Source organism: Pseudoalteromonas sp. SANK 73390 (assembly GCF_054966645.1).
Window position 1 is genome coordinate 1 of the sequence record NZ_ARPN01000053.1, and the last position, 115,343, is coordinate 115,343.

Consider the following 115,343-nt stretch of genomic DNA (forward strand, 5'->3'; position numbering starts at 1 on the left):
TAGCATAGTTACTCTATGTAAGTCAGGTGATAACGTAGAAAAAATGCCCGAATGGCGCAGCCCAAAGGGTTCACCAAAGGCTTCCATTACTTTGTCATTCGCAACTAACATAAATTATTATGCTGCATTGCTCATTTCGCGTAATGAAAGCCTTTGATTTGAACAAAATCCATACCTCAAAGATCAACAACCCCTAGTTCAATGCTTATTTATGCAAACATCGATTTCACATCTTCAAGCAAGGCTTGATACTCTTCACTCGTAAACATATCCACAGAGCGAACAATTCCTTTTTGCTCGTAAATACTTAGCGACGCTGCTTTATCTGATACTTGTAAAATCCCTTCTAATATTGCGCCAACACGAATAAAGTCTACATAGCTGTCTTGTTCAGGTTTATAATTAGGATTAGACCAGCTCTCTGCTACTTCTACAAACTCTTCTGTAAAACCCCATTCACGCATAATCGCACCACCAATTTTTCCTGCCAACTTTTGAATTGCATGTGCTAAAAAACTCGGGTTAGCGAATACCTCAGGGTGTCGCTCTGCTTCGGTTAGAATAGGAAGAACACCAATATTAAAAACTAACGACGCCAAAGTAATCGTATCTTTATTAAGTGAGGTATGTTTATTAACTTTAAGGTAAAAATCCATGGTTGTGATAGCTTGGCATGCCACCTTTAAGGTTTTTTGCCATGCTTTATCCATGTAAGTTTTAATCAGTTTATTATTAGAAACGAACAATTGCTCCATCGCCATTGCTGTTGCAATATTTTTAATTTGCCTAAGCCCAATACGAGTGACAGCTTGGTTAAGTGTATTAACTTTAACTGAGCGGCCCATAAAAGCGCTGTTCGCTACTTTAATCATTCGCGCTGATAACGCAGGATCATGAGATATAGCATCAGCCATTTGCATCAAGTTAACTTCCGGATCATCTGCGGCTTGGCGGACTCTAACCGCCACATCAGGTAAGGTAGGCAACACTAAAGTATCATTATTTATTCTATCAATAAGGATGGTAAGTAAGGCATTCTCTGTTGACATAGGTTCGATTCCAAAACGGCTTATTAGCATTAAAGTACTGTTGTTATATGGTTTTAGTATTGTCTAACATCGCCATAAAGTTAAGAAATATACATAAAAATATTTCTCTTGCGCTCACTTAGAGCCTTTTCTAATAATTGCACCGCATCTGTGCAGAATATTTTTAACGAATAAGGTAAAGTAGACTCGCATTTTTTCTAATAACAATCAAAGAGAGCAACATGAGACTTTCTAAAATCAGCCAAGCATTCATTATTGCCAGTACACTTGCATTAAGCGCATGCTCAGACCCTGCAAGCACCGTAACCAAAGTTCAAGGCTCACAGCAAAAACAACCTAGCTATGAACTAATCAACACGCCACAATCTCGATTAGATATTTACACCGAAGTTACGTTACAAACTGACCTATCACACCTAAGTAATAACCAAAAAAAATGATAGCCAAACTGATAGATGCATCTAAATTAATGGATGACCTATTTTGGAAGCAAAGCTTTGCAATGGATAAAGACACTTTTTTAAGCCGTATTAAAGATGAAAAAGTGCGTAAGTTTGCCGATATTAACTACGGTCCTTGGGATAGGCTAGACGGCGACAAAGTTTTCTTAAATGGCTTTGAAAATAAAGCGCCGGGTGCTGAGTTTTACCCTCACGATATGACTAAAGAAGAGTTAAATAACTCAGATTTAAAAGACAAAAAAGGCCTATACTCAATCGTTAAGCGCGATGAGCAGGGTAAACTTCATACTCTTCCCTATTCTAAAATTTATGAAAAAGAGCTATCTCAAGCCGCTCAGCTTTTACGAGAAGCCAGTAAACTGGCCGATGATAAAGAATTTGCTAATTACCTAACATTACGCGCCGATGCGCTATTAAACAACAGTTACCAAACGTCTGACTTCGCTTGGATGGATATGAAAAATAACCCTATCGATGTGGTTATTGGTCCAATTGAAACATATGAAGATCAATTATTTGGCTATCGAGCTGGGTTTGAGTCATATGTACTTGTCAAAGATTTAGCATGGAGTGAGCGTTTAGCCAAGTTTGCCGCTTTCTTACCTGAGCTACAAACAGGCTTACCAGTTGATGAGAAGTACAAACAAGAAGTACCCGGTTCTGATGCTGATTTAAATGCTTATGATGTCATTTACTATGCTGGTCACTCAAATGCTGGTAGCAAAACAATTGCCATCAACTTGCCAAATGACGAGCAAGTTCAGCTAGAAAAAGGCACTCGCCGCCTACAACTTAAAAATGCTATGCGTGCTAAGTTTGACAAAATAATGTTACCGATAGCAGATCAACTTATTGTGCCAGAGCAGCGCAAACATATCACCTTCGATGCATTCTTTGCTAATACCATGTTCCACGAAGTAGCACATGGGTTAGGTATAAAAAACACCATAACAAACAAAGGAACTGTCCGCCAATCTTTGCAAGAACACGCAAGCGCGCTTGAAGAAGGCAAAGCTGACATTTTAGGTTTGTATATGGTTGAGCAGTTACTAAATAAAGGCGAAATCACAGAAGGTACTATCGAAGATTACTATGTTACTTTTATGGCTGGGATCTTCCGCTCGGTACGTTTTGGTGCTTCTAGTGCTCATGGTAAAGCGAACATGATCCGTTTTAACTTTTTCAAAGAACAAGGTGCATTTTCAAAAAATTCGCAAGGCCATTACAAGGTTGATATGCAGAAAATGGCTGTTGCTATGGAGAAACTATCAAACCTAATTATAACTTTACAAGGTGATGGTGATTATCAAAAAGTTGATCAACTTATTGCAACACATGGGGATATTAAAACTGAGCTGGCGGCCGATTTAGAAAAGCTCTCTAAAGCGAATATTCCTGTTGACGTAACGTTCAAGCAAGGTAAATCAGTACTAGGACTTAAATAAGTACCAGTCATTTTACTACATAACTTAAAAAGGGCACATTAAGTGCCCTTCCTATTAAAACTTGAAAAAATAAGCTTACAAGCAGTAACGAGCAAATAAGCTACTGACTGTTGCCGCAGTCGGTTTACCGTGTTGCCAATCGCCACCTTCCACACCGCTGCCTGCAATGTCCATATGCACATACGGCAATGGTAAATCTGAATCACTACCGTGTTTGTCTAAACCACCAACAATCGCCAAAAATGCCATTGGGAATTGATGACCGCGGGCAGTCACTGCCGATGGTGCATTGTTACTTGATAATACATCATCCGCCAAGGTACGAGGTTTCACAAAGTCATAGTCTTCGCGGCGACTACGCGATAATTCAGCGCCATCACCCCACAAATCACCAATATCCGCTAGCTGACGAGATACACCTATTGCTCGTGCAGGACCATTTTCAACATAAGCACTATATGGCCCCACCGCTCGTGCTGCATGACCTGTAAGCGTTGCAACTGTAAATAGCTCTGGATTGATTGCTGATTTAGCCAGCTCTTTCATTTCGCTTAATAAATCACCCATTGCCAAACGACCTTCTGCATCAGTATTACCAATACGTACCTTCAACCCTTCACGACAAGTGATAATTTCATCTGGTACGAAGCAGTCAGAACCAATTGAATTACGTACTACGGCTAAATAGGCTATCACTTTAACGCCAGCGGGTTGGTAATCAGCTACCGCTTTCATAAAACCTGCAACCGAGGCAGCTCCGCCTTTATCACGGCTCATTCCTGCCATAAAACCACCCACTTTAAGGTCAGCCCCCCCGGTGTCATACACCAACCCTTTACCAACAAACATCAGTGTGCGTTTTACTTCATCGCTTGGTGTATAAACCAACTTTACAACACGAGGATGATGTCGCTCTACAGCATAAGAAGCACGAGCTACAGTGCCAAGCATAGGGTATTGCTGCTCTATCGTATTAATATCCGAAATAACATCGACTGATACTGAAGTACCTGCAAATAACTCAACACAGTAATCAGCAAATTTTGGCGGTGCCATACGTTCAGGCTCGGTACCACACAAATCACGGGCAGCATATTGACCCGCAGCTATGGCATTTAACTGCTTACACAGTGTCTCATCAGCCCCTAGCATGCTAATTTCAGTCATTGGCTCGATGCTTTGACCACGATACTCACGCGCTTCTAGTGGCTGCCATAGCGCTTGGCACGCGCCTAAATAGGCCACTTGTAGGGCATTTTGATAACGAACATCTTTAGGCATACCGACAACATGCAAGACAGGCGCTTTGCAACCGGCTGCTTTGGCTTCACTAATGGCTGATTTTGCCGCATCAAAAACACGGCGTACATCATCATAATCGCGGTTTAATGGGCCTGTTGGTGACACTATCAAGCGCTTTCCAGGCAGTTCATCTGCAAGCACCAAAGTTGCTTTACTCGAAATTCTAGCATCGACGGCTAAATAAGGTGCAACAGCCTTATTGAGGCGTTCATCATCAAGGTTATGAACGTCAGCAGCAATGACTATCACTGCATCTGCATTATTATTGACTAAGTCACTACACGGTAGCGCAAAAGGAAAAGACATAAAAAAGGCCCTTAGTTACAAAATAAGGGCCCGATTATGGGTTATTTAATAATGCTTTGCCAGTAAAGTCGCTATTGTGCAGATGAACTTACAGCTTTAGTACGATGATATTTAGTTATCACAGACCACGCTTCTAACATTACCAACACACTGACAACCAATACGATTAAATCTAATACTACCAGCAACCAATTACCTTGCTGGTAGTATTCTTGCAATTTAATCACACCAGCAAAAAATGCCATTAGTAATACAAAACTCATAGGGATCAAGGTGTATTTAGCTGAACGGCCGAGCTTTATTAAATATACTGAGATAACTAACAAAGTAAGACTGGCTAGTATTTGATTAGTTGAACCAAACAATGGCCATATAATCATACCTCCGCTGCCCGATGCTCCACCAGCCCCAAAAGCAAGTAGCAAACAACACCCAATAGCGATTAGTGTGGCTACAATGCTATTTTTTAATAGTGACAACTGATAAATATCACCCCACTCTTGAATAATATAACGCTGCAATCGCACACCTGAGTCCATGGTTGTCCCCGCAAAAAGCACCACCATCACTGCCAGCAATGTCGCCGCAACTTCTGCCGAAATGCCCCAACCACTGCTGATTAAATTAGAGCCTCCAGTAATAAACGCCCCCACACTACCCGCCCCTAAATGGCTGTATATTTCATGCCATTGCTCAGGCGACATTGCTAGCATTACGCCGCTCACTGCAACTAAGGTAATTAAAGCCAAAGCCCCCTCACCGACTGCACCTAAATACCCGACAAATCGTCCATCGGTTTCTTTATTTAACTGTTTTGAACTGGTACCTGAGGACACAATGCCATGAAAGCCGGAAACAGCACCGCATGCTATGGTGACAAATAATAAGGGTATGATGCTGGGTGTTTCGGCAACGACCTGCGTATTAAATGCCGGGGCTGTGATATCTGGCATAACCACAAATACCGCACCATAAAGCAATATCAGACCAACTAATAATTGCATACCATTGATAAAGTCTCTCGGTTGTAAAAGCATCCATACTGGCAATAAAGATGCTACAGCAGCATAGATGAATAAAATCACAATCCAATTGGCTTTATCACTAAGACCAAACATCTCTGTTGGCAATGCCAAGGGCATGCTTGAGCCCATGTAGATAGTGGCATATAAAATAGCAACGCCAATTATACACAACGGTACTAACGGCACTTTGCGCTTGAGTAGTTGCCCTATAACCAAAGCCACAGCGATTGCAGCCCAAGCTGGCAATACCGCACTAGGATTTGCCACAAATGAGTTGGCAATAACGACACCAAATACAGCATTCACCATTAATAACACCAGAAAAACCACAATCATAAATAAAGCACGGGTACGCTTACCAATGACGGTTTCAGAAAGTGCCCCCATTGACTTACCCTGATGACGCGAACTGGCCCACAATGCCCCCATATCATGAATTCCGGCAAAGAATATGGTGCCAATGACCACCCATAACACCGCAGGGACCCATCCCCAATACACTGCAATTGCAGGCCCAACAATGGGAGCAGCTCCCGCAACAGACGTGAAATGATGACCCCAAAGTACCACTTTGTTGGTAGGCACAAAATCTACACCATCATTTAACTCATGGGCCGGAGTGACAAAAGTGTCATCCATCTTAAAAATTTTTTCAGCAATAAATTTGGAATAAACAAACCAACCGAATAGCATCCCGATGATGCCAAACATGACTATCACAATTGACTGCATTGTGGGCTCCCGTGCTCATTATTGTATTAATATAATTTTAGAAATTAACACAGTTAACAAATAATGCACTTACCTTTTAGTCGCAATCAAACAAACCTAGCTGAGCTTGGCTATTTTTAGTATCAATAAGCCCAATATTAATACCAATCAAGCGAACTGGCTTATTTGGGTAGCGCACAAGCAAGTCTTGTAATAGCGCGACCAGTACCTCAACATTTAAGCTATCATATTGGCATTCTTTACTCACTGATTGAAAATCAAAAAACTTAACCTTTACGCCTAGCTTGTTCATACCACGTGTTTGCAAGTACGATTGTGAACGCCGAGTCAGTTCAGGAAACAACGACTCAATAAGCCGCCGTGTTAACTCTTCTCCATCACTGGTGTCTTCACTGAATGTCGTTTCAACTCCAACCGACTTTCTTACGCGATGAGTTTCCACTTGGCGTTCATCAATGCCATTGCAGCGACGCCATAAAACCAACCCAAACTTACCAAAACGTTGATACAAAAAATCTTCACTACTGGCTTTTATATCGCAACCGTACTGAAAGCCCAATGCCAATAGTTTTTGCTGGGTGACTTTGCCTACTCCTGGTATTTTTTTTAAAGGCAGCGTATCAATAAAATCATGCACCTCATTGGGTGTTATCACAAACTGTCCATTTGGCTTGTTTTCATCACTGGCTATCTTTGCTAAAAATTTAATCGATGCAATACCTGCCGAGGCCGTAAGGCCAGTTTCACGCTCAATATCGGCCCGTATTTGCTGTGCAATTAAAGTTGCACTGCCACCAAACTCACCGCAATCAGTTACATCTAAATATGCTTCATCTAAGGACAGCGGTTCTATCAGTTGCGTATAACGAGTAAATATTGCTCTTATTTGTGCTGATACCGCTTTATAAACCGCCATCCTGCCAGGCACAATTACTAATTGAGGGCACAGCTTTTTTGCTTGATAATTAGACATTGCAGAGCGCACGCCATATTCACGCGCTAGGTAATTAGCCGTAGACAAAACCCCTCGATGACTACTGCCACCAATTGCCATCGGAATATTAGTCAGCTTAGGATTGTCTCGCATTTCAACTGCTGCATAGAAACAATCCATATCAATATGTATGAATTTGCGCATCATCAAACAACTGTGTTTATATACAGCTTATTATGCCCATAATTTTACCCCTGTTGCAACTTTTACTCGTGCCCTGAATGCACTAAACTGGGTAAGTCTTGACGTTAACGTCGAATCTAACTTTAACAAGGATTTAGCATGCAATTTAGTCGACTCGGTAGTAGCACACTCGATGTATCAAGAGTGTGCTTGGGCAGTATGACCTGGGGTTTGCAAAACAATCAGCATGATGCAGACGAGCAAATTAACTACGCACTCAGCCATGGTGTTAATTTTATAGATACCGCTGAGCTTTATGCGATTCCCCCCTCTGCGAATACATATGGTAAAACCGAATCAATCATCGGTAATTGGTTAGCACGACATCGTGAAAAGCGAGAGCAGTTGATACTGGCAACCAAAATTTCAGGCAGTGGCGTAAGCTGGATTAGAGAAGGCGCGCCAATCACAGGACAAGCAATTTTGCAGGCAGTTGATGACTCTTTGCAGCGTTTGAATACTGATTATATCGACCTTTATCAACTACACTGGCCTAATCGAACTTCACCTCATTTTGCCAAGCATTGGCCTGGTATGGTGACATTCTCTGACGTTAACCGAGATCAAGAAGTTGCCGCGATGCTAGATATTTTACAAGCCCTTCATGCTTGTATTGAACAAGGTAAAATTCGTAACTGGGGATTATCAGATGATACCACTTGGGGGATCAACACCTATTTGCGCCTAAGCTCACAACATAACCTTGCCAAACCGGTTGCCATTCAAAACGAATTTAACTTATTACACACAAAAGACTGGCCTTATCTAATTGAAAACTGCGTGCACGAAGACATTGCATTTTTACCTTGGTCTCCCCTAGCTGCGGGTTCGTTAACGGGTAAATACCTCAATGGTGCGCGCCCTGAAGGGTCTCGTTGGACACATATGCAGCGCAATGGGTTATTTAGAGATACGCTCCAAGCCAATCAAGCAATTGAGGCATATACAAAGCTTGCTCAACAATTTGGTATAACACCAGCACAGTTAGCACTCGCTTGGGTTAATCAAGTGGATGGGGTCACTTCAACCATTATTGGCGCCACCTCAATGTCACAGTTAAAAGAAAACATACAGGCTTTCGATCTTAATTTAACAGGTGAGCAAATTAAAGCTGTGCATGAAGTGCTGCACCACTTTCCCTCTCCTTATTAACTTTGTTGTATTAAAAGCCTTAATTTGAACAAACCCCAAGCTTCCCCCTAAGGCCCTTGTATGGGCCTTTGCGCAGCTAAAACATTAACCTTTGTTTGCACATACCGTATAATTGGCTATCAAAATATACCACTAGATATCCGTTATAATGCAGCAATTAAATCCAACCACTGTCAATACGCTACCTGGCACTCATTTTACTCGCCATACAACTCGAGCCATTGTACTTGATGGTGAGAAGATTTTGTTGTTATACACCGCCCGCTATGACGATTATTCACTACCAGGTGGCGGCATTGATAAAAACGAAACCTTAGAACAAGCATTACTTAGGGAACTACAAGAAGAAACTGGCGTAGAAAGTATCGTTAATATCAGAGAGTTTGGTCGGTACGAGGAGTACCGTGTTTGGTACAAACATGATTATGACAATATCCACATCATATCAAATTGTTATATTTGTGAAATATGCGGCCAATTCAACCAGCCTCAAATGGAAGACTACGAGCAAGCAAATGGCATGAAGCCAGTTTGGGTAAACATTAATGAAGCAATTGCACACAACCAGCGCACCTTAAAAAACAGCGAAAAAAAAGGCCAGTCTTTGATTAGAGAGCTCTATTTATTACAGAAAATTAAAACTGACCTAATGTAATACCATTAAATAAATTACCAGATATTTCGATAGATAAATGACTTAGTAACAAGGCGAAAGCTACGGTATGTCATTATTCTAAATGGGTCACTTTTAACTCGGTTAATGAGTCAGTTAGCTCGCTAGAATGGTCGATGTTGTAATAAAATGGGTATAATAGATCAAGTACTTTAAAAAGATAAATGCGATGTGCCTTTGTGTGCTATTTAGTCATGTACGCTAACCCATAAACAATCTACAATGGGAAGTTGAACACTGGAGGTAGTATGGCGTTGAGATTTTTTCATTGTATTTTAATCACTGTGCTTGTGAGCATAGTCTCAAAGGCACAAGCACTCATATTTTATGCAGAAGACTTACCCCCATACCATTTTAAAAACGCCCAAGGGCAAATATCTGGAGCCCTTGTAGAAATAACACATGCCGCATTAAAACACGCAGAACTTGATGGCACATTCTCCATCATGCCTATGGCGCGTGCCTATAAAGAGCTACAAGAAGACCCTAATGCGCTGATGCTTTCTTTAATCAAAACCCCCGAACGAGCCAGAGAGTTTAAATGGATTGCACAAAGCTATTTTGCTGATGCATACTTAGTAAGCTTAGCGAGTAACCCAATCAATCCACAAACTCTCGAAGCAGCACAAAACTTAAGAGTAAGTACCATTCGAGGCTATTCTAGTGCTCGCTTTTTGCAACAAGCTGGGTTCAGTGAAGAAGAAAACCTGGTGCTTGTCGGTCACTACACACAACTTTGGCAACTGCTTTATAAAAAGCGTATTGATCTTGTTCTCACCAACACGCTAACACTTGAAAACGAGATTATACGCAGTGGCTTAAACCCTAAACTTATCGAGAAAAAACTGCATTTAACAGGACTTTCCTCAGATCTTTGGCTTAGTGCAAACATTAAATTAGACCCAAAAATCGCTCAAAAGCTCAGTGCCGCTATGGAGCATATTAAAAAAAGTGGTGTTTATGCGCAAATACTCACTCGCTGGCAACTGCCTGTGCCTCAATCTGACAAGTAGTATTCAACACTTGTGACAACACGCACAGTTTTGATTTGAGGTGTATTGCTATCTCTGTCACTAATACTGAATTGCCCTTGGCGCGCTGATTTTATTTTACCAAGTTGAGAGTCTGAATCCTTAGCAAATTTAAGTGCCACTTCACGTGCCTTTTGCGTTGCCTCTTGCACCATTTTAGGTTTGATATCATTAAGACCTGTAAACATATATTCAATCCGGTTTTGATAGTCATCTTGAGTAATCGCTATTCCCTGCTTTGCCAATGTACTTAATTGACCCAACGCAAGCTTAACTTTATCTGGTTGATGGCTAAACACAGTCAGACCTGATTTAGCAACATAGCGAAAACCTCGCTCATTTTGACCATATTCTTGTGCATACTTATCTACAATTGAGGGTGTTGCTTGGCTCACCTCACTTTCATTAAAACCATGTAAAGTTAAAAATGCCCGAATAGCTGAGTTTTTCTCCTCAAGTCTTGCTACCAACGCTTCCAAGTTATTATCAGCATCTTTGTAAAATACCGGCCAAATCACCGTATCAGCCATCACTTCTTGCTCTGCTAGACCTTTGACCTGCACCGTTCTTTCCATACTTTTTATATCTTGAAATGTTTGCGCTATCAGCCAAGTACTTAGTACTAAACCTAACGCCAGTATGCCCGCAGCCCCGATATGCTTATCCAATGCTTCATTCATTTTTATTGCTCCAAATAAGTTGCTAGATCAAACTATCACTGATTATGGCTCGATCAATAACCAAAAACTGATTAAAGTGATAACTCACCAAAGTTTTCAACTTTTGAGCTGATGAGTTTAACTACTTGTATCTGAATGCCTCATGTATCCAAGCTAGGGCATGTTGACATATGAGGTATGAATTTTGTGCACATCAAAGGCTTTCAATACGCCAAATGAGCAATGCAGCATAATAGTTCATAAACAAACAACAAAGATAAGCACGCTCTAAGTCTCAATCAAGATTTAGTACTTAATCTCAGGTTTGGATAAGGGTTTTGTAATAGAGAATATTTTTCAACAGATGTTACGTACAATCCAATGATGATATTTTGTTCAATATCAAGGCAATTTTATGCAGTAATAACGTGCTATTGCAAATGAAAGCAACGCCGAGAGTGTGAAAAATAGCTTTATTGGGCAAATTCGCTTATCCAGAGCTGAGATTACTTAACCATATGGATTAAAACAGGAAAATAAATGAGCGTTAAACAAATAGGGCAATTTTTAAATCCACGCTCCGTGGCCGTGATCGGTGCCTCAAACTCACCCGAGCGTGCTGGATTTGTGGTCATGCGCAATTTACTGCAAGGTGGCTTTAAAGGCCCAATCATGCCTGTCAGCCCTAAACACAAAGCGGTACATGGGGTACTAGCATATACGAGTATTAACGCCTTACCACAGCCTCCTGAACTTGCGGTTATTTGTACTAATAAGCATACTCTGGAACCGCTACTCAAACAGTTAAGTGATATCGGTTGTCAAAACGTAGTGATCATCGCTGCAGGTTTAAATAGCAAGCAAAAAATCGCGATAAAAAAGGTAACTAAGCGTCACAATATCCAATTACTTGGGCCCAATTGCTTAGGGCTACTCGTGCCACATATTGGGCTCAATGCAAGCTTCTCTCATACTGTGGCCACCTCAGGAAAACTGGCTTTTGTTTCTCAATCAGCTGCTGTGTGCTCAACTATATTGGACTGGGCACAAAGTAAGCGCATTGGTTTTTCCTATTTTGTCTCTGTTGGGGATTGCTTAGGAATTGATTTTGATGAACTGCTGGATTTTCTCGGCCGTGATGCAAGAACCAAAGCGATATTATTATATATAGACAATATCGATGATGTTAGACGATTTATCTCTGCAGCCAGAGCTGCGGCCTTTAGCAAACCCGTCATTGTTATTAAAACAGGCAGAACCCAAGCTGGGGCAGAAGCGGCCTATATACACACTGGTGGTAAAACTTCAGACGATACGGTGTATGATGCCATGTTTCAACGTGCTGGTATGCTTAGAGTGAATGATTTACGAGAGTTATTTGCTGCCACCCAAACACTGGCTTTACACCCCAAACTTTTACAAGTAGAGCACCTTTGTATTTTAACTAATGGCGGCGGGCCCGGTGTGATGGCTGTTGATACTTTACTGCAGCGCTCTGGCAAGCTTGCACAACTTGATACAAAAACACGTGCCGCATTGAATGCCATAATACCGCAATCAGATAAAACATCTAACCCCGTAGATTTGTTTGGCGACTCCTCCCCGCAACGCTATCAAAAGGCACTTGAGATCCTGCTAAAAGCGCCAGAAGTAAAAAACTTGCTGATCATTCACTCGCCATCAGCGCTGGCACCTAGTGAAGAATATGCAAAAATTATCGCAACGACTTTACAGACAATTCCTAAAATGGCGCGCCCTTTTGTTATGACCAATTTTATGGGTGAAAGTGCGGCTTACTCAGCAAGGGATATTTGCGCTGATAATGACATTCCAACTTACCGCACGCCAGAAGGTGCTGTAGGTGCATTTATGCATTTAATCAGTTATCGTCGAAATCAAAAGCATTTAACCCAAACACCAGAGTCCAAAAGCGACAATAAACAAATCAATGCAAAAGCCGCGAAAAAAACAATTCAGTCTTTATTAAAACAAGGATATGCCTCACTATCCACACACTTGGCGCATCAGCTACTTTGTCATTATGATATTGATTGCACAGAAACGCGCGTCGCGTTAACACCTACTGAAGCAAAAGAGCAATCCATTGAACTTGGTTTTCCTGTAGCACTTAAATTAATCAGCCCATCAATAGCCTCTAAGTCAGAAGTAGGTGGTGTTGTGCTAAATTTAAACGACAGTAACGAAGTAGAGCAAACTGCGTTCGCGATGCTGTTACGTATCAAAAACGCTTATCCTGATGCGCTTATTGAGGGCTTTTCACTGCAGAAAATGGCACCCCGGGCCGGTGCGCAAGAGTTGCGAATAGCGGTAAAAACTGAACCAAACTTTGGTCCAGTTATTTTACTTGGTGAAGCTGGAACTGGACTTGAGTTTTCGCAAGCTGCAGTGGCACTACCGCCATTAAATATGAACTTGGCTAAATACCTGATTGCCGCAGCACATGATAAAGGGGTACTTAAAGAGCGTGCAATACCAGATAAGGTTGATAAATATCGACTCTGTGATTTACTCACGCGTATATCACAATTAGTGATTGACCAACCTGATATATGGTCTATTGAACTCAACCCAGTCCTTGCCAGTTGTGGCCAGTTTTTAGTACTTGATGCCAATATTACCTTAGCTCCCTATCAACCCACATTAGGTAAAAAGCGCTTAGTAATAAGACCATACCCTAAAGATTTAGTACAAAATGTTACCTTAAAAAATGGTCAGAGCGCCATTTTGAGGCCCATAAAACCAGAAGATGAACGCGCCCATCAAGAGTTTGATCAATCTTTGTCAAAAGAAGATCGTTACCGTCGATTTTTTGGTGAACTACCGCAATTTAACCACGAACAACTCGCTAAAATGACACAAATCGATTATGACCGAGAAATGGCATTTATTATCATTGAACCATACAAAAGTAGTTATCGAACGCTGGGAGTATCTCGCCTTTTGATTGAGCCAGATAATTCAAGTGCAGAGTTTGCAGTAATTGTGCGCTCTGATTCTCAAGGGTTAGGTCTTGGACGATTATTAATGAGTGCTATCATTGACTATGCAGCGCAACAAGGGATCTTATTACTCAGTGGTATTACATTGCCAGAAAATGGCGGTATGATCGAATTAGCTAAAAAGCTCGACTTTACCGTTACTCGTGACTTTGAAGAAGGCACTATTAATATGGAGTTAAAATTAAACTCATTATGCTAACTATTTATCGTGGAAAAATAGCCACCATACTTGAAGGTAGTGGCAAATACTATCATGTAGGGCGCTATCTAGATCTCTTTTTAATTGCCCTGATTATGACCAATGTTGTCGCTATTGTGTTCGAATCGGTACCAAACCTTGCAAAGCAATATCACGACTATTTTCTCCAACTCGAGCTCATCTCCGTCGCCATTTTTGCTATAGAGTATTTATTAAGGCTGTGGTGTTGTGTAGATAAAATTGAATATAAACATTTATCCTGCAGTAATATAAAAAAACGTCTCAAGTATTTTTGCTCTGCACTGGCAATCATTGATTTAATAGCTATTTTACCGACCTTGCTGATGGTATTCATCACTTTTGACTTACGTTTTTTAAGAGTTGTCAGGTTGTTACGTATCTTTAAGCTCACTCGCTATTCAAGGGCTATGCAACTGTTGTTAGCCGCCTTTAAAGAAGAGAGTAGTAGCTTAATGGCTGCGTTTTTTATCATGTCGGTTGTATTAATTATGGCGTCATGCGGTATCTACTTGCTCGAACATGACATACAACCCGATAAGTTCGGTTCTATTCCACAAGCTATGTGGTGGGCCATGGCAACACTAACCACGGTAGGGTACGGTGACGTTGTGCCCGTAACTGCCGCAGGGCGTGTTTTTGGCGGTGTTATCACCTTACTAAGTATGGGTATGGTAGCAATTCCCACAGGGTTACTTGCCTCTAGCTTTGCCGATCAACAGCGTAAAAGCCGCGATGCTTTTAATGAGGCTATCTTACATAGCTTAAGCGACGGGAAAATAGACCCAAACGAGCAAGAACACTTAGAAATGCTGCGTATAGAGCTTGGTTTAAGTCACGCAGAGGCTAATCAAGCGATAAAAATGATGAGTAGCCAACGTGTTCATGCTTTATATTGCAAGCATTGTGGTAACAAGTTGTAATTACAATATAAAAATCGTTAAGAAAAACTTGGTTGCCAGTTTTTCTCAAGCAAAACTGCAACTTGATCACCTGATTGAGGCGTACAAAAAAGTGAGCCTTGAAAGTAATCACACCCTAACATACGCAAAAATCTTAATTGAGCAGGTGTCGTTAAGCCCTCTGCAATACACTGCATACCTAAACTATGAGCCAGAGACAGGCTTGCATGCACTATCACTTCGTGTTCATTATCTACGCCAATTTCAGCAACAAAACTGCGGTCAATTTTCAATACATCAATTGGAAACTGCTTTAAATACGTCAAAGAGGCATAACCTGTACCAAAGTCATCCATAAATAATCGACAGCCCAGCACCTTAAGCTGATACATAATCTCTAAGACATGAGCAATATCGCTCATCATTACAGACTCAGTAATTTCAAATGCAATATATCGCCCTGCTACACCAGTGCGTGACAGAATGTCTTTAATTTGATTCAGTAATTTGGTGTTTTTAAAATCTGCCGCAGATAAATTCAACGCAATATATAATTGATCATCGTGACAATGCCACTGCTTTAATTCAATTAATGCTCGCTCCAATGTTCGCAGCCTAATTAAAGAGCATAAACCAGTTTTAGACACGCTCGCTTCGATGCTCTTAGCATCATATTGTAAAATATTAGGCCAATTTATAGAGACTTCAAAACCATCAATTTTTTTGCTGGTTCCATTAATAATCGGCTGATAACTATTTGAAAAATCACCATTATCTAGTAAACGGCGTAAGTCTTTTTCAAGTAAGAATGTACGTTGTACTTGCTTATTCATCTCTTGTTTGAAAAAGTGAACACCTGCATTTGGTTGATGCATAGCATGACTAAGTGCCAGTTTGGCATTTTGGCAAAGCGCAAACGCTTCAGTGCCATCCTCTGGCGCACTTGCAACCCCAATACACACATCCAAAGACAGCTCATGAGCACAAATAACCTTTGGCTTTTCAAATTGCTGTATGAGTTCACTGATATAGCGCGTTATTTCAGATACATCTTTGACCTGCTCTACTAATATGTAAAACTCTTGGCTTCCCTCAACACCAATGCTGTTTTGTTCACGGAAACTTTGCCGCAAAATACTCACAAGGTGGCGGGCAACATTGACATACTGCTCTGTTGAGAGTGTTTCTTGGTATCTTTTTAATCGCTTAAAACGCAGTGCTATCACGACAACTGGCACACCCTGTTGTGCCTGAGACAGCGCATGCTGCACTCGGTCAATGAATAATACTTTGTTAGGTAATTGCGTATGGACGTCATAGTTTGCTAATTGATAAAGCTCTTGCTCAGTGCGTTTTTGCGAACTTATATCTGTCATCACAACTACGTAGTTCTCAAGCTCACCATTTGAGCCTGGCACAGCACTGACTTTAATCAGCACAAAACATACCTCACCACTTGGCTGGGTTAAGCGCTCTTCTACACTATAATGCTCACCAGGCTTAAGTTGCGTCATTGCTCGAAGGTAACGCATTCGTACTTGACGACTCAAGCCTAGATTAAGCTTGGTACTAGAGTCTGGTTCAGCTTCAATTTCAAAGGCTTGCTGTAATGCTGTATTACATGCTTGTATACGTAAGTTCCTATCTAAGATAAAAACCCAGTCGCGTGTTTGCTCAAACGCAGCACCAAACAAACGCGCACGCTCTTCAAAAATACGCTCTCTTGTTAAGTTGGTATAAGTACCTGTTACTCGCTCAGGGATAGAATCACGCCAAGCCATCACTTTGCCATAATCCTTGTACCACCGCCAATACCCTTGCTTATGTTGTAGTCGATAAGTGCAATTAAAGGTTCCTTTATCGGTTGAGACAAACTCTAACCACTCAATTCTAAACAGCGCTCTATCACTGGGGTGAATAATTTTTAAATACTCATCAAATGTCACGTTATCATTTGGATACTCGAGTTCTGTTGTTAGCCTTGGCTGAAAAATAAAATGATTATCTAGTTGCCAATCCCATACCCCTGAACCACTGCTTTCCAATGCCAGCTTAAGCCTCGCCTCACTATTTTGAGTTTCTTTATGGGCTGCAATTATCATTTGCTCAACTTTGTTTTTCCTATACATCCATAAACTAAAACAAAGAAACGCAAATAAAATGTACGCAGCCAATGCCATTGGTGAGCGCCAAAAGTGGTATTTAACTTTTATGTTTAATTTAGCAGGCTGAGTATATTCGCCAGTTAATGGGTCTTTGGCCCATACTTTAAGTTGGTAACTACCCGGATTAAGCTTTGGAAATACAACTCGATTATTACTACGTGTTAATGTTTTTTGCCCACCAGATATTTGGTACTCAAACACCACCCGGTCTTGAAAGTTAAAGATCATCGCCGAAAATGCCACTTCCAAACCTAAATCGTCATAATCCAGTTCTAAGTGCTCAATTGCTTTTAGTCCATTTAACTCCAACTTACGCGACATTAGCTCTACAGAGGTAATAATCACTCTTGATAACAAAGGCTTTGTGGGTCGATTAATTGCTGGGTCAAACACCGTAAACCCTCTCAGTGAACCATATACAATACTGCCATCCTCAAGTTGCTCTGATGCCCCCCAATTAAATTCATTGGTGAACAACCCATCCTCAGTAGTAAATCGCTGCATATGTAAATTATCAGGGTCTAAACGCCAAATTCCTTTATGAGATGACATCCAAATCATGCCAGCGGCATCTTGGCGCATTTCATACATAGGCGTCTCTAGTTTTAGCTGTCGCAGATCAATCTGATGCGCCACTTCATAGCCATCAAGCGTAAGTCCAATAAGGCCCATATTTGACATCACTAACCACAATATATTGTTCTTATCTATCGTGTAAGTCAAAAGCATATCAGGTGATTGTTCATTTGCATTTGGCCCGGCATAGATTTGTTTTAAACTTTGCGTCTTTGGAATAAAGCGATAAAGTATCCCTCCGGAAAAAAACAAAGGTTGATCTGGTTTATCCCCTAAGGGAGCCATAAAACCATGCGATAAGAATGAGTCTTTATCTTGTAAATCACCCTCTAATCGAGACAGAGTCTGTTGCTCAATATCATAATGAAAAAAACCTTCATTATTGTTTACAAAATAAATATCACCGCTTGGCAACAATGTTATGCCAAATACAATATCTCGTATAATCTCTTGATTCTGAATACCTTCAACAGGTGGGCGTCTAATATTGTTAGTTTTGGGGTTAAAAACAAACAATCCACGATTGGTTACTAACCAAAACTCATCTTGGTATAAAAACAGCCGCAAAACAGAAAACTCAGGTAATACCGCTTCACCTAAGTAGCCTTTGAGGTAATTCGCTGTTTTTCCCGTTTTTGGGTTATAGCACGTTAAACCATCATTAGTCGCAGCCCAAATTTTGCCATCATACGCTTGCAAATCCCAAACATTACTATGAGAGAAACCCGCACCTTTAACGGTGAGCGCATTAACATTATTAAAATTAGACTGCTCTTTGGGTAAATAGAATGCGCCATCCATTTTTGTGGCAACCCATAATGCACCTTGCTGATCTTCAACAAAGTCAATAATACTCGTATCAGCCAAACTATATACACTTTGAGCTATACGGTGATCTCGGCTTATAGCTCGTGTATGTACGTCAAAATCTATTAAACCTTTATCTGTACCCAGTACTAATTTATTTGGCTTAGTCGTTATTTTCCATATATTTAAATCACTAATAAGCGTTTCATATTGCCAGCGGTTATCGGCATATCCAAACTGGTTTTCAAGCTGACTAATATCAACCTTATACAAACCTTGCACAGCACCAATTAGCAATGTTTCTGGGTCTAACAATGCCAATGATTTTGTGTATTTTTGAAACTCGTGCACCACCTTATCAATATGTTTAATAAGTAATAATTTCTTTAGCTTTTGGTGATAGACAAACACGCCTTCAGAGCTGGCTATAAATAAATAATCACCCACACTGAGTAAATCACGTGAAAATCCAGTCTCTTTATCAATAGGCAACTGAATTTCAACATTAATTTCCCCTGATTCTATATCAAGTACTGACACGTTATCGCCGCGAGCTAACCATAATTGCTGCTCGTTCTTTGATAACATATCATTCACGCCATATTGTAAAAATTCCAGCTCATTACGAGGTGGATTCATATATTTGCGAAAATTATCCTTTTGAGGGTCATAGCCGTGTAAACCAGCTGCACGCGATGCTATCCATACTCGGCCTTGCGGGTCTTGATAAATACTATCAATTACAGCTTCATCTAATACGCCTTGCGGCCCCTTAACAGTGAGTACTTGATAACCATCATAGCGATTTAGACCCCCTTCAGTTGATAGCCACAAAAAACCTTTGTTATCAATCATTAAAGTATTTACATAGCTTTGCGACAACCCTTCGGAGGGAGATAAACGAGTCACTTCTTGAGACGCATGAGCGTGTATTGCCACACTGCATAAAATGAGGGGGAACAGCAGTACTAAGAACCTTGAAAAGATGTTTTGCATATGTCTACAGATTACATTACTTGGATAAACACATTGCCACAATATCACGCTTTTGCGCAATATAACTGTTGAAATATGGCTGCAGTGAAGGTGGCAATAGGCATTCAACAAAATTCAACCGTTGATAAAAGCTGTACAAATGTCGATATGCGAATGTATAAACATCACCTTTTTGATGGATAAGAGTTTGAGTTAGCAATGCCCTTGCAACCCCTTTACCACGGTGCTCCGGGGCAACCAAAACGCTAGATAAAAGTAACAAGCCTTCTTTGTTTTGCACCCGACAGGCTGCGATTATATGCAAATCTTTAGCGACCCAATTTTGATCTTGTTTGGTTGCTCTACCTCTACCTCGATGCTGTTGATAAAACTTATTTATCAATGGAGTAGCGACTGCATTCAATTGAATAACTCGCACATTACCCCGCAAGCATAATGCTAAGGTAATACTCAAAACGTTGTTTCAATATCTCTTGCTCTGATTGCGGTCGGCTATTGATTGCTTGATAAACAGATTCGCGCGTACTTTTTGAGCGTTTAATTTGGTAAGCCCAAAAAGATGCTTCATAATCTAGCTGAATTTGATACTTCTCTTGCCTAGGTAAGTTACATAAATTAAAACTCATCGTTATCACATCATTAATTCAAATTTAGAGATACCCACTATTATATCATATCTTTATATATGACCTTTAAGCTGATGGGCTACCAACTCTTAAAAGTCTAAAGATTGCTGTTCATTTGGCTTATCATTTTGTGCATTTTGCTTTTTCTTAGTTGCCAAATAACGTTTATAGCGTTGCTGGCACAACACGGTGACCTTACGCTTTTGGGCATTATTTAAGTCATTCCAGGCAAAGCGCTCCTCACGACTGCGATAACAGCCTTTACAGTAGCCTCGGTTGTTGACTTGGCAGATCCCCTTACATGGACTGGGGATCTCAAAAATTTCTATTTGTTCCATAATACCCATACCAGTTTCTTATTATCAGTATAACTTGATTTTATGGGCTAATAGCAAACAAAAAACCACTCTAATTAAGAGTGGTTTTTCTACATAATAAAGTACTTTTTTGCTTATGGTACTAATTTTCTTTTCAGTGGCTCGGCATACATCGCAAGAACTTGCGCTTTTAACTCCTCGGGCACCTTTTCTAATCGTTTCAAAAAGTCTTGTAACTCTTGAGGACTCGCTTCACTGTCTTCTCCAGCTGCAATATAATTACTTGGGTGCAGATAATAATGACTCAATATTTGTCGATCAATACTATCCGCTAACTGATCAGGTGTATCACAGTGATCAGCAATCGGTTCACCAAATGCAACATGTACATGACCTTTATCAGAGCGTATTCCCTCTAAGATACTCTCGATATCCTCACCCTGAGCTTTTACGTAAGCCCCAAACTCTCGCTTATGAACTAACTCTTTGGCTTTGGCGATAGCACACGGCTCATACTGGTAGGATATTGATACTGGTACAATTTTTAAAGTTCTCACATACTCGTCAAAGGGTAACTTTAACTTACGTCCATGCAATTGAAGCATCTTAAGTAAAGCTGGATCGGTTTGATCAACACCATCTTTTGCTCGCCCTTCTTTTTGTGCAATCCAAATTGAATGCCCTGATTGTAATGAGTCAAAAATGTAACCTGATAATTGCGTAAGCGCTTTAAGCATTTCTTTTGGTGCTTTCGCTGAGCGCTTAACGATAAAACTTTTATTTAAACGCATCAGCTCTGTTATATAGGGCACTTGCAACAAATTATCACCAATGGCTATGCGTACTGTATGCATGTTGTGTTGATGCAACCCCCAGTTCATTAACGCCGGATCCAGGACAATATCTCTGTGATTGGAAATAAACACATATGCACCGTCTTTTTCAAGTTTATCTAGGCCAGAATAAGTGACTTTAGAGGTTGTATTATTGATAAGCATCTCTAAGTAATAAGCCACTTCTTGCTGAACCTGTTCAACTGTTCTGAATCCACCCCATTTAATACGTAATCTTACGCGTACCAGAGGTCGTGAAAGCGCAGACCAATGACTTAACCAAGCTGGCAAATTGTACTTCGCGATAACATCGATAAAGTCATTATCAGCTAATAAACGCCCCAGAGCCGCGGGTACTTCATCGTCGTTATAAGGTCTTATCTGTGCGTACTTATCCACTAAACTACTCATTTATCTAAGGATTGAACTTCAAAACGTCGTATTTTATCGCGCTTATCTGTGGGAAGCCAAGATTATCAAGTCTGACCACCTTTGCAAGTGCTTAATAGGCTATTTTATTACCATTTTTTGCCAGCCAGCTAGTAACGCTAAACGAAGCATCAAAGCGAGTAACACGGCCCCACTCAACAGTGTTAACCACTGAGGTAGTACTTCATGCTGCATTTGATGCATTGGCTGAACAATAAATCCATAGGCTGACACTAAAAAATCAGTTAACAAGCCAAATATAATGGCCACACCAACAACGCCACCTAAATAGGCAAAAACAGCGCGTTGGCCAAGTTCTTTAGCTACTACACCCAATGTAGCAATATTGGTTGCAGGTCCTGCTAACATAAATACTAATACCGCGCCTGGAGACACGCCAGCCATAAGTAAACCTGCTGCAATCGGTGTTGATGCAGTAGCACAAATGTACATTGGAATGCTAATCAAAATAACGACCAGCATTGCCAGTACCCCGCTACCCCACTGACTTAAAAAAGATTCAGGGACATAAGTTTGCACAAGCGCGGCAAAAAACAAACCAACCATTAACCATACCATGGTATCTGAGAGTAACTTGTTGCTGCTAAAACTCAGTGCCTGATAAAGTTTATTGATAAATGTTGCTTGTTGCGGTGCAGATTGATTGTCACAACAGCTTACACCTAGCGGCTGCGCTTGTTCAGCTGTATCATCGCAACTCGGACTTAATTCTCCTGTTGCTTTAAGCGTTTTATCACTACAACAATGACTTTCCTGAACTTGTGATGCGGACTTTGCCGTGCTGCAGCTATCATTATTAGTTATACTTTTAGTAGTACTAGCTTGAATAGATTTATCTTCTCTTCCAACCAATACGCCAGCTACAATCGCACTACAAATGGCTGCAATTGGTCTGATCACAGCCATAAATGGACCAAGCAAAACATAAGAAACAGAAATAGAGTCAACCCCCGTTTCTGGCGTTGAAACTAAAAATGCAGTGGTCGCACTTTTTGACCCTCCTGCTCTTCTTAAACCGATTGCTGCGGGGATAACACCACATGAACACAATGGCATAGGAGCACCAATTAGCGCTGCTTTAACTGTGGTCCAAAAACCTTCTTGACCTAAGTGACGTTGCAAGAAGTCTTTTGCAATAAACACATTGAGTAAACCCGCTAGGAATAAACCAAGCATTAGCCAAGGCGCTGATAATAAAAATAGCTGCCAAAAATTAGTTATCAATTCCATCTATATCCTCCAACACAGTTAAGATAGAGCAAAAGTCAGCGCTTTCTAATCCACCACAGCAGCGCAGAGCCAGTTTAGATAAAGATTGTTCAAAACGTTGCAATTCAGTGATACGCGCACGGACTAATGCCAGTTTTTGTAACGTAATACCTTTCACTTCCTCGCAACTATGTTGATGCTTATCAATACTGATTTGTAATAACTCATGGATTTCTTTTAAGCTAAAACCCACATCTTTAGCACGAAGAATAAACTGCACTTGCCGTCGCTGTGCTTGATTATACATTCGATACCCTGACTCACTTCTTGAATCCGGGGTTAATAAGTTATGCTGCTCGTAGTACCGTAGCGTATCTGTTGATACCCCTAACGATTTTGCTAGCTCTCCGATTTTCATCTTTGTCTCCTTTATTTCGTGATAAAGTATAAACCTTAGAGTTAACACTAAGGTCAATAACTTTTGAGAAAAATATGAATATCGTAATACTTGATGCTAAAACCCTTGCAAATACCTCTTTATCACCATTACAAAAGCTTGGTCAAGTGACTGTGTATAGCAACACACCACCAACACAAGTTATATCACGTTGCCAACACGCTGATATCATTATCACCAATAAAGTTATTTTAAATGCCAGCACCATCGCATGCCTACCCAATTTAAAACTTATCTGCGTTGCAGCTACTGGGACCAACAATATCGATTTAAATGCTGCTAAAGCGAATAATATCACGGTTCAAAATGTTGCCGGCTACTCAACGCCATCCGTCGTACAGCACACGTTTACGTTACTAGGTAATTTAATGGGCAATGTGCATCGCTATAACAACGACTGTAAGCAAGGCTTATGGCAAAAAAGTGATATGTTTTGTCGTTTAGATCACTCAATCAGCGAAATAAATGCGAAACAATTTGTCATCGTCGGTTACGGTGCACTAGGAAAAGCAGTTGCTAATGTAGCCCATGCTTTTGGCGCGCATGTTGTTATTGCAGAGCGTCGACATCGCAAAAAAATAAGAGCTGGACGCACAGATTTTGATCAAGCTTTAAGACAAGCTGACATTATATCAGTCCACTGTCCACTGACAGAGCACACAAAAAACCTATTTGATGAATCAGTACTGTCATTACTCAAACCATCTGCGGTGCTGATCAATACGGCAAGAGGTGGCATCGTAAATGAGCAAGCTTTAGTAGATGCGCTTAATAACAAGCAATTAGCAGGTGCAGGCATTGATGTACTATCGCAAGAGCCAGCCGATGCAAACAATCCACTACTTCATTATTGTGGTGAAAATCTATTAGTGACACCACATATTGCCTGGGCGAGCGAAGAATCAATCACTCGTTTGGTGCAGCAAATCGCTGACAACATTCAAAAATTTATTAAAAGTAGCACAACAAACAAAGTGGTGTAATTTATCAAAAATTAGCTAAAATAACGAATTATTAAAACTAAATCACATTTAAAATAATTAGCAACACAATATAACTATTTGAAACAATTTACCTTTTTACTATTGGCAATAATTTTGCTTATATAGAGCCAAATAATGTTAAGGACCATATAAAAATGAAAAAATTACTTTTAGTTGCTGCACTTGCAACACCACTCCTTTCAGGTTGTATTGTGGCAGTCTCTGACGGCGAAGTAGATCATGGTTGGGTAAAGCACAATGGTAACTGGGAGAAGACACAACATGACAATCGCAAAAAAATAGCCAAGCTAGATATTGGTGCCGATTACCAAAGTGTTTTAAATTCATTTGATACACCAGAATTCACAGAGCTCGTTAAAAAAGGCGATAATGTTTATCAGGTGTTATTTTTTGCCACTAACAGCAAGCATTCTGATGGTAAAGTTACCAAAGATGAATGTACACCGTTGGTTTTTAAAGATGCGAAATTAATTGGTTTTGGTGACAGTGCGATGGCAGAGCTACTATAAAACGCTAGATAAATAGGTGAGAGTTACCTCACCTATTTATCATTACCATACGTTCTTGGTTTGTGTGGGCTGCAACCAATGCGCAATCAGCTTGCTGTAAGCAGTTTGTCACACCTAAAGAGAAGCTTTCTCTAGTATAAACAATCCCAATACTGATACTCACATGTGCACATATCGGGGAACACTGATGCGACAGTAATAGCTTATCAATAGCATCATGCATCGCAGTAGTTAAGGCCTCAACTTGATGGGCTGAGTAGCCCGATACAGTAATACCAAATCTTACGCCATCATAGCGCGCAATAAACCCTTTTTGCTGTTCAACCACAAGCTTTAGCGCCCGTGCCACCTTGACTAAACACTCATCACCACCAGCATAGCCATACTCATCGTTGTACTCTTTAAAATAATCGATATCCACTAATAACAGCGCAAGGCTACTTTTGTCGCTTTGGCATAACTGCCATTGTTGCGCAAAATGTTTATCAAATAAGCGACGATTAGGCAACTCGGTCAATCCATCTACTGATGCAAGCTTTTCCAATAAATCACTTTTTTGTTTCAATGCTAAGTGCATTTTTACTCTAGCTTTTACTATTAAAGGGCTAAACGGTTTAGTGATGTAATCTACCGCCCCCATTTGTAAACCTCTCACTTCATCACTATAGGCGTTACTAGATGAAATAATAATAACTGGAATCATATAAGTATCGGGAGACTCTTTTAAACGTTGCAAAAATAGCCCTCCCAGGTCATCAGCTAAGGTGATATCGGTAATGATTAAATCAACATTGTGTTTAGCAATCAATTGCAATGCACTGGTTGAGTTATCACTTAATATTATGCGACAGTCCTCGCTCAGTGTATTTTCAAGCACCACACGATTTAAAGGGTCACTATCAACAACTAATACATAGGTATTGTTTTGCATTTATTCACCGTGATATTTCATTAATATATATTGGCGTACTTGAGTTAAACACATCACTAAATTTTTCACTAGCGTACTATTTTGTAACGTGCCATGATCTTTCAAATGCAGTTCAAGTTGCTTCGCTGTAGTAGCTAAGTGAACAAAGCCAACACCACCAGCTGCACCTTTAACATTATGAGCTATCATCTGCAGTTTGGTTAACTCATTTTCAGTGTCAATTTTCTGCAAATATTCTGTACACATATTAGCGAATTTTTCAAGCGTTTTGCTCAATAATTCAACATTTCCCATCATTTGTTGCAACCCGAGTTGACTGTCGAAAAAAACATCTTCATTTTGTAGGTGCGTTTGCAACGCTTGATGCAATTTTGCTTGTGAGACTGGTTTGTTTAAATAATCACACATTCCTACATCAAGCGCCCGCTCTTGCTCACTGCGTTGTGCATTTGCCGTTAGCGCAATAATTGGATTGCTAAAACTCTCTAATGTCTGCTTAAGCTCCTTAGTCGCTTGGAAACCATCAATCACAGGCATGTGAATATCCATCAAAATGAGATCGGGATTTAAGGCCGAAACGACCTCAACAAGGTTGGATGCGGAATTTTGAACTACCACATTAATATTTAAAGCAAGCAACATATTTGCTGTAATATCTAAATTTAAGCTGTTGTCATCAATTACTAAGCACAGGCATCCAGAAATATCCTTATGAGCCTGAATTAGCATTTGACTATTTTGCTCATACAACAAACAGCTATATGCACTTTGTAAGAACATTTCATCAGGCATAATTGTCAAAGGTGCATTGCATGTTGTTTTAGAGAAAGACTGCAGCTGGGTACTGATAACCGATTCTAACCTCTCAATATATTGTGGGGCATGCTGTAGTAATGCGCTAACCTCATTGGGGTCGCAAACAACAAGCGATTTATACTCACGCTGTGTCATTTCTATTATCGCTTCGTTGGCGCTATAAACAATGCATATATCTGCTTGTTTTAAGTAATCAACCACTCTTTCCTTTTTACATAACCACAATACTGGCGAGTAAGCCTGAGCGACTACACACACTGCTTTGTCCATTTTTAAGGTAAAGTAGAATTCACTACCACGGTTAAGTTCACTGTTCAGTGAAATATTACCTCCGAGTAACGTGACTTCATGCTTAACAATGGCAAGGCCTAACCCAATTCCCTCATGCTGGCGTGATAAAGACTCATCACCCTGAGTAAAAGCATCAAATAACCTTTGTTGATCTTCATGTTTAATACCAATACCTGTATCGGCCACACTAAAGCGGACACTTTGCTGTTCTGAGCTGCTATCTTCGACCGTCAAGCTTAATGTGATAGTGCCACTTTGCGTATATTTCACAGCATTATTTAGTAAATTCAACAAAATCTGTTTAATTTTATTTTCATCGCTTTGTAACACAGGCCAAACTCGGTCATCAACTTTAACAATCAGCTTCAGCTGCTTTTTCTCTATTAAAGGCGTAATTAATTCTAAACAATCTCGTACCGTAGTAGCCACACTAAATGGCTGTATGCACACAGCCTGTTGTTTACCTTCTACTTTAGCAAAAGTCAAAATACTATCGAGCATATTCAACAATTGCTCGGAAGCATGTTCAACTTGGCCTAACATGGTGCTGTGCTGTTCACTTACCTGCTGTTTTTTAATAATCCCCACCACACCTTGAATTACATTAAGTGGCGTTCTGATCTCATGACTAATATTGGCAATAAAACGGCTTTTAGCCAACGTAGCCCTTTCTGCGTCTAACTTTGCCTGAGTTAAACTCGTAATATCTTGCAAGTGCAAAACATAATATTTCGCGACCTTTTTTTTATCCCACACCAAAGATGCACTTAGCTGCAACCAACTATAAGGTTCATTTTGCGAAATACTGAGCTCAAGCACTTTTTTTGTATCTTTTAAAAGCATGCTCAGCACGTGAGAAATAGCTAAGTAACCATCTGCTGTAAATAGTGATGATAAGTGCACAAGAGGCGAAACCGTCGCTTTATCTAAATAACGACGAGCAGCTTTATTCATAGCTAGCACCTCCTTATCAAGAGACACTAAAATGACACCATTTGGCGCATATTCCATAGCCGATTTAAAGCTTTCTTCAGATGCTTGCAGTGCTTTTATCGCTTGTTGCTGCATCGTTACATCTTGCGCCACACCCAAACTACCTAACATGCCTCGCTGAGCACACAAAAATGGGCTTAAAGTTAACATGTAACTCTTATCATCTAAGGTAATGGTTTGAGTAATTGCTTTTTTTTCATTAAGCATTTGCTGCTCAAGGGTTAGAAATTCTGGGTACATACTGGTAATTTCAGTTTGTTCACGACCAACTAGTTGAGACTTTTCAATACCTAAAAACAACTCAAACGCTCGGTTACATCCAATAAATGAACCATCTATATTCTTGAAATATATCAAATCAGGTACACTGTCTAATACCGTGTTTAACAGCGCTGCTTGACGCTCTTTTGCTTCTAAAGAACGTGATAATGCTCGTTTTTGTGATTGCACTTGTTCATCAAGAACTTCATTATGGCGCTGCAACTGTTCCAGTAAACTTTGCTTTTGTGTGACAACTTGCTTAACACGCGCAAACCACGGTTGCCAATCAACAGGAACTACATAATCAAACGTACCTTTTGGCGCATTTTCTTGATAGGTCAAATAACTTAAGAAGTAACTCACTGGGTAGATAAAAATACGGTTTCCTAACCAACTCAATAATAGGTAAATCACCACCATAAATATTAATAAAAAGCCAAACTCCAGCAATACTTCTATTAAAACAGGGTTGCGAAACTGTGCCTCATCTTGGGCATAAACAACATCGATAGGCATGTGTGCTCTTAACCTATAAAGTTGCACGCCATCTTCCCAAGGTGCTATCTCGTTAATGGAGGTTTTTGACTTCAGTTCAACTGCATCATCATTGAGAAGATTCAGCTTATCTTTGTTAAACAGGGTAATTGTTATATGTTCTGATGTAACGTCCCTAAGCCAACTTGCAACATCGGCACTGTCATAGACGAGTACCACATATTCTCCCTCTGCATTGCCACTTTGCTTAGCAATACTAAAATAATGTTTCCCTTCAATATTTACCCGTCGACTGCTACTAAAATTAGATTGAGAAAAGTCAGGTGCTAACGCCCCATCAAGCATGGCACTTAACATATGACTCGTGCTGTTGTCTCTGCGACGAACAAACGCAAATTGCCCTTCTTTAACATAGGCAATGGCATCTAAAGCTGGAATTAACGCTAATGCAGTGTTAAATGCAGGCCCCAATGCAAGTATTTGCTGCCAATTATCTGGCACATCCAAAGCTGAATGTGGCGCTTTACGAACCACAATTTCTCCACCTTCACCATCGAGCTGATGATAATAATTATTGTTTTTTTCAATTGCGTGAGTAATCGAACTATCAAACTCGTACACCAATGGCTGCATAAGGCTTGAAAAAATATTGTCGATGACATTACTCGCCTCAGCCACCTTCTGAACAATTTGAGTATCTATCGCTTCATAATATACTTGATGCTGAGCAAAAGCGCGGTTGAGCTTTATATGATATAAATGCATACACAAAAAACCAGCCACAAATATCGACATAAATAAACTCGCTAAGGCAGCGGTGCGATACTTTTTTAGTGGAATAAAGTCTTGGTTTTCTTTCATCGTAGCTGAGGGTGTCATTATTATTAAACAGAAACATTACCAGTAATGCGCTACATGTCTATTAAAAGAATTTAAAGCAGGCCATAAAAAACGGCCTGCTCGTGTTGGTTAAGTTACAAATTTTCTTCCGCAAAAGACGCTAAGCGACTGCGTACCACACCATTTAAATTAATGGTGGCACTGCCTTCAAAGTGCTTAAATCGCTCAACCAAGTATGTTAACCCTGATGTGACGGGCGTTAGATAGTTGCTATCAATTTGCGCCAAGTTACCCGTACATATCAACTTAGTTCCTTCTCCACATCTCGTAATAATAGTTTTCAACTGAGAGGCCGTTAAATTTTGACTTTCATCTAAAATAACCACGGCATTTTGAATACTACGACCACGCATAAAGTTTACTGACTTAAACTGTATATTGGCTTTTTCCATGATGTAGTTCCTACTCGAAATAGGACTTTCATCATTTTTATGTAGTACTTCCAATGTATCAGTAATTGCAGCCAGCCAAGGCGCCATTTTTTCCTCTTCTGTTCCGGGTAAAAAGCCAATACTTTCAGCAATTTCTGGTGTATTCCGGGTCACAATTACCTTATCGTAAATACCTTTTTCAATGATCATTTCCAAAGCACTGGCCAATGCAAGTAACGTTTTACCACACCCTGCTGGGCCCGTTAAAATGACCAATTCAATATCAGGGTCAAGCAATGCATCAAGTGCCATTCCTTGATAAATATTCTTTGGTTTCACTCCCCATGCCATTTGATGCATCAATCGCTCACGGCTTAAATCTCGTAAAGTAATATTTTTATCATCATAACTATCGACTCTAGCAGCAAAATGTTCACTATCATCAATTAGGTATTCGTTACAAAACACATCTGGGACCAACGCCTTTGGTACATGGTGTACAGTATAACGGCCTTGTTGCTCGGATGAGCAGTCACCTACATTTTGCCAAAAGTCGCCACTAATTTTCTTAAAGCCTGTGCTAAGCAGTTTAATATCATCAATTAGTTGGTCGGTGCGGTAATCTTCTACAAATTTTAACCCTGCCCCTTTGGCTTTAAGCCTCATGTTGATGTCTTTGGTAACCAACACCAATTTTTTTTCACTATATTGTTTTTGCAAATGCACAGCACAATTTATAATACGATGATCATTTTCATTACCTGGCAAACCAGAAATGCTGTCAGGAAACAAATGATCATTCACGATTTTCAATTTGCCGCGTGCAAGCGGGCCATGCTCTTTATCTGATTGAATACTGGGTAGACTTACTCCTTCTAGCATTTGTTCAGGGGAGGCATCTTTTAATACACCATCTAGACTTCGAATCGCAATTCTAGCGTCACGACTTACATCGCGTTTTCTGTCTTTTATATGATCTAGCTCTTCAAGCACAGTCATGGGAATTACCACGTCATGTTCTTGAAAGGAAAGATAAGCGAGGGGTTCATGTAGTAGTACGTTGGTGTCAAGCACGTACACTTTTCTGTCTTGGTCTTGATCTTTTCCCATAGCGCATTCCTGTCGTTTGCAATTATATATGCTATACCCAATACATTCAGTGGCAATGCCAACTATTTGCATGGCTATAAACCAAGTTTAGTCTATTTGTCATAAAAGTCCGTTTCATGACAACTGACTGCACATATATTAAGCAAACTGTAATGTTTATGACATTCTCTATTTACGCGCCTCAATAGGCACATTCACAGAGAATAAACAAGATTGAACAACGCCATGCGAACGGGTAACATAGCCGCCTTTTTCTGCTAAGACGAGACAAACATGAATTTTTCCTTAGGTCAGCGCTGGATCAGTGATACTGAGTCAGATTTAGGATTAGGTACCATAGTGGCTTTGGAAGGCCGTCAGGTCACCATATTGTTCCCCGCCAGTGGAGAAAACCGCGTTTATTCAATGCAAGAAGCCCCTGTAACGCGTGTAGTCTTTAACCAAGGTGACGTCATTCGCCATGTTGAAGAGTGGGAACTCCAAGTAGAACACATTGAGCAACAAGGTGACCTGCTGTGTTATCACGGCACTCGTCTCGATACGTCAGAAAAAACCACGCTAAAAGAAACCTTTCTTGACCATTTTATTAAGTTTAATAAACCACAAGATAGACTATTTGCAGGTCAAGTTGACCGTTTTGATCGCTATACTCTGCGCTACCAAACATGGCAGCATCAATTTAATCGCCAGCAGTCACACCTCAAAGGTGTGGTTGGGCAACGTGCTAGCTTAATTCCACATCAATTATATATTGCTGATGAAGTAGGTAAGCGCTTTGCTCCTAGAGTGTTGCTCTCAGACGAAGTGGGCCTAGGTAAAACCATCGAAGCGGGCATGATTTTGCATCAACAAATTTTAACTGGTCGCGCTAATCGCGTACTGATAGTTGTGCCAGAGAACTTACAGCATCAATGGTTGGTTGAAATGTTACGCCGCTTTAATTTGCACTTCTCTATTTTTGATGAGGAGCGCTGTGATGAAGCGTTTGCCGACTCCCCTAATGTATTTGATACTGAGCAATTAGTACTAGTAAGCCTTGAATTTATTACTAAAAAACGCCGCTGGTTTGAACAAGCAACCTTAGCTGATTGGGATTTATTGGTCATTGATGAAGCCCATCACTTAACCATTACAAAAGAAAAACCAAGCACGGAATATTTACGCATGGCCGAACTGAGCCAAGATATTCCAGGGCTTATTTTGTTAACCGCAACCCCGGATCAATTAGGTCATTACAGCCACTTTGCGCGTTTACAGTTACTCGACCCTGATAGATTCTATGACTATGACGCATTTGTTGAAGAAGAAAGCCGTTATCAACTCGTAGCCGATGCTGCCAACCAATTACTACAAGATGGCGCACTGGATGAAAAAGGCCAGTCCATCTTAATTGCGCTGTTAAAAGAGACTGATATTTCAACTTTACTCAATAACGCACAAAACGGTAATGAAGCAGCAAAACAAGAAATTCTATCCATGCTTTTAGACCGTCACGGTACAGGCAGAATTTTATTCCGTAACAGCCGCAGCGGCATTGAAGGCTACCCAAGCCGTAAGCTGCACAGCTACCCTATTGAACTACCTAAACAATATAAAACAGCCATGTCCGTATTAGGTAGTATGGGTGGTATTCAAAGCCCTGAAAAATCGGCACTACGTGCACTATTCCCTGAAAAAATCTTTCAAGAATTTGAAGGTGAAGGCAGCGGTTGGACTGCATTTGACCCCCGCGTTGATTGGTTGATAGATACATTAAAGTCTCTAAAGCATGAAAAGATTTTATTGATCTGTGCACAAGCGCAAACAGCCATTAGCCTTGAGCAAATATTACGTGAACGCGAAGCCATCAAAGCCGCGGTGTTCCATGAAGGTATGTCGATTGTTGAGCGCGACCGTGCCGCTGCATTCTTTGCAGACGAATATAACAGTGCGCAAGTACTCTTGTGTTCAGAAATTGGTTCTGAGGGTCGCAACTTTCAGTTTTCACATCATTTAGTCTTGTTTGATTTACCTCTGAACCCTGACTTACTAGAGCAACGTATCGGTCGCCTTGACCGTATCGGTCAAAAATTTGATGTCAATATTCATGTGCCATACTTTGAAAATACTGCACAAGAAGTTTTACTGCGTTGGTATCAAGATGGCTTAGACGCCTTTGAAAGCACCAGCTCTACAGGTCAGCTACTGTACAAGGAGTTCTCTGAAGAATTGCTTGAGTTAATTAGCGAGCACAACTGTGACGAAGACAGTTTAGACCCTGTACTAGAGCAAGCTGCTAAGCAAAACCAAGTGCTGCGCAGCCAAATGGAACAAGGCCGCGACCGATTACTAGAGCTTCATTCCAGCGGCCAAGGACAAGCTGAGCGCTTGGTAAAAGAAATTGAACAACTTGACGATGATGTAATATTACCCGCGTTCATGATCAACGCATATGATATTTTTGGTGTAAATCAAGAAGACAAAGGCGAAAACACCATTATTCTTAAACCAACAGAGCACATGCTAAACCCGTCATTTCCGTGTTTAAAAGACGATGGCATTACCGTAACATTTGACCGAACTACAGCACTTTCACAAGAAGATGCCCACTTTATTAGTTGGGATCATCCAATGGTGCAAGGCACCATGGATATGATTTGCGATGATGACTTTGGTAGTGCATCAGTTGCCCTGTTAAAAAATAAAAAATTACCCGTTGGTACTTTCTTTGTTGAGCTAATATTTATTGCAGAAGCCTCAGCACCAAAAGCGTTGCAAGTAGGTCGCTTTTTGCCACCTACGCCAATACGTATTTTGCTTGATAAAAGCGGTAACAACTTGGCCGAAAATGTCGCGTTTGATGCCTTTAACAACCAGCTATCAGCCGTTGGACGTCAAACAGCAAGCAAATTAGCCAATGCACTACAAAGTGCCATTCACCCGTTAATATCAACAGCAAATGACTTGGTAGCGAGCCAATTAGATACCATTCAAGCACAAGCACAGCAAAAAATGTTAGACGCCATGGAAGATGAACAAAGCAGGCTTAGCGCACTCAAAGCAATCAATCCTAATATTCGTGATGAGGAAATAGCCGTCTTTGATAAGCAACGCGCTGAGTTAACCATCCACATTGCCAAAGCACAGCTTAAGCTAGATGCAATTCGTCTTATAGTAGTTACGCACGAGTAAACCCCTTAAGCTCAGCGTCAGCCACTTTTGGTTTACGCTGAGCTGATTTTATAGTCCTACAAGGAACAAAGTGAAAAATATGGCAGATAACAAGGCAAAATTTTGTTATTAAGCAAAACCTCGCTAGAATACGGCGCTCAAATTAATTAAGGCCAGACTTGTGTTGTTAAACTATGCGCCACCGCGCGATCCGTATTTAGACATTCTGTATCAAGATGATCATATGTTGGTTATCAATAAGCCCAGTGGTTTACTCACCGTGCCGGGCAAAGATCCCAAACATGCAGATAGTGCAATTAATCGAGTCAATGTAGTGTTTCCTAGCGCACGTATTGTTCATCGGTTAGATATGGCAACTTCTGGTGTGCTGTGTTTAGCTATGTCAAAAGAGGCCCATCGTTTTTTAAGTATTCAATTTCAAGATAGGTTAACCAACAAGCATTATATCGCCAGAGTATATGGCAAGCTTGAGCAATTTTCAGGCTCTGTCGATTTACCTCTGACATGTGACTGGCCTAACCGTCCTAAACAAATGGTTTGTCATGAAACAGGGAAGCCCTCACTTACCCATTTTGAAGTACTAAATTACGAAGATAAAGCAACACGTGTCAAACTCACGCCAATAACTGGTCGCTCTCACCAGCTACGCATACATATGCTATCGCTTGGTCATGTAATATTAGGTGATAGGCTCTATGCTAAAGACGAGGCACTTGCAGCTGCTTCTCGTTTGCAGCTGCATGCCGAAATGTTACAGATCTGCCACCCTTACACCGAGCAGTTAATGACGTTCTCAGCAAAAGTGCCATTTTAATGAGTATTAAATAAATAATCTGATATTGCGACAGATAAATAACTTAGTAACCAGGCAAAAGCTCCGCTATATCATTACTCAACATGAGTCATTTAACTCGCTAGAATGATCAATATTTTAATAAAATTGGTATACCTTAAATTTATAGCGTCCCTGTATGGCACGCTATGTACTAAGCAAGATCTTTACCTATCCATACAACCTTACCAATGATCTCTAACTGCTCAAGTTCGTGTGGTTGTATATGCTGATCGACATATTCTTTATTGTCACTAATTAAACGTACTGAACCGTCTAAGTACTGCTGCAACCGTTTTGCATAGAGCTCTTCACCCAATCGAACCACATAAATTAGCCCTTCACTGAGTTTTTTATCTGATAAGTCAACCAAAATAGTGTTGTTGTTATGTATTGTTGGTTCCATAGAGTCGCCTTTAGCAAAAACAACAGCTAACTGACTTTTATCTAATCCTTTATAATCAATCCACTTTTTCCTAAAAGCTAAATGGCGTTCAATGCGCGCAGCGCCATTGAATGCACCATGCCCAGTACTCACTGAAATGTGGTAACCCGGTACTAAAATAAACTCTTCTTCAAATTCATCAACACTCACAACCCGCTGGCTCAATAATGGCGAATCACTGTTATGGTTAACCGACTCACCAACTCCTTTTACCAACCACATAAAATCAACATGTGCTTGCTCAGCAATTCGCTCAATAACACTCAATTTCGGATCTTCACCCTTCAATATTCTACGCAGAGTCCCTTCAGAGACACCTATTTTTGACGCAAACATGCGAATACTGTCTGGTTTAATCGCCTGTTCAACACGCGTAGAGAATGACGCAGAACCAGCGCTATTGCTCGCTATACTATCGCTATAGTTTTCAGACATATCAAAGTTTCCCTTATTTTTTTAAGAGTAAAAAATTTCGCGTTTCATGACATTGGTCAAACAAAAAATAATGCAAAAGCTAAAATAACATTTGAAATGCGTAATTTTTAGATCTAGAATTTAAAAAAATACGCACAAACAACATTGAAAGTTCCCTTTCCATTCTAATTGATGCGTATTAAGTGCTGGATTATACATCAAGATATAACGTTTTTCACTGGAAAACAGTATTTTTGCGTAACAAATGAAGGAAAATATAAAATTATGCACTCAAACATTAGTACTCAAACAAATCGCACGCCCAAAGGGTCAGATATTCTAAAATTTGCACGTAAATGCAGAGGCTTTACTCAAGCAGAATCCGCTGCCAGTTACGGTATTGAAGAGCGTACACTTAGGCGCTGGGAAAACAATGAATATAATCCCCGCTGGAACGATGTGATAGGCTTACTTGAAGATGTATACTTGATGGATGTAGCAAAAGTGATCGTCGGTATGACTGACTCTCAAGTATCAAGATAACCACCTTGATACGAAGTAAAACTCGGTACTAACCAATGCATCAATTGATATATGACATGATGAATAATCCTCTTGAGCATACCCTTTGTGCTTGTGCTACGCTTGCTCGTTATCTAGACCGAGCAGCTCTTAACCACTGGGATGACATAGTCATCATACCTGTGCTTTATACCCGCTGCGATTTACCGCCCAATTGCAACCAGCGGGCACTTTATTAAAAAATATAGCCAAATACCATGATAAAATATCGGGCTGTTAACCTTACCCCAGTAAACATTGTTTTTGTCGCAAGCGACTCGCTACCTTGCTTTGAATGTCTAATACTCAGTTAACCAATAATAAGCAACAAATAATCACATATGAAAAATACTCTTTTAAATTCATTCGCCTCTTTATGTTTGTTCTCTAGTTTCGCATACGGACAAACTACCGTGCTCAATGCCGCCGCCTATATTGATGTAGAGTCAGGGAAGAGGATCACTAATCCAAGCCTGTTTATAGAAGATAACCGCATTATTAATATCGCTCAGCAAGGACAACTCGATGTGCCCAGTGATGCAATCGTCATTAATCTCGAAGGTAAAACACTCTTACCGGGATTAATGGATATGCACGTACACTTGACGAGCGACCCCGCCGATAATTTTTTGGCTGCAAAGAATTATTCTATACCTAGAAAAACAATCAAAGCAGTTAAAAATGCAAAAACCACTTTAATGGCAGGCTTTACGACTATTCGTAATTTAAGTGCACCTGGTTATAGCGTTATCGCAACGCGTGATGCAATCAATGCAGGTGAAGTAATCGGTCCTCGAATTTGGAGTGCCGGCTACGCAATTTCAATTACAGGAGGGCATTGTGATGATAACTTTAGCGCCCCTGAGAAAAAGTCAGTGGCAGGTGGCGTTGCAGATGGCCCTTGGGCTGTAAGGGCAAAAGTGCGTGAAAATATAAAATATGGTGCCAATACGATTAAAATATGTGCCACTGGTGGCGTATTCTCCAAAGGGACTAAAGTCGGGGTTCAACAATTTAGTGAACAAGAGCTAAAAGCAGCGGCTGAAGAAGCACACCTAAGAGGGCTTATCATTGCCGCGCATGCCCATGGTACCAATGGCATTAAGGCTGCTATTCGTGCCGGCATAGATAGCATCGAACATTGTAGTTTTATGGATGATGAAGCCATTGAGCTGGCAAAACAACATGGTACTTATCTATCGTGTGATATCTACAATACCGAATATACACTCGCCTTCGGTGAAGCCAATGGCGTGCCTGAAGAAAACATAAATAAAGAAAAGCTCGTTTCAAAAGCACAACGTGAAAGCTTTCGCCAAGCCGTCAAAGCAGGTTTAAACATGGTGTTTGGCTCTGATGCTGCAATTTACCCACACGGTGACAACGCTAAGCAATTCTCACGTATGGTCAAATTTGGTATGACACCGCTGCAAGCAATACAGTCAGCAACTATGAATAGCGCTGCATTACTAAAGCAACCTGAGCTGGGGGAAATCAAGACAGGCTACTTGGCTGATATCATCGCGGTAGATGATAACCCACTAACAAACATTTCTACATTAGAGCAGGTCAGCTTTGTGATGAAAGACGGTAAAGTTTATAAAAACCATTAATTACAAAAAGCCCGCAGCAGCGGGCTTTAGCTTTAATAGCTTGAATTAGTTACAAACACCTAAATCTGTCCACACTTTCCAATTATTGCCAATGTTAGAGTTTTGTGCCGGATTCTTATTTTTATGCCACCAGTTATTTTGGTATTTTTTACCCTGATAAGATACTAACGTACCTTTAGAGCGGTATGTCTTAGCAGCAGACCAGGCTTCAACACCTTGACAATCACTACCAACATTACCTTCTGTTACTGCGATAGTTTTAGTCGTAATGGCTGTTGCTGAACTATTGTCCGTTACCTCAAGTGATACTTGATAACTACCAGCTTGAGCAAACTGATGCGAAATTATTTTGCCTACATATGCTTGCCCATTGATACGCCATTCATAAGCGCTGATCTGACCATCTGAGTCACTGCTATTACTGGCATCAAACTGACAGCTTAAAACATCGCATGAAACACTAAATGCAGCCTGCGGTAATTGGTTTTGAACGTCTCCACCACACCCATTTGCAGTTAGATAATCAGAGGCTGCTTTAGCTTGTACCAAACCATAGCCAAACTTGTGATCACGCCCCGCATCCCCTAAATCTATCGCTGTTGCATTCAGTGCTTGGCGAATTTCAACATTGCTACATTGATTGTGATTGCTCCAAACAAGCGCAGCAACACCTGCAACATGAGGGCTTGCCATTGAGGTGCCTGACTTTTTATCATAATCAGAAATCGCTTCCAACTGTACATTAACTTGCTGGCCCAATAGTCCTTTTAATGTAGCACCATCTTGTCCTGACATACCTAACACCGGAATTGTCACACCATGGTTTTCATCATCACCAAGCGTACCTGAAAACGTTGTTGCCGCATTATTATATATAACCGCTGCGATACCACCGCCCGCTTGACAATTTTTTGCCTTTTCAGCAAATGTCACGCCTCCGCGTTCAATTAAACAAATACTGGCCGGTGCTGTACACTGCGCAAGCCCTTGCTCGCAGTCTACAAGTGATGCTGTTACGTTACCTTCAACCGAATGAGTCATGCCAGATGCTTCAAAGGCTTGATTCGATACACTCACGTTCGCGACAACACCAGTTCCTCTTGGAACAGTCGATAGTACATCTGTACCCGGTCCAGCAATTTCAACTTGTGCATTATATTGTGATGAATCGTTTTTCTGACGTTGCTCATTAATATTCGCAACCGACATAACACTGTCGTAACTGGCGGGGTAACTTAGCGAACTATCGCCATCATTACCTGCTGCTGCAATTACTAATACACCTTGGTCATAAGCTAAGTTCAAGCGCTCTTCTAAATATTGGCTTTTACCAGCTCCACCCAGACTCATATTGATAACATTCGCACCATTTTCAACACAATTGTCAACAGCTCGACCAATTCTTGAGTTATAGCCTTGCTTACCATTATCATCGAATACACGTACCGCATGAATGGCCACTTTGTCACTGGGTAAAACACCAAGTACGCCTTGGCTATTGTTGAGCGCTGCAATGCTACCCGCCACATGTGTGCCATGTCCTGAGCCATCGCGATACCACACACCGACTGCTGCATCGGCAAAACCGGTCGCATTTTGCGGTAAATCTGGATGACCGAGATCGTAACCTGAATCGATAATACACACTTTCATCAGGTCAGCATTGCTATCAGCAACCAAATTAGCTTGTACCTGAGCAATACCGTAGGGACTGACCTGAGTATTAGAGAATAACTGGTATTCAAAATCCTCTTCGATGTACTCAAATTGGCCTGAGCGCTTGAGTATTGAAGCTTGCTCATCGGTTAAGCTCACGGTTGAAATTTCTTCACTTAATGTCGCTGACAAAGTCTGTAACTTGTTGCTTTGAAAAACGCTTTGAACTTGGTTTGCGCGCATTCCATCAGAGAGCATATATGCTTTTAAGTTATTTTGTTTAATGATGTATGTTTTAGCCTCACTTGCCATGGCTGACATGCTGCTTGCGGTAAGTAACGATACGGCTAATGCGCTAAGGGCAAATTTTTGATTCATTATTATTTTTATCCTAAATGGCTTTTATTATTTTTTGTGTACACCATCCACTGTGCAAAATAGCTCCTGTGATAAATCGTTTTTCATGATGAAACCAACCTAATAGAGGTACAACCTATACAAATAAATTACAGAATGCAATATAAAATTAACTAAAATAAAACGAAAAATTCTTTAATGCGAAACAAAAAATGAGTTTTGATACTGTAAATGAAAAGTAATAAACACGCTTGCCATACTTGATCCATATAAACCCGATATAGCGCAATACTCAATTTGATAAAAACTTTAATCGTAACCATTGCTAATGGGAGAGCAAACGAGATTACAATAAAAATCACGAGCAATAGTGGTGTTAATTTAGGCTCAGACAAAATACTTCTATTCTTTTGTGGTTTTTTCTGCAACCATTTCGAGTAGCTAAAAATACACTGAGAACACAATGAAGGAAAAAATTGAAACACACTTTGAAAAGCTAATATTTTCGGGACGATGGCTTTTAGCCCCCCTTTTCTTCGGCTTATTCGTGGCTGTATTGCTGTTGTTAGTCAAGTTTTTTAAATTATTGGGTGTAATGGTGGTCAACACACTGAATGCCACTAATGGGCAAATGTTAATTAACATTTTAACTTTGGTCGATACGGCTTTATTAGCAGGACTATTGCTGATCATCATCTTCAGTGGTTATGAAACCTTCGTATCAAAATTAAATATAGAGCAACATGAAGATCGCCCTTTGTGGATGGGTAAAATAGGCTTTTCAGGACTAAAAATAAAGTTAATAAGCGCCATTGTTGCAATATCGACAATAGAATTATTTAAAGTATTTCTTGATTGGCGCAACTTCACTGAAGAGCAACTATTTTGGAAAGTCGCAATACATATGACATTTGTTGCTTCAAGCATACTCTTTTCGATTACTGACTATATCAATAGTAAAACACAGCACCATTGATCAAAACCGCAAGTGAGTATTAAAATATACTGCTTGCGGCACTTATCCCATGCCCATGTCTTAACCTCGCCCTTTTATATTTTTGTAAAAACAACAATTTACTTGTATTGCAACCTTGCTTGCTTATACCGCATTTGCTAATACTAATGCATAGCCATTAATAAGTACGCAGTTAATGACATCAACAGCGCATGCAAACCCGTTTTCATATTCCTTGGATATCTATCACACGCTTGGCTACATACATGTCGTGGCCAAAGGATGCGGTTCCAAAGATGACATTGCTAACATGTACCAAACGATTAAAAAAACAGCAGACACAACAAAGCTCAACAAACTGTTGCTCAATGTGACTGAATTAACGTTGGGATATAGCGGCAGTGACGTGCTCAAAGTACTTAACGTTATTAAGCAGCTTTTTAGTCATATGTATATAGCCAGAGTTGTAGACCCTGCCGACTTCAAAAGTGATTTGATAGAAACTTTTGCTCAAAAACACACGATGAATATCAAGAGTTTTTTCAATGAAAACGTAGCCTATGATTGGCTCGTCAACAAACCTTAAGCCCATTTAGATAGCCATGAAATTTACAAATACTTTACATGAAAAGTATTTGTTCCTATGCTTAGCGCTTAATGGATATCGTACAACCTTCACCCAATTGAGGTGTGAAAGGAACTCGACTAAGGTAAACATCTATGTCTTATGCGTTAACGCAGCAATTATCTTCTAGATTAACATCCATCGATATTTTAAGAGGACTTATCATCGTATTAATGGCCCTTGATCATACTCGAGGTTTTTGGGGCGTTACGCTATTTTCACCAACAGATCTAGAATACACCCATTGGACATGGTTTTTCACCCGCTGGATCACCCATTTTTGCGCCCCACTTTTTGTATTTTTAACGGGCATAAGTGCTTTTTTATATGGTCAAAAAGTGCAAAATAAAACCAAATTATGTCACTTTCTATTAAGCCGAGGCGTTTGGCTTATTTTATTAGAAGTGTTAGTGATAACACCAAGCTGGCAAGGACACTACGACACTATCATATTACAAGTTATTTGGGTCATCGGCTGGTCAATGGTGTTGTTATCTGCACTTATTTACTTGCAGCCAAAATGGATACTCACCTTAACTGTGCCTATTTTGCTTATACACAACGCATTTGATGATATAGAAATGACACAAATACTAGTCAATTTTGAGTGGCTTTGGACACTTTTACACAGCCCTGGCGCGATTAACTTATACAACAATACACTTAATATCTACGTTGCGTATCCATTAATCCCATGGTTTAGTGTGATGGCACTTGGTTATGTATTAGGTCAAGCTTACTTATGGCCACAAACAATGCGAATAAAATACCTTACTCGATTGGGTTTGTGCTTTACCATGGTTTTTATTTTGCTAAGAGCATCGAATATTTATGGCGACCCCACCCTTTTTAATCCACAAGGTAGTGCCATTACATCCATACTCTCATTTTTAGATACTCACAAATACCCCCCTTCTCTACAATACTTACTAATGACGCTTGGTCCTGGTTTAGTACTATTGGCACAACTGGAAAAAATGACTGATAAGGCGCGTTTATACCCAACTCTAGCATGGCTTAAAGTCTTTGGTGCCGTGCCCTTATTCTTTTATTTAATTCATGTTCCTATCATAAATGGTTGTGCTCAACTATATACTTGGCTCAAATACGGTGAGCCCATCAATATGTTTTTTGATTCATCAAAATTACCACCAGACTATGAGGCTAGTTTAATTTTGACTGTAGCAGTGTGGTTGATACTGCTTATTGCTTTGTATGTACCCTGTAAACGTTATGCTCAGTTAAAACGCAGCTCTAAAAGCGTTCTTTTAAGTTATTTATAAACCTTACAATAGTAAAAAATAGAATAACCCAAAAATGAACGTAGTACTTATCGTTACAGAAGTAACCAAAAGAGACCAATAGTAAAAAATTTGTAATATTAATTTAATTCAATTAGTGTTCCCCGAACAAACATTCACTGAATGTTTATTTCCAGAAAAATAACTAACACGGGAAAATACATGAAAAAAACGAGTCTTTGCCTACTGATGGCATTTGCAACTTCAACCAACAGCATTGCTTTTACTCAACTTGGCGGCAGCGGTACTATTCCAATGGGTCATGAATGGCTAACTCGCACGGCAGCATTAGAAATATTAGATGCCGAGCACATAATTTCGCCAGATCCGAACGACCCTCGCCCAACATGGCAAAATGGTTTAGCTAAAAATATCGATTTAAGCACTGCCTATACAGAAATTGAACGCATTAGCGCACATACCAATAACAATATTCACTATCAACCACGCTTTGATAACATTTACGCCGCAATTGTAGGTGAACGCTGGGTTGATATAGCTGGATTCAACGTTTCAAGTGCCAGCACAGATCCAACCGGACCAAACTGTTTTGGCGCAATTTCACAAGAACCTGCAGATTTGCAACAAGATCACTTTATGCGTCGTTATGATGACGTAGCAGGTCAAGGTGGAGTAGATGCAGCGCGCCGAGGCCAGCAGCGCTTTATTACACACTTTGTTAATGCAGCTATGGCGCAAAATAAACGTATTAAAGTGTGGGATGGGGGGGGTTATTCAGTACAAGCTGAAGTGGATCACAACTACTTTTTATTTGGCCGAGCGGTTCATTTATTCCAAGACTCCTTTAGCCCAGAACATACTGTAAGGTTACCAAGTGATAACTTTGAAAAAATCTGGCAAGTTAAAGCATACTTATGCTCTGAAGGTGCAGAACAGCATAGCCACGATACCAAGGACGTACTTAACTTCAGTAGTGGTGATGTGATTTGGCATGAAGATACTCGATTAGATTCAACGTGGAATAGTTATAAGCCTAGCAGCATGAAACCCGTTGCATTAGTGGCATTAGAAGCGAGTAAAGATCTGTGGGCGGCGTTTATTCGCACTATGGCGGTTCACCTAGAGCAAAGAGAACAAGTAGCACGCCTAGAAGCGCAAACATTGGTCGATAACTGGCTGTCATTTGATGAACAAGCCATGCTCAATTGGTATGTCAACCAACAACATCGTGATCATACTTATGTGCTAGCCCCTAATGAAACAGGCATAGGTAAAACATTAGCTGAGTGCATGTTGGCACTAAATGTAGGTACTGATAATCAACTTGAGCGCGTAGCACAATTAGATGCAGAACGACGCCAGTGTTTATACAACATAGAAGCAGAGCCTGGTTACGAGGACTTATACGACCCATATATGAGTATGCCATATAACTGGCGCTGGAAATCACTCACATGGAAAACCCCACCAAATGACTGGCAAGCGCCAAAGCAATCTGCAGACATCGGTCAAATCATTACCGTAAAGTCGGCCTTAAATACTCAACCAGTAAAAGCCGAAGATGGCTTATACAATGACGCAAAACTAGTCGCTAATTCAGGTAATGCCACAGAGTTTATTAAAGTACCAACTCAAGACGGGGCGTTTTATTTAAGAAGTAAACTAAACGCAAACTTATTCTTTGGTTACAGTACTCGCTCATCTGGATATGCCAAATTAGTAAACTCACCGGATAAAGCAACCTATCAATTCATTTACCAAGGTGGCGTTTGGAATATAAAAAACACCTACTGGCAGCAATATATGTGGCTCAATAATGATACCAATGGTATTCATTTAAACCGCCATGGTGATGCAAGTAGCACATCAGCAAAGTGGATTATTGAATAACCTTTTTTAGGGTCAACGAAAACACGTTGACCCTATGCGTATTTGTCACTTGTTCTAAAATAAAAACCAAGCCAACATTCCCAGAAATATTACCTACCCGAATAGCCTTAAAGATATTGGATAGCACTAACTCAGCAATAAATACGCCCTTTCATCTATATAGATTACAACTAAAGCTCTCTCATTATTGTAATACCGATTGCATCACATAAATGGTCAAATATTTCGACAGATAAATGACTTAGGAAATACTGCTCGAGCATAACTTAAAGTCAAACCAGCTAGACTAAAATGCTTTTTAATCAACACGATTCATCTAACCCATAGTATGCGCTTAAATAACCAAACCCAGAAAGTTAACTTGAAATTAACTAAAACCATAACTAATGCAATAACCAGAACAAACAAAACATAAAATAACAATAAAAACAAATGATTATAGAAATTACGTTGGATTTTAATTTTAAATTTTGCAAATAAAAAGTTAATGATGTAAGTTTTAAAAATGAGAATTATCTCACTTCAAAGGAACTTAACATGATAAACAAAACTAGAGGGATTGCTTTGCTTGCAAGCTTTTGTGTATTTACTCTTAATGCACTTGCTAATGCAGCCCACTCCCAAAACAATAATAACAATGACAACTTGGATGACAAACTTGCTGAATTGATTGAACAACATGAACTAACTGGGGATCTCACCTCAAATGCGGATATCCCATCGGTAAATGACCCAAAAGTAAAACTTGGTAAGCTATTGTTTTTCTCTAAAGCGCTCAGCGGCAATAAAGATGTCGCCTGTGCAAGCTGTCACCACCCTTACTTAGGTGGTGGGGATGGCCTTGCATTACCAGTGGGCACACTGGCAAAAAAGGCTGATACGATAGGACCAGGTAGAGAAACCGTGACTGGCAAGTTTTATGTGCCTCGCAACTCACCCACCATCTTTAACGCATGGACTGAAAAACGCAGCTTATTTCGTGACGCCAGGGTTGAGTTTTTAGACTGGCTGGCACCGGAAAAAGGGATCAGCACAGCCGATGTACCGTATGGACAATCCGACCCAAATGCTGGTGACAGCTTACTTGCCGCTCAATCTCGCTTTCCTGTTGTCACCGATGGTGAAATGCGTGGCTTTAACTTCATGCCAGACCAACCTAACGAAGCTGTAAGAGCACACCTTGCAGCTCGAATAGGAGATTATGGCAGTGCACAAGGTGAGTTATTTAAAAACCATTGGCGAGAATTATTTGAAGATGTGTATGGACAAACCAATGAGCCTGATGAGGAGTTGGTAACCTACAATAACATTATGAAGGCGATTGCCGCTTATCAACAATCAATGAACTTTACTGAAAATCCTTGGTTTGACTACATCAAAGGTAATAAGTCGGCCATTACAGAGTCTCAAAAACGCGGGGCTTATTTATATCTTTACCTGCCCCCTCCTCCTTCTGATGGTGGGGAGCCACCAAGCTTTATCCCAACTCAGTGTATTGGTTGTCACAATACGGATAGCTTTACCCAAACCAAGGTATCTAATTATCACCGCCTTTCGTTTCCCCAAATTGGTCCAGGTACTGGCGCTGGAACGACAAAAACCAATGATTTAGGACGCACGCATAGAAATAATAGTGAAGCAGATATTTTTAGCTTTCGCTCTGGCACCTTGTTAAATATTGAAGTCACTGCCCCATACGGTCATGCGGGCAATTACGACACCCTTGAACAAGTCATGGATCATTACAATGACTACCGAGCAACACTTCGCAATTATTTTGATAACAAACGTTGGTGCGAGCAAGCGCAATTTAAACACCGCAATGACTGTGAATCACTCTTTGCTGATGCTGAAATAAACACCGAAGAAGCCGCTAAAATAATCGATGATGAAATAGCGGATGGTGCTCCTGTACTTGTTCCTCTTGAACTGTCGGAGCAAGACATCACTGATATTGTGAACTTTATGAAAGCACTGACCGACCCTTGCGTTAAAAGTGCTGAATGTTTACAAGCTTGGCTACCACAACCGCATGAAGGTGACCCTGATGGCTTACAGTTAAGGGCTAAAAATAACTTGGGAGTGCCATTATATTTACCAACCAATTGCCAAGATGGTGACACTGTGAGCTCAGAGGACCAATTGCACCTTGATCAAAGTGCATGTATCAGTGGCAAAGTGCAGTACTTCAAAGTGCAGGTAGATAACGATAACACCACACTCTATTTTAGCACTCAAGATGCACAAACCACGACTAAATTGCTGTATAGCGCACATCATTGGGCAACGCCTGAGAATGTACAAGTAAGCTCAAAACAAGTTAAACAAGAACAAGTACTAACGGTTACGGTTAATAAAGGCATTCACTACCTCAGTGTACTCGATAGCCATCAATATCAAAGTATGATGATTGCTGCCAGCTTTGACAGTGCCCAACGAGAGTCAAGTGAGCAACCAAAACCAATTGCTAATCAATGCTTAACAACCCCCAGCATACAATATGGTCAGCTATTTGATGAACAACCAGCCTGTGTTGGCTCCGGTGAAGCACACTTTTATATCAAAGTGAGCAAGCCAAACAGCCAAATTGAGATCCGTACCCAGCATGGTTCCGGCAATAGCGATATCTTTACTGGACAATTTTGGCCAAGTCGCCACATGTATGACTTTACCTCTCAACTAAGCAACAATAGCGAATATCTTCGTTTAGATGGCCTGCAGACAGGTTGGTATTTTATCAGTGTACTGGGTGATGGCAGTAATTATGGCACCACCATAGAAGTAGATATTAAGTAGTTAAACTCAGGTTTAGATAAGCGCTTTAAAATAGAAAGTACTTTGTAACTCACGTTACTTGCTATCCACAACTAAAACGAGTTATACCAATTACATTAAATAAATAGCTTATTAGCTAGACAAAAATTTCGCTATGTCGTTATTCTACATAAGTCATTTTTAACGCGGTTAATGAGTCATTTAGCTCGCTAAAATGACTCATGTTTTAAGAAAATTGGTATGCTACCTTAGCAATCAAAAAAAACTAGGTGATACATTCTGCTTAACACATACAGCTGCGCTATCATGCTAAGCAGAATGTATCACCTAGCGTTAAAACGACGCTTTCTAAAGGACAACTTTATGACTATTACACGCCAACACACTAACCAACGTATGAGCCGTATTGTAACCCACAACAATACTATCTATTTGTGCGGTCAGGTATGCAGCGATGCCTCACAGGATATTACAGAACAAACTCATACAATGCTCGCTAAGGTAGATGACTTACTTGCTCAAGCAAACAGCGACAAATATCACCTGCTCAGTGCAACGGTGTATATCAGTGATATGCAATATTTTGCAAAAATGAATGACGTATGGGATGCGTGGGTGCCTGAAGGCTACGCTCCTGCAAGAGCATGTGTGCAAGCGGCTATGGCTCGACCTGAGTTATTAGTTGAAGTATCAATTGTTGCAGCTGTAAAAAATAGCAAATAAATCGCATTATGCATTGTTAATTAACAACCTCTAACTTGGCAGTGCAAGGTACGGCATTATCGCTATCTTCGCTGCTCACGCTCTAAGCGCTTACCTTCTTCTTCTATCATGTGATACATATTTGCTTTTATTTGCGCTTCTTGTGCTTTAAATTCACCTAGCTGCTGCTCAAGCGCATCTATTTGGGCTTGCTCACTAGTATCTTGGTACTCTTGAGCACCAATATGCAGGTTAGATATTTGGACAACTTGGGTTTCACTTTGATATTCAGAATTAAGACGTAATCCCCTTTGTATAGGAGAGGTTTTTAACTTATTTATCTGTTCTTGAAGCCGCTCTATTTGCGCTTTGATTACTCCTAAAGCTTCTTCTAGGTTTTCATAATCTGCTTTGAATGCTGGATTGCTTTTCTTATATCCACTTGCAATTTCATCCCACTTTTTGGTGAGTACAGCTTCCTTTGCCTGCTCTGAAGTTTGCTCATTTTCATTGTCACTTTTAACTTTCTTGTTGAAAAAAAGCTCACTATTTTTTGTAGTAAAATTAGGTGCATAAGTACTTACTTTCATTTTCTATCCTTAGAAGGTTGTTAACTGCTTTATAACGGCAAAGTGGCAGAAAGCTTTAGTCTCAATTTAGGCACGCATTTTATTTCCCCCTAATTAAAAATCTAAATGTAATCAGCCTATACTCATTGATACCTCAGATGCGATTTTATTACCTACATTGAAAGTATTTTGCTCCCTAGTATGGGCTTGGTTATTGTTATTGTGCATGCATTCACCTGTAGCAGGCGGCCAATCGGTGCCACTTATACCCATTACTCTGGCTACTACCAATGATCCAAGAACACCGCTATATCAAAAAACCACTCAAGTTTTAAACGCGGCATTGACTGAATTAGGGTTTGCACTCACGGTTGTCACACTTCCTAACAAACGAAGTTTAAGCTGGGCAAACTTGGGAAAAGTTGATGGCGAGCTATTTCGCATTAGTAACTTAGACTTGGCTAAACTACCCAACCTTGAGCAAGTGACTGAAGCAATAGCCATTGTAGATCAGTCTGTCATCGGCAAAGAACATATCATTGTGAATGGCTGGCAAAGCATGCAAAGTTACACTATTGCCTATGAGCGTGGTACGGTATTTTTAGACAAAAATCAGGCCCGTTTTAAAGGCGTAATTTTAGTTGATGATTTTCATCAAGCAATACAGTTAATCAGTATGGGTAGAGCTGATATTACAGTAACCAGTCATGCAACCGCAAATAGATTGCTGAGCTTATCGCCTGTAATATTTTCAGATATAAAAATTCATACCCCGCCATTAGTTAAGATTAAATTACACACTTATATCAATAAAACTCGCCACCCCAACCTTGCTAAAAAACTGACTCAAATATTACATACGATGAAACAAGACGGGCGTTACCAACAGTTAAACAAAATAAAATCACCATGACCAAAAGAGTTAGCAAGCACTAACTTCTATTTATTACCCTGTTTTTAAGTTCAATACTAAACCCCGGCTACGAGCTAACCAATAAAACATAATAAGCAAAATAATTAAATCGGCATATTCAACCAGTGCAAAGCTGCGAATTTCCTCAGGAAAACTTTGTAAGCCTTGAGCAACAAACGACCCAACAGCAATGAACAAAGCAAAACACATGCGCCAAATATGACGAGTTAAACATGCGATACGACTAAGATCACCAACTACCATGTAGCGTATATCTGATAGCCCGCAAATAACCGCCAATATACCAAACATAATAAAAGGCTCAACAGTAAAGCCTTGATAAGGGCTTGTATCGGATTGCAGTGTCCAGTAAGCACAAACTAGGCTATAAATTCCCACGCATAAACATGCTATCATTAGAGTGATATTCACTTTACAACGTCTATGATTGGCAAATTTGAATACGCCTACTCCAGATATCACTAAATAGAGGGTGAACAGACCTGCAATAACTGAAATATCCATTGGCTTGAAATAGGCAACTATCACTCCCGAGATCCCCATTAAAACCATAGTAACAACAAACCAATTACCTGCGGTAATATGCTTACGCTTTCCTTTTTCAGTAAATAGCGCTATATATCCTGCAACAACAGCGAATGCGCCAAAAGTGATATGAATATATAAAATAGCTGAGTGCAACAAGCTAGCTCCTAAAACATTAATTTAAACTAGCAACATGATAAGCTGGCAAAGTACTTAGGTCGTCCATGCCACGTAGCAAGGACAACAAAAGATAGAATAAAAAATAAAACCCTAAATTTCAAAGATATAAAAATGAACATTAATGCAGACAATTTGTTTGAGATACTTTTTTCAGGCCTGTCACTGGGTGTTGGTGGCTTTGTGATCCATTCAATTGCAGTAAAATTAAAACAACAAGCGTTTTACATTCCACTGATTATCTTGCTTATTAGCCTTACCTTAATAAGTTCATCTGGCATTGTGTTCTTTGCTTTTGAACAGTATGTATTAACTTATATCGCTTTATTGGCACCTTGCTTTTTAGTCTTATCGCCTAGCCTATGGCTTTATACATGCGCACTTGTTGCCGACGAGCAATGGCAATTCAAAGCTGTATATATCAAACATTATGTGCCTGCACTCATTAGCTTAATACTCAGTATTACTTTATTACTAGCACCGGTTTCTGAAACACAGGACATGTTCTTTAGTAATAATGCTGTACCTAGTACCCTACTTACACTATTTATCAGCATTGCCATCATGAGCGCATTAGCGGTGTGGTTTATACAAACCATTTACTACCTTTATCACTTAGTAGCGCTAACAATTAAGTATCATAAACAGCTTAAAAACATCTTCAGTGACTTAACACATAAAAAAATTAAATGGCTGATTTACATTACTATATTATTAGTTATTAACGGACTCTGGGGTAGTTTATCAATACTGCTCGACAGCAGTCACATACGCATTTTTGAGCCTCACTGGGGGCAAGCGCTGAGCTTAATTACAATTTGGGGGCTGGGCTTTTTTGGTCTACAACAACAACCTGGCTATGTAACTACTTATAGTGCTGCCAAGTCAAAAGGAGTTAATAAACAAAAACCTGCTGACGTAGCGCCATATCAGCGCTCAGCATTGTCTGACAAAAATGCCAATAAGATTGCAGATAAGATAAAACATGCATTAGAGCACGAACAGGTTTATTTAGACCCACATTTAAACCTATTTAAATTAGCAAAACATTTAAATGAACCCAGCCAATATGTATCGCAAACACTTAGCCAAGTAATGCAAACGTCATTTTTTGAATGTATAAATCATGCCCGAATAGAAGCAGCTAAAGTTAAATTACTCGAAGGTCAAAGTAATGTATTAGAAATTGCAATGTCGGTTGGGTTTAACGCCCGATCTTCTTTTTATAAAGCATTTAAAAACGTGACAGGGCAAACACCTAGTCAGTTTCAAAAAAAACATAGTCCATAGTTCGTCAGCGATGTTCAATAACAACTATACTTGCCGAATAGGGCAATAAAAATAAGGGTACAGTCATGCGATTCAACGCACGTGTCGGTCAAATATTTGGCTGGTTCATGCTCGCGCTGCTTGCAATTGAGAGTGCAAATGCCCGTAGCGATGTTGATTTGTTTTCCCTTGATATAACCGAGCTACTTAACGTCACTGTTGAAGCAAGAAAAGTTGAAGAGAACTTACAAAATACGCCGATTTCAGTGTCTGTTATGTCGGGCGAATTTTTAGAACAGCGCGCTTTAGATAACTTAGTAGATGCCGCTGACTTTATTCCAAATATTACTATCACCACCGTAGGAGAAAACTCAGGTTGCACACACTGTGCAGGAATAACAATACGGGGAGTCGGTCAAGTCGACCCGATTCCCACCACCGATCCCAGCGTTGGTTTATATATTGATGGTGTTTATCATGCACGATCCGCAGGCTCAATCATTAATTTTTTAGACATTGACAGGGTAGAAGTTCTTAGAGGCCCACAAGGTACTTTGTATGGCAAAAATTCCATAGGCGGTGCTATTAATGTGCTAACTAATAAAGTGAGTGACAAACAAGATATCAGCGCCAATGTCACCATGGGTGAGTATAATCGACTCGATACTTCGTTATTAATTAACTTGCCCCTAAATAATAAATGGGCAACACGCATAGCAGTTGCTAAATTCACTGAAGATGGGTTTGTGAAACGTTTAAATGGCGAGCTTGAAGGCGGTCAAGATGAGTTAGGTTTATTGGCAAAGCTAAGATATAAACACTCCAATAAATTGAATATTGAACTAAGTATAGATAGGCAACTGCAACATAATGGTACTGCTGCGTCAGTACTGAGCAAAAAAAATGATGATGCGAGTCTTATCTCACTTTTTAACTCAATCGCTAACGATACCTCTGCGATTAATACTCTCCCCCCTCTACAAATTTTTGATGACCCCTTTTTAAGTGCAGCCACGACAGAAAATGAAAATAGACTCAATCAAACTGGCTATCGCAGCACCATTGAGTGGGAATTCACTGATAAGCTGCACCTTAAAACTATTGCTAGTTACCGCTCATTAGATGCGACTTATGGTCGTGATTTTGATAATAACCCCGTTAATATTGGCTTCACCCACGATGAACAAACACAACGCCAACGCACTCTAGAATTTAATTTATCCAGCAACCAAAACGATGACTTCAAATGGTTATTGGGGCTGTTTACTATTGATGAACGTATTAGCTATGACTTTCGGTTTGTCTTTCTAGAAGGGCTATTTTTAGGGCTAGAGACACTCCCAGCCCCTATGGATGGCTCTTCACTATCTAGTCCAACAAGCATAGGTGGGCCAAACAATCCTTTAAATATAGGGCTTGATTTAGATAATACGTTTAATAACAAGGTAGATAATCAAAGCCTGGCGTTATTTGCCCACACAAATTATCGATTAGCCCCTAAATGGACACTCACTACAGGCGGAAGATTAACTTGGGAAAATAAGAAACAACAAGTTGTCACGCATCTAAATGTGGCTAATATTATTACAATTAACCGCACCGATCAAAGTCCAGAAGGTGCTATTGAAAAAAGTTGGCGTGTATTCTCACCTTTGCTGGGGATACAATATAATCAGTCCGTCGATTCAATGATATTCTTCAATGCATCAAGAGGATTCAAGTCAGGTGGTTTTAATGGTGTTGCTAACACTACTGTGTCTGCGCGCCCTTTTGAACCAGAATACCTAACGTCTTTTGAGTTAGGTATGCGTTCACAGTGGTTTGATAATCAATTACGTATTAACAGTACTGCCTTTTTAATTAAACATAAAGATATGCAATTACGAGGCGGGGAGTCAGATGAAAATTCTGGCGTTGAAATTTTTACCGATAACGTCGGTAATACAAGCACTAAAGGAATGGAGCTGGAAGTCGAAGCCCAGATTAGCGCCTCAATTAATGTAACTACCAGTATGTCATACACAGATGCTAAGTTTACCGACGTTGGCACAGCAACTGAAGTCACCACTGATAGCAAGCTTATCAAAACACCGCGTTGGACCGCTGCAATAAGTATAAAAAAAGATTGGCAACTTAATAAAGATAAATTGCTAACCACCAGACTTAGCTGGGCGTATCGAGATGAAGTGTATAATGATGTATTCAACAATGCGCATGCTAAACAAACCTCTATTTCGCTGCTCAATTTTTATCTTCAATATCCTATTAATAAACAGCTTAACGTCAGTGCTTTTGTGACCAATTTAACAGACGAGTACCATGTCATTGGTGCAAATGATTTTACGAGCGCATTTGGTGTTGCCGAATATTATTTAGCCCCCCCGCGCCAAGCAGGCTTGTCATTGAGTTATCAATTTTAAGAATTAGTAAATTTTTATTTCTCAAGATACTATCTACAGAACAGTAATAATCAAATGAACTAAGAACACGATGATTGCCACAGTTAACATATTTCCACTTTGGGCTATCTTGCTCAGTACTATCGCATTTTTCTTTCCAACTTTATTTATTGACTACAAAGCAGCCATCATTCCCTTATTAATGTTTATTATGCTCACGATGGGGCTAACACTCACCACAAAAGACTTTGCAAGAGTATTCAAAAATAAAAAAGCGGTATGCATTGCGGTTGCACTCCAGTTTACGGTAATGCCGTTGTTGGCATTTACGCTTGCCAGCTTAATGCACTTTGATACTGAACTTTTAATTGGTATGGTTTTAGTTGGCACAGTGGCAGGTGGTACAGCAAGCAATGTAATGTGCTATTTAGCCAAAGGCGATGTCGCACTATCTATCTCTATGACCGCAATAAGCACCCTACTGGGCGTATTATTAACGCCTCTATTAACTTCTCAGCTGATTGGGCAGGTTGTAGACATTCCCATACTGGCGATGCTCAGCAGTTTATTAAAAATAGTCTTACTTCCCGTCGTTGCAGGTGTGCTCTTTAATCATTTTTTTGCCAGACCATTAGCTATAATAAAACCACAATTACCACTGCTTTCTATGAGTGCTATTGTCATCATCATCGCCATTATCGTCGCCCTAAATCATGATAAGCTACAAAGCGTCGGCCTGATAGTGCTCCTTGGCGTAGTATTACATAATACTCTGGGACTATTTTTGGGCTATTTTGTGCCTAAATATTTAGGCCAAGATGAACAAGTATGCCGCACAATTGCCTTTGAGGTCGCAATGCAAAACTCAGGACTGGCAGTTGCACTTGCTATGAAATTTTTCACGCCAACGGCAGCCATCGCTGGGACGTTATTTTCTATTTGGCACAATATCAGTGGCTCCATATTGGCAGGTATTTGGAGTAACACTGACTTATATAATAAGAGTGACAAACATTCCTAACAAAGTTAAAAATTTTTTTATTAGGGGCTTATATAAATATATCCAATACCAACTACATTAAATAAATGACCAAATATAACGATAGATAAATAGCTTAGAAACAAGGCAAAAATTTCGGTATGTCGCTATTCTATACGAGTCATTTAGCTCGCTAGAATGATCAATGTTTTAATAAAATTGGTATAAAATAGTGTCTATATCGACACTTACTCGTGTAAATCACAGTAACAAACAAGCCGCACTATGTGCGGCTTCAATAGAATAATCAACATGTAAAGCAAAGAAGGTAATTAGTTATTTTCGAGCAACTGCCCCGAACCAATTGAAATTTTGCGCGGCTTTAATGCCTCCGGTATTTCACGTTCTAAATCAACAACTAAAAGCCCATTTTCAAGTTCAGCGCCCAGCACATTAACATGATCACCCAATTGAAATTTACGCTCAAAATTACGTTGTGCAATACCCTGATGAATAAATTTAGCTTCTTTATTTGGCGCTTTACTTTGTTTCTCGCCTTTGATTAATAAAGTATTACCCTCAGACTCTAAAGCAAGTTCTTGTTCAGTGAAGCCTGCGACTGCCATCGTAATTCGATACTTGTCTTTGTCCAGCGCTTCAATGTTGTATGGTGGAAAGCTTGCCTGCTTTTCATTTTTTGCAGCAGCATCCATCAGTGATGTTAAATGATCAAAACCAATGAATGAACGATGAAGTGGAGATAGATCGAATGTTTGCATAATATGTATCCTCATAGAGCAATAACGTCGCTGCTTACTCTTTTAAAAAAGCAATAAACAGCATTTAAAACAAATAGTTAACTTAAGTAAGGACCCTGTCGGCGTCCTTACATACCTATCTATGGACGAGCCAAAACGATTTCAAGAGGATTATTTCAAAAAAAAACTAACTAATTGATTATTAATTATAATTATCTTATTGCTCAGAATGAGACTGAAAGCCGATTATGCAAATGTACCTGCACTTCAATAAAGTAATCTTCAAAATAAACCCACTAGTCAATACTCGAGGTGTTTTCTAGTGCCTGCATTATGTCTTGTAACTTTAGCTTATTCTTTGCTTTTTCACGCAACTGCTCTAAAGCAATAGTATAACTTGCCTCAAGCGCCTGATTCGCCTTTACTTTAATATCGGGTTTCACCCCCACACCTTCCCAGTTAGTTTTAGTTATTGGGTTAATTGCTTTTGACGTTGGCATAGCAACTCGAATATCATTTGGTAAATTAACAAAACGCCAAGGATTCGCCCCTCCTTTGGTATTTTCGCCAATAATTGTTGCACGTCCTAAGTGCTTAAAATTATATGCAAACTCTTCAGCAGCCGAAAACGTTTTATTACTAGTTAAAATATAAATAGGTAATTTAGGTCGTTTTTTACCATTAATAGGTACTGTCCAAAACTCACTTGTTAAGCCGCTATCTCGTGAATAAAAACTATTTAAGTGCGTATCTTTTTCTAAAAAATAGCTGCTAATCAGCTGTACCATGGTAGCGTCGCCACCACCATTATTTCGTAAATCTATAATTAAACTATCACTGTCTTCAAGTAATGTGATCACTGCTTCTACTTTTCGCTTACTATGACGGGTTACATTGGCAAACCCCCAAAAAGACAGTAGGCCCACGTTACCCGGTAATATTTCAACCCGTTCAAAACCATAATTTTTACGTGCTAATTTATCAAACCATGATTCATAAATAGTGTTATCAGCACTTGATTTTGCATTAGAACTTGGCACAAAAGACATACTCAAGTGCTTATCAAATTTATGTAATTCATTATTAATGATAGATAGTAACTGCTTACTAGAGGTGGCTGATTTAAATGACTTGCTTTGAGCTAAAGTATCCAATGCATTTATAATGCTGGGAATATTTTGCTCTTCGACATAATGAAGTTGTATGCTCTGTTGTAACTGTGTAAGCATTTCAAAGTGTTGATTTGACTTATCAGCGCCATTACATAACCCTTTATGGGCCCAAAATAATGTAAGTATAAGAATATAGTAATACAATTTCATAGGGTTGCCTTTATTATTATCACCCTATAGACCAGCACGGTTGGTATTATGTTCCTTTTCTGTTATTAATACTGGTATATTTTTCCTTATAAATGAAGCAATAGAGATGCTTGCGCCTTTTTAGGCATTTTTTTCACAACGAGCAAATAAGAATTATCAATCATTCGTGCAACCTCTGTGCTGGGTATAGAGCCATCTAATAATACTGTATTCCATAATCGTTTATTCATGTGATAACCAGGTAATACGGAAGAAAATATATCTCTCAATGCATGCGCTTCATCAGGGTCACATTTGAGGTTAATTCGCCAAAGTTGACTCTCTACATCCCCCATGTTTTTACCTAACGCTAAGGTAGCAAACATCTTGTTTTTTACTTTATAAACATCGACTCCCTCTCCAAATGGTTGGCTGACTGTTGCCTCAGGCTTGCTCATAAAATATTGATGTACTTGATGGTGGTCCATTACCTCTCCTTGTCATATAAAATTGGTCTTTGCTATTTATTTACTAGTGCTTGAGTGCAATGATTTGTGCCATTGCCTATAATTTACAGCTGCTAATACCGTATAAAATGAGAACAAAATGACTGTGGGGAAATAACCCTTACACACATAAAGATAAATAGAAACGGCATCAATCACAACCCAATATAGCCAGTTCTCTAACACTTTTTTAGTAAGCATATAGGTAGCAACCACACCAAAACAAGTCGTTAAAGCATCTAAGTAAGCGAAATCTGCATAGGTATGGTTGTCCATTACATAACCCACGCCTAACGAACATAAAGAGCTAAGCACAATTAATTTACTGTGCTTGGCTATAGACCAAGATGAAACTGGTAATGTGCTTTGTGTAACCTGTATGGATTTTGCACTTGTTACTGCTCCTTGACGCCATTGCCACCAGCCATACACAGCCATTGCCAAATAGAAAAAATTCAGCAATGACTCCATTAACAAAGCACCATTAAAAAACAATAGGGTATAAATTAAAGTACTTAATCCGCCCGCAACCCAACACCAAGCGCTTTGTTTCATCGCAAGCAACATGTAAGCAATTGACAATACAACTGCTAAGTATTCCCACACTGACATAGCTTGAAAACCACTAATAACGTGTTGTAAAAAGTTCACAAACTCATGCATGTTCTACTTCTCGATAGTTATAAGGAACCACTCACCCTAGATAATTCCTTTATACGATTGAGCGCTAATTAATATGCAACTAATATTCAAAAATTTGCGTGAAGCAATAACACATGCCATAACAGCCTAAATAGCACTATTTTTTCAACTTCTAAAGAGATCATACCTTATATGAACAACGTGTGATCCCTTTCTCTGTGACTTTTATAATTTGTACACAGATAGCGCTTTGTAAACTACAACCACAGCCTTATGGCCACTGCACTTTAACTAAGTTGCTATCAGCAAGCAGAGAATGAGAAACCAATATTTTATCGCCGCCAGGGTGCAAACTAAACTCTGCATCCCTACTATTCTCAAACAATAATTGCTGCTGTGTTAGTCCTGAGTTCACATCAAGACGATTAAGAGAGACATTGAGCTGTCCAGTTTCACTCCAATACACATAATCATCATGTACTTGCCAATTTAATGAACTCAAATGCTCAAACGCCATTAACGAGACCCTTTTTCCCCCTTTGCGCTCTAGCCACAGCGTATAATCGCTATCGAGTAAGTAACTGTCACCATTGGTTAATTCTTTTTTTTCACTAATACCATGTTCTACTTTTTCTTTCTTTTTGGTATGCAAGTTATAACGATACAAAACTGTATCCACGCCCTCTAGACGCGAATAATAAACACTCTGACCCGCTCGGCCCCAATGCGGCACTCCCACTTGCTCTTCCGTTAAGCTAATTTTTTTAAACTGTTTAGACTTAATATCCAATACAAAGATACGTTCTTCTATTTTACCCGCAAGCATTGTCCCTGTAGGGTCTAGAGATAAGCGAGTTACGATATGTCTGGCGTTAAATGTATATAGCACCCTTTGTTGACCTTCGGTATCAATAGACTTTATATATGCACGTTGCTCATTTTTACTGGTGAAATACATCATATCGCCAGCGTTGTTATAAATGGGGTTAAAATCAGCATTTGAATCTGGAAAATACGCCAGTGAAGTTATATCAGTTTCACTAAATGGGTTTTTAACTTCCTGAATATCCTTATAATTCATGCGGTGTTGACGCATAAACAAACATTTTTTACCACATGAATAAAAAGCGTCATTTAGCCCAGGCGCACTCCCTGATTGCTCAACCAATTGTTCTGTGCGCATATCAAAGTAGTACACATCACCTTTAAAACTGCTAAGTACTAATCTATCTGGCGTATCTTTGAGCCAAACCAAATGAGATGCAAAAAAGCCAAGGTTAACTTCACTAACAATATTTTGTTGTTCTAAATCGTGGATTAATAAGTGATAACGTCGCTCAGATACGTTTCTGATCAATGCCAAATAACGTCCATCAGGGGAGAGTTGAGCTGCATAATCGCCATAACCTTTAACGAATGGAAAAGTCATTTGTTGTAACAAGTTTTGACTAATAGAGTAACGATAAATGGCATGCTGCCTTAAACTATTGCTGCCTGATGATAAGGCACTGACGTACAAGGTATCGTTATCAACCCCAAATGAGACCGGATAAACACCATTAGTAGCAAAGTTAAGAAGCTTTGTTTCGTGCAAACCACTGTTGGTATAGCGTGCAATATAACTTTTCATGCCAGTGGGTGTATCTTTATTGTATACAACATATTGCCCATCATTTGAAAAAAACACGGATAAATAGTTGTCACGATCAAAAGACAATCTATGCACTAAACCCGTCGTAAGGTTTTTACGGTGCAGCGCATAGGGGCTATCGTTATTTTCTCTGTATATAAATAACAAAGTATCATGTTTGGGGTGGTAGCTGGCACTCATTTCTGAGCCGGACATATCTGTTAGCGTCTCAATTTGTATATCATTCGAGCTGAGCGATGCGGTTGTACTTCTGTCAATATTTCCCCCATAAAAAGCCAAAAGACTCACCAAGGTAAATACCATCAAAGTAACAATAATCCAAAGCGCTTTAGCATTGAAAAAGCTCGCGCCTTGTTTATCTAAGATGCTCTTTTGCTCATGTTCTGCGTTTTTTACAGCCTGCACTGGTGCGATTAACGCATAACCTTGCATTGGAATGGTTTTTATATATCTAGGCTCTTTGGCGTCATCTTCGAGCGCAAAGCGTACTTTCTTTATAACCCGTCGAATCGCATCATCACTGACCTGTCGATTACCCCACACATGCTCAAGCAAGGCTTGACGAGATACCACGTCTCCTGCGTGCTGTATTAAATAGTACAAAACAGCCAAAGGGAGTGGCTCAAGTTTTATAGACTTATCGCCTAAAGATACCTCAGCTGATTGAAAGCACACACGCTTATCTGCAACCATATAGTTAGGTGACTTAGTAAAAGAAAAATTTAATTCATCCATAATTCAAAAGCTTAGCATTGTGATTTTTTATGACCATGCCAGTCTACCGCTAAGTTCATAAACGGTCCATGGCCAGTCATAAAGAAAAATGACAGATTCTTCAAATACGCTCATTATTATGGAAATCAGTATGAACACCTCACAGCTTAATTATCTCATCTCGCTATTAATATCTTTGTTATGTGCATTAATGCCAATCTTTTGTAGAGCAAGCTCAGTACCTTTAGTTAAAGTCAAACCGGTGCAAGCTTGGTCTAGCGGCTTAGAGTATACCCTTAACTGTAATGTCTCTATCCCTTTTGCAACCAAATTATCCAGTGATGTAGAGGCAAAAATCACTTTTATTTTACCCGCTGGTAGTTTGGTAAAACGAGGAGAGTTAATTGCCTCACAAGATAGAACATATCTAAATTTTCAGCGTCAACAGCTGCAAAAAACTCGGCAAATCGAAAAACTTACAATGGAGCATGCAGCACAGGAGTTTACTCGCTTATCAAAACTAAACAAAGAACATGTGTCAGCCTCGCAACTCAACCTACTAGCATTGCAACGTGATACAGCAAAATTAAATTACTTAAACCTAGATTACCAAATACAAGAGCTCAAACAACGCTTAGATAATCTAAAACACTTTGCACCTACTGATGGTTACGTATTGAGTACCCTTGCAGAACCGGGGGAATTTATTGCCAACGGCGCTCCTATTGCTGAATTTATTTCACAGCGTGACAAAGAGCTAACCTGTGAACTGCCACATAGCCTGTTATCCAAGCAAAATTCTCTGACCCATAGCGAGTTTTTATTGCCTACTGGCGATGCATTAACACTCATACGAACCAGTGCTGATATTGATAAAACCAATCAAATGCTTAACCTCTATTTTTCTAATTCACAGCACATACTTACCCACTTTAGACTGGGTCAGCGATTAAAAATAACCATGCGAACAGCGGCCCAAAACCTCAGTGTTGTACCTACCGAGAGCGTAGTGCTTGCCCAAAATCAAAACTATGTCTGGCAAATCGATGAACAATTAAAAGCCCACAAAACCCCCGTTAGTATTATCAAAAACTTAGGCCACACCTTTTTAGTGCAAGCAACACTGACTGCCACAGACCGAATTGTCAGCGTAGGGCAAAGCAACCTTGAAGACCAAAAGGAAGTAAAAATACTGAATGACTTAGCTGGCTCTGTCACTTCGGGAGTAAATAAATGACTCTGCAAGCAATTGAGCACCAAAATAAATTTAATCCTACTGTTCTCGCGATTGCCATTTTAGTCTGTATTATCGGCGCTTTTGCGGGCGCTAAACTACCTAATGCCTTGCTTCCTCCAATAGATAGACCTGAAATACTGGTGTTCACAAACTGGCCCGGTAAGAGTGCTCAAGAAATAGAACAAACGTTAATCGCACCATTAGAAAATACCCTTTCAGGTCTTGCAAATAACACCTTAATAGAAAGCAATATATCCAACAGTACAGCTTCAACTCGGTTGGTATTTAAAGCCAATACGGATATGAATGAAGCTTATATGCAAACACTCACGAGTATTTCTCAAGTTCCGAATTGGCCCGCGAACGTTGCACCACCCTTTGTACTTAATCAGGCTGATGGAGCAGGTGCAACTATGGCAACAGCTATGCTGTATTCACAACAGCCAACCTCCGAGCAAGCATATATTGATGCCTTCAAAGACATTGTCTATCCTGCGCTTATCAAAATTGATGGCGTAGCAAGTATTGCTACGGCCAGCAACCCGATTGGTCAACGAATTGATATTGAAGTTGATATGAATAAACTGGCACAATTGCAAATCCCCCTCTCAACATTAAGTGCACCTCTGCGTTTATTGGCCGACAGATCAGGCAGTACACTAAAACTTGGTGATCGCGAATATGAACTGCATTTTGAAGGTCAACTTAACCATAATGCACTTAGTAATCTGGCAATTTATAGCACCGACTCACACATAGTGCGCTTACAAGATGTTGCAACGGTGACCCTTCGTGTTGAACAAGATTGGGGGTTCTCGTCAATGCACGGCTATCGAGCATTTTACTTTCGTTTAAACCCAAGTAACGATGTGAACGCGCTGGCGACTGTGAGCAAAATAAAATCTACCATAAAGACGCTTAATCAAGGGCCTTTGAGTACACAAAGCATGACGTTAGCCCTTAGTAGAGATGACTCAAAAGCTATTCACAGTGCTATAGAGCAAGTATATATTGCGCTGTTAATTGGCGTGCTTCTCTCTACCGCTATTTTATTTTACTTCTTACGTAACCTAAAAACAGTGAGCCTCGTCTTTGTCAGTATTCCAGTATGTCTTGCCTGTGTTTTACTTGCTATGTTTACGTTCGACTATAGCCTCAATGTGATTTCACTCGCGGCAATGGCACTGTCAGTAGGGCTACTGCTAGATGCTGCTATTGTCGTAGTAGAGCGCATCGAACACAAAATTCAACAAGCGCCTAATGAATCTGTGGTAACTAATATTGCATCAGCGGTAGGAGAAGTTAAAGGCGCAATTTTATCTTCAACCCTGTCTAGCATCATAATATTCGTGCCTATTTTGATGATATCTGGCCCTGAGGCACAGCTATTTGAAGACCTTGCTTTTACAATTTCCAGCGCGTTATTTTCATCACTCCTCGTTGCTTTAATACTGATCCCCGTACTGGCTCGTTATGTACTTATTAAACCAACCTTCAGATTAGCCAAATCAGCCGAATACAGCGCCCGATTACTTACTTTAAGCGCCAGAAATATAAGTCTAAAAGTGACAATACTGATACTCGGTATACCAGTGGCTTTACTTTGTGTTTATTTTGCCAGCCCACCGTTAGATGTCTTACCTGCGCCAAAGAGCAAAGTGGCACTAGCCTATATTAGTTATTCCGACCCACTCGCACCACATGCGGTAGAAAAACATATCGCTATGCCTATTTTAGATAGAATAGCAGCACAGAAAACAAACCCAGATGCCCCAAATTATGATGTAACAGGTATGTTTTGTTTTCCAGGTGGCTGCTTATTATATTTCTACCCGCCTGAGGATTGGGATTATCAGGTATTTAAGCGTTGGATATCAACCAAGCTAACTCACGATATAGCGGGCACCCGTACATTTATCAATCAAGGTAATTTATTGAGCTTTGCCTTACCTAATAGCCGTCAAACACAACTCGATTTACAAGGTGCTTCGCTTGAAGTATTGCAAGCGCAAGGAAAATCGTTACTTAAGAAGTTACAAACACAGTTTCCAAATGCCAATATTGCATCACAGACTGAGCTAAATAATCAAACAGCTCGCATTGCCTTCACGCCAAAATACGAGCAGCTTGTTCGCTATGGTATTAATAATGGTTTTTTAACAAAGCAACTACAGTTGCTCAGCCAAGGGGTTTATTTAGGGCAGTTTGCCAGTGAAGGGGAGAATCTGCCATTTTATTTAAAGTCACAGCAAAATCAAGATTTAGAGCACATGTTAGCAACGCAGGTTGTCATTCCTAACTTCGGCCTTGTACCTTTATCTGAACTTGTCGATGCAGCATTTACACTCGCGCCATCGAGCTTGTTGCGTGTCAATCAACAAACAAGCATAACTCTTAACTTATCCCCATCTGAAGGAGAAACCGTTGGTGAGTTTTATACACAAGTAAGCGAGTATGTACAAACGTTACAGCAAACCACAGAGTTCAGTGCATTATCTATAAAAGTCAGGGGTAGCGCAGATAATCTATCTCAATTCTTAAATGAATTTGTAAATATGTTCAACTTGTCGATGGTTATTCTGGTGTTTTTATTGTGGCTTGCGCTGAGCTCTTGGAAGCTCACATTTGCCGTGATTGCTAGTATGCCTTTAGCGCTAGCTGGTGGTATGCTGTGCTTACAATTACTAAACCTATTCAGTATCCAAAACTTAGATATGATCACATTAATTGGCTTTATTATTTTAATGGGGTTAGTTATCAATAATGCCATTTTACTAGCCAATAAATTTCAAGATAATTTGACACAAGGTGACAGCCAACAAGTCGCTATTTTAAATGCAGTGAGTGCCAGAAAACGTGCGATATATATGAGTACAGGCACTAGTATATTCGGCATGTTACCACTAATGCTAAGCCCTGGGGAAGGTGCTGAAATATATCGTGGTCTTGCCGCTGTGATTATTGGCGGTATGACATTTAGCGCGTTGTTTAGTTTAAGTTTTATGGCCGCACTACTCTCTTTGCCCTTATTTGAGCCTAAAACAAAAGCAATACAACTAACCGTGACCGTATAACTGCACTTTGTCAGCGGTGAGTCAAAAAGCCTTATCTTAAAGCGCGCTTATGCTGCCTTAAGGTAAGGCTCTTGGCCTTTATGTTTTGCGTTACGCTTAAAGCTACCTTTACCTTTTTTGGCTTTTTCAACTTTTGCCTTAAATAGCGTACTCGTTACCAATGCTTTTAGTGCGTTGTCTTTTATCTCGCCGCGATGATGTGCATGCGCGGGCAGTTTTTTACTCATGATAAGCTCCTAAAGAGTAAGAAAATATAACGCCTATGGCGCGATGCTGATTATTGGCTGTAATACGACAGTATGCAAGTATTTTTTATCCATTTCCCCAGTATTTTTTAAGATCAAAAAGCACCTTTAAAACAATGAATTAAAAAACATTATGTAACTAAAAAACCAGCTTACGCTGAGTGCTCTAATATAATGTTATAAAACTTACATATCCCACTGGCTATACTGACTCTACATCAAGCTAACTTTTTCAATTATTGAGTTTTATTATGCCCAGCATTGCAACCAGCCACGGTATAACAATTAACTATCAAGATGAAGGCCCCCGCGATGCACCTACGGTGATTTTAATCATGGGCTTGGGGGCACAAATGACGGTATGGCCTGACGCTTTTTATTATGGGCTGGTAAGCCATGGCTTTCGAGTCATTCGCTTTGATAATAGAGATACGGGGCTGTCATCACAACTTGAACACTGCGGACGCCCAAGCCTTCTAAAAGCATGGTTGAGCAGGCGCTTGCCAATCTCGAGTTCAGTGCCTTACACCCTTGAGGATATGTGCTTAGATGTACTTGAATTGATGAAGGCATTAAAAGTAAAAAAAGCACACTTAGTCGGTGCTTCAATGGGTGGCATGATAGCCCAACTGCTTGCAGCAAAATATAAAAAGAAGGTGCTGAGCTTAACTTCTATTATGTCATCAAGTTCAGCACCTGCGCTGTCGCGATCAAACGTCGGCTTACTCTTTAAATTAATGCGCCTTAAGCCTGCAGCAAAAAGCCAAGAAGCTGCCATTGATTATTTAGTTAAGCTTAACCAACTGATAGGCAGCCCAGATTATCCTCAAGATGAACAAATACTCAAACAACAAGCAAGGCTAAGTGTATCCCGTGCGCATACACCTAATGGCTTTAAACGCCAACTTATTGCACTAACCCATAGCCAATCAAAAGAGCACCTACTTAGTAAAATAAAAGCCCCCACATTAGTAATACATGGTTTAGCTGACCCAATTATTCCCCTAGCTGCTGGTCAAAAAACCGCACAACAAATTCACAAAGCCAAACTCAAAGTGGTGCCCGGAATGGGCCATAACTTTCCACCTGAATTGATGAAAAAGCTCACTAAATGGGTGAGCAAACACATCAAAAAAGCGGAGCAAAAAAGAATTAAGAAAAGATTGATAGATAACCCAGTTGACGTATAACCAGCACACAAGTGACAATAATTGCACTGAAGCCAAAATAATCAACTACTTAAAAAATCGAGACCTGCTAATCTTTGCAGCAACCCTTATTAACTTAAGCTCTGCTTAAATGCGTCTTTATAGCGCCTTGAAAGGCTGAGTTTTTTTCCTGATTTTAGGGTGATTTCGCCATCGCCACTTGGTAAATAACAAATGCTGTCAACGGCGTTATGGTTAATACCAAAACTACGATGAACACGACTAAACCCTTTTGACTCTAACCGGTTAGATAATTGCCCCAAAGTTGCACGCAGCGGGTAAATGCGCCCTTGGCTATGTAGGTTCACATAATTGCCAGCTGACTCTAGCCACTCTATATCTGCCACTTTCACTAAGAACTCTTTATCTAATTTTTTTACTTAAAAAGTGCTCTGGCACGGCCCGCTCAGCTTCGCTCTCTTGCGCTTCACTTTCGCTACTGGCTATCGTACTTGCCTCACCTTTGAGGCGAGCATAGGCAAATTGCACACAATTATAAATAATCAACCAAATTACATAACCCCATGCATCTTTTCGATACTCATACCAAAACTCCCTAAGCCAAGGCCCAAAGTTGTAGTCTGCCCCATTTAAAGTATAAATCGCTTCACGAAGTGCCACCATCAATACGATATGAAGGCTGGCAAATAACAGACTACCAAACAGATGTACTACAAGCTGTTGATTAATTTTCTCAAAGCGCAGTGCAAAACGCTTAAAGAACATAAATAACAAAGGTAAAAGCAAAAGCACACCCAATGCACTGGTATATTCCCAAACAAACGGCTCCCACATAGCGATACTAGGCTCACCATCTCGTGTATGCTCACTCCAAACCGACAGCGCATTAATGGTGTTATTAATAAAAAGATACAGCCCTGCGGCCAAGTAACCTAACAGTATTTTATTTTTGTCCACTTGTTGCCAATTCACTGATACTCATCCCTCTATTCCACCGTTTATCACTATAAGCTTACAGGTCAAACAGTTAGCTGTTTTTTATCCGCGACTACTTTGCCAGACTTTACTTCTCAATACACCTAATTTAGAGAAAAACAATGAACCAACGACGCTATGACATTGATGCAGTGCGAGTACTGGCATTTGCCGTGCTTATTCTTTATCACTTGGGTATGTACTATGTTGCTGGCTGGGAGTTTCATCTCAAAAGCGCGACTACCTTTGAATGGCTGCAAGATATTATGATATTAACCAACCCTTGGCGCATGTCATTACTGTTTTTTATCTCAGGCATAGTATTAGCATTAACAGTTGATAAATACAGTATCAGCAAATTAGTGCTATTAAAAAGCCAGCGGCTATTCATTCCTTTGTTATTTGGCATGTTTGTGATTGTAAGCCCACAAGTTTATATAGAGGCACTGAGTCAAAACCTTATTGAAACAGGCTTTTGGTCGTTTTGGATTGAGTATATTAACCCTACAACTTTTTTGTTAAGTGAGCATCACTCTGCAATAGGGTTATTAACTTGGAATCACCTGTGGTTTTTACCTTACCTTTGGGTTTACTGCATTATTGTGATTATTTTTCACCGCCCATTAACCATATTTTCGGCCATTACTTGGCTAAAGCGTATTCCCTTGGTACTGATGATATTCATTTGTATGTGTACATTGATAACCATTTGGTGGCTACTCGGTGCAGCTCACCCAAGCACCCATGACTTAATAAATGATTGGTACAATCATGGTAAGTATTTTTTAGTATTCTTAACCGGCTATATCTTTGCTGTACAAAAAAACTGGTGGCAAAACGTGATTAAACAGCGCCGCTTACTACTAGCCTTTGCTGTCGTTTGTTATGTTTTTATTATTGCCGATAGACATAATGTATGGACGGCGCTGGCAAGCCTTTATGAAACTAAGCTCACCGTAAAGTTGCTTTATGCATTAATACATAGCGCCAACCATTGGTTATGGATTTTAGCAGTAGTGGGTTATGCAGGTTATTACCTAAACAACCCCAGTACGCTCATACAATATACAAATCGCGCAATTTTACCGTGCTACATACTACATCAAACACTCATTGTGGTGTTTGCTTGGTGGTTAAAACCCTTTGTCATTCATCCTGCATTTGAAGCATTATTGTTGTTAGTTCTCACGGTAAGTGGATGCTATTTAGGATATAAGCTGAGCAAACAAAATAGCACTCTGCGTATGCTATTTGGTATGCAAAGCAAAGCATACAAGCCATCTAAGAAGCAAGTAACCAATTTAGCAAGCCCACAATAGGGCATGCTAAATGGCTAAGTCATACATCATTCATATTTTAATGACTCAACAGGGCGAGCTTTAGCAGCAAATGCGGATAAAGAACCAACTGTGAGCCATGCAATTGCAAAAGCCAGCCCTGCTGCTATTAAAAATGGAATAATCGTCAATTCAATACTATATACAAAACTGGCAAGCCATTGTTGCATTATATAATAGGCTAGAGGCCAAGCTAACACATTGGCAATCAGCACTTGCTTTGAAAACTCTTTATTTATGAGTAAGACGATATCCCAAACACTCGCACCAAGTACTTTACGAATACCAATTTCTTTAGTACGACGCTGAGTTGTAAATGATGCGAGTCCAAATAACCCTAAGCAAGCAATAAAAATGGCTAACATGGCAAACAAATTAAACACCGTCAGTTCTTTGTCTTCTTGTTGATAAAGTTGCTCAAACCTATCTTCCAAGTGCGATAATTCGATAGGCTGCTCTGGAATAAGTGCAGCCCAAGTTGTTTCAATAAACTCACGCACCAACGCAGTGTCACCTTGATATTTAATCGACAACGTATTGCCTCTATCACGATGCAATAAATGGTAAATTGGACGGATTTCACTTTTTAATGATGAAAAATAGTAATCTTGTGTCACACCAACAATCGTTACGATACTGAGACTACCTTGAGTCAAATGCGCTTTGAACTGTTTACCTATCGCCTCTTGTGGTGTGTAACCCAAAGAGTCAGCAGCCTTTTTATTAAGGACCACACTAAAGTTAGATTGCTCTTCACTTGCCATAACTAATTCATCAGCGGGGAAATCTCGACTAAACCCTCTGCCACTTAAAAAACGTATTTGATAACCCGTAAAGTAATCTTCATCTACAGCTAATACTGGCATTGTCTGAAATGTATTTGTTTGCGGGTGTGTCATACCATATGCATCCACTATCGAGCCGGTAGGAAAAGCTGAACTGGCAGAGACATTTACAATGTTAGGATGTGTCAACAATTGGGTTTTTAGGGCGCTTCGTTGCAGGCTTGCCTCATCGGTATAAAGCCTTTGTAGCACAATGGTTTGTTCTCTGTCATAGCCCTGTTCAATACTGCGCGCATAGCTTAGCTGATTGCTTGCCACGAGTGTGACGATAATCAAAATAACCGCTACACTAAATTGCAGTACTACCAGCAATTTCCTAAGTAAAATGCCTGACTGACCTTGTGTGACTTCACCTTTTAATACTTTTACAGGTTTAAAACTGCTCAAATAAAATGCCGGATAAGACCCAGAAACCACCCCTACAAACAAGCCTAAAATGAGTAACATAGCAAGCACTGACACATCATAATAAAAATTAAATTCAAGCGGTTTACCAATAAACTCAGCAAATAAAGGCAAGCTAGCCTGAACAAACGCAAGTGCAATAAATAAAGCGATATAACTAAGTAATACAGCTTCAGTAATAAACTGGGCAATCAGGTGATGTTTTTTAGCCCCTAAGGTCTTGCGAACCCCAACTTCTTTTGCGCGTTTAGCGCCAGACGCCGTCGACAAGTTCATAAAGTTCACACTCGCAATTAACAAAATAAGAGCAGAGATAATCGAAAATGAATACACCGTGCTAATATCACCATTGTCTTTCATTTCACCGTATCTATGTGAATGCAGGTAGATATCGGTTATAGGCATCAGTTTAAAGGCTAACATATCACTGGCACCGCGCTTAACGTGATCTTCTAAATAAGTGGGGATCTTAGCCTCTAGTGCTTCACCGGAAGCACCTTGAGCCAATTTTAAATAAGTAAAGTAGTTAAAGCTTTGGTCCTGCTGCCATTGCGTATCACCAAAAAACTCATTGGCTGTTGCCATACTCACCAAAGCAAAAATATTAAGGTGTGTGCGTTTAGGTAAGTCTTTTACTACTGCAGTCACTTTTAATGTAATACGGTTTGCCAATTGCAAGGTTTGGCCAATGACATCTGTCGTTGCAAAGTACATAAGCGCAGAAGATTCACTCAGTACGATTGAATTTGGCATGTTGAGCCCTTTGCTATTGCCTTTAATTACCTCTAATGAGAAAAACTCAATAGCATTGGCATCTGCAAGCATCAATCCCTCATTAATAAATAAGTCTCGCCCGTGACCCAAGGGTAAGTTAATCGCTCTTAAACGTGTTGTTTCTTCTACTTCGGAAAAATACGCTTTAAATCGTTCAGCGTTATAAACCTGAGCTTGGGCAAAGTGCTGTGCTGGTGAGTTTGGCGGCGTAAAGTCTACTGATGCACGATAAATACGTTCATGATCTTGGATTAATTCATCATAACCAAGCTCAGACTCAACAAAAATCACCATGGTTATACAAGTTGCTAAACCTATCGCCAAGCCAAGAATATTAATGATTGAATACAGCTTTTGTGTAAATAGGCTGCGATAAGCAATGATAAAAAAGTTTTTAAGCATAACGCACATCCTGCATATGTTGAGATACAATATGACCATCTAACACGTTAATGGTACGGTGTGCATAGTTAGCATGATGATCCGAGTGAGTCACCATTACAATGGTAACCCCTTCTTCATTTAACTTAGCAAGCAAGCGCATGACCTCTTCGCCATTTTTTGAGTCTAGGTTGCCCGTTGGTTCATCTGCCAAAAGCATTTTTGGCTGTGCCACTATGGCACGCCCAATTGCCACTCTCTGTTGCTGGCCACCAGAGAGCTGTTGCGGATAATGATCTTTACGGTGTGCAATGTTTACTTTTTCTAAAATCTGTTGCACGCTTTGCTCACGCTGCCCTTTACTAATACCCTGATAAATAAGTGGTAATTCCACATTCTCAAATACAGTTAACTCATTTATTAGATTAAAGCTTTGAAAAATAAAACCAATATTATCTTTGCGAAGATCGGCTAATTTACTCTCTTTTAGGTGGCTCACATCGGTGCCATCAAAGGTATATTGACCATCATCAATTTCATCCAATAAGCCAATGATATTAAGTAAAGTCGACTTACCTGACCCTGATTGGCCCATAATCGCCACAAACTCACCACGTTCAACGGTTAATGAAACTGAATCGAGTGCATATGTTTCTACAAGTTCAGTGCTAAATACTTTGCTTATTTTTTTTAGTTTTAACATCAGAGTTTCCTATTAATTGGTGAGCGTAATTGATTGCATATCTTTAAAGCTGCCATAACTTGAGGTGATCACACGGTCTCCTTCAGACAGCCCATTGATGACCACAATTGCTTTATTATTTCGTTGGCCCAGCGAGACAAGTTTCTTTACTGCGGTATTGCTACCCTGTTCAAGTACAAATACCCATTTACCTGCGGTATCTTGATAAAACCCCCCATTGGGTAGCAACATGGCAGGTTGTGCATCAGCTAAATACAACTCAAGTTGTAAGCTCTGCCCACGACGCAAGCCCTTTGGTAATTGCGATTCAAAATTCAGGTCAACTTCAAAGCGGCCATTGTTAACTTGCGCGTATACTTTAGATAGTTTCAAACTATAATCTTGCCCTAAATGCGTCACTTTTGCGGATTGCCCTGCAAGCACTCTCCCCAAATAAAATTCATCAATATAGGCTGTTACCTTGTATTGATTGACAATATCAACCTGCCCTAGGCGGGCGCCTCGTGCTTTTGATTGGCCAAGTTCTGCATTTAAGGCCGTTAGCTGACCGTCAATAGGCGCTCTGATGATTAAGTTTTCTAAGTTCTTGCGAGCAAAGCTTAGATTTTTATTTAACTGAGCCACGCTGTCTTCTAGTTGTGTAATTTGTACAGTACGAATACGCTCATCTTGACTTTGTTGCTCCATAACCAGCTTGCGACGACCTTTTAAATATTCAGTTTCATCTATCGTTGCTTGCAGCTTATCTTTTGAGACTAAATTACCACTGCCGAGGCGATTAAGTTGAGCTAAACGACGCTCACTTTGCTTGATCTGATGATCTAGCTCCAATAAGTTACGTTGTAAATTCAAACGGTTTTGATCAATGGCTAGTCGGGTGTTATGTAAGTTGTTTAACTGTTCCGAAATTTGCGCCTCACGAGAGATCACATCAAGTTGTAGTGCGGTGTTACTCAGTAGCAGCAGTTTATCACCCTTTTTAACCATGGCCCCTTCTTCAACAAAACGTTGCTCAACTCGGCCGCCTTCAATCGCATCTAAATACACCGACTTGCTAGGTGTGATGTTACCTCTGATTGGGATCAGATCATGAAATTGACCTTTGCTCACCACACCTATTTTCACTTTATCTTTTGCTAAGTTGTATGTACCCATACTACTAGCAGCGCCACTTAATGCTAAATACACCACAGCAATAACAGGTACTGTTAACCACCAAACTTTGAAGGTGCGTTTTTTTACTTTTTGCTTATCCATAACGTGTCACTTTTAAAACCAAAATATACTTAATTAGAAACAAGTAACGTGCCAAAAAGAAAAATACAATAAAAACAGTGATTTATAGATTTTTACGTAACGTGCGCTGAAAATAAGTGTAAAAGAATAAAACACTTAGTGTACGATATCGTACAGTTTGAATACCAAAGGCATACTATGGCTATCAGTGAAAAAGCAATTCTCGTAGTTGATGACAATAAAGAAATACTCGTTGCAACTCGTATGCTATTAAAACCACATTATAAAAAAGTAATGACACTCGATAACCCTCACGATATTGCCAATACCATGGCTAAACAGAAGTTTGCACTCATTCTACTCGATATGAATTTTACCCGAGATTCAACATCTGGTGCAGAAGGCTTTTACTGGTTGAAACAGATTAAAACCATCGACGAAGATGCCGTTGTGGTACTTTTTACCGCATTTGGTGACATGTCGATGGCGGTTGACGCAATCAAACAAGGAGCCAGTGACTTTGTATTAAAGCCATGGCAAAACGAAAAGCTACTGGCTACTGTTGCCAATTGTGTTGAGCTAAATACACAACGACAAACAAATAAAAAGCTTAATCAAATTGCTCAGTTGTCACTGGCCGCGCAGAATAAACCATTTGAAAACCTCATTGCGGCAAGCCCTGCCATGGAAGACGTTTTTCAAACCATTGAAAAAGCCGCCAAAACGGATGCCAATGTGCTGGTGTTAGGTGAAAGTGGCACAGGTAAAGAACTCATTGCCCGAGAGCTGCACAAACAATCCTTGCGTGCTAAGCAAACTTTTTTATCTGTAGATATGGGCACCATAGCCAGCTCACTGTTTGAAAGTGAACTGTTCGGTCATGTTAAAGGTGCCTTCACTGACGCAAAAGAAAACAAACAAGGCCGCTTTGAACTGGCTGACGATGGCACGTTATTTTTAGATGAAATTGCCAACATTCCTTTAGCGTTACAAGGCAAACTGCTCACTGCAATTCAAAATAGAATGATCACACCTGTTGGTGGGTCTAAACAGATTGATATTGATATACGTTTAATTACAGCAACCAACGTCAATTTGTATGATATGGTGCAATCAGGTAACTTTCGCCAAGATTTACTCTATAGGATCAACACAGTCGAAATCACTTTACCCCCTCTTAGAGAACGCCTTCAAGACATCCCGCTACTTGTGGAGTTTTACACCAAGCTTTACAGCGAAAAGTATAAATTGGGCAATAAGTTTGTTGATGATAAGACCATGCAATCACTCATTGATTATCCATGGCCTGGTAATATTCGTGAGTTACAACATTTAGCTGAGCGAGCTGTTATTTTGTCAGAGTCAGCGCAGCTGCAATTTCAGCTATCTAACAAAAGTACTCAAACTCAGTCTGTGCAAAAAACACCTAACACTTACAACCTAGCTGAACTTGAACAACACACGATAGAGCGAGCAATTAAAGATTTTAAAGGTAACATTAGTCATGCTGCCAAAGCGTTAGGTATTACCCGAGCATCTCTATACCGCAAAATGGAGAAATTCGGTGTTTAACAATAACGTATTCATTATGACTGGCTACTTGTTAACAGCCGTAAGCTTTGCAACCATTGGGGCTTTAGGTTTGCTCCATAGCCATATGCAGTTACTAAGCCTGCTTGCTGTTGCTACTGCATTGGTGTTTATACGCTGTACCACTAACCTATTTAAACGACAGCAGCAACAGTTTAATGAGATAATTAATGCCTTAAAATATAGAGACAGTAGTTTTCGAATCAGTGCTCAACATACATTAGATAAGCACATGCTTACGTTGTGTAACGAACTTATCCAACAAGCACAGGCTGATAAACGTAAACAAACAGAACAAATTGCTGTATTTGAGAGCATGCTACAACACATTGATACAGGCGTTATTTTAGCTAAAAATAACGAGCAACTACTGGTTTGCAACAATAGCGCCAAGCGCTTACTCAATATTCGCCACCTCACAAGCCTGTATGATTTGCTCAAACAACACCCAACACTTGAGCAAACCAAGTCTGCAAATAGCGTCTCAAACGAGTTACTGTTTAAGTACTTTAACTTTGCTTATCAAGATAATCAGTTTGATTTATGGTTATGTACACCAATTTCTGAGCAAATTGAAAGTACCCAAATAGACTCATGGCAAAAACTTATTCGCATACTGACACATGAAATTGGCAACTCCGTAGCCCCAATTTACTCTCTTTCTAACACTTTAATCACCATGACAGAACAGCAACTAAGTCAAAGCATTGATGACCCGGAGCTTGTCAGTGATTATTTGCAAAGTTTGCAAGCCATCGGCGTTCGCAGTAAATCATTGTTAGGGTTTATTGAAAGCTATCGCAAACTTACCCATATTCCGCAGCTAGAAATATCAAATGTAAAAGTGCAAACACTCATTGATGACGTCATCTGTTTGATAAAAAATGATTTTGAGCAAGCTGGTATCACACTACGTTGTAACGTTGAACCGCCAACATTAAGCATTAATGCAGATAAAAAAATGTTAGAGCAAGTACTGCTTAATTTACTGACCAACGCCAAAGATGCACTCGCTGAAGACAATGGTAATATTAAGCAAGTGACGCTATCAGCACAGATAAATCGTTATGCTAAATGCGAAATTTGTATCCACGATAATGGTAAGGGCATTGACCCTAATGCCTTAGATAAAATATTTGTACCATTTTTTACAACAAAGCCTACTGGCTCTGGTATTGGTCTTGCGCTAAGCCAACAAATTATTCATCGCCATAAAGGGCGCCTTAAAGTTACTTCAACGCCAGAAGCAGGTACATCTTTTACTATGATGCTATGAGTATAAATACTCAATTAATACGAACTTCAGCTTAAAAGCAAACTACTCAAAATGTGTTTTTATCCACAGTTTAACTGGGTCAACCCACTCTTTGACCGGACGATAAAATGCCCCATGTGACAGGCCTGTGTTAATGGCTATTTCAGTAAACGAACGCGTTTGCGTACTTTTCTCATCGAGCTTATTGCAGCTTCTTGCTTTATCTGACTTTTCATACATAGATAACACATGACCATATACTTTTACATCAGTATGCTTTTGCCAGACTAACCGACCACAGCCAGCCAAAATAACCGTATTAATGGCCAAATCTGATAACTTATCGGAGGTAAGGCCGGTAATAAACGCACCACGAGAAAAACCCACTAACGCAATATTTTTTGGTTCTATACCTTTTGCAACCAATGTACGTACTTGCTGATTAAGTGTATATGCATAATCAAATGGATCGGTATTTTTAGCTCGGTGATGGGCTATTAGAGTGTAACTGTCATCTGATAAAGCCTGTTTAATAGCTGGAAAGTCATAAACACCCCAGCCCTGTTTAATATTCACAGGTTTAGGGTTATCCCCTTCTACAATATAACCATGAGAGTAAAATACAAACTTATCTGTTGCCGAAACTGACTCTGGCGGTGCATCGAGTACTTTGCCTGCTAAAGTGTTAAATGAGATTAAAGTGCACAATAAACCGCTCATTAGTGCTTTGTTATTCATGACTGTGTTCCATTATTATTTTATTCGTTGTTCGCTTTTTTATAAATCCAGTGTAACCCTTGCGTAGCCGTTATCAAAAAGCTATTTCTGACTGGCTTGGAGAGCTTTGCTAGCAGTTACTTTTCAATACATTTTTTATATTGTTGCAAGGCTAAAATTGCGTATTCAGCCTTGCAATTTATCACATAAAAGCATTTAATAACAACACCTTAACACAGATAAGCGTACTGCATTATACGAATGACTATTATAAAAACTGCTTAAGCACAGTATCTCGCATATTATCAATATCAACTTCACAAGTACGATAACCATTACAATTAAACAACATCGTGATGGCCGTTTGAGTTTTAGGAAAATAGTAGTCTCTGGTTGCATAACCCAATTCGTCGCCACCATGGTAATAAACAACTTGATCATCATAACGTTCTACAAAAACCCCCAAACCATAACGTTGATTAACCGCCCCTGTATTCACCAAACGTGTGTCACCAATCAACAACTGCCTAACAGGTTCACTTATTTGCTCGCTTTCAACAATTTGCCTTAATAACTCTGCCATGTCTTTTGCATCACCTACCACCGGTGCATCTGCTACACCTATGTTGCTATAAAAATCCCGAGTGTTTTGTAATTTGTTATCTAACAACAAGTAACCCGATGCGCTTTGTCCGTATTCTTTTTCAATACCACCGTAACTCATACTCGTGAGCCCTAATGGGTCAAGCACATAATCTCGTAACGCCTTTGAGTGGTGCTCACCCAATACATTATCTAAAATTAAGCCTGCTAAGATATAGCCCGTATTTGAATACCGCCAATCACTACCGGGGTTGAAATGTGCTGGTTTATCAAGCGCATATTGTAATGCAAAGCTGTCTGTTATTAACTCGTTTGGCTGCTGTTGTACTGCTTGGTAAAATTCGCCATCGTTATCAGCGAGATAATCATATATTCCGCTGGTATGAGAGAGCAATTGGCGAGTGGTCATTAGTTCGCTGTGTTCTACTTTCGATAATATTGAGGTTGTTAAATACTGAGAAATAGGCGCATCTAAGTTAAAGCGGCCTTCTTCGTGTAACATAGCCGCAAGTAAAGCTGTGAGCTTTTTACCGGCACTGCCATTTGGAATACGCGCATCAATTTGCATCATTGTTTGCGAGTTTATATCTGCCAACCCCGCAGCACCATAGAAATCAATGGTTGGAGATTTGATATAAAGTACCACGCCGGGTACGTTAGTTTGCACGGTATCGTTAAGTAATTGCTGGTAGTCAAACTCAGTTGCGGCCACATCAATTACACTCTTAACGACATTATTATGCTTAGCGCTATTTGAACCACAGCCAGTTATCGTAAGTGTTGCACAAACTATAGTTACCTTAGTTATTAAACCTAGTGTTGTTTTCATCATAATTCCTTGTTAGTTATGTCATTCAATTCATTGATGAAAACTCTACAGCGAATAGTTTTGACACGCTGTAACACGCATCATTGATTTGTATCATAGTGTATCGTTCAGTACCCCTTATCAGTATTAAAGCGGATATTTCACTGGTTGATACTGTGATACGATACATTTTGATACGTTCTGTTAAATCTTCGTACCACCGCCAAAATAAAAAACCGTTAGGGTAATATCAAATCAACTAACAACAAGATATTAAAAATGAAAATTAAATTACTCTCATTATTAATGTGCTCAATATGCAGTATGTCGGCTTATGCCAAAGCTGAGCCTGAGACCGATTATGACTTTTTCAAAAAGCGCGAGGCGGGCGGATTTTTAACCGTAGGATTATCGAGCCTTTATCAAGGTGGCATATACAAAGATCACAAAACCTACTTACATGCTCACATTAACGCAACATACTACTTTGAAAATGGGCTTTTTGTAGAGCACCCGGGACATTCCAATAAATTTAATGCAAGCTTCAGTGCAGGGTATAACTTGTTTAATACACCCAATTGGGAGTTTGACCTCATGGTGTCAACCGCCCATGGCGACTTAAATTTTTATGCCGGCGCCGATAGTTTTGAAAAACGCAGCACCAGTTATTTAGGCCTCAGAGCATCAGGCGAAGTGGCTGGCATACAAGTACAAGCTGTTTTAGCACCCGCAACTAAAAATAAAGATTATTCTGGTGGCAGCTATGCCTCGCTGTCGCTTGCCAAAGATTGGCAGTATAAAAATTGGCGTTTTTACGGCTCAGTGGGAGCCCAGTACCGCAGTGAAAAAATGCTAGATTACTATTATGGCGTACCGCAAAGCGCTCAAAGCTTTACGGCTTATAACGCTAAAGGCGGCGCTAATTTAATTACTAAATTTGGTTTTAGTAAGCCGCTACTAGAAGATTGGCTACTAGAAGGTAATATTTCATATACCAAATACACCAACTCGATTATTAATAGCCCTTATACTCAGTTCATTTTGCAGCGCAACACAGACAGAAAAGATTACGGAAGTCATGTTGGTCTGTCGCTAAGTTACGTGTTTTAAGGAGTAAAATGATGACCTTAATAACACATACAACTATAAAAGCAGGCTTAGTTTGCATCGCAATATTGGGCCACAGTAATACTCACGCAGCAAATGAGCCAAACCAACAACTTAGTGTGTCACCAAAACAATGCACCACATTAGAACAAGGGCAAGATTGTTATATTGACCTAACCATTAATTGGCAGGCTAATATAACTGGTAATTACTGCTTATATGCAAATACTCAGCGGCTACAGTGCTGGCACAATAAAAACCAAGGCACATTAAATCAAGAATTTATAATGAATGAGCCAACTCAAATCCGCCTTGAGCAAAACCAAATAATGTTGCAACAAGTCACGATAAAGTATGCTTGGTTATACAAAAGGCGCGTTAATAAAGCAGTAAAATGGCGAATGTTTTAAAAGGTACATGATGACAAAATTGGCGTTAGTTGAAGATGATTTAGAGCTTGCACAGTGGATTTATGACTATCTCAGTGCAAAGCAATACCAAGTAGCAATGTACCATGATGGGCAACAAGCACTCGATGCGCTTAAATTTAGCGACGTTGAGCTTGTGATCCTAGATGGTATGCTACCCACACTGGATGGTTTAGAAGTATGCAAACAACTACGCCAACATTCTAATGTACCAATTTTGATGCTAACCGCGCGCGATGAAGAAATAGACGAAATATTAGGCCTTGAAATGGGGGCTGATGACTACCTAACAAAGCCAGTAAGAGGCAGATTATTAGAAACCCGAATTAAGGCACTACTACGCAGAAATACGCCCCAACTTACATCACCAAACCAATCAGTTATTCAACTCGGTGCGCTGGCACTCAATCAAGCAAATCGCAAGGTCAGTTTAGACGATAAAATCATCAATTTGTCCAGCAATGAATTTGATGCGCTGTTACTGCTAGCGACTAAGGCAGGACAAGTTGTCACGCGTGAAGAGCTCACTCAGGCACTACGAGGCTTTGAGTATGATGGCTTGGATCGTTCAATCGATTTACGTATTTCTCGGTTGCGTAAAAAACTAGGCGACAGTGGCGCGGAACCTTATAAAATCAAAACCATTTGGGGTAAGGGTTACTTGCTCGTCAGTGAGGTATGGTAATGTGGCGCTTTGTTGTTGCACTGATTATTTTGACACTTTTTGGTAGTATTGGGCTTGGCAAACTATTTGATACATTAAACGAACAATCACAACAAATAAAAGAGATAAATCAACAGCAAGTCATTGCCAATCAAGCGCTACTCGCGCAAATTGCACTACAACAACTAACACCAAATCAGCAGCATTTTTTTTTGCAGCAAACGCTGCTGCAGTTACCTGAGTACGAGTTCGCCATACATAAACTGGCTGACTACCCGCTACCTAAACCACTGTTATTAAAGCTAAAAAAACAGCCTGTACTGGTGTTTGAAACTAATGAACAATTGCAAGCTTATACCTTGTTAGCACACGACCAAATATTGTTGACAAGTACCACGAAAGAGCCGCTTGATGAATCAACTAACATGCTTATGACAATGAGTTTTTACGCTGCACTAATAATGCTAATTTTGCTGTTTATCGCCCCTTTTGTGATGCGATTGCGCAAGCTCAGTGTTGCAACAACACACTTAGGCTCAGGATATTTGCAGCAAAGGGTGAGTGTTGGTTCTATTTGGTATCTAAAAGAACTGGAAACAAACTTTAATACCATGGCTACCACGATAGAAACTCTAGTCGATGATATAAAATTGCTCGCAAGTGGTCTTTCCCATGAACTGCGCACACCACTTGCACGTGTGCGTATGGGTTTAGATACTTTAGTTGAAACCAATGACGAATCTTTGCGTTTAAAATACGAACAACGGGTAAACGCCAATTTAGATACGATGGAAGACTTACTAAATCAACTACTATCTTTTGCGCGCTTACAATACACTTTAGATAACTTAAAAAAAGAGCCTGTTGATCTTAATCAGGTAGTCAAAGATCAATGTAGCAACCTCAACGACTCGCGCTTGCAAATTCACTATTCAAATCAAAGAGCCATAATAAGTGCTGATAGGCACTATTTAGGCATGTGCATCAGCAATTTTGTCAGCAATGCATTTAAGTATTGTGATACTCAAGCTTCTATCTCTATCCTCTGCAAAACAGGCTCCATACAACTGATAGTCAGCGATGACGGAAAAGGAGTTGAACAAAATGCGTATGCAAAAATATTTAAACCCTTTGTGCGCTTAGATAAACAACATCACTCAGGTTATGGCGTTGGGCTCGCATTTGTGGCTCGTGTTGCAGCTTGGCTAGATGCAACTATAAACGTTGACCGCTGTGAAGCACTTGGAGGTGCCAAGTTTACTCTACAGTTCAAAAAGCGTGATATGTAAGCTTTATATTAAATAAAAACAGTGCCCGACTATCTCTACATTTTATTTATCGCTACACTGCCTTAGTTAAAGTAACCTGAGAAGCACCATGGCCAATAAACAATTTTCAATCAAGACAATGACTAAAAGTGAATTGAATATTGCTATAGAGTGGGCAGCTAAAGAAGGCTGGAATCCGGGGCTCTATGACGCACAGAGCTACTACTGCGTCGACCCTAATGGCTTTTTAATAGGCTACCTTGACGATGAGCCTATTGCCTCTATCTCAGTGGTTAAATACAACCTATATTTTGGCTTTTTAGGCTTTTATATTGTTAAACCCGAGTATCGCGGCCAAGGCTATGGTTGGCAAATTTGGCAAGCCGGTCTTAGCTACCTCAAAGGCTGTAACATTGCATTAGATGGCGTGCTCGAACAACAAGACAACTATAAAAAGTCTGGCTTTCAATTTGCCTACAGCAATATTCGTTTTGAAGGGCGTGGTGGCTCTAAAGCACCTGAGACTCCAAATATAGTCCAACTCGCAAACATTCCGTTTGAAGTGCTTTGTGCGTATGAACAGCCTTTTTTCCCAGCAAAGCGAGATGACTTTTTAAAGCATTGGATAAACCAACCTCAAAGTAATGCATTGGGTATTATGCGCAATGATAAACTTGCAGGCTACGGCGTTATTCGTCCATGTCGACAAGGTTATAAAATAGGACCTTTGGTAGCAGATGAAGCACTACTGGCTGAATCGTTATTTTTGGCTTTAAGCGCGAGTGTCGGTACTGCCGAATTTATCTACCTTGATGTTCCCGAGGTTAATAAAGCAGCTATTGATTTAGCTAAGCGTTACAATATGACTCCTTCATTTGAAACGGCAAGAATGTACACAGGCCCTCGCCCAGATACGCCGATTAGCAAAGTTTACGGCATCACCTCATTTGAAATTGGCTAACGAAGTTCCCTATTATTTCGCTATAAGTAGCTTTATGGTTCTTTTATAAAAAAGTTTTAAACCTTATTGCCAAAGCTCACGTCTAAATTACAACAATAACAAATAACAAATAACAAATAACAAATAACAAATAACAAATAACAATAAGTTACTTATGCAGTTTATATCTAACACTTACAAACAATTTTTTATTTTATGCCTATGTATCATTGCGGCATTTAATGCAGTAGCAAAACAACCTCCACTGCAGCCGCTGCAAAATACTCTTACAGTTAAACAAGCTCAAGCAGATATTGAGCAATGGTTTAACTGGTTACATCAAACCCATCCAGATTTATCTCACAGTGTTAGAGATATAGATGGGTTCTATGACAAAGTAAGCAAGATTAAAAGTAGTATTGAAGAGCCGATTACTGCGATGGCTTTATGGCAAGAAATGGCACCGCTTAACTCCATTTTAGCTGATGGGCATATTAAAGTGGGCCATGGCTCGTCATCACAATGGCGTGAATGGATAAAGCAAGGCGTTGCATTATTTCCATTTGAGATAAATGTTACTGAAGATGGTTTGTATGTGGCGCGCGACTTAGGTGAGCAAGATAGCCAGTATAAAGGCGCTAAAATTAAATCTATCAATGGTCAAAATACGGCCGCCATTTTAGATAAATTACTTACCAATACCCATGGCGACACCCTTGCCTTTCGCAAGCATGTATTACAAAATCAATTTCACCGTTTATTTTATATGACGTTTGGGCCTCAGTCCTCTTTCAATATTGAACTTGCTCATAATAGCCAAACACATCGCATAAAATTAGATGCAAAAGCTGCAATATCAACAAGTCTCGCTGAAAAATCTTTTTCGGATGCATTTAACATTACATACCGTGACAACACAGCTTTATTGCAAGTAAATACGTTTTCTTGGCATGACTTTAAACAGTATCTCGCCTATATGGATGACGTTTTTAGTGAAATAAAAACAAAGAATATTGACCATTTAATCATCGACATTCGTAATAACGCAGGCGGTAATGACGATATGTGGATAGCTGGTATTTTAAGGTATATTGCCAATAAACCTTATCGCCACTTTTCACACTACCGTTCAAAAATTTTATTAAAATATCGAGATCCGGGGCAAATTGTTGGTAATATTGAACGAGGCGAAAAAACCAATCTAATACAACCTGAAAAGAACTTAGCAAACTTTTATCATGGAAAAACGTCTGTGCTAATTGGTACCGGTACCTATTCATCATCTATTGTATTTGCCAATACAGTGCAAGATTATAACTTTGCACAGCTAATTGGCACTCAAACAGGTGGGCGAAGCACACAAAGTGGTGGTATTCAATTTAAGCATTTAGCACATAGTCAGCTACAAATAATTTCTCCGCGCTTTTTGATTACACGCCCAAGTGCAGAGCAACAAGTAACCCCTGTACAGCCAGACATAAGCCTCTCAGCAGCAAAGATCAACAATAACATAAAAGCACTTTTATAAGCCTGCAATTATGAGTGTCGTACCGCCATAGTTGCGGCACATTTTCCCCAAAAAAACACCACATCAAGTTTTTCGATTAAGACAATCGTTTTAATTCACTCATAAAATAGCCACTTTTTCCTATACTCTTTTCAACACAAAATAACTGCGAGTTTGCAGGGATAATGTAATTTAAAGGAAATTAACATGAATAAGCGACTATCGCTCAGAAGCGTCCTAGCTAGTAGCATCGGTATGCTATTGATATCAAGTCACACACTTGCACATAACCATGAGCAAGCGCAAATTAGCAAACCCAAAGGCGCTATGGGTAGCGGTGTTACGCAAGTTGGACAAGCAAAGCCTAATACCTTTTGGTGGCCCGAACAACTTGATCTTGCCCCGTTACGAGACCATGATGTACGCTCCAACCCATATGGTGAAAACTTTGATTATGCCAAAGCATTCAAAACCTTAAACCTCAGTGATGTAAAAAAGGATATTGATGCCTTACTTACTCAATCACAAGATTGGTGGCCAGCTGACTTTGGCAATTATGGACCGTTTTTTATTCGTATGACATGGCACAGCGCAGGCACATACCGTACGCTTGATGGTCGCGGCGGTGCCGGTGGAGGCCAACAGCGCTTTGATCCGCTCAATAGTTGGCCTGATAACGGTAATCTAGATAAAGCACGCCGCTTGCTATGGCCAGTAAAACAAAAATACGGTGAAGCACTTTCTTGGGCCGACCTGATGGTGCTCGCTGGTAATGTAGCATTAGAAAATATGGGTTTTCAAACCTATGGTTTTGCTGGTGGTCGCGCCGATGACTGGGAGCCTGATTTGGTTTACTGGGGCCCTGAAGTTGAAATGCTCGCCAGCGATAGAGAAAACCGCGATGGCAAGCTTCAGCGCCCATTAGGCGCAACACATATGGGGCTGATTTACGTCAACCCAGAAGGACCAAAAGGTAAACCAGACCCACTCGGCTCCGCTAAAAATATCCGTGTAGCTTTCTCTCGTATGGCAATGAATGATGAAGAAACACTGGCCTTGATTGCAGGGGGCCATACCTTTGGTAAAATGCATGGGGCGCACAAACCTGCAGATTGTGTTGGCAAAGAGCCTGGCGCTGCCGCAATTGAAGAGCAGGGTTTAGGCTGGAAAAATAAATGTGGAAAAGGCCATTCTGAGGATACTGTAACGAGCGGTCTAGAAGGGGCTTGGACGCAAGCACCTACTAAATGGACTTCTCTTTACTTAAGTAACTTATTAAACTTTGAATGGCAACAAACTCGCAGCCCAGCCGGCGCTATTCAGTGGACTCCAACGGATGAATCTTTGCACAAAGCGGTACCTGACGCGCACATAAAAGGTAAATATAACCCGCCCGTCATGACCACCGCTGATTTAGCGTTAAAATTCGACCCTGAGTATCGAAAAATTGCCGAACGTTTTTTGGCTGACCCTGATGAATACCGATTAGCATTTGCAAAAGCATGGTACAAACTTACCCACAGAGATATGGGGCCTGCACGTAACTTTTTAGGCGAAGAAGTACCAAAAGAAACCTTAATTTGGCAAGACCCTATTGATGAAACAACCATTTCTAAGTTAGATGGTGATGAAATCAATGCGCTCAAAAAGCAAATTTTAAATTCAAATGTAAATGTTTCAGAACTTGTTCGAGTGGCGTGGGGCTCAGCTGCCAGTTACCGTAATTCAGATATGCGTGGCGGTGCAAATGGTGCCCGTATTGCTCTGGCACCTCAAAAAAGCTGGGCAGTCAATAACCCGCAGGAAACAGCTAAAGTATTGGAGGTACTGAAGGATATTCAAACAGACTTTAACAACGGCTTTTTCAATAAAAGCCATATTTCGTTAGCTGATCTTATCGTACTAGGTGCCAGCGCAGCGATTGAACAAGCGGCTAAAGAAGCTGGTTATACCGTGTCAGTGCCATTTATACCCGGTCGTGGCGATGCAACACAAGCACAAACTGACATCAATGCTTTTAGCTTACTTGAACTCAAAGCTGATGCGTTTAGAAATTACTTTGATGAAAAAGCTAGCTATAAAACACCAACAGAAATGCTTGTTGATAAAGCAGATCAGCTCAATTTAAACGTGCCAGAAATGACCGTGCTGATTGGTGGTATGCGTGTGCTAGATGCCAATTATCAAGCAGCTAAACATGGCGTATTAACAGATAACCCTGGCACACTAACTAACGATTTTTTTGTTAATTTACTTGATATGTCAACCGTTTGGAGAAAGTCACAAGAAGCGGGCGTTTATCAGGGTTTTGACCGCCAAAGTAACGAGCAAAAATGGACAGCAACCTCTGTCGATTTAATCTTTGGGTCAAACTCCGAGTTACGCGCCATAGCTGAAGTATATGCCTTCGATACCTCTAAACAAAAGTTTGTTGAGGACTTTGTAAAAGCTTGGACCAAGGTAATGAACTTAGATAGATAACCTTACTTTAGGTAGCTCATATTCAACTTTGAATGTGAGCTACCTTCTGAGGTGTTCAAAAATCAGCTCCTGACCTTTGTCAGGATGACAAATATACCACAGGGTATAAATGTGCCACTTTGAACCCACCGACTCCCCCCTTAAACCCACCAACCGTCACCCTGAACTTATTTCAGGGCCTTTTATAAAGCATCGCAAATATTAGTGGAACAAATTGCCATTAGATGATTTACAGATTTTGCTTTTTAAATAGTCACGGATAACCAGTAGTGCCTTAATTCAGTCAACATAAACTCCTACAACCCAATCAAGTTCGTTTAATAAACTTCTACTACATTAAATTTGTTTGTTTTTTATTCCTCCACAATGCTTTCAATATTGTGATGTAGTCTCTGACTTAGTCATTTTTCACTCTCAACTCAAATTAAAACACTATCTAGGATCACACAATGGCATTTAAATTAAACTCAATATGTTTAGCCTTATCTTTGGGTATTACAAATTACGCATTCGCCGCATGTAATGGTATCGCCAATGGTGCGTCTGCTTATGTTCAAGGCACTACTTTAATCATTTCAGGTTCAAACGCTAGCGAGACTTTTACACTAACAAGCTCTAGTGATGCACTTACAGTGACACGAAAAGTTGGTAGCAGCACAAGTTGCGACACTTTTTATCTGAGCCAATTGAACAGTATCCGAGCCACATTAGGCAGCGGACATGACAACTTTGATGGCAGCAACGCTGCCCTAACTCAGGTTGTATATGGTAATAACGGTAACGATACTATTACCTCTGGCAGTAAGAATGACACGCTCTATGGTGGTGCAGGTAATGACACTCTATCGGGTAGCAGCGGCAATGACATACTATCTGGTGAAGCTGACAACGATGTGATCAATGGTGGTTACGGTAATGATCAGCTAAAAGGTGGTGACGGTCACGATAAATTATTTGGTGATTATAACAATGATGTGCTGTATGGCGAAAACGGCGGCGATTTGCTAATGGGAGGCCAAGGCGCTGACACACTATATGGTGGCAATGATAATGACTACCTAGGTGGCGGGTGTAGACTATCAAATGCAGGCAATGGCTATATTTACGAACAAGGTGCATGTAACAGCAACAAAGACGGTAACGATAAGCTATACGGTGGCAACGGTCACGACGTACTCAGTGGCGACAAGGGCGATGATCATCTTTACGGTGATGCTGGTAATGACTATCTCACGGGTAATGATGGTCGAGAAGACAGGTTACGTGGCGGCGATGGTGCTGACGCTTTACTTGAAAGTGGTAGTGGTAGTACTAATAAATGGCACAAATCATGGGGTAATAGCGGCGATGACCTGATGTTTGTTTATGACCAAAACTCAAGACAAGATGGTGGAAGTGGTAATGATGTCATTATTACTTCGTCCACTGAATATGATGCCAAGATTGACGGCGGCAAAAATGCCGATTATATCTGGACCGCTGATGCCGCACCTGAGGGAACATGTGGTAAAGGCAAAGATAAAGGCATGTTTTTTTTAGACAGTTGCGAAAGCACAACTTGGGTGAAAGACTATCAAGGCTTATTGTCAAAAGTAGATAAAAAAAGCAACTACGATAACCCTTACTACGACGCAGCCAATACAGTGGTCGAGATGTCTGGCTCATACAGTGGCTATGATAAAGGCTGGCGCAGCTTTAGTTATCGCCCTCATGCACTTTATAATATTCCTTCAAGCTCTGCATTTGCACGTTGGCTAAAAAACCAATCTGTAACCCCTTATTCTTATCACGAATGGCGAGTTGACTATCACATTGGATCAGGCATCTACGGAACCTATGTAAATTGTATGGAAAACAATGTCGCCTACATGTGTAAGCATATTATCCAACAAGAAAGTAAATGCTACGACAAATCAGGTGAGCTGATAACCTGTAGCTAATTAAGTACTAAGCCCGCAAAAAACATGTGCGGGCTTTTTTCTTTAACATCTATCACATCAGCTAGGGATGCTGCGTGCTTTTAGACGTTGATTTAACCACAGCGCTATCATCATGATCCCGCCACCTAATACCAATCGAGTAATATCTGCGTCTCGGTTCCAAATCAAAATATTAACCACAATCCCCGCTGGGATCAGCATATTATTCATTACCGCTAATGTACCAACATCGACTTGCGTTGCGCCTTTGTTCCAGGCAAAGTAACCCAAACCTGACGCTACCAGCCCAAGATATATTAAAACTCCCCACTGGATTGAGTTTGAAGGCAGGCGCGAACTATCTCCAAACACAGCAAAACACGTCGCGGATACCATCAAAGCGCCTATAAAAAACCAGCCAAACACGCTTTGCTGCTCCACGGCGCTGGTGTGCATAAGTCGCTTGTAACTTACTTGACCCATGGCAAAGCACAGGTTAGCTCCTTGCACCAGCATTAAGCCCAATACAAAGCTTCCATCAATACCTTGATAACGAATTGCAATAGCACCAAGTATGGCAATAACTGCCACAACTAAAAATTTAAGATTAAAGCGCCTTTCTAATAAGTCATTTAATAACGTGATATATAAAGGTGTCATCACCGTAAAGAGTAATACTTCGGGCACACTCAAAAATAAAAACGCGTGGTAATAAAAGCTATACATTATACCCAGTTGCACAGCACCAATTAGCATCAGCTTAACGACTAATAATTTTGGCATAACGGTTAATTTCAAAAAAGGCAAAAACACACAGGTAGCGAGTGCTATGCGTATAAAAGCACTAAACCATGCATCCACTTGGCCTGCTAAGTAGACCCCTATTAAGCTAAAAGAAAAAGCCCACAACAGTGTAACAGCAATAAGATAAAGCATAACGTCAGTTCATAGGTAAAAGCGCTATGGTACATAATCAGGAGTTCAGTTGCCATTTTACCTTGGCTTCACTATGCATGTTATAACCCACTGCAACTCTCTAACAAATAACACCTACCATAGAAGCTAAACAGAGCAATAAGTAGAGATTATCTAAGTTAATATTTGAGAGGACAAGGAAAACCACCCAAGGCGCTAAACATTATAATCATGGCTCTTGAAGCCAGCCTGAGTATACAGTGCTTATAAATCAAGCGCTTTTAAGAGCATATTAATACCCAAATAAAGTGCAATTACCACCAAACATCCACCCATCAAGGTATTAAACGTTTTAAGGTGTTGAGGCGTATGTATTAGCTCATTTATTTTGACACCAAATAGCGCCCATGCCGTAATAGATAAATAACAAACCATAAAATAAATCGCAACAAACACGGCCAATTGATAGTGAGACTCAGACAAATTAAACGCAGTAATGCCAACAATACATGCCCCCCAAGCTTTGGGGTTTAACCATTGTAATAAAAAGCCATGTATAAAACTGGGTTGTGTCGACGGAGTAATTCCAACTTTACCTTTACTAGTTAGTAATTTATATCCCATATAAAAAACATAACCATTACCAAGTAAACCTAATACATTGATTATTTGGTTATATTCACCAACTAACTGAACATAACTCAAGCCTAGTAAGTAGAGCAACAAAGTGAATCCAATTGTTGCACCAGATACAAATGGCATCGTTTTTTTTATTCCCAGATTAGTGCCTGTGGCTAAGGTAATTAAATTCACAGGCCCCGGTGAAATAGACATTGAAAGGGCAAATAAGCTCATTGCTAACATAATCGACATAAGTGTACTCCTACAGAATGTGTCCCTTATTGTAAGCAGCTAGACACACTTAAAACTAGATAGTACAATTTAAAATCACTGTTCTATAATATTTAACTATCCTAACTATGATCGACGAATTAAGGGCGCTGGCCATTTTTGCCGAGACTGTGAAAAAGGGCTCTTTTAGAGGGGCTGCTCGCTCACTCGGTTTGTCACCCTCAGTGGTTAGCTATCAAGTAAGTAATTTGGAAAAAAAACTTCATGTTGCTTTACTTTACCGCTCAACTAGAAGCTTATCATTAACTAGCGATGGTAAAGCATTATACCAACACGCTCTTATGATGCTTGAGGCAGCTCAGTCAGGTCTAGACACAGTGACAAATAATAAAGAACAACTGCGCGGCGAATTAACAATCACCCTCCCCACTGCATTGATCAAAGCGCCACTCACCCAAAAGCTTGCGCAATTTAGTAAGCATCACCCTATGCTGTCGTTAAATTTAGAATACAAAGATGAACGCAGTAACTTAATTGAGGAGGGCGTAGACTTAGCTATCAGAGCAGGAGCCATGACTGATAGTAACCTTAAGTCAAAACGTATCGGTGAGATAAAACGGCTAACAGTATGCTCTAGCGCTTTCTTTAAGTCTCAACCTAAACCAACAGCTATAAACGACATTGCACACTGGAACTGGATAAGCCTAGCTATGCTACCCAACGCTCGCATGCTCAAGAATGACCAAGGAAAGCACTATAAAATAGAATATAAAAGCAACATCTCTGTTAATAGTATTTGCGCCATGGTTGAGCTATGTGAGCAAAGTGTGGGAGTCGCAACGCCACCCGATTACCTAGTAGCAGAACTCATTGCGAGTCATTCGCTGGTCCACTTATTTCCTGACTGGAAAGTAGAAGGTATTCCTCTTTATGCGGTATGGCCAAACAATGTGCCGCAAAACGGGCCTGTCAAGTCTTTGCTCGCATACCTAATTTAATTGCATAACTATTCCCTATTTGACGCTTAAGCTCTAGACGTTAATTGACCCCTAGGTCTCCACCACAAAGGTAGTGTGCCAGTAATATTTATCTACCTACAGATGGAGGGTTACCGAAAAGAGTGATTTAAAAGCCTCATTTGTTAAATATTGGCTTCTTAAGCCACTATTTTTATTGTGAAAAATTCAACAATTTATTTACTAAATATGTGGAATTATATACTATCTCTGTCCCTAAAAATAAACAAAGAAAGAAATCAAGATGAAAAGAACGCTTTTATTTGGTTCTGTGTGTATTATTTTGCAAGGTTGTGCTGGAATGAAATATACCCCGATGACCCAACAAACTCGGGATGCCATAAAAGTCACTGAAGCATACAACTTAGTAATCCAAGACGAAGCAAAATTGGCTGTCAAATTATCTAATGTATCAGGCGTATTAGGCGGTGGACTGCTCGCTGCAGCAATAGATTCATCCATCAACGATGATAGAGCAATGAGCTCTTTAGAAATAGCAGAGCCTCTTCTTAACAACACACTAGATCTCAACTATCGAAAACTCTTTGTGCAACATTTCAACCCAGTTTTAGCCTCTGAGCTCAATGTCAAACAGCTAAAGCAAGAAGCAGAATCTGTCTTCCTTAACGACAAAGAAATAACTAAAAAAATTGCAAGCTTAAAAGAGGGCGAAGCTTTTTTATATACTTCTACTTTTTATCAGTTTTTTGATGATTTCAAAGTGCTTCAATTTGAAACGGTCGCAAACCTATACATCGCAAAGGATGGTAAGCCCACTGCAAGAAAACCAGATTACCGTAATTCATACATATATATCTCTGATAAAGTTGGTAGCGGTTTGTTTGATTCAATCCAAAAATGGAATGATAACGATGCAGAGCTTTACAAGAAAACCATTGCTCACAGCATCACACAAACCAAATCAATGTTTGAAACTGATATAAAAGCAACCCAAAGCCAAACATGTATATCTGGCACAGAATATACCTATTTTAATGTGCTAGGTGCAACTAAAAACAAAGCAATAATTATTTCAAAAGACAGCAACCGAGTACTACTTCGAGATACCAACGGTCATTTAGTAGACACCAACGACGAATTCCTTGGGAAAAGCATCAATAAACTATGTAAGGCATAATGATGAATAAAACCATGCTATTTGCCACAATGGCACTTGCTTTTACAGCTCATTCATATGCAATCACTGATGTTGCTATTGAATCCGTTAAGCTGTCAAAAAAAATGAAAGCACAACATACATCACTAATAGAGCAAGTACACCAATCTACTTGTCGCTTTTCGGTTAAACCCTATACAGATCATCGCCAAAATAAAGCAACTATTAGCTGGAGTGTGAATGCAAGCGATGTAAAAAAATGGCTGAACGCTTTGAGCACAAACTTAGTCGCTCCAATCACCCACTCAACAGAAAAAGTATTAGACATTGAGTTATCGCCACAATTAAAAAGGCTTTATACCTATAATGAATCAATGAATATCAATGGAATGGCAGTATCAACCGTTGACTTTAAAGTGAATGGTCAACCCTTTGAAACACAAAACTATCGTGGATTTTACTCTAAAACCAACTGGGCAAATGGAGATGGTGAGTTTATTGAATCGGCTGAGCGTGCAACCCACCAAATGATATTAAACATGCTTAGTGCACTACCGCAACTATGTAAAAAAGCCATAAGTGCATAATGTAAACTCTATCAGGTTCTCTTCCCGATACAAAGTAGAGTATGCACTCTAGCTTACTCTACTAACTTTTAACGATAAAATACTTCAACCGTACCTTTTGTTTTAATCAATAATGGTTGGCCGCGACGGTCTAGCGCTTTTGGCGATGCAACTTTAATCCAGCCTTCACTGATGCAATACTCTTCAACATCATTACGCTCTTTACCGTTAAAGTTTACGCCAATGTCATGCTTTAATACTTCTTCATTGTAATAGTGGCTACGTGGGTTAATTGAAAGTTGATCAGGGATCTCGGGTTTTGCTGTTGTGTCATTCATAATCATATTCTGTAATAAGTAAAAGATGCGCTATTGTAGGTAATACTCTGAACACGCTCAATAGCACATGTGTAAAAGCGAGTAATATAAATCGATTAACTCAGAATTATTTATGAGTTTAGGCAACGAATAGATTTTACCTGTTGCCTATAAACATCATTTTTTAGTCAGTTAGAGTAGCAACTCACTCAGCAATAACCAATTTGCTATGCACTACTCCCGAAGTACTCGCTTATCTAAGAAAATATCTATAAAAACCCTCGTACTCAACTCTCATTAAGTCGTTTTAATAGTCTTGCTCTTCTGTTCATATACACTTGGTATCCATCGTTGTCTTTTGATGCAAGTTCTAAGGCTGCATTCACACTTGTCAGCGCTTTTTGCCATTTGCCAGACTCTTCATAGCCATAAGCTAAACCATTATGAGCATCGGATGAATCAGGATATTTTTCGACATTATATTGGAAGACTTTTATCGCTTGTTCGTAATCTTTTTGACTAACAAAATGATAACCCAGCTCTCGAATTACCCATTCAGGGGCTTTTATCTCTTCGCCATGCTGCTGTGACACTCGAGCATAGTATTTGTCAATGGAAACTAACTCTCCAGTATAGTCATTGACTTGCATATATTCAGAGTGAAACAGATTGTGGAAAGCCCTAAAGCGCGCCGCTGTGCTGACTAAGTTATGTGGTACATCCTCAAATGAGTCATTTACCCAACGAACACCTTTAGGTTTATGCGCCATAATGCCAGCAATCATTCCATCGTAATAAGATCGCATAGGTGCCTGTTCATTCCCAATGGCTGTATATATAAATTGATTGAGTTGCTGATTTTTCTTTAAAAACTCGACAGTCGAATTACCTGTGGCACCTTCTGCCCACCATACTGCTGGACTGTAGGCCAGTACTGCATTGAAAAGATCTGGTCGTTTTTGTAGTGCAAATAGTGAAAATACACCTCCAGCAGACGCCCCAGCTATTACTCTATAATCATGAACGCGATACTCTTTCTCAACCAGTGGCATAAGTTCAGAGGTAATAAATTTAAGGAATTTAGCACCACCGCCGCCTAACCCTACTGGGCCTCTTGGGTCCTGATTTACAGTTGGGTAAAAGTCGCGTAAACGGTCTGTATTTTCAATTGCTACAATAATCACTTCTGGAGCGGCACGTTGAGATTGCAAGCTTTCAAGAACTGCGTTCATCTGCGCTAAATTACCGGCACCATCCAGTCGATATATTATAGGATATTTTTTGCTTGGGTTACTTGAGTAGCTTTTAGGTAATTGAATGACGACGGTGCGCTCTTCATTGAGAACTTTAGAGTTTATTGTCTCGGTATGAAGCTCGTAGGACTCTAATATCTGCGAACCCTGCGCATATACTATGGAGGGTATAAATACACATAAAATCCAAAAAATCACATGTCCTCTGAATCCTTTCATTTTTAGTTACCTTATATACTTATCATATTGAATCTTAATGATTCTCACATATTTACAAAGCATTCTCAACGCAGAAGTTCACTCCATTTATTTAATCAGAAACTATCATCATTGAAAAAATATCCCTTTATCGCTCTGTCACTTCATCAAAATCTAAATCGGTCGACCGCAATACGAACACAGCGACCATTTAAATTATTCAACCTCAACGACTGCTACTGGCCTGAACTGACTGCCCAATTTAGTGACGATAACCAATTTGCTATGCACTACTCCCATAGCATTCGCTTGTCTAAGAAAAAGTCTATAAAAGCCCTAACCTTGGGTTGGGCATGCCTCACATTATGAAAGTAAATATAAAGCTGTGCTTCTTTGTACCAATATTGTTCTAATAATGGCTGTAGTTGCCGCGCATTTAGCGCAGTTTGGATTTCTTTTTGCTCATGTGCTGCATTGATGATGCCCACCCCTGCAATAGCTAAATCCACAAGTCCTGTCACAGTGGCAACTGTTTGCTTTAACTCTTTATAAATTAGTCCTTGCTCATATAAAACCAACACATTTGATGGTTTATTATGTAAATATCCAACAAGGTAATGATGTTCTAATTCATCAAGCTTGGTTGGTATACCATACTTGTCTAAATAACTTGGCGCGGCAAAAATACCATATTCAGATTGCCACAATTTTTTGCATTTAAGATTTGGAGAGCGTTCGCCAAGATAATCACTCACTCCCCAAAAAATATCATAGTCATCATCGTTCACATCAATGATGGACTCTTTAACATCCAATTCCAGTTTAAGACTTGGGTAAAGCCCACAAAACTCACTAAGCCAAGGAATGACAGTTTCATTCAACAAATTATTAGACTGAGCGACAACTTTTAATGTCCCTTGCACATGGCCTGACATTTGCTCTAGCCAGTTGTCCATATCACGATGAGCTGCAATAACTTTATTCGCTTCAAGCTCAAATTGATGACCAAACTCTGTAAGTCGTAACCGTCGACCACTTCGCTCAAATAAAGGCTGGCCAAGCTGACTTTCAAGATTACTCATTTGCTTACTCATCGCCATAGCAGATAACGCTTTTACATCGGCCGCGCGACTAATTCCGCCATGTTTAGCAACCAACAAGAATGAATGAAGCAGGTCATTTTTGAGCATACAATAAACTTAAGGTTTAAATATCATAAAAAATAAGAATATTTCTTTATTAAGAGTTTGTCCATACGCTAAAACAAATCGACTCTTTAAGGTTAACAATATGAATATCGAATTATTATTAGTCACTTTACTATTATGTATGCTGGCTTATGAGATGTGTTACGCCAAGCAAACCAAAGAGCAACTCCTATCTGGTCAAAAAACAAAACTACAGTGTTATAAACAAACCGTTATTACACTGTGGGTGCCAACCATATTACTATTGATACTATTAATGTTTGGCACGCTATCACTCAAAGACCTCGGTTTAATCTCACCACTTAATATTCCGCTGTTGATTGGTGTAGCGTTAGTACTTACCACTTTAGGCTATTTTTATTTTTCATTGCGAATGGCGCAACAACCAAAGCAGAACCACAATCAAATTAAAGCGCAATTTAAAGGCCTTGAGTGGATCATGCCTAAGCATAAAGATGAACTTAATTGGTTTGTGTTTGGCGTGTCGTTTACAGCTGGTGTATGCGAAGAGCTGCTATTTAGAGGGTTTCTTATTCATTTTTTTGAACAATCAATAGGCACCGTTATCGCAGTCCTCATCTCTAGTGCTCTTTTTGGTGTATCTCATCTCTATCAAGGTTGGGGCAATGTGCTAAAAACCAGTGTAGTAGGTTTAATATTGGCACTTATCTATGTATGGACACAATCATTGTGGGTCGTTATTGTTTTACACTTTATGCTAGATGCATACGCTGGGTTATTATTTTTTATTGTAAGCCATAAACACCGAGCAGATAGCGGCAAAGCGTAACATGCTTATAATCTTATTAAATAAGTAACACACAGTTTTAGATTACAAAAGGAAGAGGCCACCCTTCCTTTAATCCATTTACGCCCTAAAGCGCACTTTAACGCTAATACTTTTAAAGATATGGCTATAATTTGGTTTTTCATACTCACTAATGAGGTTTTGGTATACCATTACGAACGAGTTCTTTGCCATTATCAAAAACTTCTTGCGTCACCCAGCGACCTAATAGAAGCTGATGCTTATCATCTAACACAGCCACAAATGGACGCCCATTACTATTGTTGGTAGCCAATGCTACACCTACCGCATTTTCTAACCCAAGCCCGCCTTTATCTACCGCTTGTAAGAATGATTCCAGCTCTTCAAGTGTATCAATTACATTGTTATCGTTGATCATTGTACTGCCTCATCTGTTAATAACTTACAACGCTTAGGATACCAGTTAGAATCAGACGATTAAATCTCTCATATAGCAAATGCCACTCATTTAAGGTGATGAGATTCTGAAGCAAGTTCAGAATGACAAAATAATTTTAACGATGATACTAATTAGTAAAACAGCAGAGCCTAAAAAACAGGCTGCGGTCTTCATAGCGAAAGTCGGATCTCTTAAACTACCGGCATTACTCATATATTACGGTTAATACCTAACGCTATCACAGGCTTTTTTAACCACTCTTTGCTAAAACGGCTTCAGACTAATCATTATCAAAAAGCGTTACTGCTTACCAAAAAGTATTTATGGAGCCTCATGCCGTTAAAAGTTCCCGTATTCTTATGCATAGTTGTGAATTTAACTAAATATATACATCTGCATTTTTAATTAAATTTAATTTATTCTTTCTTTATCGTCTAAATTTAAATTTTCTTCTCTTAATTTTCAAATACATAAACAAAAAATAGATTTAAAAAAATACAAATCACAACAATTCATTTCGATTCAAGATTTAACAACACCCCTAATGTTTAACTGAATACGTGGTTAACCACATTAATGTTATTAAGCACTTAAGGGGACGTTATGCTTCACAACAATAAGAAAAAATTGGCCGTTATAATCAGCCAATCATTACTGGGTTCGGCCCTACTGGCACCGGGAGTCTCACTGGCGAATGATGCCAATCAAGCAAATACTAATAGTGACGTAGAAGTCATTCAAGTCAGAGGGATTCGTGGTAGTGTCGTTAAATCTCTCAATACTAAAAGATACTCAGATGCGATTGTCGATGCTGTTACAGCGGAAGATATCGGTAAGTTCCCAGATCAAAACGTCGCTGAATCGCTGCAACGTATAACGGGTGTATCCATCACCCGTAGTTTTGGTGAAGGCGAGCGCGTGAGTATTCGCGGCACCGGTGAAAGTCAAAATAGGACTTTGCTTAATGGCCAAGCAGTTGGCTCTGCTGACTGGTGGACCAACTCTGCAGCGAGTCGTGGCTTTAACTATACGATGTTACCCTCAGAGATCATATCTGGGTTAGAAGTTTATAAATCACCTGAAGCAGATATTGATGAAGGCTCAATTGGTGGTACCGTGATCGTTCGCACTCGAAAACCTCTTGATTTAGAAGCAAATAAAATCTCTGGTTCCATTATTGCTCAACATAGTGAAGTATCAGGCGAAACAGATCCGCAATTGTCTGCGATGTATAATTTTAAAACCGAAGATGAATCTTTTGGTGCACTTATTTCAGTTGTTCGCCAAGAGCGCAACTTACGTCGTGATGGTATTGAAGCTTGGTCTTGGACCTATCGTGACATTACCCTAGCTGATGGCTCAGTGGAAGAAAATGTTTATAGCCCTGGTGGCGGTGGCTCTGCGATGTTCTCCCAACAGCGTGTTCGCACAGGGGCTAACCTCGCACTACAATATCGCCCTAGCGACGATTTAGATATCGCATTTAATGCACTAGATTCAACCCTTGAAGCCGACAATGAAAATCAAAACTTTCTGTGGTTACCGGGCTATGGCGGTTCGCAATATACCGATATTACAGTGATTGATCACAGTGTTGTGGGAAAAATGGCTGTCGGTGGTACGCTGGGTTTATCACCAGATGGCAACAACATTTTAGATGAAACTAAGGTTCGCAACTCTGAACTAAAAACTAAGTCATACGATTTAAAAGTTGAACATCAAGGCGAACTTTGGGAGTCTGCATACCACATCGGTTACACCGAGGGTTCTGGTGGCTCACAGGCTGATCGCTCAGTAGGCTGGGAGGGTAACTATGTGCATAGCTTTGATGCCTCACAAATCGAAGATATTCGCACCAGCTATGCCGCTAATCCCAATGATGGGGAAAAGTGGCATTTAGGCTTCTTGCGATATGACAGCAATGATGCCAAAGATGATGAACATTATTTTCAAGCCGACTTTACACGCCCTATCGACGTCGCCATTTTTAGTCAATTAAAAATGGGGGTAAAATATCGAGATCATAGTCGTTTTAATACCAAACACACAACAGATAACCGCACCGATCTTAATTGGCGCTTGGCCGATTTCTCCAAAGCAATGCCTGCAGATTATTTATCAGGATTAGGCTCAGATGGAACCACGCGCAGCTATGCGCTTACCGATGCAGACAAAATTCGTCAACAAGGCGATGCATTGGGGTGGAACTATCGCGTACTAAAGGCCAGTACCTTTGATATCAATGAAAAAATTACCGCCGCTTATATCAAAGCGAATCTAGATGCTGATGGACTGCGTGGTAATTTAGGTGTTAGGTTAGTGAATACTAAACAAACGTCTTCAGCTTACGCTGGCAAGTCTGGCTCAGAAGTATGGACCACACAAGAAAAAGATTACTTTGACATTCTACCCAGCTTGAACCTCGCTATTGATTTAGATGATGACTTACTTATGCGCTTTTCTGCGGCCCGCGTAATGTCTCGCCCAGATTATGCCGATATGACCGCCTCTACATCATACAACTTAGAAACACAAACAGGCACTGGAGGTAATGCTGAGATTGACCCTTATCGTGCCACTCAATTTGATGCTGGCATTGAATGGTACTTTAATGAGGCTGGTTTATTTTCTGCGGTACTTTTCTACAAAGATATTCAATCGTTTATTGAAAGCAAACCCACACTTGAAGTACACGAAAATACAGAAGTACTGATCAGTCGCCCCATTAATGGTAAGGCAGGTCGAATTCAAGGTATAGAGCTTGGCTACCAGCAAGAGTTATACGCAGGCTTTGGTGTCGCTGCCAATTACACCTATGTGGACGGTGAAGCAAAAGACAATGAAGGTAAGGATATTAAAATTCCTGGTAACTCTGAGCATACCGTTAACCTAAGCTCATACTATGAAAACGAATTCATCAGTGCCCGCATCTCATACAACTTTAGAACAGGCTATAATACTGGCCGTGATTGGCCTGGCTACATTGATGACTACGCTCAGGTTGATGCGAATATTACGTACAACTACAACGAAAATATTGCATTTATTGTTGAAGCCATCAACTTAACTGATCAACATACATTCAGCTATCAAAAAGAAGGGGTTAAGCAAGCGCTAACCGGGGTATATGCCGATGGAAGACGATTTAGTGCTGGCATTCGATTTAACTTTTAGCATCTAAAAAAAAGTTCACACATCATAGTATGTCACTGTAGAACCTCGATAAAGCGTAAGCTTTGTTGTAAATAATTAAGTCGTTTTCGTGCTAACACAGGTCGACTTAATATGCTCCCTGCCCGGAGCATCAAAAGCTGATAGCATTTGCTATCAGCTTTTATTATGCCAACTTTTTTAAACATTAAGTCATTTATCTATCGCAATATCTGCTCACTTATTTAATGCAATTGGTATTATTTATATTTGCGTTATATTGTGGTTAGATAATCAGTACAAACGCAATATGTTTAAAATAGGTATAAGTCAAAAGATGAGTAACCATTAAAATGTTCAACAACCTCATTACTTGGCTAATTATTTATTTTTTGTTGGGGTGTAGCTGGCTTGCCAAAGCTGATCTTTATAACGCGACGCTTGCCTATCAAAATACAAACTACCAATCAGCATTTGATGAGTTTACCCGCCTTGCAAAACTTGGCAACGCCGATGCCATGTATAATCTTGGCGTTATGTACTTGTACGGTCAAGGTGTAGATAAAAGCCAAGCTGATGCCTTTGCTTGGTTTTCGTTGGCTAAAGATTTTGGTATCTCAGAAGCATCGCAAACCGCACAACTCGTATTACAACAGTCAAGCACCCCCAACAGCTTAAAAACGTTTTTAAAATCGCAAAAAGTACGCTTAAACTCAACTTATCGTTTGGGGGCTACGCCGTCACTCCTAAACACAGCTCAAGATGATACTAACATTACTAAAACTCACAACGTATTACCCGAATACCCTAAAGAAGCAATGCGACAAGGCGTTGAAGGATGGGTATGGTTAGAGTTTGATGTTGATGCCAGTGGTAAAGTAACCAATATCGATATTGTCGATAGCTACCCAAAACACATTTTTACCGCCAGCTTACTCAATGCCGTAGAGAAATGGCGTTATAGTGGAGCGAAAAATAGCCACACCTTAATTTATCACTTCACAACTTACAAAGGGGAGCAATATCAAGCAACATTCGCAATCCAAAAAAAGACCTACGAAGCACAGCTGAGACAAAATATTGATGCCGCAGAGCAAGGCGTTGCTCAAGTACAATATTACATTGCTAACTGGCTGAGCATGAAAGACTTCAATGCTTATCAGTTATTGCGCTCTCACTGGCGTTCAGAAAATCCAGCGGATGACTTATATGTTGCTGCGGCCAAAAATGGGTTAGATTTAGCACAGTATCGTATTGCCAATGTCTTGTTAAACTCACACTCCCATAAGTTGGGAACGCTTTGGCTAGAGCATGCAGCAAACTCAATGGATGTTGCCAAATATCGCCTTGCTAGCATTTTGCTACAAAAAGAGCCTCATGACACTAAACTAGCTCAAGCCATTGAGCTACTTGAGCAAGCAAGCTCACAAGGCCACCTTCGTTCTATTTTGAAGTTAGTCAGCACCCATCTTGAAATTTCCAAAGATCTTATACAAGCAAGAAAGTGGCTCGACAAAGGCTTAAACTTAGACAGCACTCATCCACACCTATTATTACTCGCTGCAAAGCTGGCAAAGCTGGCAAAGTCATCACCTCAAGCTAAAGAGTTCGCACTACAATCTCTACAAGAAGCTCAGCAAAGGCGTTGGAACACACACGCCATCACCCAATTTTTAAAAGAGTTAAATCATAAGCATAACTAATACTGCAACAACACAATATCACTCTCATAATTGTTAATTCGATTGAATATCACTTTAGTGCCATCATAACTTGATAAAACTTGTAGCTCTGAAATACCTGAATATAAATGTAATCCGATAGGTTGAATTAATTCGAGTTTACTCTCATGTGTTAAGTAACGATAAAGTATGAGTTGATGACCCCTTTTTAGGACAAAATAAACGCCATCTCGATACACGGCAGGTTGATATAATGAGAGTGATACACGCAACTGCTCAACATCAAACTGGCTATCTAATTTGTTTATTAAGTAGTCACGAACTTGGGCTTGGTAATCAGTAAAGCTGAGATTACGCTCAGCTAATGCAAGTTCATGCTCAACAACACTTTGCATATATTGCTCGGAGCGACCTTGCGATAAATTAAACTGCCAACGTTGCCATGATTGCATTTGCGACAGTTTGGCTTGGTAATGTAAAACCTTTCCATCTTTAGACCAATGTAAGTTTGCGATTTGAGCAAAATTATCGATGATTTTTTTTACTTCTTTGGTAAATGCATTCACTAAAAACACCTTGTTCGATTTTGACATTACTGCCAAATAATCACCACTAGGTGACAACAGTAACAAAGCGGGTATTTCACCTAAGGGTAAAGTGCCAAGGAGACTGGAAGTTGGTCTAAATGCATGTTTGTACCACAGTTCAAATTGCTGGGCGTTTCTATTTTCGGCCCCCACTGAAGCATAAATAAAGCTTGCCCCATCTTGTGATAACGTAGCGATTAAATCCATCCGAGCAGGAGAGGTTAACTGTTTTTGCGCGCTCACAACTGATTCGTTTATTTCAAGCTGATAAAAATTAACTTCAGCAACCCCCTCCGTATGAGCTGAAACAGATGCCACAGCATTCACATCTAATTCTGATATCGTACCAAAACCTGAATATAATGTTTGCTTATCATGTGATTCCCATAACTCAATATTTTGCTTTGCAACAACTACCGTGCCAAGTGCTCGCCCCTGACTGATAGCTGAATAAGCTTGCTTTGAGACTCTGGTTGTCATATTTTCAGTTTGCTTCAAGTTATTCAATTCAGAAAAGTATATTCCTTGTTCTTTTGACTGATATAGTAAGCTTTGATGCTTTACCTGATAATGAGTAATATCACGAAAGGGTAACGGTTTTTTTTCTATTACGCGCATAAGTTCATCGTCAATTAAAATATGTACCGACTGCAAATATGCGCCGTGTTTATCCCATGCTTTAGTAATAAAATGACCCGCCTGATACTCCAACCAAGGTGCAGAGTCCTGTGCGCTATTGCAACTATCTAATAGATTGTCTCTGGCCAAACGCCACGTCTCAACAGGGCCTTTAATGTTTAACGTACGTACCTCGCAAGAAAACGGATCGGAGCGAGAATAGATGAGCCAATTACCATCACTTGACCAACTCGCTGACTCTTCACTGTAACCGCTACTTTTTATAGTATGGGTAATCTTTGTTTCTAAGTCGTACACAGCTAAATCGAATTGATCAGCACCTTCAGCAAGATAACTGTAGGCAAGGTATTTGCCATCTGGTGAAAAGCGAATAAACACTTCAGCACCGGGTGATGAAGTAATTCTCGTTGCAGATAAATAGCTTTGCTGTGTTTTACTTTGCCACAGTTCAACTGCGAACTTAGTGAACACACTCACAAGTAAGCCAACCGTAAACCCTATCAAAGCAAATTGAACCCCGCGACCGCGAGATATCTCTTCAATCTGCTCAAGCAGCGTCGGCGCTTTTTCTATCTGCGCAATACACTGATAGCCCAAACGGGGCACCGTTTTTATTATTTTAGGATCGGAAGGATTATCACCGAGTAGTTTTCTAAGTTGAACCACCAACTGGCTCACTGAGTTATCGCTAACAATCGTGCCCGGCCATACAGTGTTGAGGATAACTTCACGCGTAACAACCTGCCCTTTGTTGATAATCAGTAGGCGCAATAATTCGGCATGCTTCACTTCGATGCTTCTTTTAGAGCCGCCAACTTGTACCGACAAACTGTCAAAGTCGACTAGTATCTCATTGATTAAAAAACGTTTATTTAGGTTATCAACCATCCTCGACTAAAACTTTGTATAACTATGGTTAGGCTTGTAATAAAAGCGTATTATGGTATCAATCAAAGGTAATTAGCTTGTATTTTAAGTTGAGCACAATGAAAAAAAATCTTCCCCTTACAACTGCTTCCAGCATAATCATCATTGTAAATTCAAGCTATGCAGCAGAGCAAATTCAAGCACCTAAAAAACCCCCTTGAACGCATAGAAATTCGTGCCTTTAGTGACAGCGTTGTCAAGTCTCTCAGTAATAAACGCCACAATCAACAAATTTCAGATACGGTAAGCTCTGAAGACATCGGAAAATTTCCAGATAAAAATGTAGCTGAAGCTTTGCAACGACTCACGGGAGTATCACTCTCCCGGGCACAAGGTGAAGGTGAACGTATTGGTGTTAGGGGCACAACACCTGAGCAAAATAGAACGTATTTGAACGGGCAATACCTTGCATCGGCTGACTGGTGGATCTCAAGCCAACCCAGTAGAGGGTTTAACTTTACACTGTTACCTAGTGAAATTGTGTCAAGCTTAGAAGTAGTAAAAACACCTCAAGCTTCGCAAGATGAAGGATCACTGGGTGGTGCTATCAATATAAAAACACGCGATCCCTTGCTCACACCCTCTGGTTACACAGTAGTCACAACGCAGCTTCAATACAATGATTTGAGCAATAAGGTAGACCCACAATTGTCCGCCATCTATAACTACCATAGTGACCGTGGTGATTATGCTATTTTATTCACCGCGACCAGCCGAAACCGCAGCCTAAGACGCGATGGCTTAGAATCATGGGGCTGGCATGAGCGTACTTTGTATCAAGGCCGCAATGATCATTGGTTTGCTCAACCGCAAACTGAATCAAGTAATAATCAAATGCTGTGGTTCCCTGGCGGTGGTGGCTCGGCGGTTTTTCAGCAAAAGCGCGCACTTGACGCTTTCACTATCAATACATCTTTACAGCTTACGCCGCGCCTACGCCTTAATGGTCACTTACTTTACTCTCATCTTGATGCCGACAATAATAACCAAAACTTTTTATGGCAAAGTGCTAAATCAATCGATTTAGGTGGCGCAGTAACTCATTTAGAAACAATAGATAACACTGTAACGAGTGCGACATATTTATCCACCGCAGCCCCCTTTAACACCAGCATGGAAGCCATCTGGCGAGACTCTCAGCTCAGTACGAAAAGTGTACATTTTGACTTACTTTACGATGGTATCTACTGGTCAAACCAACTGCAAGTCGGCTTTAGTCATGGTGAAGGTGGCACGAAAGAAGATATCACCGCACAATTTTCAGCAAATACCGAGTTTTCGGTGAATACATCTCAACCGAAAAATATAATTGCCAAATATGCCATTCCGGTACATAAGGGAAGTAACTGGCTGCTAAGTGAAGCGAGAAATGACAGCCAAACAGGCAAAGATAAAGCCTACTTTGTACAAGCAGACTTTACCTATGACATTCATTATAAAAAAGTAGCAGCCATTAAATTTGGTATAAAATTGAAAGATCACCAACGTGACTTTTTACGCCATCGCTCAATCGGTGGCGGGCTAGATGGGCTCGCAGGCCAGCTTGGCACCACATTAGCCAGTTATCCCGCGAAGTTTGTTGATGATTACCTCACGGGGATTGGTAATTCACAAACGCTAAAGCATTATAGCTATGCCAATATCAACGCACTTGCAATAGACTTCAATACACTTAATTTTGAACAAGTTGTTGAAAAAGCAAGTCGTTTTAATATTGCTGAACAAACGTTAGCAAGTTATGGACAACTACAATTAGCAGGTGAGCACTTCGACGCTAATATTGGTATTCGTATGGTAAAAACCTTTCAAGATTCGGGCGCATATAAACGCGTGGCTTCCCCTATCGAATCACCAGATAGCTATATGTGGTACCAAGACAACAGAAACTATACCGACATTTTACCCAGCGCCAATCTCAAAGTTGATATTAATGATGACTTAGTCGCACGCTTTGCTATGGCTAGAGTGATGTCTCGCGCACAATTTCATCACCTTATGCCCTCTACCAATTACAATGTAACACAAGCCCAAGGGCAAGGCGGTAATGCCAATTTAGACCCTTATCGTGCCGCGCAATTTGATGCCAGTATCGAGTGGTACTTTGCTGATGCAGGACTTGCTTCTATCGCAATATTTAATAAAGATGTTGAGTCTTTTATCGAGTTTGAACGCAAACTTGAGCGCCACGAAGGTATTATAATGTCGATTGACCGGCCAAATAACGGCACCGGAGGAAGTATTAGAGGTGCTGAGCTAAGTTACCAACAAGCATTGGCTTATGGCTTTGGCATCATTGCTAATTATACCTTTGTAGATGGCGAGCGTGACCATACCAATTTGAAGCTAAAAAATAATGTACCTGGTACATCAAAACATAGTACCAATCTCACGGCTTATTATGAAAATCATATAATAAGTACCCGCCTAAGTTATAACTTTCGAACTCAATTTGCCACAGGCGTGGGTGAAACTATGATGGATAGCTATGGTCAATTAGATGGTAGCCTGAGTATTAAACTAACCCATAACCTTGATGCACAGTTTGAATTTATCAATTTAACCAATGAACATGTTTACACTTATGATCGCAACGCATATGCACCAACTGGTGTGTACGCTAATGGTCGACGTTATTACGCTGGTTTAAGGTATCAGTTTTAAAGGTAGCTAATTTATATTTTTATCAAACACTTGGGCTTACTTTAAACATTTTACTCTCCAAAAATCAATGAGGTTTGCTTTACCCAAGTAAGTAAGCCAACATTTTTGGGTATATCCGCTTCCTCAGCGCTTTTATAGATTTGCTTAATTTGATATTGCTCAAATTCGCGAGTAATTGAACCTAACCGCGATGTCATCCACACCTCTATGGAATCTGCATAATTATAAATTTCGGGCTTTGCATCCACATCTTTATTTATAGCTTGCCAAATAGTATTTTGCATTTGAGGAGGTCGCTCTTTTACATGCTCAATCACATTTTCAACCCAAGCAGTGCCTCGACTTTCATATGCATGTAATAGCTCACTGTAAAATCGACTGCGTTGAGAATCTGATGGTAAACTGTCGGTATATAAAACATAGCCACCTAGTGAACTTTCATAGGCACTCGTGTGCTCATCAATATTGAGTTGCTGGCTAATATATGCAAACACATTATTGTCACTTTGCTTTTGAGCATTACTAAGCATAGCCATAAATGAGGCTTGCTCATTGCGCTTAACCGTTTGAGCCATATCAATAATACCTTTACTTTGCGCAAAGCTACTTTGCTGCAGATGCCCATTAATATTTTGCATATCACCCTGTGTATATTTATTGCTACTAAGCAAATCAACATACTTGTGAGTTAGTTTATTATTTGCAATTCCTTGCATAAAAAGCGGATGAAAGTCTGCCGATTTTGAATATATATGAAGCTCAATATGACTAATCGACTGAGCTGGCAGAAGAAGCTTTGCTGAACTAATCGGTGCCGACTCTTCTTGCTCTGATAACTTCAGCAATGTTTCAACTGAGCTTTTGATCTCATCTTCGGACATTTTACTCATCACATTGATAAGCTCTTGCGCTTTCTCTTTCGCTTTATCACTAAATGCTCCACCCAATTCAAATGAGCGTGACAACACATCAACAAATTTATTGAGTGTCTCATCATTCATTTTATCAAGCAGGGTTAAATACTCTTTTGAAGGCGTATAGGCACGCAAAATATCACTTTTATCTTTGCTAAGCCTATCTTGGTGCTTTAAAAATGCTTCTATATCATCAACCTGAGTGAGATTGCCATAGCGATATTCTGGCGCTTCATTTGGATTAGATAGATTGATAATTGCGTATTTGTGCGCCCGCGTTGCAAATTGAATTAACTTGGGATCATCTTCTATGTCAGTTTGTGCTTTGTTTTTTAATGCTGTATCGAGGCTTAGTAATTCATTTTTTGATATTAAAGCGCTGGATTTACGTGTAAAAGCACTTAAATCAAGATATTGATCAGTTTTGATTTGCATGATGATATCCTTATACATGTCATAATATTAATATCGACAGACTACTCACTTACTTGAATACTTATTGCTAATTTTTATGATTACCCTGCCTACCAAACATACAATATGAACAACAAAAAGGCTTTGTTTAGCCAATATTTATCTTAACTTCATAAATTATGCTTGTATTAGCAAATACAAAAGGTATCGTATTGCAAAATATTAAGTCACGTTTTTAAGTAAAAAATCATGATGCGTAAATTGTTGTTACTACTGTGGTGTTTATCAACCCCGATCATGGCCTATCAAGTTCAACCTATGATTGTCGACCTTGCAGCACATGGTAAAAAATCCGTTGTGACATATCGCCTACAAAATCAAAGTGACAGTGCCCTACCTATAGAAATAGAAGTATTTAAGCGCACCTTTGATAAAGACCAAAAAGAAGTGTTGGTCAGCGCTGAAGAAGACTTTATTGTTTTACCGCCGCAAATTGAAGTACCTGCAAGGGGCTATCAAGTTTTTCGAGCAAAATACCTTGGCTCGCCCGAGTTAAAACAGACAAACTCATATCGCATTGTATTTAAACAACTTCCATTACCAAATGAAGAAGAAAAGTCTGGGGTAAAAATGGTCTTCAATTTTGCAACTTTAGTCTTTGTTAGCCCCAACGGTATTCAAGCCCAACAAAAAGCAACTTTAGATTGCAGTGAGCTTGTTGATTGCAATTTAACAATTGAGAATGAAGGTGAGCGAGTATTAGACTTATCTCACTTTGAATATCGTTTCCATCAACAAGAAACTAAGGTTCGCTGGACTGAATTTCAAGCAGTCACCTCCGGGCGCTTTATCATGCCGGGGCACTCTATGGTTGTTAATCTACAGCCACTACTCAATGGTAAAGTGACCAAAAGCGCAACCCTCATTAACCTTCTTGCTCCAAAGTAATATATTAATAATGACAAAAATAGGCTTTGATAATTGGCCTACTCAATTGAAGTGTGCATTGCTCATGCTTCTTTTTATGTGGGCAACGCCTTCACTTTCGAGAGTGTATACGATGGACTTTCCGGTTCGGCTAAATAATGCCGAAGTGGGGCAAATTCCTGCCGTCATTAACGGGCTTGAATTAAAGTCAGTGTCTGCTGCTTCATTCAAACAAAACCTGCAAGGTATTTTAAGTCAAAAAGTACTGGTATGGCTCGCAAGTAAAGCGCAACAAGAATTAACACCTGAAGAGTTTGAAGTACAGGGCATTTTTTTGTCGTTACAGCCTCAAGATCTCACTATTAATATGTCTTTAAGTGAAGCCGCAATGGCAACAGATAACCTGTCATATGCTCGCCAAAAGCATTTTGAATTACCAAAAGGTGAAGCATATTGGGCTGTACTTAATAACTTTAATTTCGCTCATGAACGCAGTAATAATAACCAAAATTATAACTCTCAGTTTGAGTGGCTGATTAACTCAAACGTTGGCGGTGGTGACGGTGTCAACTTTAGCAGTTCAGTCTTTTGGGAAAACGGTAAGAGCCAACCAAGCCAATTTTCTCGCGGTGATCTCGCCCTTTTTTATGACCAACCAGACAAGCCTTTAAGAATGACGCTAGGTGACACCCAAACAAGCAGCACCGGTCACCTTTTGGGCACTCAACTTGCGGGTTTTAAAATTGAAAAAGCCTACTCACAGCTACAGCCTCAGCGAAAAACAACCCCAGGAAACAGTCAGCAATTTGTTTTGCCACGCCCAGCAACACTGGAAGTATTTATCAACGAGTTTCTTATTTCAAGAATAAGGCTTAAAGCTGGGCGCTACGACTTAAGTGATTTACCTTTAACTTCTGGCATCAATAACATTCATATCATTGCAACTTATGCCAATGGTGAAACACAAACATTCGACTTTACCACTCACTACAACTCAAGGTTATTGGCACAAGGGATAAGCGACTACTCACTTACATTTGGTTACCTTTCTTCTGTCGATAATGGTCGATATCATTATGATGATGACATGCTAGTAACGGGTAGTTATGAATATGGTGTGACAGATAAACTCACTCTTGGTGTCAATGGGGCCGTGCATTCGCTTGGACACATATTGGGCTCTGTAACCACTTTAAATAGCTTGTTGGGAAATATATCGCTTCGCTACTCGCAAAGCAAAGCACCACAAGCATCGGGAGATGCATACTCAATAGAAACAGAGCACAGTATATTTGGCCATGGAAACTATGGTTCACCTAATTTACGTTTAGGCTATGAAATTAGGAAGAACTTTACCAACACACCTTGGCAACAGTTCAATACTATTAGTAATACCAAACGCACATTTTTAGATTACAGTTACATTATCAATGACCACCTAGATTTCAACGTTAATGCCTCCAGAGCAGTAAACAATGACAACCTAGTTACCAAAAATGTATCAAGCGAGTTTAACTTACGCTACGAAGGCATACGTTTAAGGGTTGGATATAATCATAATGCAAGTGAAGACCTGCGCATAATCAGTGAAAACCAGTTCATTTTGAATGTCACTTGGAATTACTACGATAGCCAAAATAATACGCGTTCAAGGGCACAATATAATAACCGTAGCAAAACGGCTTCCACCAGCTACAGCAAAAATAATAATAATTTTATTAATGATTATGGCTACGAGTTACGCGCTGAAAAAGGCAGTGACTTTAGGCAAGAGCAAATTAAGGCAAGCTATACTGGGGCGTTTTTTAGAGCCGATGTTAATGCAAATAACTATACACACACAAGATTAAAAAGTGATGGTAGAGCCAGTATTAACTTATCTACCAGTGTCGGAGTGGCTGATGGCTACCTTGGCTTAGGCGCAACCACCACCACACCATTTGCGGTGGTAACCAAACATAAAACCCTAAAAAACACTGATGTATTAGTAAATACTGACCGCTTTGGTCGCGCCAAAACTAAACCAGACGAACGCATTGGCGCATTAATTGATGTCGGCTCAAGTTATACCAGCTATCAATTTAATATAGACGTACCTGATGCACCATTAGGCTATGACTGGGGACCGGGTATGTACACAATGGTCGGCGGTGCCAACACTGGCCATCATATTCAAATCGGTTCAGATCTATCTTACACAGTCATAGGTACCTTATTAGATGAACAAGGCATACCTATTGCAATGCAACGTGGATACGTGACGAAACTACAGAGCGACACAACCAGTAATGAAGCACCACTTAACCGCGCATTCTTTACTAACCGCACAGGCAGGTTTGTTATTGAAGGGATAAGCACCGGCAATTACATCATTAAGCTGGGCAATGCAACAGGGTATTTTACAGTCAAAGATGTAGAGAAACGATTTATGAGAATTGGCACCATTGAACTCAAACAACAAGCCCTATCAAAAGGAGGCACACGCAAGTGAAGTTAAAGGTCTTTATTTTACTTTTTTTGAGTTATTGGTTGTCAACATCCGATGCATTAGCAAACCGTAACGCGTGTAATGGCAATTTTTTAGCCACATTTAACCCGTCTGAAATAATTGAAGAACAAAGTAAGCGCGTCTCAGTCTATCTACCATTAAAAGTCCAAGTTTCTGAAAACTTACTTAATTGTGCTGATGAAATCTGGGTTGAAGATGTCGATTATTACTCTTTTGTCTTTGATGGCCCCACTGACTACAAATATGCAAAACTACAGGATGCTCAATTTAAACGCATTAGAATTAGAAATGGCATAGGAAAGACGCCACTAAATAGCCGTTCTACGCAAATGTGGTTACGCTTGAGACACTACAGCTTGTTTCCTGCTGGCGATTATATAGGAAGCATTAAAGTCTCTATTGTACGCAACAATAAGGTGATTGATGAACAATTTTTGGACATGACGTACTACTCACAACCCAGAATTTCAATTTCATTAGATAATTCAAGTAAAGGTAAAGTATCTGGCAGTAGCGGACATTATCAAATTGATTTAGGAGAGCTGAAAAGCAATATGCGTTTTAATTGGGGAATAAAAATACTCAGTAATAGCTCTTACGATATTGTCGTTGATTCTGAATACAACGGCTTACGTCATGAAACCGACATTCAGGCATTGATTGATTACTCAATTCGTTTCGATAACGTCAAAATTTCGTCTTCAGAGCGACTCATGCGAAGTTATAACTTTTTTTCAGGCGTCAAAAATAAGTGGTATGGGTTTGAGTTTATGTTAGGAAACGTCGAAATGATGCCTGCTGGCAATTACCAAGATAATTTATCACTTACCGTCTCCCCAAGATAACTTATTAATAAAAAACAATAAAACAAAACACAGTAAAAAATAAAAATTAAAAATAAAATAGTGGCACACCACTTGCTTTTATTTACAGCAAACGGGTAATTACACCCAACTCATTTAAACAAATAAAAACGACTTGCTGTATTTATTTAAGGGGAACGCCATGAACACATTACTAAAATCATTACTTGTTGCTTCAGCTATCACTTCAATTTCTGCCGCAGCTGCCGTTTCAAGTAGCACTGGCAACGAAGCTAAGTTTTCGTTTGAAGGTACTATCGAACCACTATGTAAAACTGATAGTGGTACAGCAAATAGTGTTACAGGACTAAACCTTGACGCTACCCAAGAAACTCAAGATATTGGTACGCTAGATGTGTGGTGTAACACCGGAAAAAATGCGACCACAGAATATAGTTCATTAAACGGTGGTTTTTTAATTGCTAACAATACACAAAAAAGTAAAATTGCTTACACCTTAGACATAGGCACAACTACAGGTGTTGATTTAAAAAGTGGCGCTTTCAAACATTCAACGACCGAAGCTGGTACTGGCAGCACAGGTGAGACTAAAGCGACAGCTTTAAAAATCACACCACAATCAAATGGCTTAAATGACGCAGGTACTTACTCAGACACTATCACGGTAACAGTAAGCCCGAACTAAAAAGTAAATATAACAATAAAAGCGATAACGTCGCATTTGTTGTTTGTACCGACCCCATAAAAAACGAGCGATAAATAGTCGCTCATTTTTTATGATAATGCACTAAAACCAACACCTATATGAATGAATAAATAAAAACCAGCTTTAATTAACCCCTCGATAGGTTTATCTGTTTATTTTTTATGACATAAATAGGTTTAAACACGTACTTTACCCTGTAAATTAATTCTTCCTTTAGACAAAACAACTCGTATTAGCAACCTATAAAAGCTAAACTTTAGTACTTAATAGGTTGCAAATTCAGATACACCTGCTGTAATTTAGGCTTAAGGGGGAGACTATGAACACTTTAATTAAACCACTCTTTGCTACTTTGATGCTTACTTCAGGCTCTGCTGCTGCCACGGTTTTAAGTACTTCTGGAAATGAAGCTAAGTTTTCATTTGAGGGGACGATTGAACCTGTGTGTAAAACCACCAGTGGTTCAACCAATGAAGTCAGTTTAAACCTTGACGCAACACAAAAAGCGCAAGATATCGGTACGCTAAACGTTTGGTGTAATACTGGAGAAAATGCCACAACAGAGTATCGCTCTGCAAACGGTGGTTTTTTAATCGCGAACAACTCGCAAAAGAGTAAAATTGCGTACACACTAGATATTGGTAAAGACTCAGGTATTGATTTACAAAACGGTACATACAAACACTTAAGCGCAACAGCGGCTGGTAATGGAACCGCAGGAAACACCAAAGCAACGATTTTAAAAGTCACCCCGCAGTCTCAAGGCCTTGATGCTGCTGGCACTTATTCAGATACGATTACAGTTATAGTTACCCCTAACTAACACTTTTTATAGTAATCGAACCCTAAATTTGTTAGCTCTTCCAACATGATACTCTTGCTTCATTCACGCTCTCAATAGCAAGCAAGGTCAATAAAGCAATAACACACCATAACGGGTAAACTCGCTATCGTTCCTCCTTGAACGAACGTCAATTAATTAAGCAAAATTCGCGCTTTGCAGTGGCCAGGATTAGCTTTTTTTATTATTTTTTATTATTTCTGGCCAACTCCATGGGCTGAGCTCAATAATTGTATCTGAACTCCCGACTCCATTTTCGCACACATCTTTTTGACCTATAATGCGTACAGGTAACTGCGCTTTATAAGAGCTTAGCAACAAATCATACTGATATTGAGATACTGATGAAGACAGATCTAACTCCCAAACTAGGTTATCAGTGTCTGAAATACAACTTTCAAACACTGAATAGTCTTTTATTATATCAAGTCGAACATAAACGATATGATCGTCATATTGAGCATCAGAGCGAAGATTGATGCTATTTACAGTGCCATAAACATCATTTTTTGCAAAAGCAGGCATAGATAAGCCTGTTAATGTTAATAACAACACAAGTGCGATTTTCATTATTCTATTTCCTTTAAATTCTAGCTTATCAAGCCAATAACTGTGTTTTATGCTGCAAAAGTATAACGTTATCTTAGTGCTAAACTCTAGTAACATTTGATTTCCTATTAACGAAATATAGATAGGGCTGACAATAACAATATTGTAAAATATGCATTGTAAAGCCGCCTAGTACCAAGCTAAGTTTATAAGCCAAAGCCTCTATATTATTGAATCGAAATTATTATCTGCTATCTTTTTTAAGTAACTCATTTTTAGAAAAGCATAAATGACTCATCCAAAAGATTACCTACTCTCCTTGCTAACTCTTTCTATATTGCTATGCCCTGTGGCGGCAACAGCTGAGCAAAACACTTCTCTTTTTGAGTTGTCTCTGGAAGACCTACTAAATATGCAAGTTATTACGGCTTCAAAACAGGAAGAATCTCTTCGTGATACAAATGCCAGTATTTCGGTGATCTCTCGTCAACAAATAGAACAATTCGGTGCTCATCGGCTCTATGAAATACTTGAACGAGTAGTATCAGTAAACAGTAACTATGGAGTTTTAACCGCAATAGCGACACGAGGAAGCAAACCTTGGACTGGCATACTACAGCACTTAGGACTAATAAATGGCAGGCCGTTTGGTAATTTAACCGGCGTGCATAGTTTATATACCTCCATCCCAATTTCATCTATTGAGCGAATTGAGTACATTCGCGGACCGGGATCTGTACTATAC

Annotated in this window: 89 protein-coding genes and 1 pseudogene (1 of these 90 running past the window's edge); 49 read left to right on the forward strand and 41 right to left on the reverse strand. The window is 39.9% G+C overall.

All coding sequences use genetic code 11. The annotated features are described in order from the left end of the window. Positions 1 to 209: 209 nt before the first annotated feature. Positions 210 to 1,049 (reverse strand): HDOD domain-containing protein, encoded by an 840-nt coding sequence (locus tag SANK73390_RS06925; protein ID WP_261592486.1) that lies wholly within the window; start codon positions 1,047 to 1,049, stop codon positions 210 to 212. 221 nt (positions 1,050 to 1,270) lie between these two features. Between SANK73390_RS06925 and SANK73390_RS06930 the strand changes: the two are divergent. After that, positions 1,271 to 2,955, forward strand: a pseudogene (locus tag SANK73390_RS06930) (dipeptidyl-peptidase 3 family protein). 75 nt (positions 2,956 to 3,030) lie between these two features. Here SANK73390_RS06930 and SANK73390_RS06935 read toward each other — a convergent pair. The 3 genes from SANK73390_RS06935 to dinB form a co-directional block, all read right to left on the reverse strand. Then, positions 3,031 to 4,563, reverse strand: coding sequence for a M17 family metallopeptidase (locus tag SANK73390_RS06935; protein ID WP_462764910.1), 1,533 nt, complete (start codon positions 4,561 to 4,563; stop codon positions 3,031 to 3,033). Positions 4,564 to 4,634: 71 nt separating this feature from the next. After that, complete coding sequence (locus SANK73390_RS06940; protein WP_462764912.1) at positions 4,635 to 6,320, reverse strand: carbon starvation CstA family protein; 1,686 nt, start codon at positions 6,318 to 6,320, stop codon at positions 4,635 to 4,637. Between the two features lie 76 nt (positions 6,321 to 6,396). Beyond that, positions 6,397 to 7,458, reverse strand: a complete 1,062-nt coding sequence (gene dinB, locus SANK73390_RS06945) for a DNA polymerase IV (protein WP_462764914.1) — start codon at positions 7,456 to 7,458, stop codon at positions 6,397 to 6,399. Between the two features lie 138 nt (positions 7,459 to 7,596). Between dinB and SANK73390_RS06950 the strand changes: the two genes are divergently transcribed. The 3 genes from SANK73390_RS06950 to SANK73390_RS06960 all read left to right on the forward strand — a co-directional run bounded on the left by SANK73390_RS06950 (position 7,597) and on the right by SANK73390_RS06960 (position 10,335). Then, positions 7,597 to 8,649, forward strand: coding sequence for an aldo/keto reductase (locus tag SANK73390_RS06950; protein WP_462764916.1), 1,053 nt, complete (start codon positions 7,597 to 7,599; stop codon positions 8,647 to 8,649). Positions 8,650 to 8,797: 148 nt separating this feature from the next. Further along, complete coding sequence (locus tag SANK73390_RS06955) at positions 8,798 to 9,304, forward strand: NUDIX hydrolase (protein ID WP_462764918.1); 507 nt, start codon at positions 8,798 to 8,800, stop codon at positions 9,302 to 9,304. A gap of 266 nt (positions 9,305 to 9,570) precedes the next feature. Next, positions 9,571 to 10,335, forward strand: a complete 765-nt coding sequence (locus tag SANK73390_RS06960; protein ID WP_462764920.1) for a substrate-binding periplasmic protein — start codon at positions 9,571 to 9,573, stop codon at positions 10,333 to 10,335. On the opposite strand, the gene SANK73390_RS06965 is transcribed toward SANK73390_RS06960, so the two are convergent. Further along, positions 10,320 to 11,033, reverse strand: coding sequence for an SIMPL domain-containing protein (locus SANK73390_RS06965; RefSeq protein WP_462764922.1), 714 nt, complete (start codon positions 11,031 to 11,033; stop codon positions 10,320 to 10,322). The genes SANK73390_RS06960 and SANK73390_RS06965 overlap by 16 nt on opposite strands. A 519-nt stretch (positions 11,034 to 11,552) precedes the next feature. Here SANK73390_RS06965 and SANK73390_RS06970 point away from each other — a divergent pair. Together SANK73390_RS06970 and SANK73390_RS06975 are read left to right on the forward strand one after the other, a co-directional pair. After that, on the forward strand, positions 11,553 to 14,231 hold the full coding sequence (locus SANK73390_RS06970) for a bifunctional acetate--CoA ligase family protein/GNAT family N-acetyltransferase (RefSeq protein WP_462764924.1): 2,679 nt from the start codon (positions 11,553 to 11,555) through the stop codon (positions 14,229 to 14,231). Next, positions 14,225 to 15,172: an ion transporter gene (locus SANK73390_RS06975; RefSeq protein WP_462764926.1), complete on the forward strand. Its 948-nt coding sequence runs from the start codon at positions 14,225 to 14,227 to the stop codon at positions 15,170 to 15,172. The genes SANK73390_RS06970 and SANK73390_RS06975 overlap by 7 nt, the downstream gene beginning before the upstream one ends. Positions 15,173 to 15,189: 17 nt before the next feature. On the opposite strand, the gene SANK73390_RS06980 is transcribed toward SANK73390_RS06975, so the two are convergent. The 7 genes from SANK73390_RS06980 to zntR form a co-directional block, all read right to left on the reverse strand. After that, entirely contained in the window at positions 15,190 to 19,695 is a 4,506-nt protein-coding gene (locus SANK73390_RS06980) for an EAL domain-containing protein (RefSeq protein WP_462764927.1), read from the reverse strand. A gap of 16 nt (positions 19,696 to 19,711) precedes the next feature. Next, positions 19,712 to 20,113 (reverse strand): GNAT family N-acetyltransferase, encoded by a 402-nt coding sequence (locus SANK73390_RS06985; protein WP_462764928.1) that lies wholly within the window; start codon positions 20,111 to 20,113, stop codon positions 19,712 to 19,714. A 1-nt stretch (position 20,114) separates the two neighbouring features. After that, complete coding sequence (locus SANK73390_RS06990) at positions 20,115 to 20,321, reverse strand: DUF3283 family protein (protein ID WP_261592498.1); 207 nt, start codon at positions 20,319 to 20,321, stop codon at positions 20,115 to 20,117. An 89-nt stretch (positions 20,322 to 20,410) separates the two neighbouring features. Continuing rightward, complete coding sequence (locus SANK73390_RS06995; RefSeq protein ID WP_462764929.1) at positions 20,411 to 20,659, reverse strand: DUF1289 domain-containing protein; 249 nt, start codon at positions 20,657 to 20,659, stop codon at positions 20,411 to 20,413. Positions 20,660 to 20,772: 113 nt separating this feature from the next. Beyond that, positions 20,773 to 21,882 carry a 1-acyl-sn-glycerol-3-phosphate acyltransferase gene (locus SANK73390_RS07000; RefSeq protein WP_462764930.1) on the reverse strand — a complete coding sequence of 370 codons (1,110 nt, stop codon included), beginning with the start codon at positions 21,880 to 21,882 and terminating at the stop codon, positions 20,773 to 20,775. Between the two features lie 99 nt (positions 21,883 to 21,981). Further along, on the reverse strand, positions 21,982 to 23,151 hold the full coding sequence (locus SANK73390_RS07005) for an SO_0444 family Cu/Zn efflux transporter (RefSeq protein WP_462764931.1): 1,170 nt from the start codon (positions 23,149 to 23,151) through the stop codon (positions 21,982 to 21,984). Next, the gene (gene zntR, locus SANK73390_RS07010) at positions 23,135 to 23,548 is read right to left on the reverse strand and encodes a Zn(2+)-responsive transcriptional regulator (protein WP_462764932.1); all 414 of its coding nucleotides are present in this window, start codon (positions 23,546 to 23,548) and stop codon (positions 23,135 to 23,137) included. The genes SANK73390_RS07005 and zntR overlap by 17 nt, the downstream gene beginning before the upstream one ends. A 74-nt stretch (positions 23,549 to 23,622) precedes the next feature. On the opposite strand from zntR, the gene SANK73390_RS07015 reads away from it, so the two are divergent. Beyond that, positions 23,623 to 24,570: a D-2-hydroxyacid dehydrogenase gene (locus SANK73390_RS07015; RefSeq protein ID WP_462764934.1), complete on the forward strand. Its 948-nt coding sequence runs from the start codon at positions 23,623 to 23,625 to the stop codon at positions 24,568 to 24,570. Positions 24,571 to 24,725: 155 nt separating this feature from the next. Beyond that, complete coding sequence (locus SANK73390_RS07020; RefSeq protein WP_462764936.1) at positions 24,726 to 25,100, forward strand: DUF3192 domain-containing protein; 375 nt, start codon at positions 24,726 to 24,728, stop codon at positions 25,098 to 25,100. 28 nt (positions 25,101 to 25,128) lie between these two features. On the opposite strand, the gene SANK73390_RS07025 is transcribed toward SANK73390_RS07020, so the two are convergent. The 3 genes from SANK73390_RS07025 to SANK73390_RS07035 form a co-directional block, all read right to left on the reverse strand. Then, positions 25,129 to 26,031, reverse strand: coding sequence for a GGDEF domain-containing response regulator (locus tag SANK73390_RS07025; protein WP_462764937.1), 903 nt, complete (start codon positions 26,029 to 26,031; stop codon positions 25,129 to 25,131). After that, complete coding sequence (locus SANK73390_RS07030; protein WP_462764940.1) at positions 26,032 to 29,748, reverse strand: hybrid sensor histidine kinase/response regulator; 3,717 nt, start codon at positions 29,746 to 29,748, stop codon at positions 26,032 to 26,034. It lies immediately after the preceding gene. A gap of 113 nt (positions 29,749 to 29,861) precedes the next feature. After that, on the reverse strand, positions 29,862 to 31,268 hold the full coding sequence (locus tag SANK73390_RS07035; RefSeq protein ID WP_462764942.1) for a PhoH family protein: 1,407 nt from the start codon (positions 31,266 to 31,268) through the stop codon (positions 29,862 to 29,864). Positions 31,269 to 31,541: 273 nt separating this feature from the next. Between SANK73390_RS07035 and rapA the strand changes: the two genes are divergently transcribed. Then, a complete protein-coding gene (gene rapA / locus SANK73390_RS07040) occupies positions 31,542 to 34,439 on the forward strand; it encodes an RNA polymerase-associated protein RapA (RefSeq protein ID WP_462764944.1) in 2,898 nt (965 codons plus the stop codon). Positions 34,440 to 34,599: 160 nt separating this feature from the next. Continuing rightward, positions 34,600 to 35,253, forward strand: a complete 654-nt coding sequence (rluA, locus tag SANK73390_RS07045; protein WP_462764946.1) for a bifunctional tRNA pseudouridine(32) synthase/23S rRNA pseudouridine(746) synthase RluA — start codon at positions 34,600 to 34,602, stop codon at positions 35,251 to 35,253. A 172-nt stretch (positions 35,254 to 35,425) separates the two neighbouring features. Here rluA and SANK73390_RS07050 read toward each other — a convergent pair whose 3' ends face one another. Beyond that, positions 35,426 to 36,151 (reverse strand): XRE family transcriptional regulator, encoded by a 726-nt coding sequence (locus SANK73390_RS07050; RefSeq protein ID WP_261592509.1) that lies wholly within the window; start codon positions 36,149 to 36,151, stop codon positions 35,426 to 35,428. 264 nt (positions 36,152 to 36,415) lie between these two features. Here SANK73390_RS07050 and SANK73390_RS07055 point away from each other — a divergent pair, with 264 nt between their 5' ends. Further along, positions 36,416 to 36,673 (forward strand): helix-turn-helix domain-containing protein, encoded by a 258-nt coding sequence (locus SANK73390_RS07055; protein ID WP_261592510.1) that lies wholly within the window; start codon positions 36,416 to 36,418, stop codon positions 36,671 to 36,673. A gap of 359 nt (positions 36,674 to 37,032) precedes the next feature. Further along, positions 37,033 to 38,304, forward strand: a complete 1,272-nt coding sequence (locus SANK73390_RS07060) for a Xaa-Pro dipeptidase (protein ID WP_462764949.1) — start codon at positions 37,033 to 37,035, stop codon at positions 38,302 to 38,304. A 45-nt stretch (positions 38,305 to 38,349) separates the two neighbouring features. On the opposite strand, the gene SANK73390_RS07065 is transcribed toward SANK73390_RS07060, so the two are convergent. Beyond that, on the reverse strand, positions 38,350 to 40,338 hold the full coding sequence (locus tag SANK73390_RS07065; RefSeq protein WP_462764951.1) for a S8 family serine peptidase: 1,989 nt from the start codon (positions 40,336 to 40,338) through the stop codon (positions 38,350 to 38,352). 442 nt (positions 40,339 to 40,780) lie between these two features. Between SANK73390_RS07065 and SANK73390_RS07070 the strand changes: the two genes are divergently transcribed. The 6 genes from SANK73390_RS07070 (at position 40,781) to SANK73390_RS07095 (ending at position 48,547) form a co-directional block, all read left to right on the forward strand. Beyond that, entirely contained in the window at positions 40,781 to 41,293 is a 513-nt protein-coding gene (locus SANK73390_RS07070; protein ID WP_462764953.1) for a TIGR00645 family protein, read from the forward strand. 175 nt (positions 41,294 to 41,468) lie between these two features. After that, positions 41,469 to 41,858: a hypothetical protein gene (locus tag SANK73390_RS07075; RefSeq protein WP_261592514.1), complete on the forward strand. Its 390-nt coding sequence runs from the start codon at positions 41,469 to 41,471 to the stop codon at positions 41,856 to 41,858. Between the two features lie 134 nt (positions 41,859 to 41,992). Then, positions 41,993 to 43,180, forward strand: coding sequence for a DUF1624 domain-containing protein (locus SANK73390_RS07080; protein WP_462764955.1), 1,188 nt, complete (start codon positions 41,993 to 41,995; stop codon positions 43,178 to 43,180). Positions 43,181 to 43,360: 180 nt separating this feature from the next. Next, the gene (locus SANK73390_RS07085; RefSeq protein ID WP_462764957.1) at positions 43,361 to 45,049 is read left to right on the forward strand and encodes a hemolysin D; all 1,689 of its coding nucleotides are present in this window, start codon (positions 43,361 to 43,363) and stop codon (positions 45,047 to 45,049) included. 537 nt (positions 45,050 to 45,586) lie between these two features. After that, positions 45,587 to 47,845 (forward strand): cytochrome c peroxidase, encoded by a 2,259-nt coding sequence (locus SANK73390_RS07090; protein ID WP_462764960.1) that lies wholly within the window; start codon positions 45,587 to 45,589, stop codon positions 47,843 to 47,845. A gap of 342 nt (positions 47,846 to 48,187) precedes the next feature. Beyond that, positions 48,188 to 48,547 carry a RidA family protein gene (locus tag SANK73390_RS07095; protein WP_462764961.1) on the forward strand — a complete coding sequence of 120 codons (360 nt, stop codon included), beginning with the start codon at positions 48,188 to 48,190 and terminating at the stop codon, positions 48,545 to 48,547. A 62-nt stretch (positions 48,548 to 48,609) separates the two neighbouring features. On the opposite strand, the gene SANK73390_RS07100 is transcribed toward SANK73390_RS07095, so the two are convergent. Then, the gene (locus tag SANK73390_RS07100; protein WP_462764963.1) at positions 48,610 to 49,116 is read right to left on the reverse strand and encodes a hypothetical protein; all 507 of its coding nucleotides are present in this window, start codon (positions 49,114 to 49,116) and stop codon (positions 48,610 to 48,612) included. 205 nt (positions 49,117 to 49,321) lie between these two features. Here SANK73390_RS07100 and SANK73390_RS07105 point away from each other — a divergent pair, with 205 nt between their 5' ends. Next, positions 49,322 to 50,008 carry a substrate-binding periplasmic protein gene (locus SANK73390_RS07105; protein WP_462764965.1) on the forward strand — a complete coding sequence of 229 codons (687 nt, stop codon included), beginning with the start codon at positions 49,322 to 49,324 and terminating at the stop codon, positions 50,006 to 50,008. A gap of 33 nt (positions 50,009 to 50,041) precedes the next feature. On the opposite strand, the gene SANK73390_RS07110 is transcribed toward SANK73390_RS07105, so the two are convergent. Further along, positions 50,042 to 50,710, reverse strand: coding sequence for a hypothetical protein (locus tag SANK73390_RS07110; RefSeq protein ID WP_462764967.1), 669 nt, complete (start codon positions 50,708 to 50,710; stop codon positions 50,042 to 50,044). A gap of 135 nt (positions 50,711 to 50,845) precedes the next feature. Here SANK73390_RS07110 and SANK73390_RS07115 point away from each other — a divergent pair, with 135 nt between their 5' ends. From SANK73390_RS07115 to SANK73390_RS07125, 3 genes are all read left to right on the forward strand, one after another. After that, a complete protein-coding gene (locus SANK73390_RS07115; RefSeq protein ID WP_462764969.1) occupies positions 50,846 to 52,021 on the forward strand; it encodes a helix-turn-helix domain-containing protein in 1,176 nt (391 codons plus the stop codon). Positions 52,022 to 52,086: 65 nt separating this feature from the next. Then, entirely contained in the window at positions 52,087 to 54,420 is a 2,334-nt protein-coding gene (locus tag SANK73390_RS07120) for a TonB-dependent receptor (RefSeq protein ID WP_462764971.1), read from the forward strand. A gap of 70 nt (positions 54,421 to 54,490) precedes the next feature. Then, positions 54,491 to 55,420, forward strand: coding sequence for a bile acid:sodium symporter family protein (locus SANK73390_RS07125; RefSeq protein ID WP_462764973.1), 930 nt, complete (start codon positions 54,491 to 54,493; stop codon positions 55,418 to 55,420). A 290-nt stretch (positions 55,421 to 55,710) separates the two neighbouring features. On the opposite strand, the gene SANK73390_RS07130 is transcribed toward SANK73390_RS07125, so the two are convergent. From SANK73390_RS07130 to SANK73390_RS07150, 5 genes are all read right to left on the reverse strand, one after another. Further along, a complete protein-coding gene (locus SANK73390_RS07130) occupies positions 55,711 to 56,157 on the reverse strand; it encodes an Hsp20 family protein (RefSeq protein WP_462764975.1) in 447 nt (148 codons plus the stop codon). A gap of 275 nt (positions 56,158 to 56,432) precedes the next feature. Next, positions 56,433 to 57,458 (reverse strand): S41 family peptidase, encoded by a 1,026-nt coding sequence (locus SANK73390_RS07135; RefSeq protein ID WP_462764977.1) that lies wholly within the window; start codon positions 57,456 to 57,458, stop codon positions 56,433 to 56,435. Positions 57,459 to 57,544: 86 nt separating this feature from the next. After that, positions 57,545 to 57,925, reverse strand: a complete 381-nt coding sequence (locus tag SANK73390_RS07140; RefSeq protein WP_462764979.1) for an MmcQ/YjbR family DNA-binding protein — start codon at positions 57,923 to 57,925, stop codon at positions 57,545 to 57,547. 36 nt (positions 57,926 to 57,961) lie between these two features. Then, the gene (gene pnuC / locus SANK73390_RS07145) at positions 57,962 to 58,594 is read right to left on the reverse strand and encodes a nicotinamide riboside transporter PnuC (protein WP_462765124.1); all 633 of its coding nucleotides are present in this window, start codon (positions 58,592 to 58,594) and stop codon (positions 57,962 to 57,964) included. Between the two features lie 262 nt (positions 58,595 to 58,856). Continuing rightward, positions 58,857 to 60,971: a winged helix-turn-helix domain-containing protein gene (locus SANK73390_RS07150; protein WP_462764981.1), complete on the reverse strand. Its 2,115-nt coding sequence runs from the start codon at positions 60,969 to 60,971 to the stop codon at positions 58,857 to 58,859. Between the two features lie 130 nt (positions 60,972 to 61,101). Here SANK73390_RS07150 and SANK73390_RS07155 point away from each other — a divergent pair, with 130 nt between their 5' ends. Further along, positions 61,102 to 62,187, forward strand: a complete 1,086-nt coding sequence (locus SANK73390_RS07155; RefSeq protein ID WP_462764983.1) for an efflux RND transporter periplasmic adaptor subunit — start codon at positions 61,102 to 61,104, stop codon at positions 62,185 to 62,187. After that, positions 62,184 to 65,261 carry an efflux RND transporter permease subunit gene (locus SANK73390_RS07160; protein WP_462764985.1) on the forward strand — a complete coding sequence of 1,026 codons (3,078 nt, stop codon included), beginning with the start codon at positions 62,184 to 62,186 and terminating at the stop codon, positions 65,259 to 65,261. The genes SANK73390_RS07155 and SANK73390_RS07160 overlap by 4 nt, the downstream gene beginning before the upstream one ends. A 47-nt stretch (positions 65,262 to 65,308) precedes the next feature. Here SANK73390_RS07160 and arfA read toward each other — a convergent pair whose 3' ends face one another. Continuing rightward, positions 65,309 to 65,488, reverse strand: a complete 180-nt coding sequence (arfA, locus tag SANK73390_RS07165) for a ribosome alternative rescue factor ArfA (protein ID WP_261592534.1) — start codon at positions 65,486 to 65,488, stop codon at positions 65,309 to 65,311. Positions 65,489 to 65,757: 269 nt separating this feature from the next. Between arfA and SANK73390_RS07170 the strand changes: the two genes are divergently transcribed. After that, positions 65,758 to 66,696 (forward strand): alpha/beta fold hydrolase, encoded by a 939-nt coding sequence (locus SANK73390_RS07170; protein WP_462764987.1) that lies wholly within the window; start codon positions 65,758 to 65,760, stop codon positions 66,694 to 66,696. Positions 66,697 to 66,785: 89 nt separating this feature from the next. On the opposite strand, the gene SANK73390_RS07175 is transcribed toward SANK73390_RS07170, so the two are convergent. Then, the gene (locus SANK73390_RS07175) at positions 66,786 to 67,067 is read right to left on the reverse strand and encodes a LytR/AlgR family response regulator transcription factor (RefSeq protein WP_462764989.1); all 282 of its coding nucleotides are present in this window, start codon (positions 67,065 to 67,067) and stop codon (positions 66,786 to 66,788) included. 10 nt (positions 67,068 to 67,077) lie between these two features. Continuing rightward, positions 67,078 to 67,647 (reverse strand): hypothetical protein, encoded by a 570-nt coding sequence (locus SANK73390_RS07180; RefSeq protein ID WP_462764991.1) that lies wholly within the window; start codon positions 67,645 to 67,647, stop codon positions 67,078 to 67,080. A 125-nt stretch (positions 67,648 to 67,772) separates the two neighbouring features. Between SANK73390_RS07180 and SANK73390_RS07185 the strand changes: the two genes are divergently transcribed. After that, positions 67,773 to 68,969 (forward strand): acyltransferase family protein, encoded by a 1,197-nt coding sequence (locus tag SANK73390_RS07185; RefSeq protein WP_462764993.1) that lies wholly within the window; start codon positions 67,773 to 67,775, stop codon positions 68,967 to 68,969. A 26-nt stretch (positions 68,970 to 68,995) separates the two neighbouring features. Here SANK73390_RS07185 and SANK73390_RS07190 read toward each other — a convergent pair whose 3' ends face one another. The 3 genes from SANK73390_RS07190 to SANK73390_RS07200 are packed head-to-tail and all read right to left on the reverse strand — an operon-like array spanning position 68,996 to position 73,352. After that, the gene (locus SANK73390_RS07190; protein ID WP_462764995.1) at positions 68,996 to 71,413 is read right to left on the reverse strand and encodes an ABC transporter permease; all 2,418 of its coding nucleotides are present in this window, start codon (positions 71,411 to 71,413) and stop codon (positions 68,996 to 68,998) included. After that, positions 71,406 to 72,095: an ABC transporter ATP-binding protein gene (locus SANK73390_RS07195; RefSeq protein ID WP_462764997.1), complete on the reverse strand. Its 690-nt coding sequence runs from the start codon at positions 72,093 to 72,095 to the stop codon at positions 71,406 to 71,408. Before SANK73390_RS07195 ends, SANK73390_RS07190 begins: the two co-directional genes overlap by 8 nt. Before the next feature lie 12 nt (positions 72,096 to 72,107). Beyond that, positions 72,108 to 73,352, reverse strand: coding sequence for an efflux RND transporter periplasmic adaptor subunit (locus SANK73390_RS07200; protein ID WP_462764999.1), 1,245 nt, complete (start codon positions 73,350 to 73,352; stop codon positions 72,108 to 72,110). Positions 73,353 to 73,529: 177 nt separating this feature from the next. Between SANK73390_RS07200 and SANK73390_RS07205 the strand changes: the two genes are divergently transcribed. Both SANK73390_RS07205 and SANK73390_RS07210 read left to right on the forward strand, forming a co-directional pair. Further along, positions 73,530 to 74,903, forward strand: coding sequence for a sigma-54-dependent transcriptional regulator (locus SANK73390_RS07205; protein ID WP_462765000.1), 1,374 nt, complete (start codon positions 73,530 to 73,532; stop codon positions 74,901 to 74,903). After that, positions 74,896 to 76,197, forward strand: coding sequence for a sensor histidine kinase (locus SANK73390_RS07210; RefSeq protein WP_462765002.1), 1,302 nt, complete (start codon positions 74,896 to 74,898; stop codon positions 76,195 to 76,197). Before SANK73390_RS07205 ends, SANK73390_RS07210 begins: the two co-directional genes overlap by 8 nt. A gap of 42 nt (positions 76,198 to 76,239) precedes the next feature. Here the strand turns inward: SANK73390_RS07210 and SANK73390_RS07215 are convergent, their stop codons facing one another. Together SANK73390_RS07215 and SANK73390_RS07220 are read right to left on the reverse strand one after the other, a co-directional pair. Next, the gene (locus SANK73390_RS07215) at positions 76,240 to 76,914 is read right to left on the reverse strand and encodes an alpha/beta hydrolase (protein WP_462765004.1); all 675 of its coding nucleotides are present in this window, start codon (positions 76,912 to 76,914) and stop codon (positions 76,240 to 76,242) included. A 247-nt stretch (positions 76,915 to 77,161) separates the two neighbouring features. After that, a complete protein-coding gene (locus tag SANK73390_RS07220) occupies positions 77,162 to 78,325 on the reverse strand; it encodes a serine hydrolase domain-containing protein (RefSeq protein WP_462765006.1) in 1,164 nt (387 codons plus the stop codon). A 258-nt stretch (positions 78,326 to 78,583) separates the two neighbouring features. Between SANK73390_RS07220 and SANK73390_RS07225 the strand changes: the two genes are divergently transcribed. The 8 genes from SANK73390_RS07225 (at position 78,584) to SANK73390_RS07260 (ending at position 88,639) form a co-directional block, all read left to right on the forward strand. After that, a complete protein-coding gene (locus SANK73390_RS07225; RefSeq protein WP_462765008.1) occupies positions 78,584 to 79,414 on the forward strand; it encodes a MipA/OmpV family protein in 831 nt (276 codons plus the stop codon). An 8-nt stretch (positions 79,415 to 79,422) separates the two neighbouring features. Then, on the forward strand, positions 79,423 to 79,821 hold the full coding sequence (locus SANK73390_RS07230; RefSeq protein ID WP_261592545.1) for a DUF3019 domain-containing protein: 399 nt from the start codon (positions 79,423 to 79,425) through the stop codon (positions 79,819 to 79,821). 7 nt (positions 79,822 to 79,828) lie between these two features. After that, the gene (locus SANK73390_RS07235; RefSeq protein ID WP_462765009.1) at positions 79,829 to 80,524 is read left to right on the forward strand and encodes a response regulator; all 696 of its coding nucleotides are present in this window, start codon (positions 79,829 to 79,831) and stop codon (positions 80,522 to 80,524) included. After that, the gene (locus SANK73390_RS07240) at positions 80,524 to 81,792 is read left to right on the forward strand and encodes a sensor histidine kinase (RefSeq protein ID WP_462765010.1); all 1,269 of its coding nucleotides are present in this window, start codon (positions 80,524 to 80,526) and stop codon (positions 81,790 to 81,792) included. Before SANK73390_RS07235 ends, SANK73390_RS07240 begins: the two co-directional genes overlap by 1 nt. Positions 81,793 to 81,880: 88 nt before the next feature. Further along, the gene (locus SANK73390_RS07245) at positions 81,881 to 82,732 is read left to right on the forward strand and encodes a GNAT family N-acetyltransferase (RefSeq protein ID WP_462765011.1); all 852 of its coding nucleotides are present in this window, start codon (positions 81,881 to 81,883) and stop codon (positions 82,730 to 82,732) included. Between the two features lie 154 nt (positions 82,733 to 82,886). Beyond that, entirely contained in the window at positions 82,887 to 84,239 is a 1,353-nt protein-coding gene (locus SANK73390_RS07250) for a S41 family peptidase (protein WP_462765013.1), read from the forward strand. A gap of 186 nt (positions 84,240 to 84,425) precedes the next feature. Then, positions 84,426 to 86,699, forward strand: coding sequence for a catalase/peroxidase HPI (katG, locus tag SANK73390_RS07255; RefSeq protein ID WP_462765015.1), 2,274 nt, complete (start codon positions 84,426 to 84,428; stop codon positions 86,697 to 86,699). A gap of 449 nt (positions 86,700 to 87,148) precedes the next feature. Then, complete coding sequence (locus SANK73390_RS07260; protein WP_462765017.1) at positions 87,149 to 88,639, forward strand: calcium-binding protein; 1,491 nt, start codon at positions 87,149 to 87,151, stop codon at positions 88,637 to 88,639. A gap of 57 nt (positions 88,640 to 88,696) precedes the next feature. Here SANK73390_RS07260 and SANK73390_RS07265 read toward each other — a convergent pair whose 3' ends face one another. Further along, the gene (locus SANK73390_RS07265; RefSeq protein WP_462765019.1) at positions 88,697 to 89,554 is read right to left on the reverse strand and encodes a DMT family transporter; all 858 of its coding nucleotides are present in this window, start codon (positions 89,552 to 89,554) and stop codon (positions 88,697 to 88,699) included. Between the two features lie 243 nt (positions 89,555 to 89,797). Further along, positions 89,798 to 90,406 carry a LysE family translocator gene (locus tag SANK73390_RS07270; RefSeq protein WP_462765021.1) on the reverse strand — a complete coding sequence of 203 codons (609 nt, stop codon included), beginning with the start codon at positions 90,404 to 90,406 and terminating at the stop codon, positions 89,798 to 89,800. A gap of 107 nt (positions 90,407 to 90,513) precedes the next feature. Between SANK73390_RS07270 and SANK73390_RS07275 the strand changes: the two genes are divergently transcribed. From SANK73390_RS07275 to SANK73390_RS07285, 3 genes are all read left to right on the forward strand, one after another. Beyond that, the gene (locus tag SANK73390_RS07275; protein WP_462765023.1) at positions 90,514 to 91,383 is read left to right on the forward strand and encodes a LysR family transcriptional regulator; all 870 of its coding nucleotides are present in this window, start codon (positions 90,514 to 90,516) and stop codon (positions 91,381 to 91,383) included. Between the two features lie 262 nt (positions 91,384 to 91,645). Next, positions 91,646 to 92,539 carry a hypothetical protein gene (locus SANK73390_RS07280; protein ID WP_462765025.1) on the forward strand — a complete coding sequence of 298 codons (894 nt, stop codon included), beginning with the start codon at positions 91,646 to 91,648 and terminating at the stop codon, positions 92,537 to 92,539. 2 nt (positions 92,540 to 92,541) lie between these two features. Next, a complete protein-coding gene (locus SANK73390_RS07285; protein ID WP_462765027.1) occupies positions 92,542 to 93,105 on the forward strand; it encodes a hypothetical protein in 564 nt (187 codons plus the stop codon). Positions 93,106 to 93,173: 68 nt separating this feature from the next. Here SANK73390_RS07285 and SANK73390_RS07290 read toward each other — a convergent pair whose 3' ends face one another. The 3 genes from SANK73390_RS07290 to SANK73390_RS07300 all read right to left on the reverse strand — a co-directional run bounded on the left by SANK73390_RS07290 (position 93,174) and on the right by SANK73390_RS07300 (position 96,042). After that, positions 93,174 to 93,422 carry a DUF3297 family protein gene (locus SANK73390_RS07290; RefSeq protein ID WP_462765029.1) on the reverse strand — a complete coding sequence of 83 codons (249 nt, stop codon included), beginning with the start codon at positions 93,420 to 93,422 and terminating at the stop codon, positions 93,174 to 93,176. 266 nt (positions 93,423 to 93,688) lie between these two features. Then, positions 93,689 to 94,873 (reverse strand): alpha/beta hydrolase-fold protein, encoded by a 1,185-nt coding sequence (locus SANK73390_RS07295; RefSeq protein WP_462765031.1) that lies wholly within the window; start codon positions 94,871 to 94,873, stop codon positions 93,689 to 93,691. 269 nt (positions 94,874 to 95,142) lie between these two features. Further along, complete coding sequence (locus SANK73390_RS07300; RefSeq protein ID WP_462765033.1) at positions 95,143 to 96,042, reverse strand: LysR family transcriptional regulator; 900 nt, start codon at positions 96,040 to 96,042, stop codon at positions 95,143 to 95,145. A gap of 100 nt (positions 96,043 to 96,142) precedes the next feature. Here SANK73390_RS07300 and SANK73390_RS07305 point away from each other — a divergent pair, with 100 nt between their 5' ends. After that, positions 96,143 to 96,850: a CPBP family intramembrane glutamic endopeptidase gene (locus SANK73390_RS07305; protein ID WP_462765035.1), complete on the forward strand. Its 708-nt coding sequence runs from the start codon at positions 96,143 to 96,145 to the stop codon at positions 96,848 to 96,850. A gap of 148 nt (positions 96,851 to 96,998) precedes the next feature. Here SANK73390_RS07305 and SANK73390_RS07310 read toward each other — a convergent pair whose 3' ends face one another. Further along, on the reverse strand, positions 96,999 to 97,247 hold the full coding sequence (locus tag SANK73390_RS07310; RefSeq protein ID WP_462765037.1) for a hypothetical protein: 249 nt from the start codon (positions 97,245 to 97,247) through the stop codon (positions 96,999 to 97,001). 624 nt (positions 97,248 to 97,871) lie between these two features. Between SANK73390_RS07310 and SANK73390_RS07315 the strand changes: the two genes are divergently transcribed. After that, positions 97,872 to 100,442, forward strand: a complete 2,571-nt coding sequence (locus tag SANK73390_RS07315) for a TonB-dependent receptor (protein WP_462765039.1) — start codon at positions 97,872 to 97,874, stop codon at positions 100,440 to 100,442. Between the two features lie 329 nt (positions 100,443 to 100,771). Continuing rightward, entirely contained in the window at positions 100,772 to 102,121 is a 1,350-nt protein-coding gene (locus SANK73390_RS07320; protein WP_462765041.1) for a TonB family protein, read from the forward strand. Here the strand turns inward: SANK73390_RS07320 and SANK73390_RS07325 are convergent. Further along, positions 102,118 to 104,214 carry a winged helix-turn-helix domain-containing protein gene (locus tag SANK73390_RS07325; RefSeq protein ID WP_462765043.1) on the reverse strand — a complete coding sequence of 699 codons (2,097 nt, stop codon included), beginning with the start codon at positions 104,212 to 104,214 and terminating at the stop codon, positions 102,118 to 102,120. The genes SANK73390_RS07320 and SANK73390_RS07325 overlap by 4 nt on opposite strands. A gap of 159 nt (positions 104,215 to 104,373) precedes the next feature. Between SANK73390_RS07325 and SANK73390_RS07330 the strand changes: the two genes are divergently transcribed. Beyond that, positions 104,374 to 106,914: a TonB-dependent receptor gene (locus SANK73390_RS07330; RefSeq protein WP_462765045.1), complete on the forward strand. Its 2,541-nt coding sequence runs from the start codon at positions 104,374 to 104,376 to the stop codon at positions 106,912 to 106,914. A 50-nt stretch (positions 106,915 to 106,964) separates the two neighbouring features. On the opposite strand, the gene SANK73390_RS07335 is transcribed toward SANK73390_RS07330, so the two are convergent. Further along, complete coding sequence (locus tag SANK73390_RS07335; RefSeq protein WP_462765047.1) at positions 106,965 to 108,263, reverse strand: hypothetical protein; 1,299 nt, start codon at positions 108,261 to 108,263, stop codon at positions 106,965 to 106,967. Positions 108,264 to 108,491: 228 nt separating this feature from the next. Between SANK73390_RS07335 and SANK73390_RS07340 the strand changes: the two genes are divergently transcribed. The 5 genes from SANK73390_RS07340 (at position 108,492) to SANK73390_RS07360 (ending at position 114,031) form a co-directional block, all read left to right on the forward strand. Continuing rightward, positions 108,492 to 109,190, forward strand: coding sequence for a fimbria/pilus periplasmic chaperone (locus SANK73390_RS07340; protein ID WP_462765049.1), 699 nt, complete (start codon positions 108,492 to 108,494; stop codon positions 109,188 to 109,190). Between the two features lie 10 nt (positions 109,191 to 109,200). Beyond that, positions 109,201 to 111,660: a fimbria/pilus outer membrane usher protein gene (locus tag SANK73390_RS07345; RefSeq protein ID WP_462765051.1), complete on the forward strand. Its 2,460-nt coding sequence runs from the start codon at positions 109,201 to 109,203 to the stop codon at positions 111,658 to 111,660. Beyond that, the gene (locus SANK73390_RS07350; protein WP_462765053.1) at positions 111,657 to 112,523 is read left to right on the forward strand and encodes a hypothetical protein; all 867 of its coding nucleotides are present in this window, start codon (positions 111,657 to 111,659) and stop codon (positions 112,521 to 112,523) included. The genes SANK73390_RS07345 and SANK73390_RS07350 overlap by 4 nt, the downstream gene beginning before the upstream one ends. 160 nt (positions 112,524 to 112,683) lie before the next feature. Further along, positions 112,684 to 113,187: a hypothetical protein gene (locus SANK73390_RS07355; RefSeq protein WP_261592564.1), complete on the forward strand. Its 504-nt coding sequence runs from the start codon at positions 112,684 to 112,686 to the stop codon at positions 113,185 to 113,187. A gap of 340 nt (positions 113,188 to 113,527) precedes the next feature. Beyond that, positions 113,528 to 114,031 carry a hypothetical protein gene (locus SANK73390_RS07360; RefSeq protein WP_462765056.1) on the forward strand — a complete coding sequence of 168 codons (504 nt, stop codon included), beginning with the start codon at positions 113,528 to 113,530 and terminating at the stop codon, positions 114,029 to 114,031. Between the two features lie 189 nt (positions 114,032 to 114,220). Here the strand turns inward: SANK73390_RS07360 and SANK73390_RS07365 are convergent, their stop codons facing one another. After that, complete coding sequence (locus SANK73390_RS07365; RefSeq protein WP_462765058.1) at positions 114,221 to 114,619, reverse strand: hypothetical protein; 399 nt, start codon at positions 114,617 to 114,619, stop codon at positions 114,221 to 114,223. A gap of 268 nt (positions 114,620 to 114,887) precedes the next feature. Between SANK73390_RS07365 and SANK73390_RS07370 the strand changes: the two genes are divergently transcribed. Beyond that, positions 114,888 to 115,343 carry the 5' portion of a TonB-dependent receptor plug domain-containing protein gene (locus SANK73390_RS07370; protein WP_462765060.1) on the forward strand. Its footprint extends 1,524 nt past the window's final position, so only the first 456 of its 1,980 coding nucleotides appear in the window; the start codon lies at positions 114,888 to 114,890; its stop codon lies beyond the right edge, outside the window.

Excerpts from the sequence above, each read along its gene's own strand:
- SANK73390_RS07005 (WP_462764931.1), bottom strand. The coding sequence starts at position 23,151 with ATGGAATTGATAACTAATTTTTGGCAGCTATTTTTATTATCAGCGCCT.
- dinB (WP_462764914.1), bottom strand. The coding sequence starts at position 7,458 with ATGCGCAAATTCATACATATTGATATGGATTGTTTCTATGCAGCAGTT.
- SANK73390_RS07250 (WP_462765013.1), top strand. The coding sequence starts at position 82,887 with ATGCAGTTTATATCTAACACTTACAAACAATTTTTTATTTTATGCCTA.
- SANK73390_RS06970 (WP_462764924.1), top strand. The coding sequence starts at position 11,553 with ATGAGCGTTAAACAAATAGGGCAATTTTTAAATCCACGCTCCGTGGCC.
- SANK73390_RS06975 (WP_462764926.1), top strand. The coding sequence starts at position 14,225 with ATGCTAACTATTTATCGTGGAAAAATAGCCACCATACTTGAAGGTAGT.
- SANK73390_RS06995 (WP_462764929.1), bottom strand. The coding sequence starts at position 20,659 with ATGGAACAAATAGAAATTTTTGAGATCCCCAGTCCATGTAAGGGGATC.
- SANK73390_RS07365 (WP_462765058.1), bottom strand. The coding sequence starts at position 114,619 with ATGAAAATCGCACTTGTGTTGTTATTAACATTAACAGGCTTATCTATG.
- SANK73390_RS07060 (WP_462764949.1), top strand. The coding sequence starts at position 37,033 with ATGAAAAATACTCTTTTAAATTCATTCGCCTCTTTATGTTTGTTCTCT.
- SANK73390_RS07015 (WP_462764934.1), top strand. The coding sequence starts at position 23,623 with ATGAATATCGTAATACTTGATGCTAAAACCCTTGCAAATACCTCTTTA.
- SANK73390_RS07320 (WP_462765041.1), top strand. The coding sequence starts at position 100,772 with ATGTTCAACAACCTCATTACTTGGCTAATTATTTATTTTTTGTTGGGG.
- SANK73390_RS06960 (WP_462764920.1), top strand. The coding sequence starts at position 9,571 with ATGGCGTTGAGATTTTTTCATTGTATTTTAATCACTGTGCTTGTGAGC.
- SANK73390_RS07125 (WP_462764973.1), top strand. The coding sequence starts at position 54,491 with ATGATTGCCACAGTTAACATATTTCCACTTTGGGCTATCTTGCTCAGT.
- SANK73390_RS07190 (WP_462764995.1), bottom strand. The coding sequence starts at position 71,413 with ATGCTTAAAAACTTTTTTATCATTGCTTATCGCAGCCTATTTACACAA.
- SANK73390_RS06925 (WP_261592486.1), bottom strand. The coding sequence starts at position 1,049 with ATGTCAACAGAGAATGCCTTACTTACCATCCTTATTGATAGAATAAAT.
- SANK73390_RS07090 (WP_462764960.1), top strand. The coding sequence starts at position 45,587 with ATGATAAACAAAACTAGAGGGATTGCTTTGCTTGCAAGCTTTTGTGTA.
- arfA (WP_261592534.1), bottom strand. The coding sequence starts at position 65,488 with ATGAGTAAAAAACTGCCCGCGCATGCACATCATCGCGGCGAGATAAAA.
- SANK73390_RS06935 (WP_462764910.1), bottom strand. The coding sequence starts at position 4,563 with ATGTCTTTTCCTTTTGCGCTACCGTGTAGTGACTTAGTCAATAATAAT.
- SANK73390_RS07340 (WP_462765049.1), top strand. The coding sequence starts at position 108,492 with ATGATGCGTAAATTGTTGTTACTACTGTGGTGTTTATCAACCCCGATC.
- SANK73390_RS07150 (WP_462764981.1), bottom strand. The coding sequence starts at position 60,971 with ATGGATGAATTAAATTTTTCTTTTACTAAGTCACCTAACTATATGGTT.
- SANK73390_RS07035 (WP_462764942.1), bottom strand. The coding sequence starts at position 31,268 with ATGGGAAAAGATCAAGACCAAGACAGAAAAGTGTACGTGCTTGACACC.
- SANK73390_RS07170 (WP_462764987.1), top strand. The coding sequence starts at position 65,758 with ATGCCCAGCATTGCAACCAGCCACGGTATAACAATTAACTATCAAGAT.
- SANK73390_RS07025 (WP_462764937.1), bottom strand. The coding sequence starts at position 26,031 with ATGCAAAACAATACCTATGTATTAGTTGTTGATAGTGACCCTTTAAAT.
- SANK73390_RS07245 (WP_462765011.1), top strand. The coding sequence starts at position 81,881 with ATGGCCAATAAACAATTTTCAATCAAGACAATGACTAAAAGTGAATTG.
- SANK73390_RS07265 (WP_462765019.1), bottom strand. The coding sequence starts at position 89,554 with ATGCTTTATCTTATTGCTGTTACACTGTTGTGGGCTTTTTCTTTTAGC.
- SANK73390_RS07065 (WP_462764951.1), bottom strand. The coding sequence starts at position 40,338 with ATGAATCAAAAATTTGCCCTTAGCGCATTAGCCGTATCGTTACTTACC.
- SANK73390_RS07100 (WP_462764963.1), bottom strand. The coding sequence starts at position 49,116 with ATGAAAGTAAGTACTTATGCACCTAATTTTACTACAAAAAATAGTGAG.
- SANK73390_RS07360 (WP_462765056.1), top strand. The coding sequence starts at position 113,528 with ATGAACACTTTAATTAAACCACTCTTTGCTACTTTGATGCTTACTTCA.
- SANK73390_RS07160 (WP_462764985.1), top strand. The coding sequence starts at position 62,184 with ATGACTCTGCAAGCAATTGAGCACCAAAATAAATTTAATCCTACTGTT.
- SANK73390_RS07235 (WP_462765009.1), top strand. The coding sequence starts at position 79,829 with ATGATGACAAAATTGGCGTTAGTTGAAGATGATTTAGAGCTTGCACAG.
- SANK73390_RS07115 (WP_462764969.1), top strand. The coding sequence starts at position 50,846 with ATGAACATTAATGCAGACAATTTGTTTGAGATACTTTTTTCAGGCCTG.
- SANK73390_RS07155 (WP_462764983.1), top strand. The coding sequence starts at position 61,102 with ATGAACACCTCACAGCTTAATTATCTCATCTCGCTATTAATATCTTTG.
- SANK73390_RS07335 (WP_462765047.1), bottom strand. The coding sequence starts at position 108,263 with ATGCAAATCAAAACTGATCAATATCTTGATTTAAGTGCTTTTACACGT.
- SANK73390_RS07230 (WP_261592545.1), top strand. The coding sequence starts at position 79,423 with ATGATGACCTTAATAACACATACAACTATAAAAGCAGGCTTAGTTTGC.
- SANK73390_RS07205 (WP_462765000.1), top strand. The coding sequence starts at position 73,530 with ATGGCTATCAGTGAAAAAGCAATTCTCGTAGTTGATGACAATAAAGAA.
- SANK73390_RS06955 (WP_462764918.1), top strand. The coding sequence starts at position 8,798 with ATGCAGCAATTAAATCCAACCACTGTCAATACGCTACCTGGCACTCAT.
- SANK73390_RS07120 (WP_462764971.1), top strand. The coding sequence starts at position 52,087 with ATGCGATTCAACGCACGTGTCGGTCAAATATTTGGCTGGTTCATGCTC.
- SANK73390_RS07345 (WP_462765051.1), top strand. The coding sequence starts at position 109,201 with ATGACAAAAATAGGCTTTGATAATTGGCCTACTCAATTGAAGTGTGCA.
- SANK73390_RS07355 (WP_261592564.1), top strand. The coding sequence starts at position 112,684 with ATGAACACATTACTAAAATCATTACTTGTTGCTTCAGCTATCACTTCA.
- SANK73390_RS06990 (WP_261592498.1), bottom strand. The coding sequence starts at position 20,321 with ATGAGTTTTAATTTATGTAACTTACCTAGGCAAGAGAAGTATCAAATT.
- zntR (WP_462764932.1), bottom strand. The coding sequence starts at position 23,548 with ATGAAAATCGGAGAGCTAGCAAAATCGTTAGGGGTATCAACAGATACG.
- SANK73390_RS07215 (WP_462765004.1), bottom strand. The coding sequence starts at position 76,914 with ATGAATAACAAAGCACTAATGAGCGGTTTATTGTGCACTTTAATCTCA.
- SANK73390_RS07075 (WP_261592514.1), top strand. The coding sequence starts at position 41,469 with ATGACATCAACAGCGCATGCAAACCCGTTTTCATATTCCTTGGATATC.
- SANK73390_RS07225 (WP_462765008.1), top strand. The coding sequence starts at position 78,584 with ATGAAAATTAAATTACTCTCATTATTAATGTGCTCAATATGCAGTATG.
- rapA (WP_462764944.1), top strand. The coding sequence starts at position 31,542 with ATGAATTTTTCCTTAGGTCAGCGCTGGATCAGTGATACTGAGTCAGAT.
- SANK73390_RS07280 (WP_462765025.1), top strand. The coding sequence starts at position 91,646 with ATGAAAAGAACGCTTTTATTTGGTTCTGTGTGTATTATTTTGCAAGGT.
- SANK73390_RS07140 (WP_462764979.1), bottom strand. The coding sequence starts at position 57,925 with ATGGACCACCATCAAGTACATCAATATTTTATGAGCAAGCCTGAGGCA.
- SANK73390_RS07310 (WP_462765037.1), bottom strand. The coding sequence starts at position 97,247 with ATGATCAACGATAACAATGTAATTGATACACTTGAAGAGCTGGAATCA.
- SANK73390_RS07290 (WP_462765029.1), bottom strand. The coding sequence starts at position 93,422 with ATGAATGACACAACAGCAAAACCCGAGATCCCTGATCAACTTTCAATT.
- SANK73390_RS07135 (WP_462764977.1), bottom strand. The coding sequence starts at position 57,458 with ATGAAATTGTATTACTATATTCTTATACTTACATTATTTTGGGCCCAT.
- SANK73390_RS07000 (WP_462764930.1), bottom strand. The coding sequence starts at position 21,882 with ATGAGTAGTTTAGTGGATAAGTACGCACAGATAAGACCTTATAACGAC.
- katG (WP_462765015.1), top strand. The coding sequence starts at position 84,426 with ATGAATAAGCGACTATCGCTCAGAAGCGTCCTAGCTAGTAGCATCGGT.
- SANK73390_RS07070 (WP_462764953.1), top strand. The coding sequence starts at position 40,781 with ATGAAGGAAAAAATTGAAACACACTTTGAAAAGCTAATATTTTCGGGA.
- SANK73390_RS07050 (WP_261592509.1), bottom strand. The coding sequence starts at position 36,151 with ATGTCTGAAAACTATAGCGATAGTATAGCGAGCAATAGCGCTGGTTCT.
- SANK73390_RS07030 (WP_462764940.1), bottom strand. The coding sequence starts at position 29,748 with ATGAAAGAAAACCAAGACTTTATTCCACTAAAAAAGTATCGCACCGCT.
- SANK73390_RS07305 (WP_462765035.1), top strand. The coding sequence starts at position 96,143 with ATGAATATCGAATTATTATTAGTCACTTTACTATTATGTATGCTGGCT.
- SANK73390_RS06980 (WP_462764927.1), bottom strand. The coding sequence starts at position 19,695 with ATGCAAAACATCTTTTCAAGGTTCTTAGTACTGCTGTTCCCCCTCATT.
- SANK73390_RS07130 (WP_462764975.1), bottom strand. The coding sequence starts at position 56,157 with ATGCAAACATTCGATCTATCTCCACTTCATCGTTCATTCATTGGTTTT.
- SANK73390_RS07185 (WP_462764993.1), top strand. The coding sequence starts at position 67,773 with ATGAACCAACGACGCTATGACATTGATGCAGTGCGAGTACTGGCATTT.
- SANK73390_RS07325 (WP_462765043.1), bottom strand. The coding sequence starts at position 104,214 with ATGGTTGATAACCTAAATAAACGTTTTTTAATCAATGAGATACTAGTC.
- SANK73390_RS07095 (WP_462764961.1), top strand. The coding sequence starts at position 48,188 with ATGACTATTACACGCCAACACACTAACCAACGTATGAGCCGTATTGTA.
- SANK73390_RS07020 (WP_462764936.1), top strand. The coding sequence starts at position 24,726 with ATGAAAAAATTACTTTTAGTTGCTGCACTTGCAACACCACTCCTTTCA.
- SANK73390_RS07200 (WP_462764999.1), bottom strand. The coding sequence starts at position 73,352 with ATGGATAAGCAAAAAGTAAAAAAACGCACCTTCAAAGTTTGGTGGTTA.
- SANK73390_RS07270 (WP_462765021.1), bottom strand. The coding sequence starts at position 90,406 with ATGTCGATTATGTTAGCAATGAGCTTATTTGCCCTTTCAATGTCTATT.
- SANK73390_RS07275 (WP_462765023.1), top strand. The coding sequence starts at position 90,514 with ATGATCGACGAATTAAGGGCGCTGGCCATTTTTGCCGAGACTGTGAAA.
- SANK73390_RS07085 (WP_462764957.1), top strand. The coding sequence starts at position 43,361 with ATGAAAAAAACGAGTCTTTGCCTACTGATGGCATTTGCAACTTCAACC.
- SANK73390_RS07300 (WP_462765033.1), bottom strand. The coding sequence starts at position 96,042 with ATGCTCAAAAATGACCTGCTTCATTCATTCTTGTTGGTTGCTAAACAT.
- SANK73390_RS06965 (WP_462764922.1), bottom strand. The coding sequence starts at position 11,033 with ATGAATGAAGCATTGGATAAGCATATCGGGGCTGCGGGCATACTGGCG.
- SANK73390_RS06950 (WP_462764916.1), top strand. The coding sequence starts at position 7,597 with ATGCAATTTAGTCGACTCGGTAGTAGCACACTCGATGTATCAAGAGTG.
- SANK73390_RS07285 (WP_462765027.1), top strand. The coding sequence starts at position 92,542 with ATGAATAAAACCATGCTATTTGCCACAATGGCACTTGCTTTTACAGCT.
- SANK73390_RS07220 (WP_462765006.1), bottom strand. The coding sequence starts at position 78,325 with ATGAAAACAACACTAGGTTTAATAACTAAGGTAACTATAGTTTGTGCA.
- SANK73390_RS07315 (WP_462765039.1), top strand. The coding sequence starts at position 97,872 with ATGCTTCACAACAATAAGAAAAAATTGGCCGTTATAATCAGCCAATCA.
- SANK73390_RS07080 (WP_462764955.1), top strand. The coding sequence starts at position 41,993 with ATGTCTTATGCGTTAACGCAGCAATTATCTTCTAGATTAACATCCATC.
- SANK73390_RS07105 (WP_462764965.1), top strand. The coding sequence starts at position 49,322 with ATGCATTCACCTGTAGCAGGCGGCCAATCGGTGCCACTTATACCCATT.
- SANK73390_RS06940 (WP_462764912.1), bottom strand. The coding sequence starts at position 6,320 with ATGCAGTCAATTGTGATAGTCATGTTTGGCATCATCGGGATGCTATTC.
- SANK73390_RS07055 (WP_261592510.1), top strand. The coding sequence starts at position 36,416 with ATGCACTCAAACATTAGTACTCAAACAAATCGCACGCCCAAAGGGTCA.
- SANK73390_RS07195 (WP_462764997.1), bottom strand. The coding sequence starts at position 72,095 with ATGTTAAAACTAAAAAAAATAAGCAAAGTATTTAGCACTGAACTTGTA.
- SANK73390_RS07295 (WP_462765031.1), bottom strand. The coding sequence starts at position 94,873 with ATGAAAGGATTCAGAGGACATGTGATTTTTTGGATTTTATGTGTATTT.
- SANK73390_RS07240 (WP_462765010.1), top strand. The coding sequence starts at position 80,524 with ATGTGGCGCTTTGTTGTTGCACTGATTATTTTGACACTTTTTGGTAGT.
- SANK73390_RS07330 (WP_462765045.1), top strand. The coding sequence starts at position 104,374 with ATGCAGCAGAGCAAATTCAAGCACCTAAAAAACCCCCTTGAACGCATA.
- SANK73390_RS07260 (WP_462765017.1), top strand. The coding sequence starts at position 87,149 with ATGGCATTTAAATTAAACTCAATATGTTTAGCCTTATCTTTGGGTATT.